This is a genomic window from Streptomyces sp. NBC_01460, from assembly GCF_036227405.1.
Classification (GTDB): Bacteria; Actinomycetota; Actinomycetes; order Streptomycetales; family Streptomycetaceae; genus Streptomyces.
The window spans coordinates 1-115,343 of sequence record NZ_CP109473.1 but is presented as its reverse complement, the minus strand read 5'-3'; the positions used below and the strand labels follow the sequence as shown (position 1 = coordinate 115,343).

97 protein-coding genes and 15 pseudogenes are annotated in these 115,343 nt (G+C 68.8%); 52 read left to right on the top strand and 60 right to left on the bottom strand.

The genetic code is table 11. From position 1 onward, the window contains the following. Positions 1–193: 193 nt before the first annotated feature. Complete coding sequence (locus OG488_RS00545; protein WP_329224820.1) at positions 194–799, bottom strand: hypothetical protein; 606 nt, start codon at positions 797–799, stop codon at positions 194–196. 167 nt (positions 800–966) lie between these two features. Between OG488_RS00545 and OG488_RS00540 the strand changes: the two genes are divergently transcribed. After that, on the top strand, positions 967–2,265 hold the full coding sequence (locus tag OG488_RS00540; RefSeq protein ID WP_329224818.1) for a helix-turn-helix domain-containing protein: 1,299 nt from the start codon (positions 967–969) through the stop codon (positions 2,263–2,265). A 120-nt stretch (positions 2,266–2,385) separates the two neighbouring features. Beyond that, positions 2,386–2,514, top strand: a complete 129-nt coding sequence (locus OG488_RS00535; protein WP_329224816.1) for a hypothetical protein — start codon at positions 2,386–2,388, stop codon at positions 2,512–2,514. A gap of 224 nt (positions 2,515–2,738) precedes the next feature. Here the strand turns inward: OG488_RS00535 and OG488_RS00530 are convergent, their stop codons facing one another. Continuing rightward, positions 2,739–3,653: an SDR family NAD(P)-dependent oxidoreductase gene (locus OG488_RS00530; RefSeq protein WP_329224814.1), complete on the bottom strand. Its 915-nt coding sequence runs from the start codon at positions 3,651–3,653 to the stop codon at positions 2,739–2,741. Between the two features lie 263 nt (positions 3,654–3,916). On the opposite strand from OG488_RS00530, the gene OG488_RS00525 reads away from it, so the two are divergent. From OG488_RS00525 to dhaL, 3 genes are all read left to right on the top strand, one after another. Next, positions 3,917–4,747, top strand: coding sequence for a helix-turn-helix domain-containing protein (locus OG488_RS00525; protein WP_329224812.1), 831 nt, complete (start codon positions 3,917–3,919; stop codon positions 4,745–4,747). A 618-nt stretch (positions 4,748–5,365) separates the two neighbouring features. Beyond that, a complete protein-coding gene (locus OG488_RS00520) occupies positions 5,366–6,364 on the top strand; it encodes a dihydroxyacetone kinase subunit DhaK (protein WP_329224810.1) in 999 nt (332 codons plus the stop codon). Positions 6,365–6,454: 90 nt separating this feature from the next. Continuing rightward, positions 6,455–7,120, top strand: a complete 666-nt coding sequence (dhaL, locus tag OG488_RS00515) for a dihydroxyacetone kinase subunit DhaL (protein WP_329238315.1) — start codon at positions 6,455–6,457, stop codon at positions 7,118–7,120. Positions 7,121–7,166: 46 nt separating this feature from the next. Here the strand turns inward: dhaL and OG488_RS00510 are convergent, their stop codons facing one another. After that, positions 7,167–7,847: an HAD family hydrolase gene (locus tag OG488_RS00510; protein ID WP_329224808.1), complete on the bottom strand. Its 681-nt coding sequence runs from the start codon at positions 7,845–7,847 to the stop codon at positions 7,167–7,169. Positions 7,848–8,384: 537 nt separating this feature from the next. Here OG488_RS00510 and OG488_RS00505 point away from each other — a divergent pair. After that, positions 8,385–9,044, top strand: coding sequence for a ScbR family autoregulator-binding transcription factor (locus tag OG488_RS00505; RefSeq protein WP_329224806.1), 660 nt, complete (start codon positions 8,385–8,387; stop codon positions 9,042–9,044). Positions 9,045–9,294: 250 nt separating this feature from the next. Here OG488_RS00505 and OG488_RS39165 read toward each other — a convergent pair whose 3' ends face one another. After that, on the bottom strand, positions 9,295–9,387 hold the full coding sequence (locus OG488_RS39165) for a hypothetical protein (RefSeq protein WP_443074271.1): 93 nt from the start codon (positions 9,385–9,387) through the stop codon (positions 9,295–9,297). Between OG488_RS39165 and OG488_RS00500 the strand changes: the two genes are divergently transcribed. Next, on the top strand, positions 9,347–9,475 hold the full coding sequence (locus OG488_RS00500) for a hypothetical protein (protein WP_329224804.1): 129 nt from the start codon (positions 9,347–9,349) through the stop codon (positions 9,473–9,475). The two genes, OG488_RS39165 and OG488_RS00500, sit on opposite strands and share 41 nt — an antisense overlap. Positions 9,476–9,656: 181 nt before the next feature. On the opposite strand, the gene OG488_RS00495 is transcribed toward OG488_RS00500, so the two are convergent. The 3 genes and pseudogenes from OG488_RS00495 to OG488_RS00485 form a co-directional block, all read right to left on the bottom strand. Further along, positions 9,657–10,019, bottom strand: coding sequence for a tetratricopeptide repeat protein (locus tag OG488_RS00495; protein WP_329238312.1), 363 nt, complete (start codon positions 10,017–10,019; stop codon positions 9,657–9,659). A gap of 8 nt (positions 10,020–10,027) precedes the next feature. Then, a pseudogene (locus OG488_RS00490) lies at positions 10,028–10,303 on the bottom strand (tetratricopeptide repeat protein); the annotation flags it as partial. Between the two features lie 299 nt (positions 10,304–10,602). After that, positions 10,603–11,565, bottom strand: a complete 963-nt coding sequence (locus OG488_RS00485) for a zinc-binding dehydrogenase (protein ID WP_329224802.1) — start codon at positions 11,563–11,565, stop codon at positions 10,603–10,605. Between the two features lie 695 nt (positions 11,566–12,260). On the opposite strand from OG488_RS00485, the gene OG488_RS00480 reads away from it, so the two are divergent. Continuing rightward, a complete protein-coding gene (locus OG488_RS00480) occupies positions 12,261–12,434 on the top strand; it encodes a putative quinol monooxygenase (protein ID WP_329224800.1) in 174 nt (57 codons plus the stop codon). A gap of 109 nt (positions 12,435–12,543) precedes the next feature. On the opposite strand, the pseudogene OG488_RS00475 reads toward OG488_RS00480, so the two are convergent. The 3 genes and pseudogenes from OG488_RS00475 to OG488_RS00465 form a co-directional block, all read right to left on the bottom strand. Next, positions 12,544–13,130 (bottom strand): annotated as a pseudogene (locus tag OG488_RS00475) (transposase); the annotation flags it as partial. Positions 13,131–13,169: 39 nt separating this feature from the next. Next, positions 13,170–13,556: a GntR family transcriptional regulator gene (locus OG488_RS00470; protein WP_329224798.1), complete on the bottom strand. Its 387-nt coding sequence runs from the start codon at positions 13,554–13,556 to the stop codon at positions 13,170–13,172. Continuing rightward, positions 13,549–14,343, bottom strand: coding sequence for a hypothetical protein (locus OG488_RS00465; protein WP_329224796.1), 795 nt, complete (start codon positions 14,341–14,343; stop codon positions 13,549–13,551). The genes OG488_RS00470 and OG488_RS00465 overlap by 8 nt, the downstream gene beginning before the upstream one ends. Positions 14,344–15,001: 658 nt before the next feature. On the opposite strand from OG488_RS00465, the gene OG488_RS00460 reads away from it, so the two are divergent. Then, positions 15,002–16,972 (top strand): discoidin domain-containing protein, encoded by a 1,971-nt coding sequence (locus OG488_RS00460; RefSeq protein WP_329224794.1) that lies wholly within the window; start codon positions 15,002–15,004, stop codon positions 16,970–16,972. 292 nt (positions 16,973–17,264) lie between these two features. Here the strand turns inward: OG488_RS00460 and OG488_RS39160 are convergent. Next, positions 17,265–17,417: pseudogene (locus OG488_RS39160) on the bottom strand (ATP-binding protein); the annotation flags it as partial. Positions 17,418–17,437: 20 nt separating this feature from the next. Here OG488_RS39160 and OG488_RS00455 point away from each other — a divergent pair. Next, positions 17,438–17,702 (top strand): annotated as a pseudogene (locus OG488_RS00455) (ATP-binding protein); the annotation flags it as partial. Positions 17,703–17,766: 64 nt separating this feature from the next. On the opposite strand, the gene OG488_RS00450 reads toward OG488_RS00455, so the two are convergent. From OG488_RS00450 to OG488_RS00425, 6 genes and pseudogenes are all read right to left on the bottom strand, one after another. Continuing rightward, entirely contained in the window at positions 17,767–18,498 is a 732-nt protein-coding gene (locus OG488_RS00450) for an SMI1/KNR4 family protein (RefSeq protein ID WP_329224792.1), read from the bottom strand. Between the two features lie 228 nt (positions 18,499–18,726). After that, complete coding sequence (locus OG488_RS00445; RefSeq protein ID WP_329224790.1) at positions 18,727–20,208, bottom strand: nucleobase:cation symporter-2 family protein; 1,482 nt, start codon at positions 20,206–20,208, stop codon at positions 18,727–18,729. Then, positions 20,202–21,656, bottom strand: coding sequence for an amidohydrolase family protein (locus OG488_RS00440; protein WP_329224788.1), 1,455 nt, complete (start codon positions 21,654–21,656; stop codon positions 20,202–20,204). The genes OG488_RS00445 and OG488_RS00440 overlap by 7 nt, the downstream gene beginning before the upstream one ends. 216 nt (positions 21,657–21,872) lie before the next feature. Continuing rightward, positions 21,873–22,916, bottom strand: coding sequence for a 2-oxoglutarate and iron-dependent oxygenase domain-containing protein (locus OG488_RS00435; RefSeq protein WP_329224786.1), 1,044 nt, complete (start codon positions 22,914–22,916; stop codon positions 21,873–21,875). 522 nt (positions 22,917–23,438) lie between these two features. Continuing rightward, positions 23,439–23,753, bottom strand: a pseudogene (locus tag OG488_RS00430) (IS5/IS1182 family transposase); the annotation flags it as partial. A gap of 75 nt (positions 23,754–23,828) precedes the next feature. Continuing rightward, positions 23,829–24,443: a hypothetical protein gene (locus OG488_RS00425; protein WP_329224784.1), complete on the bottom strand. Its 615-nt coding sequence runs from the start codon at positions 24,441–24,443 to the stop codon at positions 23,829–23,831. A gap of 111 nt (positions 24,444–24,554) precedes the next feature. On the opposite strand from OG488_RS00425, the pseudogene OG488_RS00420 reads away from it, so the two are divergent. Further along, positions 24,555–24,891, top strand: a pseudogene (locus tag OG488_RS00420) (transposase); the annotation flags it as partial. Between the two features lie 192 nt (positions 24,892–25,083). Here OG488_RS00420 and OG488_RS00415 read toward each other — a convergent pair. Next, the gene (locus OG488_RS00415; protein WP_329224783.1) at positions 25,084–25,311 is read right to left on the bottom strand and encodes a DUF5133 domain-containing protein; all 228 of its coding nucleotides are present in this window, start codon (positions 25,309–25,311) and stop codon (positions 25,084–25,086) included. Between the two features lie 233 nt (positions 25,312–25,544). Between OG488_RS00415 and OG488_RS00410 the strand changes: the two genes are divergently transcribed. Further along, positions 25,545–26,012 (top strand): hypothetical protein, encoded by a 468-nt coding sequence (locus OG488_RS00410; RefSeq protein WP_329224782.1) that lies wholly within the window; start codon positions 25,545–25,547, stop codon positions 26,010–26,012. Positions 26,013–26,283: 271 nt separating this feature from the next. On the opposite strand, the gene OG488_RS00405 is transcribed toward OG488_RS00410, so the two are convergent. Beyond that, entirely contained in the window at positions 26,284–26,715 is a 432-nt protein-coding gene (locus tag OG488_RS00405) for a winged helix-turn-helix transcriptional regulator (RefSeq protein ID WP_329224781.1), read from the bottom strand. A 96-nt stretch (positions 26,716–26,811) separates the two neighbouring features. Here OG488_RS00405 and OG488_RS00400 point away from each other — a divergent pair, with 96 nt between their 5' ends. Further along, positions 26,812–27,162 carry a DoxX family protein gene (locus OG488_RS00400; protein ID WP_329224779.1) on the top strand — a complete coding sequence of 117 codons (351 nt, stop codon included), beginning with the start codon at positions 26,812–26,814 and terminating at the stop codon, positions 27,160–27,162. A 137-nt stretch (positions 27,163–27,299) separates the two neighbouring features. On the opposite strand, the gene OG488_RS00395 is transcribed toward OG488_RS00400, so the two are convergent. Further along, complete coding sequence (locus OG488_RS00395; RefSeq protein ID WP_443074270.1) at positions 27,300–27,674, bottom strand: transposase; 375 nt, start codon at positions 27,672–27,674, stop codon at positions 27,300–27,302. Positions 27,675–27,687: 13 nt separating this feature from the next. Then, entirely contained in the window at positions 27,688–28,290 is a 603-nt protein-coding gene (locus OG488_RS00390) for a TetR/AcrR family transcriptional regulator (protein WP_329224777.1), read from the bottom strand. 210 nt (positions 28,291–28,500) lie between these two features. Between OG488_RS00390 and OG488_RS00385 the strand changes: the two genes are divergently transcribed. The 4 genes from OG488_RS00385 to OG488_RS39155 all read left to right on the top strand — a co-directional run bounded on the left by OG488_RS00385 (position 28,501) and on the right by OG488_RS39155 (position 32,568). Continuing rightward, the gene (locus tag OG488_RS00385; protein ID WP_329224775.1) at positions 28,501–29,841 is read left to right on the top strand and encodes an MFS transporter; all 1,341 of its coding nucleotides are present in this window, start codon (positions 28,501–28,503) and stop codon (positions 29,839–29,841) included. Next, positions 29,834–30,799, top strand: coding sequence for a D-2-hydroxyacid dehydrogenase family protein (locus OG488_RS00380; RefSeq protein ID WP_329224773.1), 966 nt, complete (start codon positions 29,834–29,836; stop codon positions 30,797–30,799). The genes OG488_RS00385 and OG488_RS00380 overlap by 8 nt, the downstream gene beginning before the upstream one ends. 56 nt (positions 30,800–30,855) lie before the next feature. Continuing rightward, a complete protein-coding gene (locus OG488_RS00375) occupies positions 30,856–31,779 on the top strand; it encodes an MBL fold metallo-hydrolase (protein ID WP_329224771.1) in 924 nt (307 codons plus the stop codon). Positions 31,780–32,148: 369 nt separating this feature from the next. Next, complete coding sequence (locus OG488_RS39155) at positions 32,149–32,568, top strand: HTH domain-containing protein (RefSeq protein ID WP_443074192.1); 420 nt, start codon at positions 32,149–32,151, stop codon at positions 32,566–32,568. Here OG488_RS39155 and OG488_RS00365 read toward each other — a convergent pair. Further along, entirely contained in the window at positions 32,479–33,372 is an 894-nt protein-coding gene (locus OG488_RS00365) for a helix-turn-helix transcriptional regulator (RefSeq protein ID WP_329224769.1), read from the bottom strand. The two genes, OG488_RS39155 and OG488_RS00365, sit on opposite strands and share 90 nt — an antisense overlap. A gap of 220 nt (positions 33,373–33,592) precedes the next feature. On the opposite strand from OG488_RS00365, the gene OG488_RS00360 reads away from it, so the two are divergent. The 6 genes from OG488_RS00360 to OG488_RS00335 all read left to right on the top strand — a co-directional run bounded on the left by OG488_RS00360 (position 33,593) and on the right by OG488_RS00335 (position 37,975). Then, complete coding sequence (locus tag OG488_RS00360) at positions 33,593–34,609, top strand: zinc-dependent alcohol dehydrogenase family protein (RefSeq protein ID WP_329224767.1); 1,017 nt, start codon at positions 33,593–33,595, stop codon at positions 34,607–34,609. Positions 34,610–34,639: 30 nt separating this feature from the next. Continuing rightward, complete coding sequence (locus OG488_RS00355; protein ID WP_329224765.1) at positions 34,640–35,050, top strand: (R)-mandelonitrile lyase; 411 nt, start codon at positions 34,640–34,642, stop codon at positions 35,048–35,050. Positions 35,051–35,197: 147 nt separating this feature from the next. Beyond that, complete coding sequence (locus OG488_RS00350; RefSeq protein ID WP_329224763.1) at positions 35,198–35,881, top strand: SDR family NAD(P)-dependent oxidoreductase; 684 nt, start codon at positions 35,198–35,200, stop codon at positions 35,879–35,881. Beyond that, positions 35,878–36,420, top strand: coding sequence for a cyclophilin-like fold protein (locus OG488_RS00345; protein ID WP_329224761.1), 543 nt, complete (start codon positions 35,878–35,880; stop codon positions 36,418–36,420). Before OG488_RS00350 ends, OG488_RS00345 begins: the two co-directional genes overlap by 4 nt. Before the next feature lie 41 nt (positions 36,421–36,461). Next, positions 36,462–37,712: an MFS transporter gene (locus OG488_RS00340; RefSeq protein ID WP_329224760.1), complete on the top strand. Its 1,251-nt coding sequence runs from the start codon at positions 36,462–36,464 to the stop codon at positions 37,710–37,712. Between the two features lie 47 nt (positions 37,713–37,759). After that, the gene (locus tag OG488_RS00335; RefSeq protein WP_329224759.1) at positions 37,760–37,975 is read left to right on the top strand and encodes an SDR family NAD(P)-dependent oxidoreductase; all 216 of its coding nucleotides are present in this window, start codon (positions 37,760–37,762) and stop codon (positions 37,973–37,975) included. 326 nt (positions 37,976–38,301) lie between these two features. On the opposite strand, the gene OG488_RS00330 is transcribed toward OG488_RS00335, so the two are convergent. Further along, a complete protein-coding gene (locus OG488_RS00330; RefSeq protein WP_329224757.1) occupies positions 38,302–39,312 on the bottom strand; it encodes a LysR family transcriptional regulator in 1,011 nt (336 codons plus the stop codon). A gap of 138 nt (positions 39,313–39,450) precedes the next feature. Between OG488_RS00330 and OG488_RS00325 the strand changes: the two genes are divergently transcribed. The 4 genes from OG488_RS00325 to OG488_RS00310 all read left to right on the top strand — a co-directional run bounded on the left by OG488_RS00325 (position 39,451) and on the right by OG488_RS00310 (position 43,502). Then, entirely contained in the window at positions 39,451–40,290 is an 840-nt protein-coding gene (locus tag OG488_RS00325) for an NAD(P)H-binding protein (protein WP_329224755.1), read from the top strand. Then, positions 40,287–40,886, top strand: coding sequence for an anthrone oxygenase family protein (locus OG488_RS00320; protein WP_329224753.1), 600 nt, complete (start codon positions 40,287–40,289; stop codon positions 40,884–40,886). Before OG488_RS00325 ends, OG488_RS00320 begins: the two co-directional genes overlap by 4 nt. Positions 40,887–40,940: 54 nt before the next feature. Next, the gene (locus OG488_RS00315; protein ID WP_329238309.1) at positions 40,941–41,483 is read left to right on the top strand and encodes a S1 RNA-binding domain-containing protein; all 543 of its coding nucleotides are present in this window, start codon (positions 40,941–40,943) and stop codon (positions 41,481–41,483) included. 498 nt (positions 41,484–41,981) lie between these two features. Beyond that, complete coding sequence (locus tag OG488_RS00310) at positions 41,982–43,502, top strand: NHL domain-containing protein (protein WP_329224750.1); 1,521 nt, start codon at positions 41,982–41,984, stop codon at positions 43,500–43,502. Positions 43,503–43,554: 52 nt separating this feature from the next. Here the strand turns inward: OG488_RS00310 and OG488_RS00305 are convergent, their stop codons facing one another. Next, positions 43,555–44,055, bottom strand: coding sequence for a hypothetical protein (locus OG488_RS00305; protein ID WP_329224748.1), 501 nt, complete (start codon positions 44,053–44,055; stop codon positions 43,555–43,557). 40 nt (positions 44,056–44,095) lie between these two features. Further along, on the bottom strand, positions 44,096–45,190 hold the full coding sequence (locus tag OG488_RS00300) for a hypothetical protein (RefSeq protein ID WP_329224746.1): 1,095 nt from the start codon (positions 45,188–45,190) through the stop codon (positions 44,096–44,098). A gap of 373 nt (positions 45,191–45,563) precedes the next feature. Between OG488_RS00300 and OG488_RS00295 the strand changes: the two genes are divergently transcribed. Continuing rightward, a complete protein-coding gene (locus OG488_RS00295) occupies positions 45,564–46,283 on the top strand; it encodes a hypothetical protein (protein ID WP_329224744.1) in 720 nt (239 codons plus the stop codon). A 67-nt stretch (positions 46,284–46,350) separates the two neighbouring features. Then, on the top strand, positions 46,351–48,186 hold the full coding sequence (locus tag OG488_RS00290) for an FG-GAP-like repeat-containing protein (protein WP_329224742.1): 1,836 nt from the start codon (positions 46,351–46,353) through the stop codon (positions 48,184–48,186). A gap of 413 nt (positions 48,187–48,599) precedes the next feature. Here the strand turns inward: OG488_RS00290 and OG488_RS00285 are convergent, their stop codons facing one another. The 4 genes and pseudogenes from OG488_RS00285 to OG488_RS00270 form a co-directional block, all read right to left on the bottom strand. Beyond that, a complete protein-coding gene (locus OG488_RS00285) occupies positions 48,600–48,809 on the bottom strand; it encodes a hypothetical protein (protein WP_329224740.1) in 210 nt (69 codons plus the stop codon). 168 nt (positions 48,810–48,977) lie between these two features. Next, positions 48,978–49,727 carry a hypothetical protein gene (locus tag OG488_RS00280; RefSeq protein ID WP_329224738.1) on the bottom strand — a complete coding sequence of 250 codons (750 nt, stop codon included), beginning with the start codon at positions 49,725–49,727 and terminating at the stop codon, positions 48,978–48,980. Between the two features lie 41 nt (positions 49,728–49,768). Continuing rightward, the gene (locus OG488_RS00275) at positions 49,769–50,095 is read right to left on the bottom strand and encodes a hypothetical protein (protein ID WP_329224736.1); all 327 of its coding nucleotides are present in this window, start codon (positions 50,093–50,095) and stop codon (positions 49,769–49,771) included. A 713-nt stretch (positions 50,096–50,808) separates the two neighbouring features. After that, positions 50,809–51,746 (bottom strand): annotated as a pseudogene (locus OG488_RS00270) (LysR family transcriptional regulator). A 92-nt stretch (positions 51,747–51,838) separates the two neighbouring features. Between OG488_RS00270 and OG488_RS00265 the strand changes: the two are divergent. The 4 genes from OG488_RS00265 to OG488_RS00250 are packed head-to-tail and all read left to right on the top strand — an operon-like array spanning position 51,839 to position 54,077. Further along, positions 51,839–52,684 (top strand): alpha/beta hydrolase, encoded by an 846-nt coding sequence (locus OG488_RS00265; protein WP_329224734.1) that lies wholly within the window; start codon positions 51,839–51,841, stop codon positions 52,682–52,684. Then, the gene (locus OG488_RS00260; RefSeq protein WP_329224732.1) at positions 52,681–52,935 is read left to right on the top strand and encodes an MFS transporter; all 255 of its coding nucleotides are present in this window, start codon (positions 52,681–52,683) and stop codon (positions 52,933–52,935) included. The genes OG488_RS00265 and OG488_RS00260 overlap by 4 nt, the downstream gene beginning before the upstream one ends. Positions 52,936–52,986: 51 nt before the next feature. After that, a complete protein-coding gene (locus OG488_RS00255; protein ID WP_329224731.1) occupies positions 52,987–53,895 on the top strand; it encodes an MFS transporter in 909 nt (302 codons plus the stop codon). Next, on the top strand, positions 53,892–54,077 hold the full coding sequence (locus OG488_RS00250) for a hypothetical protein (RefSeq protein WP_329224728.1): 186 nt from the start codon (positions 53,892–53,894) through the stop codon (positions 54,075–54,077). Before OG488_RS00255 ends, OG488_RS00250 begins: the two co-directional genes overlap by 4 nt. Before the next feature lie 652 nt (positions 54,078–54,729). Here OG488_RS00250 and OG488_RS00245 read toward each other — a convergent pair. After that, on the bottom strand, positions 54,730–55,284 hold the full coding sequence (locus tag OG488_RS00245) for a hypothetical protein (protein ID WP_329224726.1): 555 nt from the start codon (positions 55,282–55,284) through the stop codon (positions 54,730–54,732). Between the two features lie 418 nt (positions 55,285–55,702). Between OG488_RS00245 and OG488_RS00240 the strand changes: the two genes are divergently transcribed. Further along, positions 55,703–56,563: a hypothetical protein gene (locus OG488_RS00240; RefSeq protein ID WP_329224724.1), complete on the top strand. Its 861-nt coding sequence runs from the start codon at positions 55,703–55,705 to the stop codon at positions 56,561–56,563. Positions 56,564–56,590: 27 nt separating this feature from the next. Here the strand turns inward: OG488_RS00240 and OG488_RS00235 are convergent, their stop codons facing one another. From OG488_RS00235 to OG488_RS00225, 3 genes are all read right to left on the bottom strand, one after another. After that, entirely contained in the window at positions 56,591–57,091 is a 501-nt protein-coding gene (locus OG488_RS00235; RefSeq protein WP_326783535.1) for a hypothetical protein, read from the bottom strand. Continuing rightward, positions 57,088–58,341 carry an IS256 family transposase gene (locus tag OG488_RS00230; protein WP_329224722.1) on the bottom strand — a complete coding sequence of 418 codons (1,254 nt, stop codon included), beginning with the start codon at positions 58,339–58,341 and terminating at the stop codon, positions 57,088–57,090. Before OG488_RS00230 ends, OG488_RS00235 begins: the two co-directional genes overlap by 4 nt. 501 nt (positions 58,342–58,842) lie before the next feature. After that, on the bottom strand, positions 58,843–59,448 hold the full coding sequence (locus tag OG488_RS00225; protein WP_329224720.1) for a dihydrofolate reductase family protein: 606 nt from the start codon (positions 59,446–59,448) through the stop codon (positions 58,843–58,845). A gap of 315 nt (positions 59,449–59,763) precedes the next feature. On the opposite strand from OG488_RS00225, the pseudogene OG488_RS00220 reads away from it, so the two are divergent. Then, a pseudogene (locus OG488_RS00220) lies at positions 59,764–60,478 on the top strand (PHP domain-containing protein); the annotation flags it as partial. Positions 60,479–60,486: 8 nt separating this feature from the next. On the opposite strand, the gene OG488_RS00215 reads toward OG488_RS00220, so the two are convergent. From OG488_RS00215 to OG488_RS00200, 4 genes and pseudogenes are all read right to left on the bottom strand, one after another. Further along, positions 60,487–61,794, bottom strand: coding sequence for a Na+/H+ antiporter (locus tag OG488_RS00215; protein ID WP_329224718.1), 1,308 nt, complete (start codon positions 61,792–61,794; stop codon positions 60,487–60,489). Positions 61,795–61,862: 68 nt separating this feature from the next. After that, a pseudogene (locus OG488_RS00210) lies at positions 61,863–62,084 on the bottom strand (Na+/H+ antiporter); the annotation flags it as partial. A 381-nt stretch (positions 62,085–62,465) separates the two neighbouring features. Then, a pseudogene (locus OG488_RS00205) lies at positions 62,466–63,514 on the bottom strand (NAD(+)/NADH kinase). Positions 63,515–63,606: 92 nt separating this feature from the next. Further along, positions 63,607–64,065 carry a hypothetical protein gene (locus OG488_RS00200; RefSeq protein ID WP_329224716.1) on the bottom strand — a complete coding sequence of 153 codons (459 nt, stop codon included), beginning with the start codon at positions 64,063–64,065 and terminating at the stop codon, positions 63,607–63,609. 429 nt (positions 64,066–64,494) lie between these two features. Here OG488_RS00200 and OG488_RS00195 point away from each other — a divergent pair, with 429 nt between their 5' ends. The 3 genes and pseudogenes from OG488_RS00195 to OG488_RS00185 form a co-directional block, all read left to right on the top strand. Next, positions 64,495–65,301 (top strand): hypothetical protein, encoded by an 807-nt coding sequence (locus tag OG488_RS00195; RefSeq protein WP_329224714.1) that lies wholly within the window; start codon positions 64,495–64,497, stop codon positions 65,299–65,301. A gap of 184 nt (positions 65,302–65,485) precedes the next feature. Next, a complete protein-coding gene (locus OG488_RS00190) occupies positions 65,486–66,022 on the top strand; it encodes a hypothetical protein (RefSeq protein ID WP_329224712.1) in 537 nt (178 codons plus the stop codon). Positions 66,023–66,094: 72 nt separating this feature from the next. After that, a pseudogene (locus tag OG488_RS00185) lies at positions 66,095–66,407 on the top strand (transposase); the annotation flags it as partial. Positions 66,408–67,229: 822 nt separating this feature from the next. Here the strand turns inward: OG488_RS00185 and OG488_RS00180 are convergent. From OG488_RS00180 to OG488_RS00165, 4 genes are all read right to left on the bottom strand, one after another. Beyond that, complete coding sequence (locus OG488_RS00180; protein WP_329224710.1) at positions 67,230–68,645, bottom strand: serine/threonine-protein kinase; 1,416 nt, start codon at positions 68,643–68,645, stop codon at positions 67,230–67,232. After that, on the bottom strand, positions 68,642–69,448 hold the full coding sequence (locus OG488_RS00175) for a serine/threonine protein kinase (protein WP_329224709.1): 807 nt from the start codon (positions 69,446–69,448) through the stop codon (positions 68,642–68,644). The genes OG488_RS00180 and OG488_RS00175 overlap by 4 nt, the downstream gene beginning before the upstream one ends. 523 nt (positions 69,449–69,971) lie before the next feature. Further along, a complete protein-coding gene (locus tag OG488_RS00170) occupies positions 69,972–71,990 on the bottom strand; it encodes a family 43 glycosylhydrolase (protein ID WP_329224707.1) in 2,019 nt (672 codons plus the stop codon). A gap of 87 nt (positions 71,991–72,077) precedes the next feature. Further along, positions 72,078–73,613, bottom strand: a complete 1,536-nt coding sequence (locus OG488_RS00165; RefSeq protein WP_329224705.1) for a peptidoglycan DD-metalloendopeptidase family protein — start codon at positions 73,611–73,613, stop codon at positions 72,078–72,080. A 277-nt stretch (positions 73,614–73,890) separates the two neighbouring features. Here OG488_RS00165 and OG488_RS00160 point away from each other — a divergent pair, with 277 nt between their 5' ends. Beyond that, a complete protein-coding gene (locus OG488_RS00160; RefSeq protein ID WP_443074191.1) occupies positions 73,891–76,356 on the top strand; it encodes a penicillin acylase family protein in 2,466 nt (821 codons plus the stop codon). 193 nt (positions 76,357–76,549) lie between these two features. Beyond that, positions 76,550–77,563 (top strand): alpha/beta hydrolase, encoded by a 1,014-nt coding sequence (locus tag OG488_RS00155; RefSeq protein ID WP_329238306.1) that lies wholly within the window; start codon positions 76,550–76,552, stop codon positions 77,561–77,563. 126 nt (positions 77,564–77,689) lie between these two features. Here the strand turns inward: OG488_RS00155 and OG488_RS00150 are convergent, their stop codons facing one another. Further along, complete coding sequence (locus tag OG488_RS00150; protein ID WP_329224702.1) at positions 77,690–79,354, bottom strand: peptidase M23; 1,665 nt, start codon at positions 79,352–79,354, stop codon at positions 77,690–77,692. Positions 79,355–79,672: 318 nt separating this feature from the next. Between OG488_RS00150 and OG488_RS00145 the strand changes: the two genes are divergently transcribed. Further along, complete coding sequence (locus tag OG488_RS00145) at positions 79,673–80,332, top strand: cutinase family protein (RefSeq protein WP_329224700.1); 660 nt, start codon at positions 79,673–79,675, stop codon at positions 80,330–80,332. Between the two features lie 33 nt (positions 80,333–80,365). On the opposite strand, the gene OG488_RS00140 is transcribed toward OG488_RS00145, so the two are convergent. Then, entirely contained in the window at positions 80,366–81,424 is a 1,059-nt protein-coding gene (locus OG488_RS00140; RefSeq protein ID WP_443074190.1) for a BTAD domain-containing putative transcriptional regulator, read from the bottom strand. A 382-nt stretch (positions 81,425–81,806) separates the two neighbouring features. Between OG488_RS00140 and OG488_RS00135 the strand changes: the two genes are divergently transcribed. Continuing rightward, entirely contained in the window at positions 81,807–82,208 is a 402-nt protein-coding gene (locus OG488_RS00135) for a DUF6896 domain-containing protein (RefSeq protein ID WP_329224697.1), read from the top strand. A gap of 5 nt (positions 82,209–82,213) precedes the next feature. On the opposite strand, the gene OG488_RS00130 is transcribed toward OG488_RS00135, so the two are convergent. Beyond that, a protein-coding gene (locus OG488_RS00130; protein ID WP_329224695.1) for an IS5 family transposase occupies positions 82,214–83,022 on the bottom strand; the annotation gives its coding sequence in 2 pieces (ribosomal slippage) (positions 82,214–82,683 and positions 82,683–83,022; 810 coding nt in all). A gap of 295 nt (positions 83,023–83,317) precedes the next feature. Here OG488_RS00130 and OG488_RS00125 point away from each other — a divergent pair. Further along, positions 83,318–83,650, top strand: a pseudogene (locus OG488_RS00125) (transposase); the annotation flags it as partial. Positions 83,651–84,246: 596 nt separating this feature from the next. After that, entirely contained in the window at positions 84,247–85,329 is a 1,083-nt protein-coding gene (locus tag OG488_RS00120; RefSeq protein WP_329224693.1) for a hypothetical protein, read from the top strand. A 282-nt stretch (positions 85,330–85,611) separates the two neighbouring features. Here OG488_RS00120 and OG488_RS00115 read toward each other — a convergent pair. After that, positions 85,612–86,443 (bottom strand): annotated as a pseudogene (locus tag OG488_RS00115) (SDR family oxidoreductase). Positions 86,444–87,102: 659 nt separating this feature from the next. Continuing rightward, positions 87,103–87,459 (bottom strand): winged helix-turn-helix transcriptional regulator, encoded by a 357-nt coding sequence (locus tag OG488_RS00110; protein WP_329224691.1) that lies wholly within the window; start codon positions 87,457–87,459, stop codon positions 87,103–87,105. Between the two features lie 68 nt (positions 87,460–87,527). Between OG488_RS00110 and OG488_RS00105 the strand changes: the two are divergent. The 5 genes and pseudogenes from OG488_RS00105 to OG488_RS00085 all read left to right on the top strand — a co-directional run. After that, positions 87,528–87,716: pseudogene (locus OG488_RS00105) on the top strand (carboxymuconolactone decarboxylase family protein); the annotation flags it as partial. A 579-nt stretch (positions 87,717–88,295) separates the two neighbouring features. Beyond that, positions 88,296–89,450, top strand: a complete 1,155-nt coding sequence (locus tag OG488_RS00100; protein WP_329224688.1) for an exonuclease SbcCD subunit D — start codon at positions 88,296–88,298, stop codon at positions 89,448–89,450. Further along, positions 89,450–92,476, top strand: coding sequence for an SMC family ATPase (locus OG488_RS00095; protein ID WP_329224687.1), 3,027 nt, complete (start codon positions 89,450–89,452; stop codon positions 92,474–92,476). Before OG488_RS00100 ends, OG488_RS00095 begins: the two co-directional genes overlap by 1 nt. A gap of 93 nt (positions 92,477–92,569) precedes the next feature. Further along, positions 92,570–94,837: a DEAD/DEAH box helicase gene (locus OG488_RS00090; protein ID WP_329224685.1), complete on the top strand. Its 2,268-nt coding sequence runs from the start codon at positions 92,570–92,572 to the stop codon at positions 94,835–94,837. Between the two features lie 948 nt (positions 94,838–95,785). Next, positions 95,786–97,066: a glycosyltransferase family 4 protein gene (locus tag OG488_RS00085; protein WP_329224683.1), complete on the top strand. Its 1,281-nt coding sequence runs from the start codon at positions 95,786–95,788 to the stop codon at positions 97,064–97,066. Between the two features lie 626 nt (positions 97,067–97,692). Here OG488_RS00085 and OG488_RS00080 read toward each other — a convergent pair. The 3 genes and pseudogenes from OG488_RS00080 to OG488_RS00070 form a co-directional block, all read right to left on the bottom strand. After that, positions 97,693–98,013, bottom strand: coding sequence for a hypothetical protein (locus OG488_RS00080; RefSeq protein WP_329224681.1), 321 nt, complete (start codon positions 98,011–98,013; stop codon positions 97,693–97,695). Positions 98,014–98,118: 105 nt separating this feature from the next. Beyond that, on the bottom strand, positions 98,119–98,673 hold the full coding sequence (locus OG488_RS00075) for a hypothetical protein (protein WP_329239314.1): 555 nt from the start codon (positions 98,671–98,673) through the stop codon (positions 98,119–98,121). A gap of 90 nt (positions 98,674–98,763) precedes the next feature. Next, positions 98,764–98,988, bottom strand: a pseudogene (locus tag OG488_RS00070) (helix-turn-helix domain-containing protein); the annotation flags it as partial. Positions 98,989–99,179: 191 nt separating this feature from the next. Between OG488_RS00070 and OG488_RS00065 the strand changes: the two are divergent. After that, a complete protein-coding gene (locus OG488_RS00065; protein WP_329224679.1) occupies positions 99,180–99,650 on the top strand; it encodes a hypothetical protein in 471 nt (156 codons plus the stop codon). Positions 99,651–99,760: 110 nt separating this feature from the next. Beyond that, a complete protein-coding gene (locus tag OG488_RS00060) occupies positions 99,761–100,477 on the top strand; it encodes a class I SAM-dependent methyltransferase (RefSeq protein ID WP_329224677.1) in 717 nt (238 codons plus the stop codon). A gap of 102 nt (positions 100,478–100,579) precedes the next feature. Here the strand turns inward: OG488_RS00060 and OG488_RS00055 are convergent, their stop codons facing one another. The 9 genes from OG488_RS00055 to OG488_RS00020 all read right to left on the bottom strand — a co-directional run bounded on the left by OG488_RS00055 (position 100,580) and on the right by OG488_RS00020 (position 112,981). Beyond that, the gene (locus OG488_RS00055; protein ID WP_329224676.1) at positions 100,580–100,777 is read right to left on the bottom strand and encodes a DUF397 domain-containing protein; all 198 of its coding nucleotides are present in this window, start codon (positions 100,775–100,777) and stop codon (positions 100,580–100,582) included. Between the two features lie 868 nt (positions 100,778–101,645). Further along, a complete protein-coding gene (locus OG488_RS00050) occupies positions 101,646–104,759 on the bottom strand; it encodes an NB-ARC domain-containing protein (RefSeq protein WP_329224675.1) in 3,114 nt (1,037 codons plus the stop codon). Between the two features lie 1,571 nt (positions 104,760–106,330). Then, positions 106,331–107,020: a hypothetical protein gene (locus OG488_RS00045; RefSeq protein ID WP_329224673.1), complete on the bottom strand. Its 690-nt coding sequence runs from the start codon at positions 107,018–107,020 to the stop codon at positions 106,331–106,333. After that, positions 107,017–109,020: a hypothetical protein gene (locus OG488_RS00040; RefSeq protein ID WP_329224671.1), complete on the bottom strand. Its 2,004-nt coding sequence runs from the start codon at positions 109,018–109,020 to the stop codon at positions 107,017–107,019. The genes OG488_RS00045 and OG488_RS00040 overlap by 4 nt, the downstream gene beginning before the upstream one ends. A gap of 306 nt (positions 109,021–109,326) precedes the next feature. Further along, positions 109,327–110,124 (bottom strand): hypothetical protein, encoded by a 798-nt coding sequence (locus OG488_RS00035; protein WP_329224668.1) that lies wholly within the window; start codon positions 110,122–110,124, stop codon positions 109,327–109,329. A gap of 102 nt (positions 110,125–110,226) precedes the next feature. Beyond that, on the bottom strand, positions 110,227–110,886 hold the full coding sequence (locus OG488_RS00030; protein WP_250294422.1) for a Crp/Fnr family transcriptional regulator: 660 nt from the start codon (positions 110,884–110,886) through the stop codon (positions 110,227–110,229). Positions 110,887–110,931: 45 nt separating this feature from the next. Then, positions 110,932–111,417 (bottom strand): Pycsar system effector family protein, encoded by a 486-nt coding sequence (locus OG488_RS39150; protein ID WP_443074269.1) that lies wholly within the window; start codon positions 111,415–111,417, stop codon positions 110,932–110,934. Between the two features lie 386 nt (positions 111,418–111,803). After that, positions 111,804–112,526 carry a hypothetical protein gene (locus OG488_RS00025; RefSeq protein ID WP_329224664.1) on the bottom strand — a complete coding sequence of 241 codons (723 nt, stop codon included), beginning with the start codon at positions 112,524–112,526 and terminating at the stop codon, positions 111,804–111,806. 86 nt (positions 112,527–112,612) lie between these two features. Continuing rightward, positions 112,613–112,981, bottom strand: coding sequence for a hypothetical protein (locus tag OG488_RS00020; protein ID WP_329224662.1), 369 nt, complete (start codon positions 112,979–112,981; stop codon positions 112,613–112,615). A 367-nt stretch (positions 112,982–113,348) separates the two neighbouring features. Between OG488_RS00020 and OG488_RS00015 the strand changes: the two genes are divergently transcribed. Then, positions 113,349–113,774, top strand: a complete 426-nt coding sequence (locus OG488_RS00015; RefSeq protein WP_329224660.1) for a hypothetical protein — start codon at positions 113,349–113,351, stop codon at positions 113,772–113,774. A gap of 61 nt (positions 113,775–113,835) precedes the next feature. On the opposite strand, the gene OG488_RS00010 is transcribed toward OG488_RS00015, so the two are convergent. Continuing rightward, on the bottom strand, positions 113,836–113,994 hold the full coding sequence (locus tag OG488_RS00010) for a hypothetical protein (RefSeq protein WP_329224658.1): 159 nt from the start codon (positions 113,992–113,994) through the stop codon (positions 113,836–113,838). A 148-nt stretch (positions 113,995–114,142) separates the two neighbouring features. Next, positions 114,143–114,367, bottom strand: a complete 225-nt coding sequence (locus OG488_RS00005) for a hypothetical protein (RefSeq protein ID WP_329224656.1) — start codon at positions 114,365–114,367, stop codon at positions 114,143–114,145. Between the last annotated feature and the right edge of the window lie 976 nt (positions 114,368–115,343).

Below are 115,343 nucleotides of genomic sequence, written 5' to 3'. Positions count from 1 at the left end.
TCCTGCCAGGACAAAATGCTCTTTAAGGGACCATGTCATTTGGCGAATTTGCGGTAGCAGATGAGGGCGCAGGCGATGCTGGTGAAGGCCAGGAAGTGGTCGCCGCCGGCGGAGCAGGTGGGCACGACAGCGGCGCGCCGGGTTCCGGCCGCGCCGCTGCGAGGTGTGGTCAGCCCTCGGGGGAGTCCCCGGATCAGTGGAGCTTGTTGACGGCGGTCTTCGTCGTGGTGCGGAAGGCGGTCAGCGGGGCGTCCTCGAGGTCGCCCATCTGGCCCCAGCGGACGAGGGTGACGGTGCGGCCGTCGCGGCCGACGGAGAACAGGTGGATGTCGGAGATGCCGATCTGCGGGTCGGCGGTGTCCAGGCTGTAGACCCAGGCGCCCTCCTCGACGGCGAGCTTGCCGTGGGAGGCGCTGACGGCCTGCAGGCCCGGGTTCTGCTGCTCCAGCAGGGAGCCGCAGCCGGCGAGGGCCCCGCGGAGGGTGTCAACCAGCTTCACGGCGTCGGCGTCGGTACGGGCGACGGTGGTGACCTGGACGCCGTTGGTGTCGAGCTCGGTGCTGAACTCGCGGTAGCGGGTGTTCTGCGCCGGGATCTTGTACGGGGCGCAGAGGACGCCGCCGTTCTCCGGGACGCCGGTAAAGACCTGGGTGGCGGTCCACGGCGTCGACGACGGCGGCATCTGGGAGGCGGCGAGGAAGGCGGGCTGGGCAGCGGCCTGCGCCGGGGCTGTGGCGAGGCCCGCGAGGCCCAGTGCGGCAGCGGCTGCGGTGGCGAGTGCGGTGCGGAGCTTGTTCATGGTGGTGGATCCCCCGTCGGGTCGTTCGTTCGGTCAGTGCTCAACCAGCGTGGGGCCGGCGCCCGCCGACTGCAACGATCACGCGCCCACCAGCCGTCCCGGAACCATTCCACCCCCGCTGACGTGCAAGGACGTGAAGGATGGGACGCAGGGTCGAGGGGGATGGAATGCCGAAGGACGCCGCCGTCGAGGAGTTCGCGGGGCTCGTGCGCGCGCTGAAGGCGCGGGACGGGAGGAGTTACGAGGCGCTGGGCCGGCGGCTGAGCGTCAGCGCGTCCACCCTCCACCGCTACTGCTCGGGCGCGACCGTCCCGGAGGAGTTCGCCGTGGTCGACCGCCTAGCCCTGCTGTGCGGGGCGGACGAGGAGGAACGGCGGGCCCTGGAGGCGGCCTGGACGGAGGCGGACCGCGCCCGCAGCCGAGCGGCCTCGCCCGCGCCCACGCCTGTGCCGGCCGTGTCGGCCGCGCCGGAATCGAACCCGGAACCGTCCCCGCCGGAACCGGGCCCCGCCCCGGACCCGACCGCGCCGGACCCGACCGCGCCGGACCCGTCCGCCCCGGACCCGACCGCGCCGGACCCGACCGCGCCGGACCCGTCCGCCCCGGACCCGACCGCGCCGGACCCGTCCGCCCCGGACCCGACCGCGCCGGAGGCGCCCCGCGCCCGCCCCCGTCGTGGCGCCCCCGCTCCTCTCCTCGTCGCCGCCGCCGTCGCCCTTGTCGTGCTCGCCCTCGCCGCCGCCCTGCTCGGCCACCCCACCCGTACGGCTTCCGCCCCCGCTCCCGCTTCCACCGCTCCGGGGCGGACCGCGGCCCCCCTCCCCTTCACCTGGAGCATCGGTTCCCAGCTCTGGGACGGCGGCTGCGGGCACACCTACCTCGTGGACCGGGCCCCCCGCGCGGTCGCCCCGCCGCCGGTCGCGGCCGACTCCGGAGCGTGGGCCGGGACGCACGGTGCCGTGCACGGCGGGGAGGCGCTGGTGCGGATCACGGTCCAGGGCCGGTCGCCGTCCGACGCCGTCGTCCTCCATGCCCTGCACGTGCGCGTGGTCGACCGCTCCGCGCCGCTGCCGTGGAACGCGTACCGGATGGACAACGGCTGTGGCGGCGCCGTCACCCCGCGCCACTTCGCCGTGGACCTCGACCGGCCGCGCCCACTCGCGAGGCCCGTCGACGGCCTTGACGCCTCCGGCGCAAAGGTCCGGAAGATCCCGGCCGTCTCCTTCCCCTACAAGGTCACCTCCTCCGACCCCGAGGAGCTGCTGGTCTCCGCGCGGACGGCGGGCTGCGACTGCCGTTGGTACCTGGAGCTGGAGTGGAGCGCCGGGGGCCGTACGGGGACGGTGCGGATCACGGACGGCGGGAAGCCGTTCCGCACGAGCGGGACCAGGGGGAGGCCGGCGTACGTGCACGACTCCGCCGAAGGGCGCTGGATCACAGACTCGGACTCTGGATGGACCGGGTGACCGATGAGTAACTTCGAGCGGGAAGGCCGTTGCCAAGGGCACCGACCTGGAGAACTACGCAAGCACCGACGCGCTGTCGGGTTCCGTTCGGATCTGGCCCACAGGAAGGAACAGCGCACCGTGATCCGGGGCGAGCTCGGACACGACGCGAAGGTGACCTCGCTCGACGCGGTCGCGAAGCTGCCGACCGCGACGATCGAGGACTGCGTCGACCTGTCGAAGTGGCAGACCATCGACACCCGCACTTGAGGCCCTGTCGTCAAAAGACACTGCAGAGACGGCGCCCCTTGCTGCCCCGGCCCGCGCCGGGGTAGCGGTAGGCATTTCTCCGGCCAGGTCCCGGGGAGGCTCGTACGGAGCGACCCGTAGCGACAGGCGCAGCGCGCTCAGGCGGTTGTTGCAAGAGTCCGCTCCAGGGCGTCGATCGCGGCGAGGGCCAGGACGTGCCGGTGCCCCGAAGACGGTCGGGTGGGTCAGGCCAGGAGGCTGAGGGATTCCTCCCACAGGCGCTCGGCGTTGGCGGGGTCGAGGGCATAGGGGGCGATGCCGCTGGACCAGCCGTTGCCGTCGGGGACGGGGACGGCTTCGTTGCAGTCTTCGAAGTAGCGTCCGCCGATGCCTTCGAGCTGTGGGGAAGTGGCCAGGAGGACAGAGGTGGCTGCGCCCTGCTGTGGGGTCTTGCGGCGCTCGGGCGGGGTCTTCAGGCCGCCGGTGTGACGCTGGAGATTGGTGGCGATGGCGCCCGGCATCAGCGCGTTGGCAGTGATGCCGTCGGAGGCCCAGCGGCGGGTGGCTTCGACCGCGAAGAGCACGGTGGCGGTCTTGGACTGCCCGTAGGCCACCAGCGGATCGTAGGGCTGGTAGTGGAAGTTGATGTCGTCGAAGACGACCGGGGAGATCAGATGTCCGCTGGAGCTGACGACCACGATGCGGGCATCGTCGGCGGCGGCCAGAGCGTGGTGCAGCCCGATGGCCAGGGCGAAGTGGCCGAGGTGGTTGGTGGCGAACTGCAATTCCCAGCCCTCGGGGGTGCGCTCCAGTTCCGGTGTGGCCATGATCCCTGCGTTGTTGACCAGGAGGTGGAGCGGGCCTTCCCAGGCCTGGGCGAACGCCTGCACGGAGGTCCGTTCGGACACGTCGAGCCGGGCGACGTGGATGTCCTTGTTGCCGGTGGTTTCGGTGATGTCCGCCGCCACGTCCTGTCCGGCGGCGATGTTACGGACGGCGAGTGTCACCTGGGCACCGGCAGACGCCAGGACGCGCGCGGTCTCGGTCCCGATGCCGGAGGCGGCGCCGGTGACGATCGCGCGTCGGCCGGACAGGTCGATGCCGTGGGCCACCTCTGCGGCGGTGGAGGAGAAGCCGAAGGGGGTCGTGATGCGGTTCATGATCGTTTTTTCCTTGGGTCGTCGGGGCGGATGCGCTCAGGCGGGGCGGACAGGAGCAGTCGCCGGGGCGACCGCATCGACGAGTCCGCCGGTGCCGGCTCTTCGCCGCGCGGTTCCTCTGGCATGGGTTCACCGCCTGCCATCGTCGCGCCGCGCGGCCACCGCAGCCAGTGCCCCATAGGCCCTAGGAGTGCCAGGACCAGGAAACCGGGCCTCCCGTGGGCTCCCCGGTTCGGCGCGGGCCGTCTCGTACGCTGGAGATCATGAGCTCCAACCATCTCGGCGATTACCTCCGAGCTCGCCGAGACCTCGTCACGCCCGAGGACGTCGGCCTGCCCGGCGGGGGCCGCCGCCGCGTACCCGGCCTGCGCCGCGAGGAGCTCGCTCTGCTCGCCGGCATCAGTACCGACTACTACCTGCGCCTGGAGCAAGGACGCGACCGCAACCCCTCGCCGCCGGTCCTCGACGCTCTGGCCCGGGTCCTTCGCCTCGACTCCGACGCCACGCGTCACCTGCACGCGCTTGCCGCTCCCGCCCCGCGCCACCAGCCGCAGTCCTCCAGTGACCAGGACAAGCTCGTCCCGCCCGGAATCCAGCAACTGATCATGACGTCATGGGCCCGGACACCCGCACTCGTGCTGAACCGGTACATGGACGTCCTGGCGGCCAACCGCCTGGCCGTTGCTCTCTCGCCCGCCGGCCAGGTGGGCACCAACGCCATCCGAGCCGCGTTCCTCGACCCGCGCCTACGCGACCTTTACGTCAACTGGGACGAGATGGCCCAGCGCGCGGTCGCCGGCCTGCGAGCCCTCATCGGGCCGCACGGCGGAGATCCACGCGTCGTGGACCTGGCGAACGGCCTCTCCGTCAAAAGCGAGTCCTTCCGCCGCCTGTGGGCCCGCCACGATGTCAGCTCCCGGGGCACGGGCCTGTCCGAGATGAACCACCCGATGGTCGGGCGGCTCGAACTGCGTCACGAGCGACTCCTGCTCATCGGCACCGACGGCCAGCTCTTGGTCGTCCACCACGCCGACCCGGGCACACCCTCTGCGCGGAAGCTGTCGCGGCTCGCCGACATGGCCGGCGTGACGTGACAATGCCCGTCGGTTTCTCCGGCCGCGTCCGCCCTCGCCTGCGCTGCGCGAAGCATCGTCTGGCCGTCGAGGTGGAGCCGAAGCCGAAGAACGGCAGCGCTGCTGCTCGGCTGTGGCCAGTGCGGCGATGCCCCCGACTGGCTCGGCGGGCAAGGTCAGGCGTAGCCCGTCGGGGATGTCCTGGCATACGGCGCCGTCGAGGAGTTGGTGCCACTGGGCGGTGCGCTCGCCGAGCCCGTTGCCGGTCAGTCAGCGAGCAGGCGACCGGTGCGGTGCGCCAGGACTCGGTGCTCTCTGCGGCTTGGCGGCCGGGCGAGAGCGCGACGCCCACCGCGCAGGAGGCGGCGGTGGGAGCGGGCGGGGTGAGGAAGCTGCATTTGGGGTCGCACGGACTGGTGCGGTCGGGCAGCGCGTCCAGGTGTTCACGGGCGGTGTGGAGCCGAGGCGGTGAACGCCGTCAGCTCGGCGGCCCATTGTTTGGCTTCGTCCAGGCGGACGCGTCGACCACCCCGCGCGAGTTGCCGTAAGCGCACCGTAACCCCCACCATGGAGTTCTCGTCCGGAGGCTGCCCATCCGGCTCATCCGGTCTCTTGCCGGGGACGAAAGGCGTGTCGCTCATGGCCAGGTACTTCGAAAACTGCGCGGGCGAACTGGCCTCCGACGCATTGTCCGGCTTCGCGCGTGCCCACGCGGATCTCGTGGGGTACGACGCTGCCGACGGATTCGTCACAGCCCTGCACGCCGCACCGGCCCGGCTGGTGGGCCTGCTCTCAGGTGGAGGGGCGGGGCACGAGCCCCTGCACGCCGGGTACGTCGGCGCGGGAATGCTCGACGCCGCCTGCCCGGGGAGGATCTTCGCCTCTCCGCACAACCGGCAGATCTTCCGGGCGTCCCTCGCTGTGGCGAGGCCGGAAGGCGTGCTGCACGTGGTCAAGAACTACACGGGGGACCGGATCAATTTCGGCATCGCCGCCGAGCGGCTCGCCGATGCCGGGATCGCCTGCGGGCGCGTCCTGGTCGACGACGACCTGGCTTCCGACTCCGAGGAAATAGCCGCCGGACGCCGTGGTACGGGTGCCACCCTGCTGGTGGAGAAGGTCCTGGGCGGTGCTGCGGACAGCGGAATGGGACTCGGAGGGCTGGTCGATCTCGGCACCGGCGTGGCGGGTCGGTGCCGGACTCTCGCGGTGGCTTCCGCCGCTCACCACGCACCGGCCGACGGCGCGCCTGCGTTCGCTCTGCCACCCGGTGAACTCGAGTACGGCGTGGGAATCCACGGGGAGCGCGCCGACCGGACCAGGAGATGGCAGCCGCTGGGTGCGCTGGTGGAGGACATGGTCGGCGCTCTGCTGGACGCGCTGCGCCCTGGCCCCGAAGAGTCGGTGGTCGCCCTGGTCAACGGCCTGGGGGCGGTCACGTCACTTGAGCTGTACGGCATATTCGGTGAACTCATCCGGGTGCTCGAGGCACGGCGGGTGCGGCTGGCCCGGCACCTCGTCGGCAACTACGTCACCGCTCTCGACATGCGGGGCTTCTCACTGAGCCTCATGGTCGCCGACCGGGTCGTGCTGGACTTCTACGATGCGCCGGTCCGCACCCCAGCGCTGTCTTGGTGAGGCCCGTAGATGCGGGATCCCGCAGTGTCACCGCAGGAGCAGGAGCAGGAGCAGGAGCAGGAGCAGGAGCAGGAGCAGGAGGGCGAGACCATGACGCACGCCGCTTTCGACGGCAGACAGACCCTTTCCTGGATGCGTTGCTTCACCCAATCCGTGTATGCCACCGAAGCCGAGCTGACCGCACTCGACCAGCGTGCGGGAGACGGTGACTTCGGCGCGAACCTCGCTGCCGGGGTCCGGTCTGCCGGTCTACGGTTGGACCGCATGGCAGGGCCGACTGATCCCGCCGAGACCTTGGGCGCCATGGCAGATGCCTTCCTCGACGAGATCGGGGGGACCAGCGGTCCTCTGTTCGGCCTGCTGTTCCAGGCTTTGAGCAGGGCCGCCGCCGGCACCGGACCCGACCTGACCACGGCCTCGCTCGCCGAAGGCACCGCCCGGGGCTTGGCCGCCATCCGCCGTGTGGGGGATGCCTCACCAGGCGACAAGACACTGGTCGACGCGCTTGCTCCGGCTGCTGCCGCGTTGCTGGCGGCGAATGGCACGCCTCCCGCGGAGGCCCTGGCCGCAGCGGCGGAGGGCGCCTGGCAGGGGGTGCGGGACACGGCGTCCCTGAAGGCACGCATGGGCCGGGCGAGCTACCTGGGTCAAAGGGCGACGGGCATTCCGGACCCCGGGGCGGTCGGCGTTGCCCTGCTCTTCGCCTCCGCCGGCGGAACCGTGGACGCGCTGGCGCACCATGTGACCATCGGCTGACCGTCTTCGCAGCCAGGCCCGGCGTCTGCGGCTGAGCCGAGCCGCTCTACGCGCCGATCCGGCGCTTGGCCCATGACAACAGTTCGTCCTCGGCGAGACTCTTGACCCACAGATCGGCCTGCTCCGCCTCCAGACCCGACGGGATCGCTCCGATCCCGATGATGCGGAGACCTGCCCGCCGTGCGGACTGCATGCCGGTGAGCGAATCCTCCACGGCCAGGGTCTGCTCGACCGGTACTCCGCACAGACGTGCCGCCTCCCTGTAGACATCGGGCTCCGGCTTCGGCCGTAGCACCTCGCCGGCGACCACGACGTGGTCAAAGCAGCGCAGGAGTCCCGCCCGCCCGAGGCATGACTCCACCATTGTCCGGGGACAGTTGCTCGCCACGGCGAGAGGGACGCGGCCGACGGCCAGCCGGACCAGTGCGGCGGCTCCGGGCATGGTGACCGGGTCCTGGTCGACCAGCGCGGTGAAGGTACTGAGGAGCGTGTCCGTGAAGTCGTCCACGAGGTCCGGTTTCCCGGCCTCCTCGGCCATGAGGGCCCCGCACTCGGTGAAGTGCACGCCCTTGGCCCGGTCGGCAAAGCCGGCCGGCGGTTTGACGCCAAACACCCGGAAGGTGACGTTGCGGGCCTCCTGCCAGTGTCGCTCTGTGTCCATCAGGGTCCCGTCGCAGTCGAAGACGATGGCGGACGGGGACCAGGAAAGGATGGGGCGAACTGTCATGTGACTGCCGTTCTCAGAGGCTGCGCCGACCGACGGCACGGGCGCAGACGGGTGCCTGGATGGGTCATCCATTCGGAGAAATGAAGCGGGAGTGTGCGTGGCCGCACCACTCATGCGCCAGGTGACGTTTCCTTGCGCGTCAGAGAGACGCGATCGTCCCTTTTGGTCGAGTTCGAAACATCGTAGGCGTTACGTTAATTTGGCCCCTCCGGACTCCGCAATCACCATTTCGGGTGACGGGAATTCCCTTGAGGGGGAGGGCCGCCTCCTCCGCGCACGGTGCGGGCTGCTCCGCAGAAAGCAGGCAAATGGCCTGATGGGCAAGGGTCTCCAGGGTCGACGCCGTACCGATCGGGGAAAGTTCAGACACCGCAGGAAACGATTCTGCACAGCGGGCAGCGAATTCACGAAATTCAGCCCCAAGTGCGCGCGGTCAAAGAATAATAGGATCTTCCGTGCGCTGTGGTCGGCCCCCCATGTGGAGGTGCTAACCCCTCATCGCAACTTTTGGAACATGTGAACGAAAGTGGAACTGAAGTGCAGGACAGGGCCCGCGCCACCCGTAAAGAGCTGCTGGAATCGGCAGCACATCTATTTATCGAACGAGGATATGCGGGAACGAGTGTCAATGACATAAGTGATCACTCCGGAAAAACGAGTGGAGCGATCTATTTCCATTACTCCAGCAAGGAGAAGCTGGCACTTGCGGTGATCCATGAGCAGTTCGCTACCTGGCCACAACTCGCGGCCCCCTACTCCGCGCCCGACATCCCTCCGCTGGAGAAGTTGGTCGTACTCAGCTTCGGTGTCGCACGGTCCCTCAGCGAGGACGTCGTGGCGCGCGCGGGCGCGCGCCTGTGGGCGGAACGCCGCACCATGAAGTCCCCCGTTTCCGCACCGTTCGGCGGCTGGGTCCTGGCCGTCACCCGGCTTCTCGCCCAGGCCCGGACACGAGGCGACTTGGCGGACGAGGTCACACCGTCGACCGCGGCCGTGACGCTCGTGTACTCCTTCTTCGGCCTTTGCACGCTGAGCGAGGAGATGCCGGGCAGTCGGAACTGGGCGGAGCGGCTGGACCAGTGGTGGCTGCTCATGCTCAAGTCCCTCCAGGCGGACCCAGAGCCGGCCCTTCTGCTCGCGCGTGCCCGGGGGCGGATTCCTGCGCTGCCGCAGGGCCTGGCTGCGCGCCGCGGCTGACGAGGTCGGGCGCTCGTCAGCCACGGCGCCGACGTTTTCGGCGTAGGCGCGGAGTGGATGGCACCGAGGGTGGCGCGGAAGCCAGCCGCGGCAGGCGCCCGGAGCCGGAGCCGGAGCCGGAGCGGGTGCGGGCCGCGCTCGGCTGACGGGGCGGCCCCGTCCGAGCACGGACCCGCGAGGTCGTGTCCGTCCGCGCTCCCCGCCCCCGCCGAGGTGCGCGACGCTCCGGCCGTCACATTCCGCAGTGCGCTCACCGCCCGCTCCGTCGGCAGCGCGTCTTCACATCGACACCCTGCTCCCGCATGCAGCCGAGCTGGTATGTCGCGCTCGAAGCGCTCGACAGCCCGACCGCCCGTCCGAGTTCTCGCACACTCGGCGCCACCCCGTACGGGGGGTGGCGGCCGCCGTACCTGCGCGACCAGGTGCGCTGAAGCTGGATCAGGTCATCGGGGAGGAGAGGACGTGCCATACCCCAAGAAGATCAGGTGCTCGAATCAATGCGCACATCGACGCCCGGGATCAGCCGCTTCCGTTGGCGTTGTTCCATGTCGCATGACTCTGAGTTCATCGACGGCAGTCAGCGGTCGCCCTGCTTGGTTTCGCGATAGCTCATCAGAGGTCCTTTCGTGCGGACCGCCATCGTGCCAACGCCTTTCGGGCGACGACGATGTCGGGATGATCGGCTCCGAGCACCCGCTGGCGGTCGGCCGTCACTTGCTCGAGCAGGGTGATGGCTTCGCGGGTCCGTCCCGCCTCACGGTAGGAGGAGGCGAGGTTGGCGCGCGCGGCAAGGGTATCGGGGTGCTCGGCTCCGAGAACCGCTCCATGACGGCCGCCACCTGTTCCCCCCGCTTGATGGCGTCCCCGGTCCGCCCCGCCTCCCGGTACGAGACCGCGAGATTGCCGCGGATGATGAGGGTGTCGGGGTGATTGCCGCCCAGCAAACGTTCGCTGCGGTTGGCCATGCTCTGCCAGTACGCGATGGCCAGGTGGGCCAGTCCCGCGCTGCGGAGACTGGTTCCCGCTCGGAAGAGGACGGGGTGACCCTCGGGATGCCAGAGGCGTTCCCCTGTGTGGTCTGCGAGTACGTCGGTGTTGGCACGAAGAACGGCTGCGTCACCGAAGCAGTGCTGATCTGAGTTGGGCCAGCTCTGGAGCAGACCGTCGGCAGCCGCGGTGGCGAGCGCCGAGAGATCGGCGTCGGGGGTTGCTTCGCGGGTGGCGCGGGTGGCGCGGGCGATGAGGGCGTGGATGGTCACGGTGCGGGGTTCGGCGCTGGTGTCGCAGGTGCGGAGGGCATAGCGGTGGAGGAGCCGCAGGACGGCGTGGGCTTGTTCGGCCGTTACCGGTGACGGCTGCGTCGTGGTGTCGCCCGACGCGGTGTGGGTGGTGAGATGTTCGAGGAGAGCGGGGGCATTCCACAGGGCGTGGGGGTAGCCGGCGGGGTCGAGCAGGGGCGGTGGAGAGAGAGTCCAACTCTCTCTTCACGCAACGACATTGGACTCCCTCGCCGCGACTGCGCAGGGGCTCATGGCAAGCCCGGCGTGGATACCTTCGGCTACGGTGTCAGCACGACCCTGCCGAAGACCTCGCCCGCGTACATCTTCTGGTGCGCCAGCACGGCTGCGTCCAGTGGCAGCACCTCGTGCACCACTGTTTCGATCTCGCCGCGGCTAGCTGCGGCGAACTGCTCGCTCCGCACGGCACGCCGGTCGGCTTCGGTGACGGTGGCTGCGCTGAAAGCGGCGAAGGACATCGACTTCCGGAACGCCGCCATGATCTTCGTGCCGAAGTCCGCCGGTGGCTGGCCTGCGACAGCGCCCACAGCCACCATGCGGCCGTTCGGGTTGAGCCGGTCGAAGAACGACGGCATGTCCTTGCCGGCCACCACGTCGATGATGGCGTCATAGCCTGCGGGGGCTGGTTCCCCTCCCTCGCCGGAGCGGTCCAGCACGTGGGTGGCGCCGAGACGTCGCAGCCGCTCACCGCGCTCGGCCGATGAGGTGGTAACCGCCACCGCGGCGGCGCCGCCGCGAGCGGCGAGTTGCACTGCCATGATCCCGATGCTGCCGGCCGCGCCACGGACCAGGGCCGTCTCCCCGGGAGCGAAGTGGGCGTGGCGGAGCCCGAAGTGGGCCACCACGCCGGAACTGCCGAGTGTCACCGCATCGACTGCGGACAGGTTCACGGGCAGGGGAACGATCTCCTCGACCGGCGCGAGGGCCTGTTCGACGTATCCTCCGCCGGTTCCGGTGAAGCCCCACACCCGCCCGCCGATCCACGAGGCGTCGACGCCGTCACCGACCGCGGTCACGGTGCCCGCCACCTCGCTGCCCGGGATGTGGCCCTCCTTGAAGCCGTAAGCAGCCAGGGCCCCGCTTCGGATCACGGCGTCGACTCCACCGACGCCCACGGCCTCGGTGGCGATCACCACCTGTCCGGCAGCAGGTGCGGGAGCCGGAAGGTCGACAACAGCCAGACCTTCAGGACCTCCGTACTTCTGGATCGCGATTGCCTTCAATGTCGTCTCCCATGTTCTCGGACCGATCAAATGCCGTCGTGCTCAGCACCCGCCGCCGATCGCCGCCGACTGCGGGAGGGGGTCCACGGCGCGACAGGGGTTCGGTACCGGTGCATTCTCATCCTCATGGCCAACAAGGGGATCCACACCAGATCGACCGACACCCAGGTCATGGCTTCCCGACGCTTCGCAGGGTTGGTGATCCAGGCGTTCGAAGCCTGCCCTCAGCACGCACCACTACCACCTGCGGCACGACTGGTATCCGCAGCACCGGACAGCGCCTGACCGTGGGCGAGCGGTCTCCACGCTCGACGCACGAACCACTGAACCCCTTGGAACAGATCACCTGGTAATCCAGCCGGACTTCGGTGTATGTCCTGGTCAACGGCTTGAGCGGGGGGATATTAGCTGGATGGTGTCGGGTGCGGGCGGGTTCGCCCGGCCAGTCCCGCGAAGGAGTGACCGCGCCGTGTGTAGTGACAGCGGCGGGACGGTGCTTGGTGTCGGCAGTAGGACCTCATGAGCACGGACGACACGACACCCGACGGCCTCATCCCCGCCCCCATCCTCGCCACGGACACGCCAGTCGCGGTATATGGATACGCCCGGGCCAAGGTGGGCGAGGAGGCCGGATGCTGGGCGAGATCCAGGCGATCATCGGCCTCACCCGCAAGGAGGTTGGATGAGAGCAGTACGTGGTGCACACCACACCGGGCCAGCCGAGCGCCTTCGCCTTCTACGAGCGCTGGTCCTCCGGCGCCCACCTGCTAGCGCACGTTTCGCAGCCGTTCATGCAGACGTACTTCGCCGCCATCGCGGGCCTGGTCGAGGGGGAATTGGAGGCCCACTGGCTGCACCCCCTCTCCTGACCCACGGCACACGGCTGGCCTCGCGCCACGCGGGGCCGGCCGCATCCGGATCGCCGTCCGCGATGGCGCGGCATGCGGGCAGAGGTATGGGCTGCCGGCCGGTCCACGCCTGGCCGCGCAGGAGTGGGCGTCCGGATCTTCTGCGGTGCGGGACGATCAGTCCGGTTCCCAGGTAGGCACCGTCTGCGATGACCGTTGTCCCGGCCGCGATGGCGGGCAGGTCCGATTCTCGCCAGGCGTGGGCGTCGGCCTTGTTCCCGGGGACGGGGCGGGCCGAGGCGATCACCAGGCGGCTGTCCGCGTCGATGATGACCTGCACGTTCGCCGAGAACCGGTAGTTGCGGGAGGATGCGGCGACCGTGCGGTCGCGGACCGGGACCAGGGTTCCGTCCACGATCCACAACCGTTCGACGTCCGCGACGGGCCGCGGCGCCGGCTCCAGCGCGAGAAGCGGCCGCAGGCGATGAATCACCCGGCAGACGGTGGCCGGCGAACAGCGGGTCGAGCTGCCGCATCGTGAGGTTGGTCCGGTAGTGGACGGCCACCAGCAGGACCCGGTCCGCCAGCGGCAGGCACCACGGGCGGCCCCCGCCAGGCCCGTTTCCGTACTGCCTTCACCAACTTCTCGAACCGGTCCATAAGCAAGCCGGTGAACGTCTCCACCCACAACGGCTCAGCCCGCAACACCCCACCCATACAAGAGGAATGCCTATCCCAGGCGTTCCGCAACAACCTTCAGGCGCGGTCCGGGTCCATGGCGCCGCGGACGGCGGCCAGAATGGCCTCGGTGTCGGCGCCCAGGGCGCGAGCGGACGAAGTGAAGTCACGAGCGAGAGTGGCAAGTTGGACAGTGTGCGGGCGAGTCGGGCCGGTGGGCGGGGCCGCCACCCGGGTGCCCGCGCCCCGACGGGTGCGGATGAGCTCGCCGGCCTCCAGCTCACGGTAGGCGCGGGCGACGGTGCCCGGTGCCAGCCCGAGGTCCGTGGCCAGCTGGCGCACGGTCGGCAGCCGGTCGCCCTCGGCCAGCCGCCTGCTGACGATCAGTGCGGCGAGCTGCGCGCGGATCTGCTCGTACGGCGGGACCTGGCTGGTGGTGTCGACGCGGACGGCGGCCTCACTCATCGTCGTCGGACCCCTCTGCCGCCGCTTCGTCGGCGACGGCCCGCGGTGCCACCACGGTGACCAGGGACCAAGCGGCGGTGAACAGGTTCAGCAGGGCCAGCGGGTAGAACACCCAGAAGGTGAGCATGCCCAGCGCGCCGGAGCAGCCAGTCTCCGTCAGTGCGAGGGAGACCATCAGCACGGCGTACAGCTGCTGGCTGGACACCAACAGGCCCCATGCGCCGGTGACCGCCCACGCGCGGTCGCGGCGCTGCTGCTCCGCACCCGGGCCGTGGGCGATGCGGCGCAGGGCCCAGACGCAGGTGGGAGTGGCTATGGCGAGCGCGCCGAACATCGGGAGGGTGTAGTACAGGCCGGGCCAGGGGCCGGTGGTCGCCCGCATCCCGTTGCAGGTGAGGGTGAGGGCCTTTCCCATGCTGAAGACGCGGTCGGAGTCGAGGGAGGCCGTGGCGGCCGTGATCACCAGCAGGACGACGAGGGAGAGCCCCTGGAGTGCGATCAGGGGACCCATGTGCGGCGGCACATGGTCTCTGACCAGACGTGGTGCGAGACTCGCGGTGCGTACCGCCTGCTGGGGACGCAGGGTCAGGGCGTCGGCGAGCAGGACGCCCGCCACCGCGCACAGGCCGAAGGCCGTGAGGCAGAACACGACGCGCTGCTCGAACTCGACGCCCCCCAGCGTGGACAGCGCCTGCGCGACCACGAGGCCGGTGGCCAGACCGGACCAGCGGGCGTAGTGGTCGGCGTGGTCGAGCAACCGGTACTGGGGCGGGGCGGTGTCGAGCATGCGGAGATCCCCCGGATCATCTTGTATCAAGCAGTGAGTACAAGATGCCGTGACCGGGGATCTTGTGTCAAACAGTTGATACAAGTCGGTGCGAGGAGAAGACGGGTTCCGGAGCGGGGCGGTTCCCGTGACGCGCGGACTGGGAGGCGGTCGGTTCGACGGGGAGGCGGTCCGCGGTTGGTACGGCGACTGGTATTGGCATGGTCCGGCCGGTCAGCGGCGAGCTTCTGGAGTAGCTCGGGGCCGTGGCCATGGACAGGCTCGGCTCTGCCGGTCGTTGCGGTCCACGTACGGATCTTGAGGTCACGAGTAACCCATGGCAGGCGCATGCCGCATGATCGATGAATTCGCACGCCGAGGCCGACGACGAACTCGTCGCCGTAATACGGGTCGTGCTCCACGGTGGTGGCGTGGTGAGGGTTACCGCCGTCGGCCGGTGCGGACTCCCGGCCGGCAGCAGGCCGACTCCTCTGCCCTCGGCCTCGTGGCCGGACGGGCAGAGTCGCCTATTTCGCAATCCCCGCGTCTTCTTGCAAGTTGCCCGCACTCTGTTGCGTCATTGTGTCCCTGACAATACGCTCCGTGTCACTGCCTTGCCTCGTAGGCATGGATGCTCCGGTCGACCGGCAGCGAGTTCGTCCTAGTCGGAGGAAATCAGATGGGTGTTACACGTCGTACGATCCTGCAAGCGGCCACCGCGGCAGGGGCCTTCGGTGCCGTGGGGCTGGGGCAGACCGCGCTGGCCGGCCCCGCTGTCGCGGCGAGCCCGCCCGGCGATGTGGTCGGCAAGGTGACCGTGGGGTACCAGGGATGGTTCGCCTGTGCCGGGGACAGCGCTCCGATCAACGGCTGGTGGCACTGGTCCCAGAACTGGGGCCAGTTACCGTCCACGAGCAACAAGGCCATCGTTGCCTGGCCCGATGTGCGGGACTATCCGACCACCTACCGCACCGCCTTCGGTAATCTCGGCAACGGGCAGCCGGCCTCGCTGTTCTCCTCCTACGACCGGTCGACGGTCGACCTGCACTTCCGCTGGATGAAGGAGTACGGCATCGACACCGCCGCCCTCCAGCGCTTCAACCCCACCGGAGGCGAAGGCCCGACTCGCGACGCCATGGCCGGCAAAGTGCGCAGCGCTGCCGAGTCCCAGGGCGTGAAGTTCTACATCATGTATGACGTGTCGGACTGGACGACCATGCAGAGCGACATCAAGGCCGACTGGACTGCCAAGATGCGTTCCCACACGGACTCGCCCGCCTACGCGAAGCAGAACGGCAAGCCGGTGGTCTGTATCTGGGGCTTCGGCTTCAACGATGCCCAGCGCCCCTTCACCCCGGATCAATGCCTGGATGTCGTCAACTGGTTCAAAGCGCAGGGATGCTACGTGATCGGTGGTGTCCCTACCTGGTGGCGGACGGGGGACCGGGACTCCCGTCCGGGGTTCTCCGGCGTCTACCACGCCTTCGACATGCTCTCGCCCTGGTTGGTCGGCCGTATCGGCAACGCGTCGGAAGCCGACCACTTCTACAGCGTTGCGACTGTGCCCGACGTTGCCGAGTGCGCCGCACATGGCCTTGACTACCAGCCGTGCGTGCTGCCCGGCGGGGTCACCGAACGCCAGCGCGCTCATGGTGACTTCATGTGGCGGCAGTTCTACAACATGGGCCGGGCCGGGGTGCCGAGCGCCTACATCTCCATGTTCGACGAGTACAACGAGGGCAACCAGATCGCCAAGACCGCCGAGTCCCAGGCCTGGGTACCGGCCGGTTCAGGCTTCCTCGCACTCGATGAGGACGGAACTGCCTGCTCCTCCGACTACTACCTGCGCCTGACGGGCGACGGCGGCCGGATGCTGAAGGGCCGGACCCCCCTCACCCCCGTGCGGCCCACCCCGCCGGTTCTCGGTGGCGACGCCGTACCGCCGACCGCTCCGGGGAACTTCAGGGTGAATGCGGTAACCGATACCACCGTGGCGCTCGCCTGGACCGCCTCCACCGACAACGTGGGGGTGACGGGCTACCGCATCCGCCGGATCACTGACGGCACCGCCACCCCGATCGGCACCGCCCCAGCGAACGTCACCGCGTTCACGGTCTCCGGGCTCACCGCCTCGACTTCGTACACCTTCGACATCCAGGCCCTTGATGCGGCCGGCACCGTGTCTCAGCCGTCAGCCCGGGTCATAGTGACTACCAACGGCTCCGCCCGTATCAACCTGGCGCTCTACCGGCCGACGAGGGCAAGCAGTTCCACCCAGTCCTACGGCCCGGGTAACGCGGTCGACGGCAGCCCGCACACGTACTGGGAGAGTGCGAACAACGCCTTCCCGCAGTGGCTCGATGTCGACCTGGGAGCCGCCACCGGCGCCCGTGACATCGTTCTGACCCTCCCCCCTGTCGCCGCCTGGGCCACTCGCACCCAGACCGTCACCGTCCAGGGCAGCACCAACGGCACGTCCTATACCTCCCTGCTCGGCGCCTCCCCGTACATCTTCGACCCCTCCACCGGGAACACCGCCACCCTGACCCTGCCCACCGGCACGATCACCCGCTACCTGCGCCTGATCTTCACCGGCAACACCGGCTGGCCGGCCGGCCAGCTCTCGGAGCTGCGGGTGTACGGCGTGTGATCGAACCTTGAGCAGAAGCATGATCGGCCACGGTTGCGTCGCCCCCAGCGGCAGATGACCACCGCCCTGGCTGGTGCCGAGCAGATACACGCCCCGACCAGCTCATGCAGTGGCCGGGCGCGTGCCTACCCGTTTCCGTTCCCCGCTGTTGCACGTGGCCAGGGCGGAGCAGACGGCGAACCACAGCTGGTCCGGGTCGGGGCCGCAACTCCTCACGCGCGGCAGGGCAGAATGCACGTGGGGCTCTTCCCAGCGGGCGGGCAGACCCCAACAGCGCACTGATGGCGTCGACGGTGGCCAGGGCCTTGGGCATGATCTCGTCGAATCCTGACGGGTGGAGGTTGCTGCTGACTGCGAGCGTGCGACGTTCGTACGCGGCATCCTCCAGGCGGTAGAAGACCTCAGCGGCATCAGGGGAAACGGGCAGAAGCCCGATGCCGTTGATCTATGCGGATATCCGCATAGATCGATGAATTCGGCTGCATGGAACTCGACCGGTTGTGCCGAGCTCCTCTTCCGGGTTCTGACCGAGCGGGAGGAAAAGAACAGCGTGGCTATCGCCTCGAACGAGCCCCTCTCCGGCTGGACAAAGACGTTCACCGACCCCCGTCTTCGCGCGGCCATCGTCGACCGCCTCACCTTCGGCGGCAACATCATCGAGACCGGCACCGACTCCTACAGCCGCGCCACCACCCGCGCCCGCGCCGAACAGCAGACTGCCGCCGGATGACCTTCTCAGACGAGCGAGCCCGAGCGCCTGGCGCCGAGCTGCTGGCAGAAGGCCGGAACGTGATCTACCGGGAGTCGTTCAGCCAATCGCCCGGCAGCAGGTCACGTATTTCGTCGAGGGCTTTTTCGGTGCGGCCACGGGCCAGGAGAGCCATGCCGTCGTCGTCACGCAGGAGCACGTCATGGCCGAGGAACCAGCGGATGCTTTGCTCTTCCTCGCCCATCGGATATGCCGGAAAGGGCAGCCGAGAGCAGTTCTGTTCCAGCACCTCGACGCCGTAATCGTCGAAGTCGCACAGGAAGTCGCAGAGCCCGACACCGGCCTGGACGCATTCCGACAGCACGATCTCAATGAAGCACAGGGACACCCGCTCCAACCAGCTCTCCCAGCGTTCGGCAGCCTTGTCAGCCAAGTCGGCCCTGATGAGGACGGCGGGGTCTTCGTCCACCAGCGTGTCGAGGAGGATCCCCCAGGAAGCGGCCCCCTGGTTCTCATGCCGGAAGACCAGTGCATCTCTGGCCTCGTCCACATACAGCTCGGACGGGCTGAGCAGCACGTCGTGGTTGCTGGTCAGGTCCCGACGGCGGCCGAACAACAGATACGCCTCTCGGAGCGCCAGCGGCAGTCGGACGCCGAGCCTCTCCTCCGCCGCCGCGAGATCAGCTTCACCCCAGCCGTCGTCATCACCGAGCGCCTGCGACCAGTTCGCAACGAACCCGCGGATGAACTCCCAGGCACCCCTGCGGCCTTCAACACCCGCAGCGAGCGACCGCACCATATCGAACTCATGTGTCATGCCAGGACGATATCGGCTCCGCTCACGCAACCCTTGGGCACCTGCACCGAGAGGTCGACATGCCGATGCTGGAGCTCTCAGACCTGAGCGATATCTCCACTTGGGCAGATCAACATCCTCTGGCGAAGCTCGACATCGAACGCTCTCTGGCATCACCTACGAAGCCACCGGCCTGACACCCTCGACGGTTTCATGGCCGGGTACCGGCCTCACCTCGACATACCAGCCTCACCTGGAAAATCCGAAGTCAGTAACGGCGAGCGTGCCGTCGGTCGCCTTCTCGCCGCTGGCCGGGTCGTTGGCGCCGAGTGGGGCCGGCGTGTGGACGGGCCCGGTGGCCGCGGGAGGTGTCGCCGGGCCGGGACGGCGACGGCCGAGGTGGTGGAAGAACAGGTTGAGCACGACGGCGGTCAGGGTGCCGAGCATGATGCCGCTCTCGAAGAGTGCCTGCAGCTGGCGGGTCGGCATGTGCTCGGCGAACTGCGGGAACGCAGTGGGCAGGAAGCCGATGCCGAGACTGGTGGCGACCAGGATCGTGTTGCGGGAGTCGGTGAGGTCGGCCTGGCCGAGGATGTGCATGCCGACCACCGCGATGGTCGAGAAGAGCACGATCGTCGCCCCGCCGAGGACCGGCGCCGGCATGGCCGACACGACCGCCCCCACCTTGGGCACCAGGCCGAGCACCAGCATGATCACGCCGGACCCGGCGACAATCCAGCGCGATCTCACACGGGTGAGCTGGAGCAGGCCGATGTTCTGCGAGTAGACCGTGGTCGGGAAGGAGTTGAGAAGACCCCCGAGCATGGTCGCGAGTCCGTCGGCGCGCAGGGCGCGGGTGATGTCGGGGCCCTCGACCTCGCGGCCGGTGATCTCACCGATCGCGAAGAACTGCCCGATCGACTCCACCGCGATGATCACCATGACCAGCACCACGGCCAGGACGGCGAGGAGGTCGAAGCGGGGCGCGCCGTAGTGGAACGGTGCTGTCATCCCGAACCAGCCGGCCTCGCCGATACCGGAGAAGTCAGCCTTCCCGGTGGCCGCCGCCACCGTCGTCCCCGCAGCCAGGCCGAGCAGGACGGCCAGGGTCGCGACGAAGCCGCGTGCCACCTTTGTCAGGAGCAGGATCACCGCCAGGGTGACGCCTGCCAGTCCGAGGTGGCCCAGTGTGCCGAAGGTGGGGGACGAGGGGTCGCCGCCGCCCACCTGGCGGGCCGCCACCGTCATCAGGGTTATCCCGACGACGGCCACGATCGTCCCGGTGACCAGCGGCGGGAAGAACCGTACGAGGCGGGAGAAGACCGGTGCGACGAGGAACAGTGCCAGGCCGGCGGCGATCACCGCGCCGAAGATCGTCGGCAGGCCGGCCGTCGCGCCGCCCGCCGCGAGCCCGACGGAGACCAGGGAAGGCACGGCGGCGGTGGACATGCCCTGGACGACCGGCAGCCGGATGCCGATGCCGGGCAGGCCCACGGCCTGGAGGAGCGTCGCGACACCGCACGCGAGGAGTGAGGAGTTGACCAGGCGTGCCACCTCGTCCGGCGGCAGGCCGATGCCCTGGGCCACGAGCAGGGGCATCACCACTGCGCCCGCGTAGAACGCGAGGACGTGCTGCAGGCCGAGCAGCCCGAGGCGCCAGAGGGGCGGGACCTCCTCGACAGGGTCGGAAGGCTTCGTATACGTCGTCCCGCCGGTGTCCGTCGTCAGCATGTGGGAGCTCCCTGGAAGGTGCGGTCCGTGATGTCGGCGCGACGCGTCAGCGCGGCAGCGTGCTCCCGCGCGTGGGCGTAAAGCTCTTCCTCGTCGATCCGGGTGCACCGGCCGTCCTCGAAGACCACCGCGCCCGCGACGATCGTCATCACGACGTCGGAGGACTGTGCGGTGTGGACGAGATGCGAGTCGAGGCGGTGCAGCGGGGTGTGACGGGCCGTGCTCGACACGTCGACTACGGCCAGGTCGGCCGGGGCGCCCGGTGTGACACGTCCCGTGCCTGGCGCAGCACCGGTGTAGCGTGCGCCGCCGAGCGTCGCGGCGGTCAGCGCGTCCTCGCAGCGCACCGACGCCGGGTCGAGGGTGGCCAGGCGCTGCGTGAACAGCATCTGCTTCATCACCTCGAACATGTCCTGCCTGCCACCCGCGCACGGGCCGTCCGTGCCGAGGGCGACAGTCGCTCCGGCGGCGCGCAGCGCGGCGAGCGGCATGGTGCCCGAGGCCAGATAGGCGTTGGAACCCGGGTTGTGGGCCACGCTCGCACCGCGTGTGCCGACTGCCGTGATCTCCTCCTCGTCGAGCCAGACGGCGTGGGCGAGGGTGGCGCGCTCGTCGAGCAGGCCTTCCTTCTCCAGCCAGGCGACCGGGCGGATGCCGTAGGCGTCGAGGTAGCTCGCGGGGTCCTTCGCCCCCTCGCTGCAGTGTGTGTGCCAGCGGACATCCGCCCGCCGGGCCTGCTCGACGGCGCCGCGGACCAGGTCCTGGTCTCCGTAGGACAGATTGAGCGGGGCGGGCCAGATCTGGACACGGGAGCCGGCCGGGCGGGCGGCCAGGCACTCGGCGGTGATTCTGAGCTCCTCGGTGGTGGAGTAACGGTACAGGGCGGTCGGCAGGCCGCGGGCTTCCGCGACGGCCGTGCGGTCGCCGAGCATGCCCCGGGCCACCACGCCGCGCAGCCCGGTCTCCTCGATAGCGTCAGCCACCGCGAGCACCGTCTCGGTGTCCGTCGGCGCGTAGTGGTGGTCGACAACGGTCGTGATGCCCGCCCGCGCGGCCTCCGCCGCTCCGAGCCGGGCGGCGACCCGGGCGTCCTGCGCGGTGACGGCGATGGCGTAGGGCCACATGAACTCGCGCAGCCACGGCCAGATCGCCATGCCCTCGCCGAGACCGCGGGCGAGTGACTGGAACAGGTGGGTGTGCGCGTCGGTGAAACCCGGCAGTACGGCCCTGCCGGTGCAGTCGACGCTACGGCGGGCGCGGAACGCGCCCCGCAGAGCCGTGGCGGAGCCCACGGCCACGATCCGTCCGGCAGCGACGGCGACCGCGCCGTCCTCGTAGGTGACCGTGCGGCCGGTGCTCTCGGGGTCGGGTGTCAGGACGTGGCCGCCGGTGAGCAGCAGGTCGCAGTCGCGGGGGGCAGCGGACTCGGCAAGGGGCGGGGACGGCATGGCGGAGCTCCTCGTGGCGAGAGGGCGGTGTGATGGCGAGCGGTGCGGGGGGAGTGGCCGGCAGGAGAGGACTGTCACCGACGGAGCCGTGCGGAAGAGCTGGTCGGAGCCGGGCGCGAAGCTCCCCGCGGTCGTGGGCCGTTCGGGCGGCCCGCACGAGGGCGGGCCGCCCGGACAGCCCACACGGGTGGCGACCCGCAGCAGGAGACGGCGTCGTCAGCCCGCGAAGTTCGCCGCGATGCGCTGCCGCAGGTAATCCGCTGCGGTGACGGGCGCATGGACGCCATCCGGGTCCTCGATGAGGGCGCTTCCGTCGGCCTGCGCGAAATAGGCGATCGAGTAACGCGGGCCGAGATCGCCGTCCGGGTGCGGCGGGGCGACCCGGTGGAAGTTGGACGGCAGCCGGTCGCCGCTCCAGCGCGCCAGCATGTCCCCGATGTTGCAGGTGATCAGGGACGAACGGGCCGGGACAGGGGTCCAGCGGCGCTCACCTGCCTCGCGGCCCGGGCAGACCTGCAGCCCTTCCTGGCCTTCACGCTGGAAGAGGAGGGTGAGGCAGTCGAAGTCGGTGTGGGCGCCGGCGCGCCAGGAGTTGTCGGCGGTGGCGCGGACCGCTGCCTCACGGTTCGTCGCGTAGTAGTGCAACAGGCGCAGCGTGGACTGGTGGTCCGGGGCCGACGGGTCATGCCGTGCGGCGAAGAACCCGTCGGGCAGGCCGAGCCGGTCGGCGAAGCAGCCCAGGACGCGCATGGCCAGCTCGTGACAGCGGGCCTCGAAGGCGAGCAGGGTGGCCCGAAAACCTGCCAGTTCGGACTCCTGGGGCCACATGTCGGCCATGCGCGGGCGGGTGAGCTGGAAGGACTCCTTCTCGTCCGGGGTGCCGGTGGACGGCCGGACCTGGCTCCGGTACTCCCAGCCCGCGTTGCTCCCCGGACGCAAGGCCTGCCGCGCCTTCAGCTCGGCCGGGAGCGCGAAGTAGGCGCGGGCGGCGGCGAAGGCGGCGTCGGTCCCATGCCGGTCGATGCCGTGGCCGCTGAGCTGGAAGAAGCCGATCTCCGTGGCCGCCTGCCACAGTTCGGCGGCGATCTCGGAGCGCCGGTTGTCGAAGTCGGCGAGGTCGATGACCCGGATCTCGCGCTCGGCTGTCCCGCCGTCACCGGCGCCCATCGCCCGTTCCCTGGCGAGTTCGGCCTCCGCGGTCACGGCAGCTGTGCCGCTGCGAGCGGGGAATGTGGGCGGGCTGTCGGTATGCGTGTTCAACGTGGTTCTCCCTGTGGAAAGCCACACGGCCGACCCCTACAACGCCGACCGTGCGAGCGGGTGAACGAAGCGCGGTCACCGCCCCCGGCGCTTCCACCGACCGGAGCCACGGACCCGGTCGGGCACGGTCGCCACGGCCTTGCTGCCGTGGACGTCGTGAGCTGGCAGCCGGTTTCCGATCCAGGAGGCACCCTGACCGGGGGAACCGGCTGCGCGATGCGGAGAGTCTGGCGCGTACGTGTTTCGGACGCACGACACGAGATGACGGTGCTGTAACCGCGAGCCGGGCTCAGCGTCTACAGAGGAGATCCGGAGGGGCAGAGCACGTCACAGCTGCGCACCCGGCCGCACCGCGCCTGCGTGGTCTGCCCCTGCCCTGTGCCGTGGCCGTGGAACTGGCCGTGCTCGCGATGTCCCGGGCCCGCGTCACCGACAAGCCCTCACCGGCAGTCGGTGGACCATCCGGCTGATGAGGACTGGAGCGGTCTCGTGGCGGACTCGCAACGAAGATCCACTTGGCGATTAGCATGCGTGGTGATTGCCGTCCCCTTTGAGGCGGAAGTCGCGGAGGATCTTCCATGTCTTCATGCAGGCGAATAAGTGCTCGACACGGGCGCGGACCTGCTTGGTGGACGTGTTGGGAGCCTTTTTCCAGTCGGGCAGTGCTTCACCTCGGCTGCGGCGGTGAGGCAGGAGAAGTCCTCTGCCCGGACAGGGACGACGGCCGCCGTCGGCGATTGTCATGGTCGCGCCGACCGCGGCCTTCGCGCCGGACTCGTGCCACGCCTTGCAGTCATTGCGGTTACCGAGAAGGGGCCGGCCGATCACCACGACCACGGCGGCAGTCTGCGCCCAGGAGGCTGACACGGGTGGAGGGAGTAATCCCGGGGCAGGTGAACGGCCAAGCCGGGCTTACTGGGCCGATTCCGCAGGTGTCACTGAGGCGGCTGCAGCGGGCGTCGAGACAGGGCTGTAGTAGACGGAGCGTCCTTGCTTGGAGCGCTCCAGCAGCCCGTGGGCGACACCTTGCTCGAGGGTGTTGCGTACCACCGTGACCTGGGTCCTGCGCTGAGGGTTCGATTCGGTCAGGGCCGCGGTCACTTCAGCTGCGGACTTCGGTTCTCGCTGATCGTTCAGGTATGCGGTGACCAGCTCACGCCACGTCGGCTCGCTGGATCCCTTCGCCGTGGCCCCGCTTGCGGGAGCCTCCGCTTCAGTTGGCGTGTGAGGCTTGGAGGCTCGACTCCGCTTCTGCGGCGTCGTTCTGCTCCGAGGGCGACGGGCAGTGGGAACGGATGCCGTCGTGCGGCCCTTGCCCTGACGGGCAGCTGGCTTGCCGCTGTCGCCCAGGACTTCCTGCATCTTGACCAGAACCTGTTCACCCTCCTCCAGTAGAAGGAGCTCGCCCTGCAGCCGGGTCAGCTCAGTACGTACCCGCTCCTGCTCACCACGGTTCGTTGAAAGATCATCGGTGATCCTTTGGGCGTAGTCCTTGCTGATGGTGGACGTAACAGTGGTTTTGGACATGCAATCCCGGCCTCTCGTTGTGGCTGAAAACCCTCTGGTGGCTGATGCTACCGATACCGAGTGAGGCAACACCCGGATCGGCACCACCTCACCTCACCAGAGACCGTCCACATCCGCCTCACTGCAGCATCGGGCTGGGCGGAGCGGAAACGTCCCGACCGGGTGCCGGCCACCCACCACCGCACTCACGAGGTGTGCTACTTCCACTGCTACTCGTTCGGCGACGGCCGCCTGTAGGGTGCCATCCGCCGCAAGAAGGGTGCCGCGAACACACTGAAATCGATCCGGCCGCCAGGCCCGATGGCTCCTCGACAACCTGTCCGCCCACAAGGGCGTTGGCATTCGGCGCTGGGCGAGGAAACGCAAGGTCGAGCTGTGCTTCACCCCGACCTACGCATTGTGGGCGAATCCGATCGAGGCGCACTTCGGGCCGCTGAGGCAGTTCACCTGCTCACTCCACGCTGACGAGTGATCTATCGAAGGACGCACATGGCGCCCGTCCTGGATCTTCCGGGGCGGGCGCCGTCGTCATATGCCAGACAGCGGACCGTTACGCCGCGCACCCGCGGGCAAGGTACGGCTTTTGGCGAGCTGGCCGTGGTACCTCGACGCAGGCGCTCTCAGGCGCTCTCAGGCGCTCTCAGGCGGTGAGGACGGAGTCGTCCTGGGGGCGTGCGCCGGGCAGCTGATGGCGCGCGGCGACCAAGGCGGCGTCGATGTCGCGGGTGCCGGTTGATACGCAAAGCGTGTAGGCGATGTCGTCCATCCGTTGCTGCACTTCCGCGTCGCCGTTTTCGGCCTGGTGAATGCGCAGGGTGTCGTACTGCTCGACAAGGTTCCGCAGCACCGCAGGGTGGGCCATCAGCACCGGAGTCTCCTACTCGCCGTCGCTCGCAGACCACCGCCTACCCCTGCCCTCTGCCGCCATGCCCACCACATTCGGGGGGTGCCAGCGGGGCGCGGGCGTTGGCCGACCGCGTAGGGCCAACACACCAGGCCAGGAACCGAAGCTGTGCCAGCGCGCACCCAACGATACGGTTCTGACCCTGCGGCGTGACGACCGTTCTACGATGGGTATCCGCGCCGATGCTGGGAGCTGTCATGGTGGATCACACCCCGGACCACCCGCCGAAGACCCCACCACCGCCGAAGCGCCCGCTGTCGCCGCCGCGCCCGGAGACTGGTCTTGCAGAGCCGCGGGTTCGGATGGAGATGCGGAACCGGCGGGCGGCGAACTGGACTCTGGAGGCTGCCCCGTGGTCTGCAGGAAAGGCGTCGCGGGCAGTGGTGAGCCGGCTGCATCAATGGGGTTATCGGCAGGCCGACCAGGCGGCGAGCGACCTCACGGAGTTGCTCGTCCGGACTGCGGTCGGCGACGGAGGGAAACGAGTGTCGGTGCATCTGGCGGACCAGAACCGGCAGGCGCTGATCGTTTCCCTGTCGCATCAAACCGGCCTGACCGTCTGCGACGACACCCTGCTGCGCGAGCTTGCGGCGTTGGGCGCGGTGTCATGCGGGTCGGACACTGCTGAGGACGGACGCCGGGTGTGGGTGGTGCTTGATCTGTAGGTCCGGGTCGTGACCTGCTGCAAGCTCACCTGGAGTCCGTCCACCAGGCGGCACACGACGACCGGGTGCCCTGCGCGGTACAACTCGTCGGCCGATGCTCCAAGTGGTCTTCTCCCCGGGCGGCGCGCCTACCTGGCGCTACCGCGACTTGCTCAGCGCGGACGGGAGGCGGCACGACGCCTTCCGTCACGAACACCTCAAGCCGGCGTGCACTCCACCGCCCACGCCAAGGACCACCGATTCGCTCCCGCCCTATGCCGTGTCCTATTGATCAGAAACGGCTCGGGTTCTCATCGACATGAGGAGTCTTCACCAGGGTCGCCTGATCCGCCTCGATGGTCCTGGCCGCCTGGGCTGCTTCGCGGAAGGTGACGACCGCCTCGCCGTTCTCCCGCGCCCATGCGGTGAGCATCCTGATGGGCTCCTCCAGGGTTCGCCCGAGATCGGTCAGGCTGTACTCCACGCGCGGTGGCGCCTCGGCGTACGCGTGCCGCTCGACGAGCCCATTGGCCTGGAGCCGGCGCAACGTCTGGGTCAGTACCTTGCGCGAAATGCCACCGCTCAGCTCGACCAGCGCGCCGTGGCGCAACGGGCCGTCGGTCAGCGCGAAGAGCGTGACCATGGACCACTTGCTGGCGATGATCTCCATGGCCAGGAGAGCGGGACAGTCGGCGAGGAAGGCAATTCCGGGTCGCAGGCTCATACCCCGAAGGTTACCTAGAGGTACCTGACGGCCGCCTATCGTCGTCAAGGTGCGCACGCCCCCTTACTCGCATCTCGCACGATTGAGGTTTCAGGCATGTTCGTCTCCCTTGCCGTCGTCACCTTGTTCATGTCGGCGCTTCTCCTGGTATCGGCCGGGGCCAAGTCTCTACGGACGCGGCACATCACCGAGCAGATGTCCACCCTCGGAGTTCCTCAGGGCATGATGGCTTTCCTGATCGGCGCTCAGATCGCGGGCGCGGCCGGTGTGATCGCCGGACTCTGGTGGGGACCCGTCGGAATCGCCGCCGCGATCGGCCTAGCGCTCTATTTCGCTGGGGCGGTCGCCTTCCACCTGCGCGTCGGCGACCGCAAGGGCGCGTCTCCGGCGGTGGTCCTCACCATGGCCTCCGTCGCCCTGATCGCATTGCGTGCTGCCACCCTCTGACAGCGGACAGCCGGTCTGGCGCCCGCCTTGATCGTGCCGGGTGAGGTCGGTCTCCGATGAGGACGGCCACCGTTGATCATTGTGAGTTGTGTCGACAAACGAAGATCAGCTGGTGGCCGTGGGCCAAAGCGTATCAATCAGAAACTCATGGGGTCCTCGGCCAGGACGTAGCGGACGTGTGGGCCGCCGAAGTAGCCGCGGACGATGTGCGGCTGGCGCTGGCGCCGGCGGAAGAAGAGGCGGGTTTCGGTGGCGAGTTCGGCTTGATCGCGGGCTCGGTGCTGTCGGGGCAGGCTGTGCTTGAGGTCGGCGTTGACCAGCTCGTCGGGGTTCAGCTCGGGTGAGTAGGCGGGGAGGAAGTGCAGCTCGACGTCGTCGGGGTGGGCGGCGAGCCAGTCGCGGACCTTCTTGGACCGGTGGACGGAGTGCCCGTCGACGACGAGGTGGACCTTGTGGTCGAAGTGGCCGGCCAGCCGGTCCAGGAAGCGACACATGACGGCTCCTGAACCGATACCGGCTACTGCGCTATGAGCGACGCCAGTTGCACAGTAGGGCGTCGACCGCAGTGTGCAGAATCGGCGCCGCCACCCCGTCGCGCAGCTGCGTGGAGAGGCCGAGGAGAAAGCTGTGGATCATGGCGGTCACGCCGTCGACGTCGGCATCGGCATCGAGTTCGCCCGCGGCGATGCCCCGCTCCACGCATGCCCGGATGCGTACCCGGTCCGCCGCACGCCGTGCCGTGACGGCCGCGCGCACTTTCTCGTGCTCCTCTCCCGGCGCCCGCATCGTGCCGGACAGGGCGATGAGACAGCCGGTGGGGTGGGACGAGTCGGCCTGCATGTCGATCGAGCCGTGCAGCAGGCCGGCCACCGCCTCGCGCGCGCTGAGCGTCTCGTCCTCAATGACGCCGGTGGCGCCGCCGGGGCCCTTCATGTAGTGCTCGACGACCTGCTGGAACAGCCCTTCCTTCGAGCCGAAGGCGCCGTACAGGCTCGCGGAGGACAGGCCGGTGCCGGCTCGCAGCTGGGCCAGCGAGGTCGCTTCGTAACCCTGCTCCCAGAACAGCAGCATCGCGGCTTCCAGTACGCCCTCCAGGTCGAAGGCGCGGGGACGGCCAGCCGGCGGCATACGGACCTCCTGCATCAGCGTGACAGACGAGCGTTTCGGAACGGGGAGCGCGTCCGCGTACCCCGCCTCCCATATTGGACCAACCACTCCACAAAACGCCAAGTGCCGAAGCGGCCGAACGTCGTGGATGCACAGTGACCCTGATCACTTAAGGATCATTCAATCCATAATTGCTTGACTGTCACGCCGGGCCGAGGCAAATATTTCGGCATGAACGATCCAGAATTCGAGAAGGGCAGCACCGCAGCCCTCTCCCCGCTGAGCCGGGCGATGGTGCTGCTACTGGCCGTGACCTGCGGCGCGGCGGTCGCGAACATCTACTACGCGCAGCCGCTGCTCCCCGTCATCTCCGAGGCTCTGGGGGTCTCCGACGGGGCCGGAGGTCTGATCGTCACCGCCTCGCAGATCGGCTACGCCCTTTCTCTCGCACTGCTGGTGCCGCTGGGCGACGTACTGGAGCGGCGCCGGCTGGTCAGCGGGATGCTCGCCCTGAGCGCTGTCGCTCTCCTCGGTGCGGCGGCGTCCCCCTCGCTGGGTGCGCTCTACGCATCGGTCGCGCTGGTCGGGGTGACCTCGGCCGTGGCACAGATCGTCGTGCCCATGGCCGCCTCGCTGGCCGCCGACCATGAGCGCGGCGCGGTGGTGGGCACGGTTATGAGCGGCCTGCTCATCGGCATCATGCTCGCTCGGACGGTCGCCGGGATGCTGGCCGAATTCGGGGACTGGCGGCTGGTGTTCGTCTTCGCCGCACTCGTCATGGTGGTGCTGGCGATCACCTTGCGCCTGGCTCTGCCTCTCGTGCCACCGGCCGCAAAGACGTCCTATCCCCGGCTGCTGCACTCGGTGGTGACGCTGGTGCGCACCGAGTCGCTGCTGCGCAGGCGCATGGCTCTGGCCGCGGTCGGCATGGGCTGCTTCACGGTCCTGTGGACCGCCTCGTCGTTCCTGCTGGCCGGACCCATCTACGGGTACGGTCCGGCGGTCATCGGCCTGTTCGGCCTGGTCGGGGTCGTCGGGGCCGCCGCCGCGACGGCGGCCGGCCGACTGGCGGACCGCGGTCGGGCTCGCCAGGTGACCACCGGCGGGCTGATCGTCCTGACGGTCAGCTGGGGTGTACTCGTGCTCGCCGGGCAGGGAGGCCCGCTCGGTCTGAGCGCGCTCATGGTCGGCATCGTGGCGCTCAACCTGGCCCAGCAGGCACTGCTGATCAGCCACCAGAGCGTTCTGTACCGCCGCGTGCCGCACGCACGCAGCCGAGTCACCACAGCGCTCATGGTCTCCGCCTTCGCCGGCAGCACCGTCGCGTCCGCGCTGACGGCCGCGCTGTATCCGCTCGTGGGCTGGGCCGGGGTCTCCGCGCTCGGAGCGCTGATCGCGCTGATCGGCATCGCGGTCTGGTCCCTGGAACTGCTCCGCCCGAGCCCCGCGGAACCGCTCGCCGACCCGTCGGCGGACGAGAACCTCCACACCGACGTCCACCCGGCCCGCACCTCTCCCGCAGACCCGGACAGCACCCACCACTCCCACGCACAGGAGACCACTGATGCCTGAGATCCGACGAGTGGCGATCCTGGACGACTACCAGCACACGGCACACCGGTACGCCCACTGGGGTTCCCTGCCCGAAGGCTCCGATCTCACCTTTTTCTCCGAGCACTTGGGTAGCGCCGAGGCGGTGGTCGCCGCACTGGAGACGTTCGACGTCGTAGTGGCCATGCGCGAGCGCACCCCCTTCCCCGCCGAAGTGCTCGGCAGGCTGCCGAACCTGCGCCTGCTGGTGACCACGGGCCCGGCCAACGCGGCCGTCGACTTGGCCGCGGCCGCACGGCACGGGATCGTGGTGTCCGGCACACGCGTCGCAGGGCTGACCTCCACAGCCGAACTGACCTGGGGACTGCTGCACGCCCTGACCCGCTCGCTCCCCGCCGAGGACCGCAACCTACGCGAGGGCGGCTGGCAGCGGACGGTGGGACGCGACCTGCACGGTGCCCGCCTCGGCGTGATCGGTCTCGGCGGCGTGGGAAGTCAGGTGGCCCGGGTAGCCGTCGCCTTCGGCATGGACGTCGTCGCCTGGAGCACCCATCTCGACGCCGGGCGTGCCGAGGCAGTGGGCGTCACCCCCGTCAGTAAGCGGGAACTGCTGGCCACTTCGGACGTGGTGACGCTCCACGTCCCGCTCTCCCCACGCACCACCGGCCTCGTCGGGACCGACGAACTCGCCCTCATGCGGCCGGACGCCCTGCTGATCAACACGTCCCGGGCGCCCGTCGTGGACGAGCGGGCGCTGCTGGCCGCGCTGTACGCCGGAACGCTGGGCGGAGCCGCCCTGGACGTCCACTTCACCGAGCCGCTGCCCGTCGATTCGCCGTGGCGCAGCGCTCCGCGAACCGTCCTCACCCCACACCTGGGCTACGTCACCACCGGGGCCTACCAGACCTTCTATCGCGACGCGCTCGCCGACATCCTCGCCTACGCGGCCGGCGAACCGGTCCGCGTGCTCACGCCATGAGCGGACCACGTCCCACCATGCCAGCCTCCACCCATCAACGAGAAAAGGCACCCACCATGACCCTCAGCGAGCAGAGCACCACCGCCGACCTGCGGCACGCTTCGGGTGGGCGTTCGGGAAGCGATTCGGGAGGCCGTCTGCCACGCCTGTGGACGCGGACTCTGGGCGATCTCACCCTCACCTACGTTCCCGACGCCGGCGTCCACATGATCCCCACCAGGGTCTACCCCGCCTCCGCTGACGAGGACTGGGCAGCCCACGGTCCCCATATGACGGACGCTGGCCACCTGGCCATGGGATGCGGCGCGCTGCTCGTCGAGCGCGGGGGGAAGCGCCTGCTCCTCGATGCCGGCCACGGCCGTATCTCGGGCGAGGACCCGGAACACTTCCAGCACGGCTTCGACCACGTACAGACCCTCCCCGATCATCTGGAACGCCTGGGTGTCGACCCGGCAACCCTGGAGACGGTCGCCTTCACCCACCTGCACGACGACCACACCGGCTGGGCCAGGCCAGACGCCGTCGACGACCCGCGCGGCCTGTTCCCCCACGCGCGCTGGGTCGTCGGACAGGGCGAACTGCAGGGCCTGGACCCCGCCTCCGGCCCACGGCTCGCCGGACAGAGCGAACGGACCACGGCCGTCGCCGACGGAACGGAGATCGCCGAGGGCGTACGAGCCCGGGCGTTGCCCGGGCACACCACCGGTCACACGGCCTACATCCTCGAGACCGGCGACGGCCGCCGGATCGTGGCCTTCGGCGACGCCATGCACTCACCCGTCCAGGTCCAGCACCCCGACTGGGAAGTCGTCCTCGACCACGACAGTGCCCAGGCCGAGCATTCACGCCGCCGACTCGTGGAATTCCTTTCCCAGGACGATGTCTTCGGATTCGGCGTGCACTTCGCCGACCAGCAACTCGGAACCGTCGACGACACCGGCCGCTGGCGCCCTTGGGACGACGAGACGGACAACCGGTAAGCCCCCGGAGGCCTTGCCGCGCGACGGTTGCGCTCCAACCGCATCGGCATTCTGGACCTGGGTCACTCCGTCGCCTGACCGGTCCTCACCCCGCTCCTCGTTGAGCCTTGGTGCGTCGCGGAGATCAGTGCGGACAGCACGGGATCGCGGTGTGCGGCGTCATCCGCTGCGATACGTACGGTTCCGGGCGGAATGGATGCGATAGAAGTGACGAAGTTCGGCGAAGCCCCGTGAGATCAGAAGCTCGTGGTGGGAGCGCCCCTGTGGGGCACGGGGGCCCAGTCGTCGGTGATCCGAAGGGCCGGCGTGAAGTGTTGGCCGTCCGTCCCCGCGAGCAGCCTGTCCATCCTGCTCCGGAATCGGGGCCGGATGACGGCACTGCGGCTGGCCGAGGAATTGGAGGTCTCCGTACGAACTGTCTGCCGAGACGCCGCGGCATTCGGCTCCGCCGGTATCCCGCTGCACGGCGACGCCGGACACGCGGGTGGCTATCGGCTGGTCGATGGCTGTCGCCGTAGCGAGGCGCAGGCCGCGTTCTCGCTGCACTCCCCGGCGCCGCTGCCGAGCTCGGCCTCGGCGAGGTGCTCGCCACCGCCCGGTTACCGTGGGCATCCCCTCCGGGGGAGCTGCGAGGGCACGCCGTCGGATCCTGGGGACCTGTGCGGTGACGGACCCTTTCGGGTTCGTCACCGCCGGCTGTCAGCCGGTTCCCGACTGTGCCGTGCGGTGGGTGGCTTCCTGGGTCGCGGCCCAGGTGGCGAGGAGGCGCAGTCCCTCCTCGGAGGGTGAGCCGGGCTCGGCGGTGTAGATGGTGAGGGTGAGGCCGGGAGCGGCGGCCATTTCCCGGCCCTCGAAGGCGAGGGAGAGGTCGCCGACGGCGTGGTGGTGGAAGTGTTTGGTTCCGGTGCCGTGGTGGCGGACGTTGTGCGCACCCCACCGGGTGCGGAAGCCGTCACTACGAGTGCACAGCTCCCCGACCAGTTCGTGAAGGTCCTTGTCGTGCGGGTTGCGGCCGGCTTCCGCACGCACGATGGCAACGGTGATGTCGGCGAAGGCGTCCCAGTCCGGGTAGAAGCGGCGGGAGGCGGGGTCGAGGAAGGTGAAGCGGGCCAGGTTCTGCTGGTTGCGGGGCGTGGCGTAGACGTCGGCGTAGAAGGCGCGGAAGAGCTGGTTCGCCGCGAGGATGTCCATGCGGCCGTTACGGACGAACGCCGGTCCGGCGGTGACGGCGTCCAGAGTCCATTGCAGGCTGCGGTGCGGCTTCCACCGCTCCTGGGTACGCCGACGTCGAGGGCGGGTGAGGGCGTCAGAGCCGTCGGCGGCCTGGGCCAGATTCACCAGGTGGGCGCGCTCGGCGTCATCGAGCTGGAAGGCGCGGGCGAGAGCTTCGAGTACTGCCGGGGAGACTCCGGCGAGGTTGCCGCGCTCCAGTTTCGAGTAGTACTCCACGCTCATGTCGGCGAGGGCCGCGACCTCGCTGCGGCGCAGGCCCGGCACCCTGCGCCGGGATCCGGTAGGAAGTCCGGCCTGCTCAGGTGTGATCTTTGCGCGCCGCGAGGTCAGGAACTCGCGGCACTCCTCACGGTTGTCCATGCCTTCGACGGTACGTCCCTCACGCGGCCATAGGGATGTACTGCCGGTACACCCCTTGTCAGTGACTCGCTCCACAGATGAACAGGGCGTTCCCTGGAAGACGTGGTGCTTCTCCTTCGGCAAGCAATCGGCGAAGGAGTAGCCCCGCGCCCCGCTCGGACGGTCCGCCGCCCGAGGCCCCGGGGCTCGCACCTGCAACCCGTTGGCAAAGGAACCTCTCATGCGTGGCGCACTGATTTACGCTCCCGGCGACATCCGCCTCGAGACCTTGGAGAACCCGAAGATCGAGCACCCGACCGATGCGATCATCCGAACGGCGGTGACCTGTGTATGCGGGTCGGACCTGTGGCCGTACCGAGGTGCGGAGCCCACCGACGCGGCCCATCCGATGGGCCACGAATACGTCGGCTTCGTAGAAGAGGTCGGCTCCGCGGTCACCTCTGTGAAGCCGGGCCAGTTCGTCGTCGGCTCGTTCGCGACCTCGGACAACACCTGTGCGAACTGCCGCAACGGGTTCCAGTCGAGCTGTCTGAACCGCGAGTTCATGTCCACGTGCCAGGCCGACCACATCCGCATCCCCAACGCCCAGGGAACCCTCGTTACCACTGATGGCGTACCGGACGAAGGCTTCTGGCCGGGACTGCTGGCCGTGTCGGACGTGATGGGCACCGGGTGGTGGGCCGCGGACGCAGCCGAGGTCAAGCCCGGCTCGACCGCCGTGGTGGTCGGTGACGGAGCGGTCGGCCTGTGCGCGGTGATCGCCGCGAAGGAGATGGGCGCGGAGCGGATCATCGCCATGTCCCGCCACGAGTCCCGGCAGAAACTCGCTCGCGAATTCGGCGCCACCGACGTCGTTGCCGAGCGTGGCGAGGAAGGCGTGGCCCGAATCAAGGAGATGACCGGCGGGATCGGCGCGGACAGCGTCCTGGAGTGCGTCGGCACCGCTCAGTCCATGAGCCAGGCCCTCCGGTCGGCGCGGCCGGGCGGCAACGTCGGCTTCGTCGGCGTCCCGCACGAGGTCGCCGTCGACGGACAGGAACTGTTCTTCTCCCACGTCGGCCTTCGCGGCGGCCCCGCCCCCGTACGCCGCTACCTCCCCGACCTCATCGACCGCGTCCTGACCAGCGCGATCGACCCGGGCAAGGTTTTCGACCTCATCCTCCCCCTCGACCAGGTCGCCGAAGGCTACAAGGCCATGGACGAACGCCGCGCCATCAAGACCCTCCTCACCCCCTGACCCCGGCCCGTCAAACGCACAGGAGCAACCGTGCAGATCACCCGCAGCTCGATCGATACAGCAAAGGGGCCGGCCGACTGGTTCACCGGCGACGTCTACATCGACGCCGTCGCCGCCGCCCCCGCCCCGTCCCGGGTCACCGCCAACCTGGTGCACTTCATGCCCGGTGCCCGCACCCGCTGGCACCGCCACCCACTGGGCCAAACCGTTTTCGTCACCGAAGGGATCGGCCTGTGTCAGCGCCGGGGCGGCCCGGTAGAAGTCATCCGGCCCGGCGACCGCGTCCTGTTCGAAGCCGATGAGGAGCACTGGCACGGTGCCGCACCGAACCGGCTGATGGTCCACCTGGCCATCAACGAGGGCGACGACTACCACGACGTCGTGCACTGGATGAACCCCGTCACCGACGGTGAATACACCGCAGCCCCGGCCGCGAGCTGAATCCGGACCTTCTGGTTCAGGTCACCGAGGGCTGCACAGCCAGGACGACCGCCGTGCCGTCGGAGCTTCGCCCGTGCACCACATCGCTCCCCTCGACGGTGGCCCTGATGCTGCCCGCCCGCACCCACGTTGTTGAGGAGAACTACCGTGACCACCTTCGCCCTCGTCGGCGCCGGTCCCGGCCTGGGGCTCGCGGCCGCCCGTCGCTTCGGGACAGCCGGCCACACAGTCGCTCTTCTCTCGCGCAGCGCCCAGCACCAGGACAACCTGGCCGCCGAGCTGGCGAGGGAGAACATTCACGCCCGTGGCTTCACCGCGGATGTCCTCGACCCCGTCTCTCTCACCGACGCCCTGCAAGAGGCCGCGGACAGGCTGGGCCCTGTCGAGATCCTCCAGTTCAGCCCGGTGCCTCGCGCCGACTTCATGATGCCGGTCTTGGACACCATGGCGGCTGACCTGGACGACCCGCTGGCTTTCTCCGTCAAAGGTCCGCTCACCTGCGTGAACACGGTCCTGCCCGGGATGCGGGAGCTCGGGCGGGGCACGCTGCTGTTCGTCAACGGCGGCAGCGCGGTACGCCCGAAGGCAAGCGTGGCCGGGACCTCGATCGCGTTCGCCGCCGAAAGCGCCTACGCGGCGATGCTCCACACCGCGCTCGCCGACGAGAACATCCACGCCGCGCAGCTCATTGTCCCCGGCGCGATTCGCCCCGACTCCGCGACCTCAAGCCCCGAGGTGCTGGCCGAGCGACTGTACGGCCTGCACACCGACCGCAAGGGCTTCCGGCACTACGCCGAGCCCATGCCCGACCCGCAGGAAGACACTCCATGAGCTTCACCCTGCGCCGGGCACTGACCGTCACCGTCACCACCGGCGTACTGCTGCTGGCCGCGACCGCCTGCTCCGACGACTCACCCGCCGAGCAGGCCCCCTCCACCGCCTCCGCCTCGTCGTCCTCCCCGGCGGCCGAGCAGTCGCAGATCTCGGGGTCAGCACGCCCGTCCGGATCAGACAGGAGCACTCCGATGGATATCCGCGTCACCATCGACGGCCGGCCGGTCGACGCGACCCTGAATGACAGCCCCGCCGCCCGCGACCTCGCCTCCCTGCTCCCGCTCACCCTGGACCTGTCGGACTTCCACGGAACCGAGCGAATCGCCGACCCGCCGAGGAAACTGACCACCCAAGTCGCACCCGAACCCGCGGCAGCAAAGGTCGGAGACATCGCCTACTTCGCACCGTGGGGCAACCTCGCCATCTTCTACAAGGACGGCCCCTCCGCCTCCGAAGATCTGCTGATCCTCGGACACATCGACGCCGACGCCGACCAACTGTCCGTGGCCGACCGCATCACCATCGAAGTTTCCTGACCCCGCCCACCACCCCTCCTCGTACGGGAAGAAGTTTTCGCATGCCCTCCGCCACCGGGTCCGCCCCTGGCCGACTACCCTTCGTCGTCTGGGTGCTTGCCGCCGGCACGTTCCTGATGGGCACCACCGAGTTCGTCATCGCCGGACTACTGCCCGAAATGGCCGCCGACCTGAACGTGAGCGTGTCGCACGCCGGTCTGCTGATCACCGCATTCGCCGTCGGAATGATCGTCGGCGGGCCGACGACGGCCATGGCCACCCTGCGCCTGCCCCAGCGCCACACCCTCATCGGCGCACTCGCCGTCTTCGCTCTCGGGCATGCCGTCGCCGCGCTCAGTGCCTCCTTCACCATCGTGCTCACCGCCCGCGTGGTGACCGCCCTGGCCACCGGGGCGTTCTGGGCCGTCGGCTTCGTCATCGCCACCACCACCGTGGGGCCCGCGAGCGCCACGCGTGCGGTCGGCGTCATGATGGGCGGCCTCACCCTGGCCAACGTGATCGGTGTGCCGATCGGCTCGTTCGTCGGGCAGTACACCGGCTGGCGCGGCCCGTTCTGGGCGCTGGCCCTTCTCGCCGCGCTGGCCGCCGCGTTTGTCGGCCGGTTCATCCCCCGGACGGAGCAGCGGGCGGAGGTGTCGGTGCGGGCCGAGGTCCGGGCCCTCAAGCAGGGGCGGTTGTGGCTGGCACTCGGCGCGGCCGTGCTGATCATGGGCGGAGTCCTGGCGACGTACACCTACATCACCCCGCTGCTGACCGACCGGGCGGGCATCCCGGCGGGAGCCGTATCGCTTGTGCTGATCGCCTTCGGTATCGGTGCGCTGGGCGGCACCACGATCGGCGGGCGTCTCGGTGACCACCGCCCGATGGCCATCACGATCACCGCAGCGGCGGCCACCTCCCTCATCCTGCTGGCATTGATCCCCGCCTCGAACAACCCTATGGCCGCCGTGGTCCTGGTCTTCGGTATGGCCCTTGCCGGGTTCACCGTCAACCCGGTCGTCACCTCCCTCGCCGTCCGCTTCGCCGGGGATGCTCCCACCCTCACCTCGGCGCTGACCACCTCCGGCTACAACACCGGCATCGCCGCCGGTTCCCTCATCGCCGGCCGGGCCCTGGACTCCTCGCTCGGCCTGACCGGACCGCCCCTGGTCGGCGCCGTCTTTGCTGCACTCACCCTGCTGCCGCTCATCGCCCTCGCACTCGGCGGCACCGGCCACCGCACGCGGATCGTCGTCCAGCGCACTACTGCGGCCCCCGTACGGGACGACGCCTCCACACCGGCACACCACTGACCTCCGCCCAAACGAGCCACCGCTCCGCCATCGAAAGGGAGACTCACATGACCGTCACCTACGACTTCCACGGCAAGAGAGCGTTCGTCACCGGCGCAGCCTCAGGCATCGGCAGCACGACCGCCCTGGCCTTTGCCCGCGCCGGCGCGCAGGTCGCCCTCGTCGACCGGTCCGTCGAGGGCCTGAGCGAGACTCCCTGCGGCCGCACCTTCGACGGCGGGATCTGCGGCTCCGCGACCTCCCACAACGCAGGACACGCCTGATGAGACGCTGTTTGCCGCAACGAGGCCGCCGAGCGAGGAGCAGTTGACGATCGCGCCGCTGCCCTGCTCCCGCATGTGGGATCTCGGCCGGTCAGACGGTCTGGCCGCTCGGTGACGTCGCAGACCAGCACGAGGACCTGGTGGGCGTCGTCGGCGAGCTGCTTGGCGGCAGCGTTGACGGGCGGCTCCAGAGGCGGCGAAGGCGTCTCTCGAGGGGCCGCTCCGCTACCGCGAGTACCCCGACATCCACCCACTTCAGACCTGCGACCTGTCACTTCATGATGCACACCTCTCAGTGATCGATCCGCCCTGGCGCCTGACATCGCCTACGCGGTCGCGGTCAGTGGATCGGGGTGCGCCGCCACGTAGTCGCAGGCCGCTTCGGAGAAGGCCCGGACGCGGTTGTTGTCCGCCGCGGAGAGCCAGATCAGGCGCCATTCGTACGCCGGGGCGCCCTTGATCGGGACGAACGCGACGTCGGGGCGAGCGTCGTAGACACTGGCGTGGGACGGGACGGGGAAGACCCCGTGGCCTCCGCCGACCAGCGCCCACATCTCCTGGATGCTGCCGAATTCCGTGCTCCGCCCGGAACCCCGGTCCGCCGGCGATCTGCCGGGGGCGAACGACGAATCCGTCTGCCCTGGAGCGAACAACCACTCCGCGCCGTCGGGAGCGACCCATCGGGCCGCCTGCCCGGGAGCGGACGTCCGCACCGCCTGTCCAGAAGGCGCCCGCGGCCGCAGCACCTCGTACCGTGCGAGCTCCGTCACTTCCACCGCTTCCCGCCGCGCCAGCGGATGCCGCGCCGAGACGGCGAGCATCGGCGCTTCCCGGAACAGCATCGGACCCGCGCTGTGGTCGGGTGCGAGCGTCGATACCGGTACCGCGAAGTTGTCGATGAGCAGGACGTCGATCACGTCGTCGCGCAGTGACGCCGTCCCGTCCCCGAAACGGCTCTCGTGCAGCCGTACCTCGCATCCCGGATGCCGGGTCCGCAGCAGCTCCGCCGCGCGCATCACGAACTGTGCGGTGGCCGTCCCCAGGAACCCGACCCGCAACACGCCGTCCACGCCCCGACCCGAGGCCACCGCTCGCGCGAAGGCGTCCAGGAGCTCCTGGTGCGCGGGCCTCAGATCCTCGAAGAGGCGCCGCCCGATCGCGGTGAAGGCCACCCGTCTGCTGGTCCGCTCGAAGAGGGCCGCGCCGACCGATCGTTCCAGCTTCTGGACCGTCTTGCTGACCATGGCCACCGAGACGTGCAGTCGCTCGGCGCTGCGCCCGAAGTGCAGTTCCTCGCCGACCGTCAGAAAGATCTCGATCTCACGTCGCTCCACCACTCCCCCTACCGTCAACCCACAGGTCAACGATCCTTGCAGGAATGACAGTTGATGGCGACGCCCAGGCGGTCGAAGCTGTGAACACACCGCAGGAACGCGGTCCCCGAAGCACCATCCACGAAAGCCGAGGCGATCACCATGACTTCTCCCGTACTCACCCTGGTCCTGGGCGGAACCGGTAAGACCGGACGCCGTGTCGTTCGGCAGCTGACCGGTCGCGGCCACGTGGTCCGGATCGGCTCACGGTCCGGCGGAGTCCCCTTCGACTGGAACGACTCCACGACATGGCAGCCCGCTCTGGCCGGCGTGGACGCCGTCTACATCTCCTACCAGCCGGACCTCGCCGTCCCCGGCGCCCCCGAGGCGATCGGCGCCTTCGCCGAGCTCGCGGTACGGACCGGAGCACGCCGTCTGGTGCTGCTCTCCGGGCGCGGCGAGCCGGAGGCCGAGGCCTGCGAGAAGGCGCTGGCGGCCTCCGGCGCGGAGTGGACGGTCCTGCGTGCCTCGTTCTTCGCCCAGAACTTCAGCGAGGGCGACTTCCTCGGTCCGATCCTCGACGGGGAGCTCGCGCTGCCGGTCGGGGACGTCGAGGAGCCGTTCATCGATGCCGACGACATCGGCGAGGTCGCCGCCACGGTCCTCGCCGAAGGCGGGCACGAAGGCCGCACCTACGACCTGACCGGCCCCCGACTGCTCACCTTCGCGCAGGCCACGGCCGCGATCGGAGCGGCAACCGGCCGCGAGATCGGGTACGCCACGGTCCCCGCGGACGCCTACGCCGCCGAACTTGCCGCGCACGGCGTCCCCGCCGACGTCACCGACCTGCTGACCTACCTGTTCACGAGTGTCCTCGACGGCCGTAACGCGTATCTCGGCGACGGCGTCCGTCAGGTCCTCGGCCGGCCGGCCCGCGACTTCACCGACCACGTCGCCGAGGCCGCGGCCACCGGCGTCTGGACCCCCGAGGTCACCTCGTGAAGACTTTCCAGACCGGCGCCCTGCTCGCCTCCGTCATCGCCTCCGGCCTGATGGCGGGGCTCTTCGCAGCCTTCGCCTACGCCGTGATGCCGGGGCTGCGCAGTACCTCCGACCACACGCTCGTGGCGACGATGCAAGGCATCAACAAGTCGATCCTCAACCCCGTATTCATGCTTCCGTTCGTGGGGTCGATCCCGCTGATCGCCCTGGCGGTGTTCCTCGCCTGGCGCGGTCACGGGCGGCCGGCGTTGCCCTGGCTCATCGCCGCGCTCGTGCTCTACCTGATCGCGTTCGCGGTGACCGTCGCGGTCAACGTCCCGCTCAACGACCAGTTGGAGCGGGCCGGTGACCCGAACTCCATCGGAGACCTGGCCGCCGTCCGTGAACGGTTCGAGGCGGCCTGGGTCACCTGGAACATCGTGCGGGCGCTGCTGCACACGGCGGCCTTCGCCTGCCTGGTCTGGGCCCTGGTCCTATCCGGAGCGGACCGGATCCCCGCCGACCGGGCAGCAGCGCCCACCTCCCACGAGACCCGCGCCCTGCTCCGGACAGACCCCGGCCCCCTTACGCAGGACGGGCATGGAGCCGACCGCTGACACGCCTGCCGGGCGGGGGATTGGCGGTCTGAGAGCCCAGAACTCTGGGCGTTCCTGGAGTCCCTGCACTGCGGCGATATCCTGTCCGGCACCGTCGCGGCGATCGAGCGGTTCGGGGTTTTCGTGGCCCTGGACGATGGGCCTGCCCATCCCCTCTTCCCCGGTGTCGGGTTCATCGCCATCCCCGAGCTGTCCTGGCGGCGCTTCGATGATCCCACTGATGTTGTTCAGGTGGGGCAGCGTGTCTCGTGCGAGTTCATTGGGGCCGACACCCGCAACGCCGAAGCCAGACTGTCTTTGAAGGCACTGGAGCCCGACCCGTTCCAGGCTTTCGCCGACCGCACAGTGGTGGGTCAGGAATTCCGCGGGACGGTTGAGAAGGTGGTACCCATCGGCGTCTTCGTCGACCTCGGAGGCGGGATCGTCGGGTTGGTTCCCTTCAGAGAGATCGACGGCCGCCCGGCGGCGAGTCCGGCAGAGGACTTCGAGGTCGGAGAGCAGATCGCCGTCGTCGTCGCGGAAGTCGAGCTGCCAACCCGCCGGGTGTGTCTCGCCAGGCCAGGGAGTAGCCAGTACGCATGTGACCGGGATCCATAGATTGCGGATCTTGGCCGGTCTTCGATCCGGTCTTCCGGGACACGTGGGCGGCCTACCTCGAACACCGCTCCCTGCACCCCGCCCACGGCCCGGGCCTGCCGCTGACGGTACGGCCGGCCCAAGCGGTGGGAAACACCCTGCCCGCCGACCGCGTGTTCCATCCCAGCATCGACCTCCGCGACAAGCAGACCCTGGCCCTTCTGTCGGTAGGCGAGACCCCACAGGACCGACAAGCCGTCGCCCAGTAGGCCGCCGCCCTCGAACAGCCGCGTCGCACACAGCCCGGGCTGGTGGTGTGGTGAGCCTTGCCCTTGTCAGTGATCGCCGTCTGGGCGATCTTCAGGTCTGTGGTCCCGGAGCCGATCCGGAGCGGGCTCCGTCAACGCAATGCGTGAAGGCACCCGTTGGTGACTTTGCCGACCGGGTGCCCGCATGTCTTGTTGGAATCGGTCGACGACTGGCTGTAGTGGGCGGCCGGTGAACGGCGAAGGGATGACGATGAGCACTGCCCAGACGGAAGCCGATGGCGGGAGTTTCGTACCCGAGATCAGCACGGTCGCGGGAACCGGGGTTGCGGGGTTCAAGGGAGATAACGATCTGGCCGTCACGGCTCAGCTGAATCGTCCGTACGGCATCGCGCTGGACAGTGCCGGCAGCCTCTACTTCTCCGACTACAACAACCACCGGGTCCGAAAGATCAGCACTGACGGGAGGATCAGCACGGTCGCCGGCGCCGGTGCCGGCTACCGGGGCGACGACGGTCCTGCTGTCTCGGCCCTGCTGAATTGTCCGCGCGAGGTAGCGGTGGACGCTGCGGGCAGCGTCTACATCACCGATGCCGCCAATCACCGGGTCCGGGTGATCACCACGGATGGGAAGATCAACACAGTCACCGGAACGGGCACCGCGGGGTTCAGCGGTGACGGGGGCCCGGCCGCCAAGGCCCAGTTGAACTACCCGTTGGGGGTGGCGGTGGACAGCACCGGCACCCTCTACATTTCCGACCACGGCAACAACCGGGTTCGCAAGATCAGCGCGGACGGGAAAATCAGTACGGTTGCGGGAACCGGTGTAGCGGGATTCGGGGGAGACGATGGTCCAGCGGTTTCTGCTCAGCTGAATCGCCCGTATGCCTTGGCGGTGAACGACGCCGACATCCTGTACATCACCGACGGGAACAACCACCGCGTCCGCAAGGTCGCGGCCGATGGGACCATCAGCACGGTCGCCGGTAAGGGCACCGCGGGGTTCAGCGGTGACGGCGGCCCGGCGACCTCCGCACAGCTGAATCTGCCCCTGGGGGTCGTGGTGGACAGCGCCGGCACCCTCTACATCTCCGACTACAACAACCACCGCGTCCGGAAGGTGACGCCGGACGGGCAGATCACTACGCTCGCCGGCAAGGGCACCGCGGGTTTCGGCGGCGACGGCGGCCCGGCCGCAGCCGCCCAGCTGAACAACCCGTTCGGGCTCGCTGTGGACTGTGTCGGCACCCTCTACATCGCCGACCACGTCAACAACCGGATCCGGAAGATCGCGTCGGAGAAGATGGCCGGGCTGCCTGAGTCGGGGACCGTGGTCTCCTGGGCCAACGTGCGCAGCAGGCTGCGGATGGGGGTCCTGCGGGAGTCCACCAAGGACGGGGCCGAGATCCACCAGGCGCTTACCTCCCCCAGGGCTCACCAGAGGTGGCGGCTGATCGCGACAGGTCAGGACGACGGCGAGATTCTGTACCGGATCGAGAACGTGCGCAGCGGCAAGGTGCTGGAGGTCGTCGGGGGAGGCACCGTCGACGGGGCGGTGGTCGCGCAGCGTGCCTACGAGGGCAGTGACGCCGAGCACCAGCAGTGGAGGCTGATCCCGGTGGGTTCGGTGACCGACACCCCGCGGGTCTATGAGATCGCGAACCGCAACAGCGGTCTGCTGCTGCGCGTCGACACCAACGCCCCCACGGTGATCAAGCAGTACGGGGCGCAGGGCGACCATCGCGACCGGCAGTGGCAACTGCTCCCGGTGTGAACGCACGAGTGGTCAGGGGCGGCGACGCCCCTGACCACTCGGACCTGTGAACCTATTTGGGATCGGACGGCTTCTCGGCGGTGGCCTTGGGGGCCTTGGGAGGCTGCTCGGCCGTGGGCGAGGCCGGGGCGTCCGGTGCCTTGAAGTCGTCCCTCTTCGGCGCTTGCAGTCCCTCGTCCTTCTGCAGGTCGCCGCGTTGCGTCACCGTCTCACTGGACTTGTCCATGCCGGCGGCCGCGGCCGTGGACACCGAGCCGGGGTCCTGGGCGTAGGCGGCCTGGGTGCCGGCGGATGCCTGGGTGGTCTGGATGAAGGAGGCGAGGAAGCCCAGGATGGCGCGCGCTTCGGGCGCCTGCTCCTGCACGATCTTCGCCCGGTGGGAAGCACCGTGGATCCCGCTGGTGAACAGGCTCGTGGTCGTGTCGTCGTATGTGTCGTCGTCGGCGTCCTCGAAGTCGACGCCCGCTCCCGGGTGCGGCTTGTCGCGGTCGGTGGTCACCGAGAAGAGCCCCGCGCCCGTTCCGGCGGAGTCGAAGACGTTTTTGAACACCATGGTCGTCACCTCTTGTCGTTGTGGCGGCGCCGCCCGCCGGTCACGGCTGCTTGTACAGGTCTCGTTCGCTGTCAGTGAGGCTCTCGCCGTCGAACATCGTGTGGTGGACCTCCAGGGCGGAGACGACCTCGGCCAGCCCCTTCATGCGGAAACCACCGCCGGCCAGGTCGAGGTCGGCGATGTCGCGGGCGACCAGCTCGTCGAGCCCGGGGTAGTCCGCCTGCTGCGGGGGAGACAGGACGGCCACCGGCGCGGCGTACTTCACCGCGAGGAGCCCGGAGAAGGTCACCGGGATCTCGTAGGTGTACTGCTTGAGGGCACGGCGCTGCGTGACGATGGTCTCCACGCGGGAGCCCGGCGGGACCGTGCCGGAGATCTGCGATTTCGAAGCCCAGCCGGTGGACAAGGATCCGCCGACGGAGGCCGCGATGCCCTGGGCCAGCGCGGCATTGAGACCCGCGGTGCCGGAGGCGCTGCCCGTGGTGGTGAAGTCCACCGAGCCGGTCATCGTGGCCGAGGCGGAGTTCGTCATCCCGTTGGTCACCGCCGTGTCCACGGTGTTGGCGTTGTCCACGCCCACGCTGTCCTTGCTGTTCTTGTTGGTCATCGTGTTGGCGTTCTTGTTCGCCATCTCGTTCTTGAGTTGCGTCCCCAGCTGTCCCTGCAGGTTCAGGCCGAGCTTGTTCTGGAGCTGGAGCTGGAGCTGGGCGCTGATGTTGCCGCCGAAGGTGAGCTTGGAGTCTCCCGAGAGTGACCAGGTGGCCCCGTTCGACACGGTGAAGTCGACGGAGTCGGTGAAGTTCATCGGGGACTGGCTGCGGTTGACGTAGGTACGCGAGGAGAACGTGTCGGGCGGGGGCTGGGTGATGTTGCGCCGCTCCTCGATCAGCGGCTCTCCGAGGTTCATGTAGGCGAGCCAGCCCAGCGCGTAGGCGGAGCCGGTGAATGCGCCGAAGCTCGACTTGTTCACGGAGAACCCGACGGGCTTGTGCCGTACACCGTATTCATCGACGTAGACCAGGTTGGGGTGATCCAGGATGGACTGCCAGGTCTGCTCGATGTTGAGTTCCCGCAGGTTCTTCTTCGTCAGCGGCTGGCGCTTGGCCCGTTCCAGGTTGTACGCGTTGGAAGGCAATTTCTGTCCTCGACTGATCTGGCCGAAACCGCACTCGGTGAAATGGCAAAAAAAGGAAATCTGCACACGCTCCGGCAAGCGAAGCTAGCAGGGCCCCATCATCCCGAGGAAGCGTCTCCGCGTATCGCACTCAAACGGGTGATCAAGAAATTGCGGCAGCTCTGATCACCCGATCGATGACCTTCCGGCACCTCCCCTTAGCGCCCTGACCTCGAAAGTTGCCGCTTTGGGTGTATTTACTCCGATCATGCATTCGCTTATGAAGTCGAATTGATCGCGCACGGTGGAGCGTCCGGTAATGGTGCGTGATAAATAATTTCGCTGAGCGCCTGAGGCGTTGTTCTCCACATCAAGAACAGGTGAGGTTTCCGCGATGTACACCCAAGAACGCACGGCAATGGCGAATTTGGTGGTCGGCGGTCCGGTGGCGGTGAACAGCTACGACAACGCCATCGTGGCCGCGCTGGTCGAGAACCGGCCGGTCATGCTCGTCCACGCCTTCAACGGCGGATATCTGCGGCCTGCAGAACTGGCGGCGAGCAGCCACGACAAGGGCGTCAAGCTGGCCACCGCGCTCGACCCGGCCACCAAGGACGCGCAGGGCCACCTCTGGCACATCACCCCCGGCGGCTTCTTCGGGCAGCGCCCGCTGTACCTCATCGAGAGCGCCGCGGGCCAGGTGGCGCCCCCGCCCGCCGGCGCGGCCGACGCGGATGCCGGTCGCGGCGACGACGGAACGCCGAAGCCGCAGCGCAGGCGCGTCACCGTCCACCAGGACGCCCCGCAGAGTACGGCCGACACCCTGCAGGTGGGCCTGCCCGCCAAGGTGGGCGACAAATGGCGCGGGAAGAACGGTGCGGTGGAGGACACCCAGCTGTGGATCGTCACGGTGACACCGTGGGGCGGGATCACCTTCGTGCCGATCACCCACCCCGACGCCATCCTCGGGTTCAAAGACCACACGGTGGCGAAGGACAGTGAAGCGCGGCTCACCTACAACTGGGGCGGGGACTTCACCGGGACGGTCATCAACACCTTCTACCCGCGGTTGCCCAACGAGTGGGACGTCCCCTACCACCACGTCTTCACGTGATCCGCAGCCACCATCACGCCACACCCGTCCCGAGCCGTCGCACCAACCGCCCGGAAGAGGCACCACGATGCCCGTGCCCACGCAAGAACTGAAGCTGGAGATCATCAACGCCGCCACAGGGCAGCCCCTCGGCACCAGGGCAGTACCGGGCGCGGACGGGGCACTCGTCGTCCGCGACTACCCCGAGGGCGGCCCGAGCCCGCAACAGTGGCAGTTCGCCCCCGCCCCGGGCGCGCAGGAAGATCCGGAGTATGTGATCCGCAACGCGGTCAGCGGCAAGGTGCTCGACAACCCCGCCGCCGCGGACCGCGGCGTCCGCCAGTGGGACGCCGCAGCCAACAAGAAGAGCCAGCAGTGGCACCTTGTCCCCGTCGAGGGTGAAGCGGGCCTCTACCTCATCGAGGGCACGGTCGACGGAACCGTTCTCGACCTCGCCGAACCCGGCCCTGACGACACCCGAATTGTCCTTGGCGAGTACGACGACAGTGCGCAGAGCCAGCGATGGCGCCTTGTGCCGGCCAAGCCCGAGCGCACCAGCGACCTGGTGCTGCACTGGGCTACGCTGAGCCACTGGAACAGCCGACAGTCCTGGCGTCTGGCCCACGACAAGACCGCCCTGCGGCCGACGGCCGACGCGACGCCTTCCTTCAGCAACGTACTGCTGGTCCTGGACAAGTTCGGCAGCGACCAGGTCGCCGGAGGGTGGAAGCCCGTCAACTCCGGCCCCTGCCCTGCTGGACAGCCGGGCTGGTGGGCGGGGCTCGGTGAACGGTTCCTCGCTGACACCACCAAGTCAGGGCGCGCTGACATCGTCGGGCTCAAACCCGCGAAGGGCGCAGTGACCTCCTCCAGCCGAGGGGACGGGACCTTCGACGACGAGGAACGGGTTCTACACCCGCCCACGTCCTCCGCAAGTCCCAAGGATCTGTGGACCCTCGCGGACCTCAACGGCGAGAGCCGTCCCGGTGTCATCGTGCTCGCCGCCGAAGGCGTCCGGGTGTCCGCCCAGGACGAGGGCGGCACGTTCACGCCCGCGGGCGGCAAACTGGCCCTGAAGGCCTTCGGCCACGGCCCGCAGGCCGGCAGCTGGCTCGCCGACAAGCACCCCCGTTTCCTCGCCGACACCACCGGCGACGGCAGGCTCGACATCGTCGGCTGCCACGACGACGGCCTCTGGGTCTCCCTCCAGGACGAAGAAGGAAAGTTCACGCCGCTCGCCGGCGAACCCGCACTCCGGGCCTTCGGCCACAGCGAGGAAGCCGGCGGCTGGCTTATCGACAAGCACCCCCGTTTCCTCGCCGACACCACCGGCGACGGCAGGCTCGACATCGTCGGCTGCCACGACGACGGCCTCTGGGTCTCCCTCCAGGACGAAGAAGGGGCATTCGCCGAACCTCTCTACGTCCTCGACGACTTCGGTGTCGACCAGGGATGGAGCTCCATCAATGAACACCCCCGGTTCCTGATCAAAACCACCAGCGACGGCGTACCGGACATCGTCGGCTTCGGCCCGCAAGGTGTGGTCGTCGCCCGCGGGCGCGGCGACGGCACGTTCGAGCCCGCCCGGCTCGTCCTGAACGACTACGGGCAAGCCCAGGGATGGACGGGCGAGAAGCACCCCCGGCTCCTCGCCGACGTCACCGGCGACAAGAACCCCGACATCATCGGCTTCGGCAACGAGGGTGTCTGGGTATCGCACAACAACGGCGACGGCAGCTTCGAACGAGCCCAGCTGGTGTGCCGCGGCTTCGGATACAACGAGGACGCAGGCGGCTGGCGGGTAGACCGCCACTCCCGCTTCCTGGCCGACATCACCGGCGACGGACGCGTCGATATCGTCGGCTTCGGCGGCCCGGGCGTACACGTCGCCCGCAACCTCTTCCGCCGCTTCAGGACCAGATAGCCCCCGAGAAAGCAAACGACCCACGACGGCACATGCGCTCAGCGCGCGCTGGAACGCGTGCCCATGATGGGCCACGCAAGCGCCTGCTCCTGCAGGACCGGCCTTCCACGCCTGGTCTGCTTGGTCGTGGGTGAAGTCCGTCTGATATCGACGCCGCTCTCGAAGGCGTGCTGGCACACCCGGGTCACGCACCCGACAACCTGAGCGCGCCACACGGCGAACGGCGCCAACTGGCGCGCTCAGTTACAGCCCTGGACTGGTGGCTCGGGGCTGCGGTCACTCTCCGCCCGGAACCGTGCGTGATGAAGGCAGGGTCTTGCTGCGCCGCCAGAGCTCTACGTTGAGATCAAGAAGCTGGTATATCCGTGCCCACGCGATCACCTCCGACGCTGCCGTAGAGGTGATCGCCGACTTCAAGGAGCGAAGAGCCCTCGCCTCAGCGCGATCAGATCGCGGTCGTCATCGTCGAGGAAGGAGAACCGCTCCAGCTCCGGGCGCGCGGGTGCCTCGGGGGCGTAGACGCTCGTCAACGGACCGGTGGCGTTGTCCGACCACGCGGTGGCGTAGCTGCGGAAGAACCGGATGCTGCTGCGGGGCGTCTCGCTGGCCCGGACGATCTCCACAGCGGTTGCGCTTGTCGCGCTGTGGCCACGTTTGCCAACAAGCTTCCTGGTTTGCCAATTGCACAGCGTCGTCACACTCAGTCACACGTGCTGTGACCGTGCACGATAGTTGGCCCAGACGGTCAGGTCCGCGCTCACCACGGGGGATCCCGTAGACGTCCCGACAAGTCAGGGTGTGGGCGAGGCCTCGGTGAGTGCCATCCAGTCCAGGACCGTCTCTTGGTGCGAGCCGCTCGCCGTACTTGCAGCCACGGCTTCAGCGTCCTTGGCGGAGCACGGCGTCCCTGCCCGGGTGAGCAGTACGAGTGGCCAAGCGGGGCCCTCGCCGGCTGGTTCTTCGTCGAAGGCAGTCCAGTCCCAGGGGCCGTCGAACCGCCATGCCCGGCCTGCGATGTCGGCGACTTCGTCGCCCACCTGGAGAGATGCGTATGGCCGCACCAGCAGTTCGAAGGTGAAGGGGATCCCGTCGCCGGAGTGGATGGTGTACCCCGAGCCATTGAGATGGCTCTCATCCGGGAACTCGCGATAGGACTGACCTCGGGGCAGCACGGTCACGGTCTGGGTGGGATGCGGCAGCCAGGCCGTCTCCAGCGGGGGGTCGTGGTGGTCGACGGCCGTTACGTGCACCACGGTGGGCGGCACGCCGACGCGGCAGAGGTCTCCGGCCTTCAGCTGTTCGGGCGGAGGGTCCGTTCTGAACAGCTCAGGCTCCGCCTCAGACGCAATGCTGCCGTCGTTGTCCACGCCGAGGGCGACGATTCCGTTCCAGTGCGCGAACTCGTTGCTGCTGTCGATTTCCCACCACGGCCATCGCACCGACACGTGATCCCACGTGACACCCTGCTCGACGGTCGTGACCGTGAAGGGGCACGCGACGGACAGCACGTCACCGACCCGGAAGTCCCCTTCATCAGTCATTCGGCCAGGGTAGTCGGGTCCTCTCGGAGCTCTGCCGCGTGTCAGTCGGTGATCTCTACCGCTTCCGGCTTTGGGAAGGTCATGACATCCCACCCCATGGGCCAGCCGTGCGTACTTCGCTGGGCGGTCTCGGCTTCAAGGCGCCGCGGCACACGCCGCAGCCACCATTGTCCCTCTTGGTCATCCCGACCCGGCCAGCCCACGGTGGTGGCGTGGAACCTGCGGTCGATCTCATCAAGTTCAGGCTGACGGATGGCACGGACTCGTGGCGGCAGCAGACGCCAGATCTGGGCCAACGCGGTGCGACATTCTAGATCGTTTAAGAGTTCTGGAGCCGACCATCCGTAGCCCTCCTCGACCTCGTGCACCAGCTCGTTCCACTGCTCAAGAAGCGCGTTGAGTGTCCGGAGCTGCCCAGATCCCCTGGCCCCAGCCACGGTGCGGACAGCCGCATGCACCGCCTCCCAGTCCTGTCTCGACGAGCCGCTTGTAGTCGGCGGGCAGAGCCAGACCGAGGGTGCGCTCGGCCTGCGCCCGGTCCACTGCGGATGGCGGATTGGCCGGCGGCGGGCAGAGGCGGACGAGCGCATCGAGGGTGACCATGGATCGGACGCCACCGGGACACCAGCCGTTTCCGGGGGAGGGCCGACAGGCCGGGCGAAGATCGGCAGCGGAACCCGGCCCAGGTACCGCTCGCCGGGGTGGAGACCTCGGCACGCCGGGTGCTGCGTCTGTCGGGTGGTCGATGAGCGCGCACTTGGCCGGTTGGGCCACCGACAGCATCCAGTCACAACACCACTATGCCTGTGCACGGCAGTTGGCCTGCTTGGACAACTACGGTGCTCAGCCTTGGACGGGAAACGTCAGGGATGTAGGTTCCGCAGTTTCGTGAGCGCTTCTTCGTCATCATGAGCACCGATCGAGCATTTCCGCGTGATCATGAGCAGCGGTAACGTTCCGTAGCGGTCACGGGCGTCAACGATCTCCTGGTTCGGGCGGTGCGCTCGCTTCGCACCAGGACCCGGCTCCTGGACATCGAGGACGGGCTCATCGTCCGGCGCGGGCCGCTGCCAGAAGGCGCTCACCCTGGTTCGAGTGGGCCGAGCCGGTGGTCGAGCGCGGCGCCGACCTCGGGGCAGTTCTTTCGGATGACGTCGAGGAAGGCGTTCAGCGCGGGGGAACGGTCCCGGGCACTGAAGGACAGGACCAGATCGGGCAGAGGCGTGCGCGGGGTCACCTCGCAGAACCACGTGCCCCGCCGTGGGGCCGTCAGCATGCGAGAGGGTCCCAGACCGACGCCCACTCCGCAGGCGGCGAGGCCGATGATGGTGTGGATGTCCCTCGCGGGGGTCGCGCCGGAGAGCGCCGGGGAGTCCTTGCCCAGGAGGGCCTGCAGCCCGGTGACAACGGCCGGCTCGTTCTCTCCCGGCGCAACAATCAGCGGCTGTCGCCGCAGCTGGTCCACGTCCACCGACGACTGACCCGCGTACGGGTGCGTGCTGCTCACGACCGCGACCAGGTGGTCGTGTCCGATCGGGACAGATACCAGCTGCTCGGCCCCTACGCCCCTGGCCGGCCGAGGCCGATTGCCACGTCCAGATCGCCGGCGACGAGCGCGGCCGTGCTGCGCCTGGTCGCCATCTCGTGCAGTTCCAGCCGGACGTCGGGCCGTTCGCGGCCGAACCGGCCGAGGACGTCCGGCAGGGGTTCGAGCAGCGCCGAGGCAATGAACCCCAGGCGCAGCTGTCCCGTCTCGCCGCGTGCTGCCCTGGCTGCGTCGACCGAGGCCGCCGCGATCTCGTCGAGCGCCCTGCGCGCCCTGGAGAGGAAGGCCGCGCCCGCAGCCGTCGGAAACACCCCCTGGCGGGTGCGATCGAACAAGCGGGCGCCCACTTCCCGTTCCAGGTCGGCGATCTGCTTGGACAGCGGAGGCTGCGCGATGCCCAGCGCACCGGCCGCCCGGCCGAAGTGGGCGCGCTCCGCGAGGGTCAGTGCATACCGCAGGTGCCGCGCCTCCATGTCAGCCTCTCAGTCGTACCTCACATGTATCGCCGAACAGCCTGTCAGATCTTTCACTGGATGATCGGGGTCGGGTCGCGTGGAATGCGGTCATGACCGATTCTTCCTCCACAGACACCGTCTTCGTCTTCGTGCACGGCGCCTGGCACGGCTCCGGCCAGTGGGCGGCGACGCAGCGCGCACTCGCCGCCCTCGGTGCCGCGAGCATGGCCATCGACCTGCCGGGGCACGGCTTCGACGCGCCACTGCCCACCGGATACCTCCAGCCGGGACAACCGGGCCTGTTGACCGAGAAGACCGCGCTCGCCACCGTGACGATGGACGACAGCGCCGAGGCCGTCCTTGACACGCTGCGCCAGGCCCGCCACCACCGTCGCGTCGTGCTTGTCGCGCACAGCGCGGGCGGCGGCCCCGCGTCCTTGGCTGCCGAGCGCGCACCCGAACTCGTCGACGAGATCGTCTACCTTTCGGCCTTCGTGCCCGCCGGACGGCCCCGGTTCTTCGACTATCTCGGCTCACCCGAGAACGCCACGGCACGGGGCCAGAGCCTCAACCTCGGTGACCCCGAAGAACTGGGCGCCGTGCGCATCAACCCGCTCTCGCAGGATCCCGCCTACATCAAGGAACTGCGGCAGACTCACTACCACGACACTGCTCCGGACCGCTTCGACCGCTGGCGCTCGGCACTGAGCCCCGATCTGCCGCTGGCGATCCCGACCACCCCGGTCACCGTGACTCCACAACGCTGGGGGCGTGTCCCCCGGACCTTCCTGCGCTGCGCGGACGATCGGGCGCTGCCGACGGCCGTGCAGGATCTGATGATCGCGGAAGCCGATCGGGCCATGCCCGGCAACCCGTTCACCGTGCGCACCCTCCCGGGCAGCCACAGCCCGTTCGCCTCCCGGCCCCGTGAGCTCGCCGCGGTCGTGCTGCCGTGAGCGGCGGACGCCTCGTGCTGCCGGTGGTGCTCAGCGCCACTTTTGTGCAACTGCTCAAGGTCACTGTCGCCCAGGTGACTGCGCCGGCGATCCAGACCGGCCTGGGCGCTGGTCCCGGCGCCGTGCAACTGGTCCTCGCCGGATACACCCTGACGTACGCGTGCCTGCTCATCCCCGCCGCACGGCTGGGCGACCGGTACGGCTACCGCCGGCTGTTCGTGGCGGGCACCGTGGTCTTCACCGCGGGTTAGCTGGCCGGCGCGTGTGCCCCCGACACCGCATCGCTGATCATTGCCCGGCTGGTGCAGGGCGCGGGCAGCGGTCTGGTCGCCCCACAGGTCCTGTCGCTCATCCAGGCCGCCACTCCCGCAACGCGCCGGCCGCGTGCCTTCGGCCTGTACGGCGCCACCATGGCCGTCGCGTCCCTGGCCGGGCCGCTGATCGGCGGACTCGTCCTCAGTGCCGATCTCTTCGGCCTCGGCTGGCGGCCGGTGATGCTCCTCACCGTGCCGGTGGCGCTCGCCTCGCTGGCAGGAGCTACCGCGCTGCCCCGCACCCGCGGAGCGGACGGACTCCGCGTCGACAAGCCGGGTGCGCTGCTGGTCACCATGGGAGCCGGCGCGCTGGTCCTGCCCCTGGCGCTGGGGCGGGAAGCAGGCTGGCCCTGGTGGACGTGGGCCGGCTTCGCCGTGGCTGTGGCCGCCCTCGGCCACTTCGTCCGGAGCCTCCCGCACCGGCCTGATCCGCTGATCCATCCCGCGGTGCTGCGTGACCGGTCGGCGCGGAGGGGCACGTTGCTGGTGTTCGTGTTCAACACGGGCGTGCCCTCCTTCACCTACCTGCTCTTCCTCCACCTTCAGTCCGCTGTCGGGTACTCGGCCCTGACGGCTGCACTGGCGTCGGCACCGTTCGCCGCCGGCGCCGTCGTCGGCAGCAGAGCCGCGCCCGCTCTCACCCGCCGGCACGGGCCGACGGTGCTCACCGTCGCGTCCCTGATCCTCGCCGGGATGTGCCTGGCGCTGGCCCCCCTCATCGGCTCGGCGGCGGGACGCCAGGCTGCACTGCCCGTGCTGGCCGTCGGCGGAGCCGCGTTCGGCGCCTTCACCGCGTCGGTGTTCACCCTGGTTCTGGCCCAGGTGCACGGCCCGCAGCCGGTTCGGTCTCCGGCCTGCTGCCCACAGCACAGCAGCTCTGCGGATCCATCGGAGTGACCGCGGCCGGACTCGCCTACTACGCCCCCGCCGCCGATGCGGACACCGCGTTCCGACACGCCATGCTCTACCAGGTCGCCGCCTTCACAATCACCGCGCTGATCAGCCTCCGGCTCCACCACCGGCCCGGCACCGAGCCCGTTCACGGCCACAGCAGTCACAGCGGAAGGGCACGTAGATGAAGCGCCGGCCTCCAGCGGCCTTCGCCTCACCCCGTCGGCCGTGCCCGCTCCGAATCGCCGAGGGAACATGGACGACGATCGCCGGTTTCAGAAGCTGGCGATCGTCGTGGCACTTGAAGCTCTCCCCCCGACTTCCGCTCGGCCAACGCGCCTTCTGCCGGACGGCCCAGCACTCAGGAGAGCGCATCCGAAAGCAGCGCCACCCGCCCTCAGCGGCCGGCAGCACGCCGTACTCAGAGCGAAGGACAGGTGAGAGCCTTTCGTGCGTTCTGCTCATGATCGGCTGTCGAAGGCGGTGCTCACGGGGCGCGGAAAGCTGGATCGCAGCAGAAGCCACTGCTCACGGAACCGCGTTCCCTTCAAGGGGTGCGGTGGCGGGTGAGGTCACAGCAACGCGGAAATGCCCTCCCATGCCCGGTGTCGCGGATCCACAGCGCGTGTTCATGGTGAGGTTCTCTGCCGCCTCGTCGGTCTGCACGAAGGCCCGTAGCAGGGAGCGTCGGGCGGAGATGAGCGAGCCGCCGACGCTTGGCGGGCCCTTCGGCGAAGCGTCCAGGCACGCGAGGAGACAGCGACGCCATCGACCGACAGAGCGCGCGGACCTGGTCAGCGACGGGGCGGCTCGTTGGATCGACCACGAGCCGGACGCCAGTCAGATGAGGGTGACGGTCAGGAGGCCGGTCTGCTGAGTGATGGCCGAGCTGAGGCAGTCGAGCACGTCGAGGCTCGGGTATACGGCGATTCGTTCCGAGAGCGAGCCCACGCCGTAGCCGGCGGTCACGGTTCCGGTAGAGGTGACGATCTCCTGATTTCCGGCATGGATGACCGTGGTCACGGGATAGGTGATCGTGCTCGTCTGTCCGCCCTGCCAGTGGTATGTCACCACGTTTTGGACCAGGGTGTCGCCCAGCCCCTGCAGGAGGCAGCTGACCTGCTGGTCGAACCCGGTGGAGGCACTTCCCGCAGCGAACGGACCGGTGCAGCTTCCGCCGCCGCTCGTTCCGAGCTTTTCCGTCACGCCCTGCGCCGTCTGCCGGGGCAGCGGGCCGAGCGGCGGGTTGTAGTCCACAGTGACCGACCCCGTACACACGATCAGGGGAGTGTCGGCCTGCGCGGGGGTAGCGACGGCCACGGGTGTGGCGGCGAGCGCGAAGACGCCCGCTAGTGCGGTGAGGGACCTACACACAGCTTCCTCCAGTTCGAGCACGAGGGCCGCCAGCCGGAGCAGACCCCGCAGTACCTGCGCGCCGGCACCACCCCTCGGTGCGCGGGAGTTATGAGGGGCCGTGTCGGAAAACGCCCATCCGGTAGCCGGAACGAAGGGCGTCCCGGCTCAGACAGCGTCGCCTTCGGGCTTCGCTACGGGTAGCGGGTGTGGAGGTGCGGCTGGAGCGAGCTGTTCACACGGGGTGCGAACACGATCGGCCAGTGCATGGGCATGGAGGACAGAACGACACCATGCCCCAGGTCAGCGCCGTGCCCGACGTGAACTACGCGTGGGCGTGATCCCTGGACCACATTTCCTTCAAGTGGTGGTTGGCCATGGCAGGGTCGCCCTGCTGACCGGCGATGATTGATGGATGTGGGCTGGGCAGTGACGCCCGGCGGGTTCTCGGGGGGAAGCAGTGATCGAGGTCGGGCAGCGGGGCGCGTTCAGCGTGAACAGTGTCGGCATAGAGCGCCAGCCGTTCCCATTGAGCTTCAGCGTCCGCGAGGCCGAAGGGCTTTGGCGAGTCAGTGCCGGTGCGGCCCAGGCGGGCGAGCTGGTCGACCTGCTCACAGCCGCAGCGAACGACACGGTCGCAGTGGTGTCGCTGGAGACCAACTCCTACCTGGACGAGGATTGGCGTCCGCTGCGGCCCTCGCTGATCGCCGCCGAGCTCGGCGTGCCGTGCACGGTCCACTCCCTCGGATCCTGGGCGTCCGGCACGAGCGGACTCTCGGAGGAGTTCCTGGTGATGGACCGCGACCTCCTGCCCCGTCTCCTCGATGGCACCTGGTCGCCGTACGAGCTGACTCTGATCGACCTGCCCTCTGACGTGACACCGGAGCAGCTCGACGAGCTAGCCCTCGTACTCGGCACGACTGACGTTGATGAGCCGCTCCTGAGCCGCTTGGAAGACTCCCGGGTCTGGTTCTCGGGCCACGACGACTGCTACGTGTTGTTGGAGACCCGTGCTCTCGCTCTGCCGGCCGCGGTTCTGGCGCGGCTGCTGAGCCTGCTGGCCGGCTCCGCCCTTGCCGAACTCACCGAGGGGCTTTTCTCGCGCGTTCCCGAGCCTCCGCCCTGGCTAGCCGATCAGCTGATCGCCACCGCACCTCACTGGATCGGAGCCCGGGGCGTCGTCACCGAGGATCTAGTCACCATCGGGCTGGCCGCCCTGCCAGACCCGTGGCGGTTGGGCATCCCGTTCCCGCACCAATCCGACCTCACCGCGACGCTCGACGTACGCCACGGCACCTGGCGAATAACGCCCACGGAGTAGCACGAGGAGCCCCCGGGGGAGGAATCGTCAAGACTTGTGGATCGAGTCAGGTCGGTGTTGATCTGAATGTTGCAGTCGGCGGCTCGCTGCGTTCCGAACGCGACGGGTTCGTCCCCGTTCGGCGAGCAAACTGAGGGCCTCGGGTGAGGCGACAACGAGTACGACCGAGGCCGTGCGCTGGAACCAGTCAGATGCAGTGGTGAGGTCCTCGGCGGTCCATGACTCATCCAGCGCGATTGCCCTGAGCAGGGTCCACTCGCGCAGCCGACGGGCGAGGAAGGGACGGTCTCCGATTACTGTGGCCAAGGTCTGGGCCCAAGCGGGGAACGCTGGGTCGGTCAGCAGGCGGGCTGCCTGACGCTCAAGGTGGCGGTTGACCGCGGCTTCCGCCATCGACACGTTCGGATCTTCCAGGACGGTGGCCACCAGGGCGGCCTCGTCCGCCTCCGAGACATCTTCCAGATCCCCCAGGTACCTGCGGTAGCGGAGGTGCTCGGGGGGTTCCTCGTCGAAGGGTTGGTCGGTCATGCGGCGAGCCCTTCCGGTCGCTCCACCAGTTGGCCACGTTCGAAGCATGCTCCGGCACGGACCAGGGCGACCAAGTGGGGTGCGTTCACGGCCCGCCAGCGGGCCTGGGCGGACTCGATGAGCTCGAAGACCATGGCCAGTCCTGCGGCGCGGGAGCCGGCGCCCCTGGTGACGTTGGTGCGGAGCCGGACGGTGGTGAAGGTGGACTCGATCGGGTTGGTGGTGCGCAGATGGATCCAGTGCTCAGCGGGGAAGTCGAAGAACGCCAGCATCTCGTCCTCATCGCCCGTGATCCGTTTGACGACCTTGGGGTATTTCGCCCCGTAGGCCCGCGCGAAGTCGCGGACCGCCTTGACCGCGTGGTCCTTGTCCTCGGCGTCGTAGATCTCCTGGACGGCGCGCTTGGCCGCTGGCTGGGCGGACTTCGGGAGCGCGTCGAGCACGTTGGCCGGTTTGTGAACCCAGCACCTCTGATGACGGGTGTCGGGAAACACCTCGCTCAGCGCATTCCAGAAGCCGAGCGCGCCGTCGCCGACGGCCAGGACCGGAGCCCGCATGCCCCGGCGAGCGCAGTCCCGCAGCAGGCCCGCCCAGGCCTCGGACGACTCGCGGTAGCCGTCCGTCATCGCGATCAATTCTTTCGTGCCATCCGCGTGCACACCCATCAGCACCAGCACCGCGGCCTTCGCCTCCTCCAGGCGTATCCGCAGGTGAACGCCGTCCGCCCGGACATACACGTAGTCCGTGGCGGACAGGTCACGGTCCTGGAACGCGGTGTGGTCGGCCTGCCACTGCGTGATCAGCCGGGTCACGGTGGCGGGCGAGAGGCCGGCCGAGGAGCCGAGGAACTGCTCCAGCGCGGGCACGAAGTCCCCCGACGACAGGCCGTGCAGGTAGAGCAGCGGCAGCACCTCGCTGATCTTCGGGGACTTCCGGCACCACGGGGCCAGAATCTTCGAGGAAAACCGCTTACGTTCGCCGGTCGCCCCGTCCACCCGGCGGCCGTTCGCCCGGGGCGCGGCGACCTCGACCGGACCGGCCGCAGTGACCACAGTCCGCGCCAGGTGACGGCCATTGCGCACCACCATCCGGTGCCCGCGCTCGTCCCGCTCGGCTGCCAACTCGGCTATGTACTGGTTGACTTCCGCCTCCAGCACCGCGGCCAGCATACGGCGGGCGCCCTCGCGCACAATCTCGTCGATCAGGGAGCCGCCTCGCGTGGCGGCGTCGTCACTCACTACGGTGAGCACGGGCGTACCTTCCCGACCGGCACTCGCACTGCCGGCCTACTCGGTGACCATCACAGGAGCATTCGGGAAGGTACGCCCTTCGCGTGCCCTCCGGAACTGATCCACAACTCCTGAGCATTGCTCGCTGATCCAGTCCTTGTCCTCCTGACCGGACACGGTGTGCCACCGAACCTGTCTCATTGCCTTGCCTGTGGGCTACTCAAGTCCGCCCAGCCGCGCCAACCAGAGTGCTGGCCTCAGGGGCCAAGCACTGTACGCCGGTGCCACGATTCTCTGCGGCACCCTGCCCTTCGAGGCAGGAGTGCCGACGCACGCCGCGCACCTGGCCGGTGTTCCGGTCTTCGTTGCGCACGGCGAACACCGCGTCATCCCCCGCGAACTCCTCGACCGCACCTGGCACTACCTGACCACCCAATCCGGGGCAACGACCACCGCACGGCGCGACCCGGTCGGCCACAGCATCGCCCCCGCCGGCCGTCCAGACCGGCGGACGGGGCGACATCACGCAGGAACGCCGAGCGGCGGGTGTTCGAGCACGCGGGGCTTGTACTCGACCAGCTGGATGCGGCCGTCGAAGGTGCGGTGCTCGATCATCTCCAGGGCAACGTCCGGATAGCCGTCGTAGATGCGCTCTTCGCCCGTGGCCCCGGTGATCACCGGGAAGATCACGACCCGGAAGCGGTCGACGAGTCCGGCCCGCAGCAGGGACCGGCACAGGCTGAGGCTGCCGATTGTGCTGAGGAGCCCCGAGCCACCCGACTTCATCGCACGGACCGCTTCGACGGCGTCGCCGCGGACGAGCGTGGAGTTGGCCCACGTCAGTGGCTCCTCGAGCGAGGAGGAGAACACCATTTTGGACGCTTGCGTGAGCTCGTCGACAGACGCCTCTTCTTCCGGCCTGAACTCGTCTTGGCCATTCGGGACCTCGCCTGCAGCAAAGCCCGACATAAGGCGGTAGGTGTTCGCTCCCATCAGGTAGGTGACCTTCGGCTGCTCGCCGAGCCATGCGAGGTACTCCGGGCCCTCGAGGCCCCAGAACCCGGGCCATCCCTCTCCCGACGCGTGGCCGTCGAGGGAGGTGATGAAGTCGACGAGAAGCTCAGACATGACGGTGTCCTTTCCTGGGGTGCCACGAGCATGGACTGACCGGGAGCCACAAACTCATCGGCCACGCTGCGGAGTAACGAGAAACCCATGAGCTGCAGCCGATCAGATCGGCGGAGCCACCCGCGAACGGCCCAGGCCAACCGTCAGCTCAGCCGGGCCAAGTGCAACGCTCAGGGGCTAACTCAAAACGCCTCGTCACAAGTCACTGGAGGCTTCCGGGGAGGAGTACTATTACTCGCTTGTTCGATTTACGTTCGACTGTGGAGGCCTGGTCAGGGTTTTTAGGCAGCATTTGGGTGTATTTGACGGAAGGTTGTGGGTGGTGGTGGTGTACATCTGCATGTCGCCAGCGGCTACTCCGCCCGCTACGGCACCTCCCAACCGCACGACCTGGTCGCCCAAGCCGCCGAGCGCGGTATCACCACGCTGGCGCTGACCGACCGCGACACCGTCACCGGCATCGTCCGCCGGTGTGCACCCGGTTCTCGGCGTCGACCTCGCGGTCGCACTACACACCGCGGCCGGCCCGGCCCTCAAACCGCGGACACCGGTGCGAGGTGGTGCCCACGTGGCCGAGGCGCCTCTGCGCATCACCCTCCTCGCCCAGGACATCGCCGGGTGGGCACGGCTCGGCAGCAGCGTTTCTGCCGCCCATGCGACCGCCGACGGCGGTCCGCCGGTCGTGGCCTGGCCCGTGCTCCAGCAGTACGCGGACGAGAAGCTCACGATCCTGCTTGGGCCTGCGTCGGATCCGGTCAGGGCCTTGTCGGCCGGGCGCCCGGATCTCGCCGAGCAACTCCTGGCCCAGTGGCGGGAGGTCGCCGGGGCGAACCTGCGCCTGGAGGTCCTGCACTGGGGGCTGCAGGGTCTCGGAGCCGGCTCGACGCGGCTCGCCGCCCACACGCTCGGCCTGGCCGACCGACTCCTCATTCCAGCGGTGCTGACCAACGCGGTGCGCTACGCGGACCCCGCCCAGCGCCCTTGCGGGTTCTTGGACAGGGTCTGGTTGTTCACGTGCCACGACGAGCGGCCCTTTCCTCACTCCGGGTCCGTCACCTGCGACAGACGTACCTCCTCCGCGTCCAGCTGCTGCTGCACCTGCAGGAGCACGCCATCGTCGATGCGATGCCGGTCACGCAGGTTGATGACGGCCGAGCGCTTGTGTTCGAGGAGAGCCAGGCGCAGAGTTGCGTCCTGCCGATGGCGTCGTACCAGCGCTCCCGACTCCGGAACACTTGTGGTGGCGGCGCGCAGGGTGTTCAGGTGGGTCTCGTACTCGGCCCGCAGCCGCTCGGTGACGTCCGTGTCGGTACCGAGGTCGGCCGCAACTGCGGGCAGAGCGTCGAGTGCGGCCTCGGCCGCCGTGGTCCGGGCGAGGCCGAGTTCACGTTCGGTCTCCTGGTCGCGGGGCAGTTGGGCCCAGCGGGCGATGGCCGGGAGGATCAGACCCTGCACCACGAGGGTGGCTACGACGACGCCCGCGGTGACGAAGACGATGGTGTCGCGGTCGGGGAACGCAGTGCCCGAGTCGACGGTGTAGGGCACGGACAGCGCCAGCGCGAGGGAGACGGCCCCCCGGAACCCGGCCAGGGCGCTCACCACACGGGCCCGGTGGCCCATACGGCGTTTCCGCTGCCGTGGCCGCCGGTCCAGCGCCCTGATCGCGTATACGGAGACGAACAGGAACAGGAACCGGACGACGACCAGCGCACCGTAGACTGCAGCGACCAGCAGCAGAGCCTGGGTGAGGGCGGTGCCGGACAGTTCGCGAACTGCTGCCTGCGCCTCCAGCCCGACCAGGACGAACAGGGCGCCGTTGAGCAGGTACATCCCCAGCGACCAGAACGCCTCCGTCTGCCGCCGTGCCGCGGCCCGGCCGATGCTGGGCCCGGCCTGACTCATGACCAGCCCGCACACCACCACCGCGAGCACTCCCGACGCCTCCACCTGCTCGGCCACCAGGTACGCGCTGAACGGGAGCAGGATGATCGTCAGGTTGTCCGGCAGCGTGTCACCGAGAACGCGTACCCGGCGCCGGAGCTGAATGCCGAGCCATGCCACCACTGCGCCGGCCGCGATGCCACCGCCGTAGGACAGGGCCACCAGGCCGCTCACATGGGCCGCACCGAGATGCTCGGAGCCGACGGTGACGCCGACCGCCAGGCTGTAGACGACCAGTGCGGTGCCGTCGTTGATGAGGGACTCGGCTCGCAGCAGCGTGACGTTGCGCCGGGGCAGCAGCCGGGACACGACACCGACCGCGGTGGCGTCGGTCGGGGCGACGGCGGCACCCAGGACCCAGGCCGGGCCCCACGGAAGGCCAAGCGCGTGGGCGAGCGCGGCCACGCCCCAGGCGTGACGACCACCAGGAGGGTGCCCGTCAGCACGATGCCGCGCAGATCGCGCCGGATCGCCCGCAGGGATGTTGTCACGCTCTCCCAGTACAGGAGCACCGGCAGGAAGACGAGGAGCAGCACGTCCGGCGGCAGCTCGGTCTCGCGCAGTGCGGGCACGAAGCCCAGCAGGACGCCGACGGCTAATTGCAGCACGGGTGCGGCCACCTGAAGCCGGTGGGCGAGCGCTCCGCTCACCAGCAGGGCGCACCCCAGGATCACGAGGAACTCAAGTGCCGCCATAGGTGAGGATCCTCGGGTGATCGGTGGGCACCGCACGACCGCCTATACAGGCACCTGGTGTGTCGCAGGTAAGACCCGGTGCTGCTCTGGCCGTGGTGACATGCTCACACGGGGTCCCCCCATGAGCCGTGCCTGGACACGGAGGGGGACCTCGCCGGGGCCAGCGTGTACGACCGCAGAGCATCGTCCGCCCGGGCGGCGGGCCCTGATGCCCGACGCGCGTAACTGATCAGGATGCCTCGCCGCACCCGTTGACTCCGGACCGTGCAGGCGTCCTTCCATTCCTGACGAGTGCTGACGGGCATCTGCCGGGCTGATGCCCCCATCGGCGCTGGATGGATCGGTGCCCATCCATCCACCGGTGTGACGATCATGCCCCGGTCACAAGTCGTCCAGGGTTGTCAGCAGCTGGAGGTGTGCGAGGTCTCCGGGGGGTGGTGTCGTGACGGACCAGAGAGGGGCGGGCGTTCCAACGGCGACTGCCGCCGGGGCGTCGGTGAGGTTCATCCGCTCTCGAAGGCGGCCGTAGAAGTCCATCGGGCCCAGCCGTACCGCTCGCAGGCGGCGCCGGGCAGTACACATCGATCCAGTCGCCCGGATCGAGTACGCCCTGCACCTGGCCGTCGATGCTCACTGCGGCCGGGCCCGAGCGCTCCAGCAGGCGCAGCCCGACGGGCTCGTCCGGGGCCGTGACGACCGACCGGTCGAACGCCATGTGCGGGGCGACCGGCGTGAAGACGAGCGCCTCGGCGCGCGTGGACATGACGGGGCCTCCGGCGGCGAAGCTGTAGGCCGTGGAGCCGGTCGGGGTCGCCACCAGCAGCGCGTCCGCCGAGTAGGAGGCCAGGAGCCGACCGGCGACATACACCCCGACGGAGATCTGCCGGTCCCAGGAAAGTTTCTCCAGCACGATGTCGTTGAGCGCGGTGACGCTGAGCGCGATGCCCCAGTCCTCGTCGGTCTCGCATCGGGCAGGAATGAGGAGGAGGCAGGAGCGGTCCGCGGCCGCACGCCAGCAGGGCTTCCATCTCTGCCGGCACCTCCAGGCGGCGGGAAGCGCGCAGGGTGAGCAGCATGCGGCTGTCGATCCTGATCCGGTCTTCGCGCACCGAGTCCAGCGCGGTACGGACCTCGGACACCGAGGTGTCGGTGAGGAAGCCGACCCGTCCGAGGTCGACGCCGAGGACCAGGGCGTCGTTGACGGCGGCCAGCCGGGCCCCGCGCAGGAAGGTGCCGTCGCCTCCCAGCGTCACGATGAGGTCGGGGTCGCCGGCGGCGTCCACCTCCTCGCGGGCACTGCGCCGTGCTCCTTGCCGCACGTCGATGTCCGTGCACCGCACGGCATGCTCCGCGCACCATGCGCGGACCACGTCGGCTGCCTCCAGAGCTTCCGCCCGCCCGCCGTGCACGACGAGACCCCCCCGGTTCACCGTCGACCGCGCCTGCGGGGCACCGGTCCTGTTCTGTGGACCGGGCGTTCGGCTCGCTCGATGACTTCGAGGGTGTCGCCAACCGCGCCGGATCAGAGCGTGTCGTTGTCCTGGCCTCGTGCCCATTCCTCGCGCGGCCGTATGCCTGCGAGAATCCTTTGGGCCTCGTCGCCGACACCGTCATCGCCATCGGTCACCAGCTCCCGCAGCTGCTTGATCAATCGGTCTGCGCCCTCGGTCGTCATCCAGTCCGGATCGCAGGCCAGTGCCGCTTGGATCTCGTCCGCCGTCGAGGGCTCGGCAGCGTAGCTCCTGGCCAGCAGGACATGGCGTAGGCCAACGGTGTCCTTGCGTGCCAGCAGTGCTTCGGCTGTCTGCGACGTCACGGCCGTGTCCTGGGTGTCCAGGAGGAGATGGTGGAGGACGTCTGCCACCTCGTGGATCCTGTCCGACACCGCGAGCTGCCGCCCGGCTGCGGCTCGAACCGACCAGGCCGGAGAGCGGGCATTCCTGATCGCCACGCTCAGTTCTTGATCGTCAGGGGACACCATGCTCCCAGCTTGCTCCACTATCCGCTCCACTTTCCCCACCATTATTGGTTCCGCTATCCCCTCCGCCACGACACCATCGGCCGCCTACGCCTGGTCGGCAAGACCATCCCGCTGAAACCTGGCCCGGCCCGCGAGCTCGTCGGCCACCTCACCGCGTCCGGCCCCGACCACCCGTGGACCGGGGCCCGCTTCACCGCGTCCTTGACCAGCCGCACCCCTGGAGCCCGTCCTCGTCGACCCCGACCTCGTCGCGGAGATCAGCGCCGGTCTCGCAGGACCACGGAGTATGGCGCCACCCGCTGCGCTACGAACGGATCCGAACGGACGCCGTTGTAGCCGATGTCTCGCCGTTCGGCGAGACGCAATAGCTGGGTGAGTCGCGGGTCATCTTCCTGCGCACTGTCAGAGGGGTGCGTTTCACTGTCGTGCATGAAGCTCACGCAGATGACCGTCAACGATCTGCTGGCTCAGCTCGGCCCGGCAGACGGCTACAGGTACCTGCCCGGCGATCTGGACCCGCAAGCTCTGGCCGACCTGCTCGCCGACAGGTACGGCGCACCGCGCACCCTCGTCCTTGACGGCTTCGCCGATCCGACGATCGATGATTCCAGCGGTGCGTCTCTCCTTGCCCCTTTCGGGGACCGGGCGGTGAAGATACGGGCGTGGGCGTACGGGGATCAGTGGGTCGGAACGGGTACGGCCAGAGACAACGAAGGCGTCGAGCGGCCGGTGCTGGTGGTCGCTCAGAGGCAGGTGCCCGAACTTCCGGCGATCCCCCCGGACCAGTACGGGAACGTCGACTGGATGGAGCGGCTCATACGGATCACCGGCTGGTCGCAGCCCGCCGAGCGGCCGGATGTGCACCGGGCGGAGGTGGAGTCGCGCCTGGGCACCGTGCTCCCGGCCGACTACAAGCGCATGGTCGAGACGTTCGGCGAGGGCGCCTTCGACGCGTATCTGAGTCTGAACCAGGAGCCGTGGACATCGCTCAAGGAGGACGGGCTGCTCATCTGGGCGGGCACGGAGCACGAGGACGTGTACTGCTGGCGGGCTGAGGGTGACGACCCCGACCGTGGGCCTGTCGTCGTGCGGTCCTTCGACGGCCGGGATGACGTCCGCTTCGACTACCAGACTGCGCAGTTCGTCTGTCGCATCCTCCTCGACCCGCACCACCCGTTCACGATGGCCCGCTATTTCGACACGCACTGGTTCATGAACTACGGGAAAAGCGACTGACAGAAGCCACTGCCCTCGCCATCCGCAGCCCATGTGGAGGAGCCTTCAACAGCAGGGAAGAAGTATGCGTCCGTTCTGGAGGCTCGCCAGTTGACCTGAGGTCTGACGCCGAAATCCCAGACTCAGGTTCCGGTTCCCGACCAGGTGACGGCGGGTCAGGAGCGGCCCTGTAGGATCCGCGCCCGTGGACGACATACGGCAGACAACCATTACCTACGGTGGAATTCTGACGCGGGAGGAGTTCGACGAGGCCTTCGCGGCGACCGGGTTGTTCCGATACCTGCGGTGGCTCATCGTCGTGGCCGCGGTCCTTTTGATGGCGCTGAGCCTGAAGCCTGTTGGTCACGGCGACCCGCTCAACGCCGGTCTGCTGATGCTCGCCCTTGTCTACGGTGCGCTCGGCCTGTTCCTGCCCCCGATGCTCGCCGGCCGTATGTTCCGTGCCGACCAGGCCACGGGGGAGAGGCAGGCCGTCATCGACGCCGCCGGCTGCGTCATCTCCCGAGGCTCCGAGGAACTGATGCGGGTGCCGTGGCGCACCATGAACCGCTACCACGAGACGGAGCGGGTCTACGTGGTGACCGGGCGCGTCGGCTGGAAGCCCGGCCTGCTCATCGTGCCCAAGCGGCTACTCACCACGACCAGTGAGACCGAACTGGTGGACATTCTGCTGAAGGCTGCGGTCCACCCCGCGAGGAGCAAGCAGGCACACAGCCGTTAGGGCGCGTATCGGGTCGTGATCATCAGCGGGATGCGCCTTTGTGGCACGGTCCGGTCCGATAGACCGTCTTGCGTGCCGCGGGTGCAACTGGCGCCTCCAGAGCGGATGTTCAACGAGTCGTACTTGCCGATCAGCGAGTACGGCCCATATCCCGAGCGGCTGGGGCAGCAGTTCGAGGGTGGTGATCTGGCGATTCAGGACGGGCGGACAGTGGCGGGAGATGCCGGCGGCGTTCGGCGCCTGGTCGACCGTCCACAACCGCTTCCGGCAGTGGCGTGATGCCGGGATCTTCGAGGCTCTGCCGGAGGGGCTGATCGCGGAAGCCGCGAAGCTTCGCGGCGCGGTGGATCTGTCCCTGGTGAGCATCGACTCCACCACCGCCCGGCGGCGGCGGCCCGTCTTCCGGGGGCAGGACATCACCGGCTTCAGGCACCAGGGAGCCGGGCGGGACACTGCAGGTAGCGGGGGCCGGGGCGCTGCGAACGTGCCGCGCGCTGCCCCGCGACCTGCCCGCAGGCCCGGACGACGCCTGATGATCGGTTTGCTCCCCGCGCCCGCGGGGATGGTCCCGGCGCCCAGGCGGACCCGATCACCGTGGCCGAGTGCTCCCCGCGCCCGCGGGGATGGTCCCCCCGGGCTGCCCCGTCCACGCGACCGCCATCGGCGCGGTGGTGCTCCCCGCGCCCGCTGAGGTGGCACCGGCATGCGGTCCTTTAGTTCGCGCGCTTCCGAGCGTCTCTCGCCCGCACGGATGGCTCCTGCTTCCCGTAGTCGGCGTGGCGCTGGGATTGGGTGCTGTTGCCAGGTGCGCGCTGTGGTGAGTGGCGCGAGCTCTCGCTCGTTGATCCTGGGCGAGAGCTCGCTGCTGTTCCTCCTTGGGCGACGTGGTCAGTCGGTGTTCTCCTTTCGGTGCCACCGGGTCCAGACGCGGGTGGAGAGCCATACGAGGGCGGCCACGATGACGCCGCCTACGACGTTCTCGATGATGTTGTTCACGTGCGGGCCTCCTTCGCGTCAGCGAGCTGTTGCTGCCTGGCGCGGTCTGCTTGTGGGCGTGTATCGGGCTTCGAGCCCGTGTGGCAGGTGGGCGGATCGCAAGAAGCGGCGGGCTTCGTCACGCACTGGCAGCTCGCGGGCGAATCTGTCCGGCAACTCAGTCCGCTGGCGGACTGGTTGAGGGAGTGGCGGAGCAGCCGCGCGTCCCGCGTCAGCGCACCGCCGCAGGGTGCGGGCAATCGGGCAGCGTCGGCTGATCCCTGGTGCGTACAGCGGGGAGCCAGGCCGCAGCGGGCCTGGAGCCGGCCGGGAGGCGGACGCGGAACCAGCGGGTGGAGCGCTGGTCGTCCTCGTCGATGATGAGCTGTCCGCCGGCGAACTGGCAGTCGGCGGCGAGGACATCGCCGTGCCACACCCTGGTCGGTACGACGTTCTCCGCGGTGTACGGCTGGACGGGATCGATCGCCAGGCCCAGACTGCACTGCGGGCCCCGGTCCACCCGGTCCTGGCAGCCCTGCTCCGCGTTGAACACTCGGAGCGTGACGGCTCCCCGGCCCGACGGCGTGGCCGAGCCGGCCCGTACCGCGTCCGAGCACAGGGCCGCGCCGGCGATCCCGCACAGCGCGGTGGCGAGGACGGCGGTGCGGGCCCGGCCCCGCCGCTGGACCGTCCCGGGCGCGCCCTGCTGGGCGGCGATACGGGCCAGGAGGCTCTCGGCGGTGTGGGGGGCGCGCGCCGCGTGGGTCGGGGCGAGGCAGTCGGCGATCAGCGCCCGCCAGAACGGCGGCACCGCGTGGTCCATGCGCAGCGGGGCGCGCCCCTCGCCGTACTCCTGGACCGCGGCGCCGCGCGCCATGGGAGTGGCGCCGGGGAACGGTGAGCCGCCCGCCGCGAACACCTCGTGGATGACGATGCCCAGGGCCCAGACGTCGGCGGTCGGACGGACCCGTACGCCGAGTTCGCTCAGGGGCGCCCGCCAGCGCTCGGGCGGCAGATAGTCCAGGGTGCCCATCGGAGGCGCGTACCCGTGCGTCCCCGTCAACTCGGTGGCGAGGCCGAAGTCCGAGAGCTTCACGGAGCGGTCCTTGCCCAGGAGGACGTTCTCCGGCTTGAGATCAGCGTGGACCCAGCCCGACCGGTGGAGATGGGCGAGTCCCTCGCAGATCCCCGCGATCAGCCGGCCGCGGTCGGCCTCGGGCACCCCCGCGTCGATGAGTTCCCGCAGACTGCCCGAGGCCCGTTCCATGACGAGCACGATCGCGCCCTCCAGGGAGGGCCGGTCCGGTGCGGCGAGGACGAACGATTCCAGGAGGCCGATCAGCCGGGGATGCCCGGCCCTGCGCGCGAGTTCGACCTCACGGCGGGCGGACTCGACGATCCTGCGGGACTGGAGCGGCGCGAGCCCGGCGGTCGGCATGATCTTGAGCGCGACATCGGTGGGGGCCGAGGGCGGGGCGCCACCGGTCCGTTCCTGTTTCTCGTCTGCCGGTCGCGCCGCGTACACGGTGGCCCAGCCTCCGGACCCGATCGGCTGGGTGACTGTCCACGCTCCTACCTGATGGCCGGGCGGCAGCAGGTCCGTGGGGTCGCAGTCCGTGGTGTCTCGCGGGCCGCGCGGCGATGTCATGGCGCCGTCAGTCGGATCCGCCCGCCGGCTCCCGACCGGGGCGGCAGCAGCGCGAGGTGCTCCTCCCGGACGAGCCCGAACCGCAGCGCGAGCCCGACGATCTCCTCCCGCTTGCCGTTGCGGCGCTCGCTCTGGCCGGGTTCGTGGGTGTCCGGGGCCCCGATGCGCAGTTTCTCCGCGGCGAGGTAGTCGATGTGCGAGCTGACCGCCCGCGCGGACAGCGTCCCGCAGGTGACGTGCTCCCTGAGCCGCTCCACGATCTGGGGGGTGGTGGGTACGGCCACACGGGACTGGTCACGCAGCCGCGGCTCGCAGAGCGCGACGAGGACCAGGAAGTACGTGGCGGTCTCGTCCAGGGAGTACGCGGTGACCGTGCTGTTCCCCCAGGGGACGCCCATGGCCTCCGGGTCGAGATAGAGGTGGTCGGGGGCGAACACCTGGAAGGAGACGGTGACATCGCTGCGAGTGGGCAGCACCACGCGGGAGAACTCGAACGGGACGGGCGCGCCGACGCGTCGCGGCGGGACCCGCAGGTATTCGCCCGCTCCCTCCGGGTTCTCCACGAGATAGCTGTGGGTGGTGCTGTGGTTCGTCAGCTGCCAGTGGTCGTCGGTCACGCGGATATCTCCGGCGAGCCGGGAGATCGCCGGATCGTCGAGGCGCAGCTCGACGGGGACCCTCGTTGAGCCCCGCCCGAAACGGGCGACCTGACCGGGGCCGAGCCGCAACGTCACCGCGTCACCGTGTGGTTCGCCGTCGACGCCACCGTTTCCCTGCGGCAGATGGACCACTACCCCGCTCACCGCGCCCCCCGTTCCACGCGTCGTGCTGTCTGCACGAGCGGAACGATACTCATGAGTCAGGACAGTTCACTGGCGGACTTTGGCCACTTCGCGGGGAGCGTTCAACGGGGCGGTCCGTCGAGCGGGAGCGACCCCTGGTGAGCTGCTCGCAGGGCACACCGCGGTGCGGTCTGTCAGGGGTGCGCCGGGGCTGTGCCCGAGATCACGACGGATCTGCGACAGGAACGGTGATTTGGGGCTGTATCCGGCCCCCGCCGTGTCCTTCAACGGGACATTTCGCACCGAGTGCCGGGGGAGGAGGCCTGCCCTGGCGGACGGCCCGGGGCAGGAGGCACGTCGTCCCGTGCCGGGTGCGGACGCCTTCTTCCCGGGCGCGCAGAGTGGGCAAGGTCACCGCGCGTCGAGGCAAGGAGGCGGGCCCGCGCAGCCTCGCGGCGGGTGGGATACGCCGATTCCCCGGTTCACGTGGCGGGATCTGCACGCTCTGTTCACATGGCGGGACCGCCAGCCTCGCAGGGCGCGGTCACAGGGTGGGACTGCCCGACACGAGGGGTGCGACGGTGCGATCACCGAAGGTCGTCCACGGCTGCCAGGCGCTGCTCGGCCGGTCCTGGACGCGGGTCCGTATGCGGCCCGCGACGGTGACGGCGAAGACGTGCAGCCGGCCAGCGGAGTCGAGCACGGCTGTGGGGGTGGCGACGAGCCGGATGCCCGGCTCGCCGAACTCCCGCTCGGCATCGAAGACCCCGCCCGGAGTCACCTGCCTGCGGTGATTGAGCCGGGCCCCGCCGGGCGTCAGCGAGAACGCCTCCAGGCGGCCGTCGGCGCCGGCGGTGAGCGCCGGGGCGGCGGCGCTCCAGCCGAACAGCGGCAGCCACTGGTCCCAGCCGCCGCTCGGCACGGTCTGGCGCCGGGTGAAGGTCCCCACGCCCGAAGGGCCGATCGCAGCGACGGTCAGCCGGCCGCTGCCGTCCCTTGCCACCTGGGGTGCGGCACCGGCCGCGGTGCCGAACGAGGGCCGGGCCTCGGTCCAGGGGCCGTTAGGGGCCCCTTGCCAGCGGTGGCGGATCCCGGCGCCGCCGGGGGAGAGGGCCAGCACCTCGAGGCGGCCGTCGGCGTTCGTCGCGACCACCGGCGGCGCGCCCGCGGCGCCGCCGAAGCCGGGCTCCCACGGGTCCCAGGCCGAAGCCCCCGGTGACTGCTGGCGGCGCCGCGCGACTGAGGCGCCGCCGGGGCTCAGGGCGAAGACCTCAAGGCGGCCGTCGGCGTTGCGGGCCACGGCAGGGGCGGCTCCGGCGGGCCCGCCGAACTCCTCCCAGCCGTGCCAGCCGTCGTCGGCCCGCTGCACCCGGTGATGCAGATTGACGCCGCCCGGGGCGAGCGAGAACACCTCAAGACGGCCGTCGGAGTTGCGGCCGAGCGTGGGAACCGCACCCGCAGGCCCTCCGAAAGGCTCCCACTCCGCCCAGGTGTCGGTGCCCGGGTCGAGCTGGACGCGCCGCAGCATCGAGCGGTCGGAGGCGTCGAGCGCGAACAGCATGAGGCGCCCCGCCACGTCGAGACCGGCCACCGGGTTGCTGGGGCTCTGCCACGACGGCGGTGTGTCCCGCCAGTTCAGCGGCGCCACGTACAGCCCGTTGCGGTACCAGCCCGCGGCGCTGGCGTACCAGGTCTCCCCGTCACGGATCACCTCGACGGCGTGCCCGGCCACGTGCCCCGCGTATCCGGCGAGTTCGAAGCGGAACGGATCCCGCGAGGCCAGTACGTCGGTGCCCTCGTAGCCGCCCTGCGGCCCGATGAACAGGTAGTACCAGCCGTCCCGTTCGACGACGTACGGCGACTCGGTGACCGAGACCGTCGTGTCGGTGCTCGCATCGGTGAACGCGACGCCCGGCTCGCTCCAGTGCAGCAGATCGGTGGAACGCCGGTGGGCCACGATGTGGTGGCCGGAGCCCGCGAGTTCGGTGTAGTACATGACCCACTCGCCGCCGGCCCGCAGCACCATCGGGTCACGTGCCGCGATGCCCCGGAACAGTGGCCCCGACGGTTCGCGGTTCCAGGTGAACAGATCGGTCGACGTGGCGAGGCTGATCGCCGCGCCGCTGCCGCCGCCCCCGGCGTAGAACATCCAGAACGTACCGTCGGCCTCGACGACGTGCGGCGCCCACAGGTGTTCCTCGCCGAAGTAGTCCGGGTCGACGGTGAGTGCGTCGACGTGACTGGTCCACGGCCCCTGCGGGCTCGGCGCGGAGGCGTGGGCGAAGGAGACCTCAGCCGCGCTGTCCGGCGACTCGCCGCGCGGCGCACTGGGCCCGACGATGCTGAACAGGTGCCAGCGGCCCAGGGCTTTGATCAGCGTGTGGTCGTTGAGATAGCGGGGGCCCGCGGAGGTGGACGGATCGTAGACGTGCGAGAAGGCCCCGGCGCCGGCCCAGAGCGGCGGCGGGAACTCCCCGGCGGACGCGGGTCCCGGGTCCAGGAACGGCAGCGCGAGCGCCCCGGCCGCACCACGCAGCAGGCTCCGTCTGCTGATCGGAAGCATGAGTCCCTCCAGGGACGCCGGATGGCGGCCGTGCCGCTCGGGGCGGGGCCGGCACCCGGGTCGGGTGAATGGGGCGGTCTGTCCCGGTCAGCTGACGGCGGGTCCCGCGGAGTCGTTGAGCCAGGACCACTCGGACCAGCTGGCGAAGCCGGTCTGCCACCGGTGGAAGGTGCCCGTGGGGTTGGTGCCGAAGACCTCGATGCGGCCGTCGGCGTTGGTGGCGGCGGTGACTTCGGTGCCGCCGGTGCCGAAAGAGGCCCACTCGCTGAAGGGAGCGTTCACTGCGGTCTGCCAGGTGTGCATGGCGGTGGTGCCGTTGATGGCGAAGACCTCGACGCGCCCGTCGGGGGTCCGCTCACTGGTGAGCTGCGCGTCGGCGGGCCCGCCGGTGCGCTCCCATCCGGACCAACTGCTGCGCCCCGTCTGGTACTTGTGGAAAACACCGACCGGACCCGATGCGAAGACCTCGATGCGGCCGTCGGCGTTGTGGTCGACGGTCAGGTCGTGGCCGCCGATCCCGAAGCCGGTGTCCCACGCAGACCAGCCGCTGTTGGGAGCGGTCTGGTACTGGTGCTGGAAGCTGTCGCCGTTGAGGGCGAAGACCTCCAGGCGCCCGTCGGGTGCCTTCTCCATCTCCACCCGGCTGTCGGCGGGGCCGCCGCCGGTGAACTCCCAGCCCGACCAGCCGCCGTTCGGGGCGTTCTGGTACCGGTGGAAGAGCCCGTCCCTGCCGGAGGCGTAGACCTCGATGCGGCCGTCGGCGTTGACACCGGCCGCGGTGTCCCGGCCGCCCTCGCCGAAGGACTTCCAGCCCGACCATCCGCCGGACGGGTTCAGCTGCCACCGGTGCTGGAAGGTGCTCCCGTTGATGGCGAACAGCTCCAGTCGTCCGTCGGCGTTGGGCGCGATGGCCAGTTCGGCGTTGCCGGGTCCGCCGAGGGTCTCCCAGGCCGACCAGTTGCCGTTGGCCTCCTGCTGCCAGGCGTGGTGGATACCGTCGGCGGCCACGGCGAACACCTCGAGGCGCCCGTCGGTGGAGCGCGCCGAGACGACCCGGCCCGACTCGGCCGGATACACCAGCGGTTCGGGGTGCGGGCCGCTGCCCGGGGTGCAGGGCAGCACCACTCCGCGCTCGGCGAGATACTCCTCGGGGTCGATGCCGTAGGTGGTGGACCGGTCTCCCCAGATCCGCAGATGCAGATGGGGGCCGGTGGAGTTCCCCTCGGCGCCCATCAGGGCGATCCGCTGTCCTGCCAGGACACGGTCGCCGACGGAGACGTCCCGGCGGGACATGTGCCCGTACTCGGAGATCCTTCCGTCGGGGTGCAGGACGCGGATCCACTGGCCGTAGTCGCCGGTGTAGCCGGAAATGGTCACCTCGCCGTCGCCCACGGCGTAGATCGGCGTGCCTACGTCGTTGGCGATGTCGACCCCGTTGTGGCCGATGTGGAAGTGCTGGGACACGAAGCCGGCGGCCGGACAGGCCGCGGCGGCAGCGGCCTCCGACATGGGCGGAGCAGCGGGTGCGGCAGTCGCCTGAGCGGAGGGCAGCGCCGACAGCAGCACGGCGAATGCCGCTGCGAAAGCACAGAACAGTGCGCGTCGGGCAGGTCCAGGCAGCATGAGACGTTCCTCGCCTTGCGGTCTCGGGGTGAGTGGCGCGAACGGGCGGTCTGGAACCTAGCAACCGGGCGGGGCTGCGAGACCCCGGAAGGTTACGGACTGACAGGCCGGCGTACGTCCGATAGGAGCGCGGGACCAGGAGCGCGACCCGGAAAGCGGCGGCGGCGTCACGGAGATTTCATCGCGTCTCCCTAACCTGGCCGCGTTCGGACGAAGGTGTCTCCCACGGGGAAGGACGGGCTCGATGGCGCGGAAGAGATTCAGAGTGAGACCGCCGATGGTGGTGACGACCGCGGTGGTGGTGATGAGCACCCTGGCGGCCGCCGGGACGGCGGCCACGGGCTCGGCCGCCGCCGAACCGGGTCCTGACAAGCCGACGATCCGGTACACGGAGTACGGGATCCCGCACATCATCGCCTCGGACTGGGACGGCCTGGGCACGGGGTACGGATACGCGGCGGCCAAGGACAACATCTGCATCCTGGCCGACACGTATCTGATGGTCAACGCTCAGAGGTCCCGCTATCTGGGGCCGGACGGCAGGACGAGCCCCGGGCAGAACCAGAACAGCACCAGCAATCTCAACAGCGACCTGTACTTCCAGCGGATCAAGGACAACGGGGTGGTGGAGCGGCTCCTCGCCAAGCCGGCCCCCGACGGTCCCGAGCCCCAGGTCGAGGAGGCCATCGGCGGCTACGTCAAGGGGTACAACAGGTACCTGGCCGAGACGGGCGTGGACAACCTCACCGACCCGGCCTGCCGCGGCGCGGCCTGGGTGCGTCCGATCACGGAGCTGGACGTCTACCGGCACGCGCACGCCGAGATCATCATGGGCAGTGCGGACGTGCTGCTGGACGGTCAGGTGACCGCCGTGCCGCCGGGGGCGTCGGCCGCCGCGTCGAAGACGGCCCTGCCCAAGTCCGCCCCCAAGTCCGCGTCCAGAAAGACGTCGCCCGCGCGGACGGCTGCCAAGATCCGCGACTCGCTCGCCGCGAGCCGGCAACAGGGCATGGGCAGCAACGCGTTGGCGGTCGGCTCGCAGGGCGTGTCCGGCGGCACCAGCATGCTGCTGGCCAACCCGCACTTCCCCTGGCAGGGCAAGAACCGGATGTGGCAGAGCCAGCTGACCATCCCGGGCAAGGTCAACGTCTCCGGTGCCAGCCTGCTCGGCCTTCCCGCGGTGAACATCGGGCACAACGACGACGTCGCCTGGAGCCACACCGTCGCCACGGTCGCCCCGTTCGGTCTCTTCGACGTGCAGGTGGACCCGCTCAACCCGACCAAGTACCTGGTGGACGGCGCCTGGAAGCAGATGACCTCGCAGCAGATCGTCGTCGACGTCCTCCAGGCGGACGGCACCCTCGGCAAGGTCTCCCGGACGCTGTGGTCCACCCAGTACGGCCCGATCACCACGTCCATCCTGGGCTACCCGCTGCCCTGGGTGGTCAGCGCGCATGCGGTGCGCGACGTCAACATGGACAACCTGCGGGCGCTGAACACCTGGTTCCGGCTGGACCAGGCCAAGGACGTCCATGAGGTGGTGGACACCCTGGAGACCACGCAGGGTGTCCCCTTCTTCAACACCGTCGCCTCCGACCGCAAGGGCAACGCGCTCTACGCGGACATCCAGGCCGTCCCCAACGTCACCGACGAGCACGCCGCCTCCTGCCTCACCGAGACCGGCAAGCTGCTGTTCAACCAGACGCTCCCGCTGGCGAACGTGCCGCCGGTCACCATCCTCGACGGCAAGCGCAGCGCCTGCGACTGGCCCAGTGACCCGAACGCGGTCGCGCCTGGGCTCCTCGACCCGCACAAGCAGCCGCGGCTCATCCGGTCCGACTTCGCGGGCAACGCCAACGACAGCCCCTGGCTGGCCAACCCCGAGCAGCCGCTGACCTATCCGCGCATCATGGGCGGCATGGGGACACCCAGGTCGCTGCGTACCCAGGAGCTGATCCTGACCGCGCAGAAGCGGATCAACGGCACCGACGGCCTGCCCGGCAGGGGCTTCACACCGGACTCCATGGGGAAGCTGCTCTTCAGCGACAACAGCAGGGCCGCCGATCTGGCCCTGAACGCCACGGTGTCGATGTGCCAGAGCGTCGCCTTCGGGCTCATCCTGGTCGACGGCACCCTGGTCAATGTGAGTGAGGCGTGTCCGATCCTGGCCGCCTGGAAGAGCCATGACTTCACGGTGGACAGCCCGGGGTCCCTGCTGTTTGCGAACTACTGGTCGTTCCTCCAGGGTTCGCAAGGCGTCGAGAAGCTGCCGTGGAAGGTCCCCTTCGATCCCAAGGACCCGGTGCACACGCCCAATTCGCTGGACTCCGGAAGCTCCGCGGTCCGTGACGCGTTCGGCCGGGCGGTGATCGCGCTGCGCAAGGCCGGCATGCCCTTGAACGCCTCGCTGCCGGACTTCCAGAAGGTCGCCCGCGGCAGTGAGCAGATCCCGATCCACGGTGCGCCCGGCAAACTCGGCGTGCTGAACGTGATCGACGCGGGCCAGGTCGACGGAAAGCTGGACGTCGTCTTCGGCTCCAGTTTCATCCAGCAGGTGCGGTTCACCTCGGACGGCCCGCCCGAGGCGTACTCCGTCCTGGCCTACTCCCAGTCGGCCAACCCGAAGTCGCCGCACTACGCCGACCAGACCAAGCTGTTCTCGGGGAGCCGGTGGGTGACCTCTCGGTTCACCGAGGAGCAGATCGCGGCCTCACCCGTACTGGAGACCAAAGTCCTGGACTGACACCGGGGTTCGTGACTCGGACCGCCCCATGAGCACGCCGGAGCCGTCGTCGACGGTCTCCGGCGTGCTCCTTCATGAGCGTTTCATCGCCGGTCGCTACGGTGCGTGCCGCGCGAAGAAGAGACCCACAAGAAGCACAAGGGGGCACGCTGTGAAGAGACAAACCCACTGGTGGCGCGCGGTGATGGCATGGATGGTCGCCGTCGTCGCCGTCGCCATGGTCACGCCCGCGTCCGCGGCCCCGGCCGCGGAGGGCACCACACCGCCGGCGATGACGGACGGATTCGGCCTGACCCAGGTCGGTACGTCGACGGGAAGCGACATCAACTTCTACCTCACGGTGACGACACCCGAGGTGGCGGGCGAACAACACATCAAGATCATTCTTCCGGCGGGCTACTACGACGACCCGGCCAGGCGCTATCCGGTGATGTACTTCCTGCACGGTTCACCCGACGATCCGATCGGGCAGAATTACCCGGCGCTGAGCACGTCCGACGACATGATCACCGTCATCCCGGACGGCGGCGCTCGCGGCTGGTACGCCAACTGGCTCAACCAGAAGACCCCGGCCGGGGCCCAGAACTGGGAGAACTTCCACCTCAAGCAGGTGATTCCGTTCATCGACGCCAACCTGCGGACCGCCGCCACCAAGAAGGGGCGGGCCGTCGCCGGGATCTCCATGGGCGGTTTCGGGGCCCTGCACTACGCCCAGGTCCGCCCCGACCTGTTCAGCGAGACCGCGTCCCTGTCGGGTGACATCGACCTGTCGGTCAAGTCGATGGACCTGCGGCTCGCGGTCGTCGCCTCGCTCATCGACGCGCAGGGCGGCGAGAACTCCCCGTACAAGCCCGCCGTGGACAGTGATGCCGCGTTCGGTTCGCCCTACCCGGTGTTCAACGCCGACTGGCGGTTCAACCAGGTCGATCCGCAGCAGAACATGCACAAGCTCGTCGGCGCCGGAGTCGGGATCTCCATCTACACGGGTGACGGCGGCGGCCAGATCGGCACCCTGGAGTTCTGGGTCGCGGGGGCGGCCAAGAACGTCAAGGCCCGGATGGACTCCCTGGGCATGTCGTACTACTACGTCAACTACGGCGACGGGGCCGGCTGGGGCACCCTGTGCAACGGTGACCACAACGCCGGGTGCTGGGAGGAGGACCTCCGGGACCTGATCCCCAGGCTGGAGAGGTCCTTCGCTTCCTGACCCTCCTCCCTGACCCGCCGAACCCTCCTGTCCGGCCCTGCGGCATACGCCCGCCGCCGTCCCCGCCCGCAGCTGATGCGGGACGGGGCGACGGCGGGCGTCTGTCGTGTTCGGGAGCTTCCCGCCCTACTCGACGGCGGGTCCCGGACCGTTCAGCCATGCCCACTGCGACCAGGTGGCGAAGCCGGTCTGCCACCGGTGGTAGACGCCGGCGCTGCTGGTGCCGAAGACCTCGATGCGGCCGTCGGCGTTGTTCGCCGTGTTGATGTCGGTGCCGCCGGTGCCGAAGTTCTCCCAGGCCGAGAACGCCGCGTTCGGCGCGGTCTGCCAGGTGTGGCTCGCCGTGTCGGCGTTGATCGCGAAGACCTCGACCCGGCCGTCGACCGTCCGTGAGGTGCTCAGCGCGGCGTTGGCGATCCCGCTGGTGTCCGTCCACTCCGACCACGAGGACGGGCCGGTCTGCCACCGGTGGAACACACCGTTGGGGTTGGAGGCGAACACTTCGAGCCGGCCGTCCTGGTTGTAGCTGGTGGCGACGTCGTGCCCGCCGGTGCCGAAGTCCTCCCAGGCGGACCAACCGCCGTTAACGCCGGTCTGGTAGAGGTGCCGGAAGACCAGGTCCGACAGGGCGAACACTTCGAGCCGCCCGTCGGGGGCCGTCTCCATGGCCAGTCGCGCATTGGCCGGCCCGCCCCTGACCTCCTGCCACTGGTCCCAGGCGCCGCTGGGCGCGGTCTGCCACTTGTGGAACACACCGTTGGTGTTGGAGGCGAACACCTCGATACGGCCGTCGGCGTTGTTGCCTGCCGCCAGGCGGTGACCGCCGGTGCCGAAGTTCGCCCACGAGGACCAGACGGCACTGGGCCCGGTCTGCCACATGTGGTCGAACGTGGTGTCCGACAGCGCGAACACCTCAAGACGGCCGTCCGCGTTGGACGCCACGGCCAGCTCCGCGTTGCGCGGACCGCCCACGGACTGCCACGGCGACCAGGCGCCGTTCACCTCGGTCTGCCATGAGTGGAAGACCCCGTCCGCGCCGGCGGCGAAGGCCTCAAGACGCCCGTCCGCCGAGCGCCCCGACACCACCTGACCCGAGGCGTACGGGTGCTTGGGGCCGCCGCTGCCCGTACCGGACCACAGTGCGTTGGCGATGATCACCGCGTCGCCCGCCTCGACGGCGTACTTGCCGCGCAGGTCCTCCCTGGGCCGCTGGACCTGCCAGCACACGTCGCCGATCGCCTCGTTGTTCCACGAGCCGCCCGGGAACTGGTCCTCCATCGCGTTGAGGAAAGCGTTGGTGGCGTAGAACGGGTCCAGACGCTGTTCCCGGGAGCCCCACCAGTTCTGCTGCTGGAACAGCCCGATACTGGTGTAATCGACGGCCTCCGCGTAGTTGCGCATCCCGCTTTCCACGATGATCGTGGCGATGGCGATCTCCGCGGCCCTCGGGTTGAGTCCCCGGTCCTTCACCGCCCGTACGACCATCCGCGCGCACGACATCCGGTACGCGTCCAGATGGCCCGCCAACGTCGCGTTCAACTGCGGGTTGAGCTGGTCGGCCATGATGCCGTCGCCCGCCGACGGGCCTGCCTGGTCGCAGGGCGCGGTCGGGATGTTGAAGCCCTCGGGGCCTGCGAAGTATCTGGAGACGCCGTACCGGTCGTCGCCCGGCCGGGGAACGGGCGGGGGTTTGGCGATGGCAACCGAGGCGGTCATGCCGATGACCAGTGCCCAGATACCTGCCAGGACGGCCAGCCTGCTGAACAGGCGGTTCAAGCCGGGTCTTGCCATGGGGGTGCCCTTCCGTTGTGACCTTCGTGCCGTTCGTGAGGTTGGTGACATCCGCGGAGTGCGGCCGCCGGAGTCCTACGGGGGCGGCCGTTCCTCTCCGGTCGTAGGCGGCTGACAGTAGAAGGCACCGATGAAGGATCGATGGAATCGGCAAGACCGGGGGAATCGGTCTCCGCACGGGCCCGCCGACCTCGATCCGTCCGCCCACGGGTTTCATCGGAAGGTCATCGGCCGCTGCCACTGTCGTCCGGTGACCCTGGCCCATCGCGTGCCGCCCGACAGGGCAGCCGTGTGGGCCGACTACATGAGGAGGATCGAATGCGAGCAAAGAGCATCGCGGCCGCGTCGGCCGGAATTCTGCTGACTGCCGGGCTTTCAGTGGCGCAGGGGTCCCCGGCGCAAGCAGCTGCTCCGTGCGAGGGCACCTATACGATCGTCGTCGGTGGCACGGGAAGCTCCTGGAACAACGACGGCTTCACCGGCAACATCCAGCAGCACGTCGGGTATCCCACCCAGATCCCCAACGGCGCGAGCGCCCGCGCCGGCGTCAACGAACTCAACCGGCTGGTGCGCGACCAGCGTTGGGCTTGCCCGGACCAGCACGTGAAGATGGGCGGGTACTCCCTGGGTGCCGCGGTGGTGCACACCTGGGTCACCGAGAACTGGCAGACGTTCGGCAACGTCAACGCCGTTCTCATTGCCGACCCCAAGCGCCAGGCCCCGCCCGGAGCCAACGGCGGATCCGTGCCGTTCGGCGGGATCATCGGCGCTCCGCTCGCCGGCGCCGACAAGTTCTTCGGGAACATCCCGGTCAAGACGATCTGTCACTGGGACTACGTCTGTGACGAGTCCGCCGGCATCTGGACCTACCCGGCCAACCACATCAACAACTACCCCAACGACTTCAACATGGATCACCACAACGACGGCGCCAACGAGCAGTGGTACAACGGCGCCTGGCACCCCGCCTCCTGGTAACCGCGGCGGCCGCCCGGTACGTGGCCACCCCCCTCACCGTCCGCCGTCGTCCGGGACGAACCGGCCGCCGGCCGACGGTGCGGTGCGCCCGTGCCGCTCGGCGGTGAGGGCGAGGCCGGCCTCGTCGCCGAGCAGGATCATCTGGTGCGTCCGGCGCAGCATCCGGCTCGGAGCGACTCCCAGGTCGTCGGCAAGCCGACGGCGTACACGGTCGAACACGGTCAGCGCGTCGGCCTGCCGGCCGTCACGGAACAGCGCCCGCATCAGCATCGCGGCCAACGGCTCGTTCAGGGGGTGCTCGGCGGACAGGGCGAACAGTTCGGCGATCGCCTCCGAATCCTGGCCCAGCCGCAGCTGCCACTCGGCCTTCTGCCGCACGATGGCGATCCTGCGCTCGGTGAGCCGCAGCCGCTCCAGTTCGGCGAGAGGTCCCGGCAGACCGGCCAGGGCCTCGCCGCGGAACAGCTCAAGCGCCCGGGTGCACAGGCGGACCCCCTCGGCCGGATCGCCCTCCCGGTCGGCCGTTCCGATGTGCGCGACCAGCTCCTCCAGGCGCGCCGCGTCCACGTCGACCGCTCCGGGGACCAGCTGGTAACCGCGCCGGGCGTGCTCGATGACAGAGTCCGCGTCGCCTCCGATACGCAGGGCCTTGCGCAGCCGGTAGATGTACACCGGCACCACGTTCGCGACCGGCGGCTCCATCCCCCAGACGTCACCGAGCAGTTCCTGCTGACTGAGAGTGCGCCCCGCGCCTAGCGCAAGCGCCGCCAGGACGGCCTGCTGGCGCAGGTGCCCCAGGTTCAGGGGCCGCCCGTCCTGCCACGCCTGCAAAGGACCGAGTACGGAGATCCGTATCTTCGGCCCGGCCGGCGGGGCGGCGGGCTGTGGCACCGGGTTCGCCGTCCGCGTCCGGGGGCCGCGACCTGGCAGGACCAGGCCGCAGTCGAAGGCGTGGACGATGGCTGCGGCCCGGTCGCGCAGACCGTGCTTCGCGAGGATCCGCGCCAGGTGTGCGGCCACGGCGGCCTCGGGGATGGCGAGGGCGTCGGCGATCTCGTCGTCCCGCAGACCGCAGCCGACCGCTGAGAGCACCCTGAGCTCCTGCTGCCTGAGCACAGTGGCGGTTGGGCGTTCGGTGGTTGCCGTCATCGGCATCGCTGCTCCCCGGGATCCTGACTGGTCGGTCTGGCGGGCGCCACATGCACGCTAGTGGCGGGGGAGCGGGGCGGGGCATCCGGAACGCTCCGGAGTGACAGGCGCGACCCGGGCTCCTTGCACGGGCCGGAAGCAAGGGCCCCCGGGGCCCAAAGGTGAGCGAGCCGGGCCAAAACAGCGCCTGGGGCCCGCGTCCTGGACTTCAGCACGACGGTGTGCCTGGCCCGGCTAACTGATCGTTCCAGAATGCCGCCCTGCGGAGACGCTTGCGGCCCATGGAACAATCCCCTTGAGCCATGGGCTCGGGGGGTGACACCGTATGGAACGGGTTGGGGATGCACGGGGGCTCGTGCTTGGTTTCGTCGGCGCTCTGAACGCGGTTGACGAGGCCATGAGGGCGGCGATCCCCTCGCTTGAGCGACTCGCAGATGTCCTCGGCCTGGTCCGTTCGCGCCGGATCAGCCGGAGTGGGCAGGTCGGCACCTACTCATACACGGTTCATGGGGCAGGGTGCCGCTTCGCCAGCGACAACGGCACCGAGGTCGATGTCGACTTCGCAGCCGAGGGGAGCGAAATCTTCGACCTCTGGCGCCTGCGCTGGTACGGGCTGAGCTTGCCCGAGCCTCTTGACGTCACGGATCAGGACATGCGGACCGCTGTGCGGTCTCTGCAACCGCTTCTGGCCGAGGTGCGACCGGGGTGGTTCAGCGTCGCCAGCTGATTGCTTCAGGACGGGGTGCGCAGGCGGCGCAGGCATATGAGGCTGCAGGCCAGTTCGAGCAGGCCCTGGTGGAGATCGGCGCGTCGTTCGTAGCGGGTGCGGAGCCGTTTGACTTGGTGCAGCGAGGCGAAGGAACGCTCGACTACCCAGCGCACCTTGCCCAGTCCGGAACCGTGGGCGACGCCGCGTCGCGCGATCAACGGCTTGATGCCCCGCTTCCACAGCACGAGGCGGTACTTGTCGAAATCGTAGCCCCGGTCGGCATACAGGCGCCGGGGCTTGCGGCGGGGACGTCCCCGCCGACCCCGGATCGGCGGGACGGCGTCCAGCAGCGGCAAGAGCTGGGTGACGTCGTGCCGGTTGCCGCCGGTGAGCGTGACCGCGAGCGGGGTTCCGTGACGGTCGACGATCAGGTGGTGCTTGGAGCCGGGACGGGCGCGGTCGACGGGCGAGGGGCCGACGTGATCCCCCCTTTGAGGGCCCGGACGTGATACCCGTCCACGGAGCAGTCGTCCAGGTCCAGCAGACCGGCACGGCGAAGCTCGGCCAGCAGGGCGGTATGCAGGCGCGGCCACACGCCGACCTCGGTCCAGTCCCGCAGCCGGTGCCCGGCCGTCACCCCGGAGCAGCCCACGGTCTCGGCGGGGACGTCACGCCACGCGACACCAGTCCGCAGCACATACATGATGCCGACGAGTGCCGCTCGGTCAGGAACACGCAGCCGCCCAGGGTAGCGACGGCGCCTCTCAGGCGCGGGCGGCAGAAGCGGGGCCACCCGCTCCCACAGGCCGTCAGGAACAAGATCAGCACGCACGCAGGACGCCCTGCCGACCAACATCGTCGAGCGCAAGACCCACAACTCAACTCATTCTGGACGATCAGTACGAGGGTGTTAACACCTCTCTTGATGCGGTTTCAGGTGCTATGCGACTCGGCTTGGATGAGATGGGTGCTTCTCGGGTCCCGGTGGTGCTGGTGGGGTGTTGATGCCTTGGTCTCGCCCGCACTCCTCCTGTTTCATCCCAGGACGCGCCGTCGTGCGCCGTTTGCTTCGCGCGCCTGATGCATGCGCCTGGGCCGGGTCCGCGGCCGGCCGGTGCTCCAGAATCATGACTGAGCGCCGTCGCTATCCAAGTGACCTCTCCGATGCCCGATGGGAGCTGGTCGAGCCAGTTCTGACCGCCTGGCGGGCAGAGCGTCGAGGCCGCGGGCTGGACATCGGCAGGCCACCGAATCACGACCTGCGAAGCCTGCTGGACGCGGTCCTCTACGTGAACGGCACCGGTATCCCGTGGCGCTATCTGCCGCACGACTACCCCCACTGGAACACCGTCTACGCCTACTTCGCCCGCTGGCAGGAAGAAGGCGTATTCGACCAGCTCAACAGCCTCCTCCGACGCCAAGTCCGCAGGCAGGAAGGCCGGGACGACGAACCAACCGCCCGTACATCAGTGGACGTCCTTCGAGGGCAGCGTGCACGGCGTGGACTGCCTGCGGGTTCGATCTGCACACGACGTCAACTTCGCAGAGCGAGCTCACCGTTGCTGACGCCGCCTGCGAATCAGGCCCCTCGCAACCAAGACTCCGATGACCAACCACACGGCCGCGAAAACGATCTGTCCCCACACTGGTAGGCCGGATCCTCCCCCATTGGCAGCCAGGAACACGAAGGGCATAACAGTCCTCTCGGGTCGATGGTGCAGTGCACCCTCATGCCCACAAAGATCCCTCCCCATGATCAGCAGAGGTCGCTGGACTCAGCTTGGAGGCTGGACAAGCTGCCCGCATGGCCGGTCGCCAGCATCCGGCGAAAGTGGTCGGGGCCCAGCTCGCCAGGCTTCCACTGACCAGCGAACTTTTTCCGAGTGCCGCTGGTCGAGTGGTGGCTGGGCCGAAGCACGCTGGGCGTCACACCGGTGGGCTCGCCGTAGCTGTCGCCGGGGCCGCATGCATTGGACGTGACCAGCCGAACACTGTCGTTCCCGAGCCTGGTTGAGGCGGCCGGGGGTTGTCAGTGGCTGGTGACAGGATCACTGGCATGGTTCTCGTACGTACTACTCCGCCGCGGCCCGTGGACGTCACCGCGGTCTTTCCTGAGCTGGCGCCGCTGGCTCGCCCCGCGATCCGGCTGCACCCCCGTCCCGGGTCGCCCTCGGCCGGGGAGAGCTCGGTCGGGGGGCCGCTGCTGTGGCCGGCCGACGAGCCGTGGCCGCACTGCGAAGCCTCGCACCTGCATGTGGACAGCGGGTTCCGCGAGTCACCGGACGACGTGCGGCTCAAGAGACGCAAGCAGGCCCGATGGCACCGCGATCACAGCGGCCGCGGGGCAACGCCCGAGGAGGCGGCGGTCAAGGAGCGGAACGCCGCCCGGCTCGCGGAGCGATTCGCCGCCGGTCCGCCGCCCGCCGACTGCCCCGTGCCCCTGCTGCCCGTGGCCCAGCTGTATCTGCGCGACATACCCCTGCTGAGGCCGCCAGGACAGGCCGATCTGCTCCAGATCCTGTGGTGCCCCTACGACCACACTCCGGATCACAAGCCGTCGACCGCGCTGTTCTGGCGGTCCGCCGCCGCAGTCGTCGACCTCCTCGCCACACCGCCCGAACCGTACGAGGTGAACCATTGGGGCTATCTTCCGGAGCCGTGTGTGCTGGCACCGGAAGCGATCACCGAATACCCCAACAGCTTCGACCTGAGCCCGCAGATGCGGCTCATGGTGGAGGACTGGAGCAGATGGGAAGCAGCCGGTGCCGGCGTGGACAGCTCCTACGCAGAGTATCCGTGCGACTTCTACAACCCCCATCTGGCAGACGCGCCGGGTTGGAAGGTCGGCGGCTGGCCGCCGTGGGGCCGCACCGACCCCGTTCCCCGGTACTGCGCGGTCTGCGAGGTGCGCATGGTCCCGCTGCTGACCATCGCCTCATCCGAATGGGACGGCGGTGAGGGACACAGCTGGGCTCCTCGCGAAGAACAGGCCGCCGCCCTCGCCGCCAACACCACCGGTAGCTGCTGCGGCCAGGATCCCTCACAGCCGACCAAGGTCGAAGTCGGCAGCACCGACAACATGCAGATGTACGTCTGCCCGACCTCCCCCGAGCATCCGCACACCGACCTGATCCAATGAGCTGCCGGGCCCCTCACACACCCTCCGCCGCCGGTGGCAGAAATGCCACCGCCTCAGGGTGTGTGACAAGCCGCCTCACGGAGGCGGGACCCGCAACGCACGAGGCTCCTGTGCCGTTGGAGAGGTGCTCGAAGTCCCAGCCCGTCTGCACAGGAGCGTCGTTGGTTGCCTGCTTTGCCGGACTCGAACTGCCGCACGCGCTGGTCGAGTGGGTCACCATGCTCCGCCCCGCCAGGCCGGACCCACGACCTGACCGCTCCCCCCCCCGGGATCACTGACGATTCAACGAAAGGCGTCGGCATTCTCCGAAGCCCACTGCCGGAACGGGTGAGCCGGCATTCCGGTGACCTGAGAAACCGTGTCGCGCACCCTCAGAAGCTCAGGGTTCATGTCTCCACCCGTGACGTCGAGTACCGCGTCCGCGGCCTCGGCCCCGAAGGCCTCGGCCATCTGCTCGTGGGCCTGCCGACGGCTGATCTCGGCGAAGGGAATCTCCCAACCCACTGCTGCCGCGATGACCTCGACCTGCTGGCGGGCGGATATCGGCTCTGGCCCGGTCAAGGCGTACGTGCGTCCGTGGTGGCCGGGCTCGGTCAGTGCCACCCGTGTCACCGATGCGATGTCCCGGGGTGGATGGTGGGAAGCGCGATCCCGGCGTACGCCGCGCGGACGGTCCCGCGGCCACGGATGGACTCAGCCCACATCAGGGCGTTGGAAGCGAACTGTGTCGGCCGCAGGATCGTCCAGGCCATGCCGGTCTCCTTGAGCAGGCGCTCCACCGCCAGGTTCTCGGCGGCCGGGCCGAGGTGCGGGTGGGTCTGGACGGTGATGGAAGACACCAGCACGACGTGTTCCACTCCCGCCTGCCGGGCAGCTTCGAGGATGTCGGCGTCCGAGCCAAGACGCGACACGAGAAACAGCGAGCGCACACGCTCCAGCGCGGGCCTTAACGATGCAGGCACTGCGAAGTCGCCCTCCACAGCCTCGACTCCTTGGGGAAGTCGATCCGTGCGGCAGCGCGGGTGAGTCCTCTGAGCGGCCCGACGCCGCGTGCGTGCAGCTCCTCCAGAAGGGCACTGCCTATGTTTCCTGTGGCTCCGGTCACGAGGATCACGAAAGTGTTTCCCATCGTCGGATGATCGAATAGGCGACACGTTAGAACCTCAATCACGCTTCAGGTCAAGACGACGCGTGGCTACGCCCGAGGGTGGGTGCGTTCTTCGTACTCGGCTGTGCTCCTTCGCGTGTACGGCGACACCCATGCCCACGGCGATGAAACGACCTCCCTCCCCCTCCTCGACTCACCACGTTTCACTTCCGCTCCAGGGTGATCGCCCGCTACCGAGTGAATGCTCCAACGGCAAAGGGCGCGGTGGATGCTGCGCGACACGGGCGAAGCGTTGGTTACAGCCCCCGCGGACGACAACTCCGGTCCGCACTATCTGGGATGCAGGGGCAGCGGGCCGTGAGGGTCTGGATGGCCGAATGCCGAGACGCCGCCTTCGCGTGCCACCGCGTGGCGGGGGTTGCGTTACTTCAGCCCAGAATACGCCGCGCGGTCGCTCGCACCTGCTCGGCTGTGTTGCGGATTGCCGACAGTATGTTCCTCGTCTCTCGAACGATCAGTTGGCTTCCAGTTCTACAGCCGCGGCTGCGGGCGGGCTGGTTTTCGGGGGTGCGCTGGCGGGTCAGGGCGAGGCTGGTACACCTCTTCTCAGGCTGACGTCTTCTGGACCGTCAACACGGCGCCTGATCAACACCGCCGCTCAGTGATCATTCCGGCCCTCCTGCCGTCGCCGATCCCGTTTCCTCGGCCCAGCGTCGGCTCCAGGCGTTCAGCGGGCTCAGTGCCTCGACAAGGTCCTGGCCGAGCTCGGTGAGACGGTAGCCCTCGCCGTCCAGAGTGAGCAGGCGGGCGCCGGACAGTTCGTCGATCCGGGTACTGAGCACGCTGGAGGACATGCGCTCGCAGCGGCGCTGCAATTCACGGAAGCCGACCGGAGCTTGACTCAGTTCCCACAGGATCCGCATCGTCCAACGCCTGCCGAGCAGGTCGAGTGCGGCCATCACCGGAAGGCCCGATTCCGACCCCCGTACTGGCACACCCGGACGTGGCGCGCTGGCTTCCATATCCACTCCTTGCGCTTCGATTACAGAAGTATCATAGTGGTTCGAAAACCGAAGTAGGAGGTGTCGTGATGCCACGCATAGAACCGCTCACCCCGCCCTACGCCGCCGGCGTCGACCGCGGGCTCCGCCGATGGATGCCGCCGGGTGTGCCGCACGAGCCGCTCGCGCTGTTCCGCGTACTGCACCGAAACCCGGAGCTGGCGTCACGCATGTTCGCCCTCGGCGCCGGACTGCTGGGCCACGGACTCCTCCCCGCAGAAAGGTCCACCCGAGAGGTGCGATGGCCAGCCCGAGGAACGGAGCAACGGCCCACAGCGTGTATTCGCCATCTGTCCTGGAGAACTCCACGCCCCCCTTGCCCATGAGCCAGAGACCAACCGCAAGGAGCAGCAACCCAACGCAACCTTGCTTCCAAACTGCGCTTCTGAACTCCTTGTCTCCTTCTGGGTCTTGCATGGGTGCTTGAGCACGTTGAACAGACATGTTCCCCCGCGGATGTCGAAATCTTGATCGATTCTGCCAGCAGCGGGAACAGTGCGAGCGGTATTGGCCACGCCGCACAGGCGTACCGCCGGCGATGAGGGTGCCCTGGGTGGTGCCAACGGTCCAGGCGACTGCCATGCCGCTTATGGCGGGCGGTCCGTGCCGACGCCGAACGCCACGTCAGCCTTGTGTGCCCGGTGTGACTGTGAGGTCGCGGCCAGCGCCCTTGAGCGCCTTCTCTTCTGGTACCTGGAGGGGAGTCTTGCTTCGCGTACCTGTTCAGAGGTACGACGAAGGTCGTTTATCGGGAAAGCCGTCCGTAACACCCGTCCAGGTGGTTACCGTCTGCGTCTATGCGGATCTTGCACACCTCGGACTGGCATCTCGGCCGTCAACTGCATCGGGTGTCCCTCCTCTCGGAGCAGCGCGCCTTCCTCGAACATCTGCTGGGCACGGTGCGCCAAGAGCGCGTCGAGGCGGTGGCCGTGGCGGGCGACGTGTTCGACCGTGCCATCCCCCCTCTGGACGCGATCGACCTGTTCAACTGGGTCCTGGGAGAACTGGCCGACCTGCAGGTTCCCCTGGTCATGATCAGCGGGAACCATGATTCACCGCGCCGGCTGGGCGTCAACTCGCGGCTGATCGAGCGCGCGGGAATCCACCTGCGTACCAGCGTGGAGGACTGTGGCCGCCCCGCAGTTCTGCACGACGAACACGGACCGGTCGCCTTCTACGGTCTGCCCTACCTCGAGCCCGGCCTCGTCCACACGCATCTCGGGGCCGAGAAGCCCAGCCATCACGCTGTGCTCAGCGCGGCGATGAACAAGGTCCGCACCGACCTTGCGGCCCGCCCGGCCGACACCCGCTCCGTCGTCCTGGCCCACGCCTTCGTGACCGGAGCCGACACCAGCGACAGCGAGCGTGACATCACCGCCGGCGGCGTCCCCTCGGTCAGCGCCTCCGTGTTCACCGGAGTCGACTACGTGGCACTGGGGCACCTGCACCGATGCCAGCAGATCAGCCAACGCGTCCGCTACAGCGGCTCCCCGCTGGCCTACTCCTTCTCCGAAGCCGACCACCCCAAAGCCACCTGGCTGATCGACCTGGGCGCCGGCACCGACCTGACGGCCCGCAAGATCCTGTGCCCCGTGCCCCGCCGCCTGCGCCAGCTGACCGGCATGCTGAACGACCTCCTCACCCAGCCCGAGCACGCCGACTACGAGGACTGCTGGCTGCACATCACGCTCACCGACACCGACCGGCCCCACATGGCCATGGAACGTCTGCGAGAGCGGTTCCCCCACACGTTGAAGCTGAGCTTCTCCCACCCGCGGGACAACGACACCCAGTCCTACCGCTCCCGCGTCAACGGCCGCAGCGACCACGAGATCACACTCGGGTTCCTCGACCACGTCACCGGCGTCCCCGCCACCGTCCCGGAGCAGAACCTGCTGCAAGACGGACTCGAAAGCGTCCGTACCGCAGCCGCCGCACGAGAGGCCAGCTGATGTACCTCCACCACCTGACCGTCCAGGCCTTCGGACCCTTCGCCCGCACAGAAGCCGTCGACTTCGACACCCTGACCAGCAACGGCCTGTTCCTCCTGCGCGGAGACACCGGCGCAGGCAAGACCAGCATCCTGGACGCCGTCTGCTTCGCCCTCTACGGCACCGTGCCCGGCATCCGCCCCACCCACCGCCTGCGCAGCGACCACGCCCCCACCGACACACGCACCCACGTCATCCTGGAGTTCACCGCCGCAGGCCGCCGCCTCAGGATCACACGAAAGCCCAAGCAGACCTACCCCAGCAGACGCGCCAAGACCGGCACCGCCACCGCCGAAGCCACCGTCGAACTCCACCAGTGGAGTGACACCGACGGCGTCACAGGGTGGGAGCCGGTCAGCGCTAACCACCAGGACACCGCCAGAGAGATCGAAGCATCCCTGGGGCTGTCCAAAGAACAGTTCTGCCAGGTCGTCCTCCTGCCACAAGGCGACTTCGCCACCTTCCTGCGGTCCGACGCCAAGGACCGCACCGTGCTGCTGCGCCGCCTCTTCGACACCGGACGCTTCCAGGAACTCCAGGCGTGGCTCACCGACCGGAGCAAAGCCACCAAGAAGGACCTCGACGACGTCACGGCCACCCTGCAGCACCTCAGCGAACGCATCCACCAGGAAGCCGGCCCCCTCCTCCACCAAGACGGCACCAGCACCGACGAGGCCGCCCTACCCGACACCCAGGACCCCGCCGACCTCCTGCCCCGGGCCCAGCACCTGCGCACCCTCGCCGTCAACGCCCACACCGAGGCGGTGGCCGACGAGGAACGCAGCGACACCGAACACCAGCACGCCAAGACCGAACACCAGCACACGCACGAACTCGCAGGCCGGCAGACCCAGCACGCCCAAGCCCAAGCGCGCCGTACAGCACTCGACGACAAGGCCGCCCACCACCCACACCTGCGCGACGAACTCGACAACGGCCGGCGCGCCGAACCGCTGCGCCCCCTCCTGGAGGCCGTGAAGCACACCTCACGTGCCCTGGACACGGCCACGACAGCCGAAGACCAGGCCCGCACCCAGCTGCCCGAAGAAGACCGTCGCACCGGCATTCCCCAGCTGCAGGCCACCCTGGAACAGCACCACGCCGACAGGGGCCGCGTCGAAGGGCTGCTGCCGGACGAGCAGCGCCACGCACAGCTCGGTGCCCAGATCACCGAGCTCGGCACCGAGGCAGAGCAGGCGCAAGCCGACCTCGAGGAAGCCGGGCAATGGCTGGCCGCATGGCCTGACCTGGAGGCCGAACACACCAGCCTCCTCGGCGACATGACCAAAGCCGCCGACCAGGTGCCGCAACACGAACAGGTCATCCAGACACTCAACGCCCACCTCAAAGCCGCACGCCTCCGCGACACGCTCACCACCGAACTCGCTTCGGCCGCACAAGCGGAAACCGATCGTGCCGCTGAAGCCCTCGAAGCCAGAACGCGGTGGCTCGACCTGCGTGAACGCCGCCTAGAGGGCATGGCCGGCGAGCTGGCCGCTGAACTCATCGACGGTGCGCCGTGCTCGGTCTGCGGCTCGCCCGACCACCCGAACCGGGCCCGACTCCTTCCCGACCAGCCCACACGTCAGGACGAGGAGAAGGCCCGCGCCCTTTACGAGCAGGCCGACACGCTGCACACTCAGGCCGGCGGTCGCCGCAACGAGCTCGCCACCCAGCATGCCGAAGCAGCCGGAGCAGCGGGCCCCACTCCCAGCGACGAGCTCAAGGCCCAGCTCAAATCGGCCAAGGCAGCCCACCGGGCCGCATGCGACGCCGCCGGCGCACTGCCCGCAGCCCAGGAAACCCTGACCCACCTCCGCACAGAGCACGACACCCGCACCCAGCAGCGCCAACAAGCCCAGGACCGCGTGACCGAATGCCTGGCACGCATCAAAACCCTGGCCCAGCAGCAGAGCGCTCTCGCCGACACCCTTGCCGCAGCACGCGGCACCGCCACCACCCTCGGCGAGCGCATCACCGAACTCACCCGCACCGCCAAAATCCTGTCCGGCGCGATCGACGCCGCCCAGAAGGCAGCCGACGCAACCTCCCGCCACCATGACGCTACGACCACCGCCACCACTACCGCCCACGACGCGGGGTTCCTGACTCTCGAGGAGGCAACCGCCGCCCTCAAGGACCCGCAGTTCCTGGACCAGTGGAGCCAGGAACTCGACCAGTGGGGCAAGGACGACGCCGTCGTCACCGACCTCCTGAAAACCCCGAACCTGCAGGAAGCCGGCCTCCAGCCCCCCGCCGACCTCCCAGCAGCCGCCAAAGCCCTGCTCGAGGCCGAAGATCGCATGAAGAAGACTGCGGCCACCCGCCAGCAGGCCGGCCACCGGGTCACCGCTCTGACCGATTTGATCTCCACCCTCACAGCCCGCCTCAACGACCTGGAACCCCTGCAAGCCCGCCACGCCCTAGTTGATCGCCTGGCCGGCATCGCCTCCGCCACCACCACCGCGAACACCCTCAGCATGGAACTCGAGGCCTACGTCCTGGCCGCCCGACTCGAAGAGATCGCCGAGGCAGCCAACATCCGGCTCCAGGCCATGACCTCGGAGCGCTACCTCCTCCAGCACACCGCCGACAAGGACCAAGGCCGACGCGGACGCCTCAAGTCCGGCCTGGGACTGAGAATCCTCGACACCTGGACCGGCACCGAACGCGAAACCTCCACCCTCTCCGGCGGCGAAACCTTCACCGCCTCCCTCGCCCTCGCCCTCGGCCTGGCCGACGTCGTCACCCAGGAAGCCAGCGGCCGCCCCCTGGGAACCCTCTTCATCGACGAAGGCTTCGGCACCCTCGACGAACAGAACCTGCAAGAAGTCATGGACGTCCTGGACCAACTACGCGCCGGGAACCGCGCGGTGGGCATCGTCAGCCACGTCGCCGAACTCAGCCGCCGAATCCCCAGCCAGCTCAACGTCCTGAAAAACCGCAACGGCTCCACCCTCCGCCCGCTCATCAGCACCGATCTGTAACGTCAGACCCACCGCACAGAAAACCCACCAGCACCCCCGCCGCACCCGCGGCACGCAAGAAGACCATCCCGAACCAGAACCGGCCAGGAGAGCATGCAGAGCACCGCGATCGAACTCCGCCCCCACCAGAAAGAAGCCGTCACCGCCGCGGTCAAAACGCTGCGCACCCATCCGCGGGCAAGCGTGATCGCCGCATGCGGCACCGGAAAAACACTGATCGCCGCCCGCACCACCGCCCGCCTCACCCCCCGCGGGCGGGTCCTGGTCCTCGTCCCGACACTGGACCTGCTCTCCCAGACGGTGCGCTCCTGGCACACGGCCGGCCACAAAGGCCCGGCGGTAGCCGTCTGCTCCGCCCGCCAGGCCATGGAACACCCCTCCGCCGGCAACCTCCCCATGACGACGAAGCCCGCCGAGCTGTCCGAACTCGCACCGCCCACCGGCCCGGTGACCGTCTACGCCACCTACGCCTCCCTGCCCACCGTCATCGCCGCCCACCGAGACCACCACCTGCAGCCCTGGGACCTCGTCGTCGTCGACGAAGCCCACCGCACCGCCGGCCGCCTCGGGAAAGCCTGGGCCGGGATCCACCACGACGACCAGGTCCCCGCCACCCGCCGCCTCTACCTCACCGCGACCCCCCGCATCTGGGACCCCGACACCGACCACAGCGACACCCCCGTCGCGTCCATGGACGACGAAACGCTCTTCGGCCCCGTCGCCTGGCGCCTCACCCTCTCCGACGCCATCGACCTCGGCCTCCTCGCCGACTACCAGATCCTCGTCCCCGTCATCCAGAACACCGACCTGCGCGACTGGCTCGCTACCAGCCCCGGCGCCGGCGCCGACGGCCTACGTCTCGCCGGACACCAGGTCGCCGTCCTCAGAGCCATCCACGACCACCAGCTACGCCGCGTCCTGACCTTCCACCACCGCGTCCAAGACGCCCGCGCGTTCGCCACCACCCTCCCCGACACCGCAGCCGCCCTCCCCACCCATCTGCAGCCCCAGGGCCTGTGGTCCCAGTGGATCAGCGGCACCCACCCGCCCCGCACCCGCCGCCGCATCCTCCTCGACTTCGCCACCCATACCCACCCCGAACAACCCGCCGTCCTGTCCAACGCCCGCGTCCTGGGCGAAGGCATCGACGTCCCCGCCATCGACGCCGTCGTCTTCGCCGACCCCAAGAACAGCCCCGTCGACACCGTCCAAGCCGTCGGCCGCGCACTGCGCCAGACCCCCGGCGCCGGCAAAAAAGCCACCCTCGTCGTGCCCGTCTACCTCACCCCCGACGAAGACCCCGACGACCTCCTCGGCGCCGACGCCTACACCCCCCTGTGGCGCACCGTCCAAGCCCTGCGCGCCCACGACGAACGCCTCACCGCCCGCCTCGCCGACCCCCGCACCCACCGCCCCACCCTCGGCACCGAAGACCCAGGCGCCTGGCTCCACTTCGAACGCCCCACCCAGCAAGAAGAAGTCGCCCTCGCCCTCACCCTGCGCGTCCTCAACCCCAAAAGCGCCGAATGGCGCCGCGGCCTCACCGCAGCCCGCCGCTACCACCGCACCCACCACCACCTCGACGCCCCCCAGACCCACGAAGACCCCGACGGCTACCCCCTGGGCCGCTGGCTCACCTGGCAACGCCACCTCCACACCACCGGCGCCCTCGACCCCGCCCGCACCCACGCCCTCGAACGCCTCGGCATCATCTGGAACCCTCAACAGCACGCCTTCGACCGCGGCCTCGTCCACGCCACCGTCTACGCCGCCGTGCACGGCCACCTCGCCGCCCCCGTCGACCACCACCAGGACGGCTTCGCCCTCGGCCGCTGGCTCGCCACCCAACGCAAACGCGCCGACACCCTCACCCCCGCCAGATCCCAGGCGCTCCAAGACCTTGACCCGTACTGGAACCCGCCCTGGCCACTGACCTGGCACCGCACCTACCACGCTGCCCGCAGACACCAGGAAGCCGGAAACCAGCTGACCGACGTGCCCCGCAACTACACCACCGAAGACGGGCACCGCCTGGGGGAGTGGCTCCACCACCAGTGGCTGCACCCCGAACGCCTGCACTCCACCCAGCAACAGCTCCTGGCCGGCCTCAGCCTGACCCAGAACACCGGACCGTCCCCTAAGAAACGCAAACCACCCGCCCGCAAGCCAGACCAGGGCCTGGCCGCCGCCCGCGCCTTCCACCAGCGGGAGGGTCACCTCGAGGTTCCTCAGCGCCACGTCGAACACCTCGACGGAGAACCCGTACGACTCGGACAGTGGATCAGCAACACCCGCCGCCGCAAGGAACGCCTGCCCGCCGACCGGGTCCACGCACTCGACGCTCTCGACATGCGCTGGTAGACGCACCTTGCCGGCGGAGCGGGATGCCGTTCAGATCCGTCGGCCGGCTCTCGCCGCAACCGTTGAACGTCCCGTGATGTGTGCACGGCAGTCCCAGGTGACAACCGAGGCGGGACCTTTGAGGTCCGCCAGCCCCCAGGGCGAAGTACGCAAGCCAGGCAATCGAAGGCACCGCTGCGCCCCCACGTCTGGGATTGCAAGGTGCTACGACGCCGAACTCATGGATTTCCGCCACGGAGCGCCCTCGTCCTTACAGGCCCCTAACCCCTGGTGGGCACCCCTCGGGCGCCCGCCTGGGGCTCATCCACGGTTCGAGGCTTCGCCGGTCTTCCTGCTGCGCCTCCCGCAGGTGCCGACCTCAATTGTCCGCCGCGAGCCGGGCCGCGATCCGCGATTCGTCGAGTCGCTCCTGGCCGGGGTAGCGGACGGTTGACGCAGATCGGCGGCCGCAGCAGATAGGCCACCACCGAGGAGTCCAGCCCGCCGGAGAGTAAGAGAGCGAAGTCGCAGGAGGGGCCCCTGAGCGGGACCTGCTCGGCCAGGACGACGGAGAACTTCGCCAGAGCCTCGCGCAGGTCCCGGTGAACGGCTGCCGGTCGGCAAGGCGCCAGTAGACATGCTGGTCCAGTGAGCCGGGGCGATGTCGAAGGACAGCAGGGGCGCGTGGGGCCAGTAGCCGGATGCCCTGGAAGGGGGTGTCGACGCCCACAGGCGACTCGATCGCCATCACCTGGGGCCGTAGAGCCGGTCTCGGAGGCCCGGGTAAACCTCACTGGGAGGCACGAACTGATCAAGATCAGGCCGGGCCGCACGGCAGGTGAGTATGGTGTTGCGCGTCAGCGGGACCGCGTTCCTACGCCGACGGACAGCTGGCCGGGGGACTTTATGTGCATGAGGTAGCCATTGAACGACAACGACAATTCGTCGTGAGCCGTTTGCGAGGCACTCGTGCGTGACTATCTCCTCGTCCTGTGCGTGACGGCTGCCGCAACATACCTGCTGACAGGACCGGTACGAAAGTTCGCCATCAAGGTGAGGGCGATGCCGGAGATCCGGGCACGTGACGTGCATCGGGAGCCCACTCCGCGGCTCGGCGGGATCTCCATGTTCCTCGGCCTGTGCGCGGGCCTGCTGGTTGCCGGTCGCCTCACTGGTCTTGGCGCGGCCTTCGATACATTCGATCAATCGCGGGCCTTGCTCTCAGGGGCAGCACTGATCTGGTTGTGCGGCGTGCTGGACGACAAGTTCGAGCTCAGCTCCCTGATCATGCTGGGCGGCCAGACAACTGCTGCCGGCGCGATGGTCATGCAGGGGATGACGATTCTGTGGTTGCCAGTCCCGGGCGTCGGCACGGTCGAGCTGACCCAGTGGCAGGGCGCCCTCCTGACGGTGCTGCTGGTTGCCGTCTCGAAGAGCGCGGTCAACTTTGTGGACGGTCTCGACGGTCTCGCGACCGGCATGGTGTGCCTTACGGCGGTCGCGTTCTTCTTGTTCGCCTGCCGCGTCCGGGCGTCGAACGGCATCGAGACCGCCGCCCCGGCCATGCTGTTCGCGGCCATCTTGATAGGAATGTGTCTGGGCTTCTTGCCGCATAATGCGCACCCGGCGCGGATTTTCCTCGGCAACTCCGGCTTGATGCTGCTCGGCCTGGTGCTCGCCGCGGGCACTATCTCGATGACGGGGCAGGTCGATCCGGGCACACTGAAGTCACTCGCTGGGTCCGAGGACGCAGCCGTGCGTGAAATGCTGCCGGTTTGTCTTCCGCTGCTGCTTCCGCTGTTCATCATCGCGTTTCAAGCCGCCGACTTGGCGCTGATGATTGTCCGCCGCACGCGGAAGGACAGGTTGTCGTACCCGGTCGACCGAGGACACCTGCACCATCGCCTGCTGGAGATCGGCTACTCCCACAACCGAGCGGTGCTGATCGCGTACTCCTGGTCGGCGCTGGTCGCGTCCGGGACGCTCGCCTATGCCGCGAGAGACGGGTTCATGTGGTTCATGACGGCGGCGACACCCTCGGCTGGGGGGACCTCCCCGCCGTCCCTGGCAAACCGTTCACCGCGGACAGCATGCTGCTCTTCCAGATGGCCGCACCGCGTGACGCTTTCGCCACCCTCTTCACGGCACTCGCCACTGCCACGCTCCGTGGCCCGGTCGTCGCCACGCACTCACGTTACGACCGTGCCACAGAGTTCTGGCACCTCCGCGCCGGACGCCGCCCCGGCATAGGCCACTCCGGCATCGGCATCGCACCTGCTCCACTCTTCAACGCAACGCTTGCTCCCCGCCAACCGCCGCTATCCTCACCACGCCCTGAACCACCGCTTCGTCAACCTCGACGCCAGCGAACACTTCGTGCGGGGCCGCAGACTCAATCCGGCAGGAGCACACTCCGACCATCTACGGCCGGAGTCCGCTGCTGCTCAGCCGCGCCGAGCACTCCCGCTAAGCTCGGTGCGGGACCGGAAGGCACGGCGGGGCGTGGTAGGCACCGTAAACAGCAGCGTGTTCGTACACGACCTCCGTCAGGCCGCGGTAGACGTGTCCCTGCCCGATCAGCTCTTAGCGGGTAAGACCAGCGCGGTCCAGGGCGACGTACCTGGTCCCGTGGGACCGGAATAGCGGATGACCGCCCGCCGCCCCGCCCGGGGACGCGCACAGCCTCGGCCACGCACAGCAGGCCTACACCGGCGGCGAGGTGCTCCGCAGCGTCAGCGCCATCGTGTGGGTGGTCTCCGAGCTGATGGACTGGCTCGCCGCCCGCCCCTGGGTCCTGCCACTTGTGCTGCCTCGGCGGGCCTGCTGACCAGGCCGTTGCGGAGGCCGGGGCGACAGGCTGAGGTGTACGGCGGTGGTCAGGCAGTGCGCAGGCCGGCCGCCGCCGCCATCTCCCGGACGCCGGCGGTGCGTGGGTAGCGGCCGTAGACCTCGGCCGCGATCTGTCGGATCGCGGGGCGGTCGCGCAGTTCGCTCAGAGAGACCTGAGCTGCGGAGAGGAGCTCGGCAGCCGTCTGTTCGGGCTTGCCCCACTGCCACCAGGCCCGGGCAAGATCTGTGTGCATCCTGCCGCGTCGCTCCGCGGTCTTGAACTGTCCCGGCCTCAGTCCCCGGCCCGCTTCGAGTGCCGAGCCCGCATCACCCAGGGCCCAGTGCACGCTGACGGCGTACAGGTCCACGGATGCGGGAGTGACGGGGAACAGCCGTCCCGCCGGCGCCTCGTCAGGCAGGTCTCGGGCGGCCCTGGAGGCATCCTGAATCAGGCTGAGGGCCTGCGGCCGGTCTCAGGCGACCGCCGCGGTGTAGGAGGTCGTGCAGAGCATCTGTGCGAATGCGGAGGCCTGCGCGTCGCTCTTCAACCCGGTCGCTCCAACCCTTGCGACTGCGTCGAGGATGAGGCGCTCCGCTGCTGCGGGCTGGTCCTGATGGCGGAGCACGATGCTCAGCTCACGGGCCGCTGCTGCGGCGGCGAGAGGGGAATCGGACAGCTCGGCGTAGACGGTGGCCCGATCGGCGGTGAGGCGGGCCTGGTCGTAGCGACCGACCTTCACCAGCACCTGCGAGGCGAGACTGTAGGTGGAAGAGAGCCGCGCGTACGCCAGAGCGGAACGGGTTCGACGAACGCCGTCGTGGCCGTCGCCGATGAGTTCCGGGAGCGTACGCAGCAGCTGTTCATTGCGCCCAGCGTCGAACGCGGCTCGGGCGGCGGCCAGGCGCTGGTCGAGGGGGACGGGCGAGCCGGTGGGGTCGGGTGTGTTCGCCAGGGCTGTGTCCATCCCAGCGAGCAGTCCGACCGGTGCGGCCAGGCCTGCCGCAGCGAGCAGGGTACGGCGGCGCATGGGGTCCTCCTCCACTCGTGGACCTACCGCCGTCACTCTAGTGGTCGCAGGTTCCGTTAACCCCAGAGACTCCGCTAGGACATTTGCAGGCATACCGACCATGAGGGCTGCCTGCTTGAGAAGTCGCAGGTCAGCGCGGCTCCCACGCTGTTCTAGCCGGGAGACCGTGGAGGCCGAGCAGCCGATCCGTCTGCCGAGATCGGCCTGCCGCCACCCCAACCGGTCCCGGCCCAGCCGGATGAGTCCACCGAGGTCACGGGCAGAGGCGAGTCTGCTCACCTGCGGCGAGTCCCACGAGGGTTCAACGGTACGCATCGCGCCTCCATCGGCCGAGCGGTCACGGAGAGCCGTCTCCCCACGGTAGGCGTTCTCCCGGCCCGCGTATACGGCGTGTGCAGGACGTGCAAACGGCTTGCGCACCACGGGCGTTGACCCCCGCGACCCAGCTGTTCGCGGTGTCCTCTTACCAACGCCCCCAGCCGGGGGCCGGCCCAAGGAGACCCACGATGACCGCGATCCTTGAGACCCCCGTCCGTGGAACCACCGACCCCCTCTCTCCCGCCCGCAGCCCGCATGACTACATCGGCGACACCCAGTGGGCGAAGCTGGTCGGCCTGCTCATGCGGGACTACCCCTTCGACTCCGTCATGGCCGAGCGCGTCCTCGGCCAGGCCGTCGCCTACCTGATCACGGCCATGGAGAACAAGGGCCGCGGCCTCGGCATGGGGCCGGGCAAGATCGTCGACATCGGCGTCCACATGGTCATGCTCGACACGGTCGAGTACTTCGCCCTGTGCGAGCGGTTCAACGGGGGTGCCTACATGCACCACGTGCCCGAGGTCGAGATGAAGGGCGACGGCTCCGTTGCCCGCACGGCCGACATCCTTGCTGCGGCCGGCTGGGACGTGGACCGGCCCCTGTGGGCAGCCGACTCGTCAGCCTGCACGCCGTGCCGACCCGGCGAGGACGGCCACTGACCATCGGTCACGGCCCCGCCCGGAGCTCCCGGCCGGGCGGGGCCGGCGTCACGCGGACGAGTGCAGATCATGCATGGCCACAACGTCGATCATGAGGAGCGGGCCAGTATGTGCCCGTGACTCCAACCTCACCGACCTCAACGGCCGCTTCCGACCTCTGGCACCACTACGGGGCATCGGCCTCGCCGGACCGTCCAGCGCTCACCAGGCTGCACTGGGACTGGTACCAGCGCACGGGGCCAGGCGAAGAACTCCTAGGCGACGTCGTCGATCGCGACGTCGCCGAGCTCGGCGCTGGATCGGCCTGCCAGGCCGCGTACGTGGCCCGGACCATGGGACCGGCTCGCGTCATCGCACTGGACAGCTCCGAAGCGCAGCATGCCCGCAGCACGGCCATGCACGGTGACGTCCCTCGCCTGGAGCTGGTCCACACCGACGCAGCGACGTACCTGTCCGATCGCCCAAGCACTCTCGATGTGGCCTACTCGCTGTTCGGCGCCGTGGACTTCTGCGATCCGCACGTGCTGCTCCCCGCGGTCGCGGCGGCCCTCAGGCCGGGCGGTCGACTGGTCTTCTCCACGCTCGGCCACTACAAGAACGGCACTCCGCCGGCCACCGAGTGCCAGCCAGCTGATGTTCCTGCCCGCCTCGCGGACGGCACCGCCAGCACCATGCAGCGGTGGGTGCTCGACACGCCCGTGTGGGAGAAGTTGCTGGACGGGTACGGATTCGAGTTGCTGAGTTGCGACGTGATTCGCGACCAAGGCCCGGAGGGGGCCACGCCCATGACGACCACTGTCTTTCGGGCAAAGAGCAGTCGGCCGTAGGATGGCCCAGGTCAAGCGCAAAATGGGTCCCCCTCAATTCCTCTGAGGGGGACCCGTTGCGTTCACCGCGGATTTCTACACCGCGGCTTACGACTCGGAGCGCTACACCGTGATGTTCGACTCGGTGGCGGGGCCGAGGAAAGCACTCCATGCGGCCTGCGGGACAACGACGGCGGGGCCCTTCTTGTTTTTGGAGTCGCGGAAGCCGACCTGGTCGAGCAGGGGTGCGATCTTGATACAGGAACCGCCCGTGTCGTTGTTGTAGGAGGCATTGAACCAGCTGGACTCGGGGGCGCTCATGAGCAGAAAGCGGCGCTCGAGCCGTCAGGTCACGTGCAACATGCGTGGCGGGGCAGACGAGCGTCTTGATCACCTGACGCGTCGCGGTAGCGGTGTATGGCGGTGGGGAGGACGTCGCAGCAGACCGGTGCTCGCCAACCACAGCCGCTCCTTGGTGTAGGCGTCGCAGTCGGCCAGGTCAAAGTCTCTGCGTTCGCACAGCGTGTGCAGGTAGAAGGAGACTATGCCCAGGGTTTTCTGCCACGGCCAGGCGGCATAGCCCGCCGTAACCGGCCCGACCGACGTTGTCAGGGGGCGGCTTCCACGCGGCTCCGCCCAGCGATGGGCGACTGGGGCAGTGAGTCCCGGAGTGTGGTCGGTATGGCGACGCAGGATGTGCAGTGCGAGCTTGTTGCCCTTCAGGCGGGCATCGACCGTGCCGGGGCCAGACCATCCCCGGTGGAGAGGAAGATCCGGTCACCTGCCGGCCCGAGTCCCTGTTGCCAGGCTTCAAGTGTCTTCTGCAGTCGTTGGCTGACCAGACTGGCAGGGGTGTCGGACCACGGACCTTCGCCCTCAGGCACAGCGTGAGGGATAGCCTCGTGGACGGCCCAGGCCGCGACGCCGGGCTGGGAGTTCATGCGAGACGTTTCGTGCTGGCGCCAGGCCGTGATCGCTGGCTGTGCGAACGCCGCCGTGCCGACATCGCACCGCAACCCGCCCGCATTCGGCCGGAATCAGCGGGGGAGAGAGCCACGGGGACGGGAAGGGGCCAGAGCGAAGCTGGGCCCCCTTCCTGCTGCTCGCGGGACGGGCGGCAGCATTGGCATGCCAAACGCACGCCACCTCCGCCCGAGAGCCAGTGCTCATCTCCGCGCAGTCTGTTGGCCTATACGGTGAACTCGTAGCCGAGGAGGCCACGGCCGCCAGCAAAGAGGGCTCGACTGTCGGGATGCCAGATCACGGATTCAAGGTCGCTGTCGGCCCGCATGCTGGTGAGGAGTTCACCTGTCGTGGCGTCCCATACGAAGATTGTGTCGCCTCCCGCGCCAGCGAGGTACTTGCCGTCGGAGCTGAAGGCTGCCGCCCTGACCCTAGTGCCGCGGAACCTGTGAATGACGGATTCGGTGGCGATGTCCACTACCCGGAATCCGACGCTGCCATCAACGACGGCAAGCCGACCGTTGTCCGGAGTGAATGCCAAGGCCCACGCTCGCGCTGAGTGGTGCGCCACATGCGAGACCTGTACGCCTGACGCAGTGTCCCAGACGAGGGTTCCGGCTGTAGCGAGGCGGGATCCGTCTGGGCTGAACACAATCCTGCGCGATCTGTGGTGAGGGAACTGATGTATCTGCATGCCGCTGGCGATGTCCCAGACACCGACAGTTCCCTGCCGGTCGACCGTGGCAAGAAGATCTCCTGGCGGGCTGAGTTCCACTTTCTCCAGCGGCCCGGCACAGGCGAGTTGTACAAGCAGCGTCCCAGCGGCGTCCCACACGCCAACTGTCTGGCGATCCGCGGCCGCGGCGAAGTGGATGCCTGTCGCCGTAAAAGCTGCCGAGAGCAGATCGGCCGGGTCTCCGTACAAGGGAGGGGTGAACCACAGCTCCTGCCCGGCGGATCCATCGCCTCTTGCGAAGCGTTGGACTTGCACACCGCTCGTGGAATCCCAGACGGAGAACCCCTCACGGCTCACGGTGGCGATGCGGGACCCATCAGTGGAGACCGCCGCGACACCGACAGGGGCCTCCTGCGGCTGCACCGAACTAGTGGCGAGGTCCCAGATCCGGACAGTTTTGTCCATGCTGGCGCTTGTGAGCCTCAGACCGTCCGCGCTGAAGCCCAGCGATGAGCACAGCGATCCATGGTGGAAACGACGGGCCCGTGTCCTCGTGGCGAGGTCCCACACCTCCACGACGCCCTCGTGGTTCCCGGTAGCAAGTGCCGTGCCGTCGGCATTGAACGCTGCCACAGTGACGTCGAGGCAGTCGCGGAGCTCCTGCAGACGAACGCTGGACGATGTACTCCAGATGCTGACACTTCCCCCCTGAACTGTGGCAACGTGAGCTCCGTCCGCTGTAACCGCCACAGGTCGGCCCTGCAGAGTTTTCAGGTTGCTGCCGGTGTCGGCGTCGCAGTAGTAGGAACGCATGCCACCACGCCTTGAGAAGACCAGCGTCGTGCCGTCCTGACTCACCAGAAGCCGGCCTGAGCTACTGACAGGCGTCTGAAACTCATTGAGACTGGCGCCGGTAGCCGTGTCCCAGGTCGTAACTACGCCGTCCTCCAGTGCGGTGAAGAGACGAGACCCGTCAGCGCTGAAGGCGGCAGCACGGCATTTGCCTGGAAAGAACTGGTTCAGCTCCGAGCCCGTGGTCAGATCCCAGCCGTCGACGATGCCATCGCCATCGACGGTGAGCAGATGTGCTCCATCGTTACCGAAAGCCAGTTCCTTCATTCGGCTGTGTCGCGGCAGTTCCCCTACCTGCGCCCCGCTCAAGGCATCCCAGACCCGGACTCGGCCACTGATGTCAATGGTGGCGAGGCGTGTCCCGTCAAGGCTGAAGGCCATCTCCTCAACGGGTGCCTGATGCGTAAGGGTCCGCAGGAGCGCAGAGCTGGGCAGATCAGGCGGGGACCATCGGTCGATGAGCGCTGGCCTCGACAAAGCACTATCGGCGGCCGCCAGCCATGCCGCACCTCCAGGAACGCGGCTGCGCAGTACGGCATCGAGGGCCTGGGGCGGTGTAGTGGGGGTCATGAGGTGCGCGGCGCGTTCCAGATGGGAAGCCAGAATGGCGGCATCAGCGTGAGGGACGAGGGCGAGGTCCCGAAGAGGCGCGGTGGGGCCGTGGTGGTGCAGGCGCATGCTGACCCAGCGGAAATCCGTGGCCAGAGCGACCGCATCAGGGGTGCGGTCCCCGTCCACCAGGTGCGCGATGAGGAAGTCCCGCAGGTACCCGCAGCGCGTTGTCCACCAATCAGGCCCGCCCTCGCCGGCCGAGGTGAGGGTGTCGAGAAAGGCTCTGTTCACTGCCCACAGCCGGGCTGACAGCTCTGCCCGGAGATGATCGCGGATCACGTCGTGCAGGGCCACGGTCCCGCCTGGGACGCTTGAGTCGAGACTGAGCAGGGACAGGTCGGCCATCTGCCTGCACAGGCTGCGCGCAGTGGTCTCGTCGAGACCGGCCGCCCCCTCCCACAGGCGGGCTACCAGCGTGATCGGGACGGCCTCGTCCTCGGCGAAGACTCCAAGTTCCGCGAACCTTGCGCCCCCATCTGGGGGAAGGAGTTCGGTGGCGGCCGCGAGGCTGGCGCGCACAGCCCGGTTCCGCTCGTCGGTGTCGTCGAGGTTGAAATCTTTCTGAGGGTCGCTCGCCGCCGGCCCGTGTACGCGCAGCCGGTGGAGAAGGCGTCGGCCGACCTCATTCGCGTCCGCCCCGGTTGACAACTGCTCGCTCAGGACACGGTTGGCGATCCGCAACAAGAGCGCCCACCGGCCGGTCGCCTCGACAAGGTCGTCGATCACCACCTGTTCCGGCACATGCGGCAACCCCTTCGTCAGGGCCAGCTGGGCCTGGGCGTACGTCATGCGGTCCACAGTGATCCGCGAGGCATGAGCGGGAAGCACGCTCGCGTTGCGTGTGGTGATCAGCCGGACGCACCGCCGCTCTGCACCCATGAGGAACGGCCGCAGCTGCTCCGCCTCCCATACGTCGTCAATCACCAGCAGGGTCTGCGGCATTGCGGCAAGGAGCTTGCCCAGCTGAACGCCGGCCTGCTCCGGATCGTCGCCGGCCGTGCACTCGACCCCGGTGATACGCACCATCTCCGTTGCGACCTTGGCCGCAACCCCGGCTCTGCCCCTCACGCCACGGCCGATCGTGATGAACCAGATCCCGCCGGGGAATCTCTCGCGGACCTTCGACTGGGCAACGGCAAACCGGGCGAGTGTCGTCTTGCCGAAACCGCCCGGCCCATGCAGCCCAGCAGTGATGGCCACAGCACCTCCGCCCCCGCGCCAGCGTCCGCGGGTGCCTGCCAGGACGGCGTCGACCACCTGGCGGGCTTCCGCCCGCTCCACCCACCCGTCCGGGACAGTCACGGGACCAGGTGCGGCAGGCCCAGCCGCCGCTGCTGCCGGGCTGAGCTTGGGCCATATCGTCGAGACCAGTAGGAATGCGCCTCCCAAGACGCTGGCGACCTGGTCGCCCTCGCTCCATCCCTCCTCCAGGACTGTCGATATGAGGAAGGCCAGCCCGCCCAGAAGGAGCGGGCCGCGCACAATCCATTTCTTCACAAAACGCCTCAAGCCCCACCCCTTTGATCGTCACCATGCCGCACCCCTCACGTTCCTGTGCTGTCTGGCCAGGACCCCGGCCCGGCCGTGTCGCTCGCTTCAACCGAGAGGCGGGGGCGTGCTGCGCCAAGTCTCGCGCAAACCAGGCAGGGGCGCGCCCGTTGCCCACAGAACCACCAGAGCCGAACATCACGACGACAGTGGGATCACAGGATGGCCGGGGGGCGGGGCGGCTGACACCGGGACCAGCCTCAGCAGCCGCTACGGGCAGCACCACGGTCCATCCGCCCGGTGCGGGGTGCCCGGCCCGGGAAGTGGCGCCAGCCTGCCGTAAGTCGGCCAGTTCACGGATCCAACCCCGGACTGTTGGAAGGGAAGTGGTCGGCGGACTTGCAGGGAAAGATGAGGGGGAACGACTGCGGACTGCTGTTTCGTGCGAACAGATGTGGCTTCGGTAGAGCGTCCTGAGCGAGGCGACGGGTAAGCGACCTCTGCAGCGTGGGAACGTCTAGGGACAGGGATGTGTCATCGCCCCTGTCGTTCGGGACGTGGAGGAAGGCCGTGTAGCGACTGCTCGGGTTGGCCGGGTCGCGGTCCAACGCCCATCCGTCGGGGCCTGTCGCCGTCAGGATGTACTCCTCCTTCGGACCTCGGGAAGGCGTCTGCTCCCCATCCCGTGCATCGATGAAGTCGGGGAGCGCGCTGCCGCTGGTGCACGCGTCGAGAATCACCAGTGATCGGCTCGCACAGCTCCTGCGCAGCAGGTCGCTGACACGCGAATAGGGCAGCCCCTCGTGCAAACGTGACGGCTGCCTCCATCGTGGGCGGCCTGGGCAGCTCGGCACTGCTCAGCAACTTCGTGGCTGTGCCGATGGCGGTGCGCCGCTGGGACTTTCCCGCGATCAGTAGGTGGGCTGGCGGCTGGTACCTACGTACGCCTGTGGCGGGCTGCCCGCCTACGGGACGTGTTGCGGACGCGACGGCTCTCCCTGGCGGATTCCGGGGATTCTCTGCCCTCGCAGCGGCGTATCGAGGCTTTTGACGTCTTCAGAGAGGGGCTGACGGAGACCTGTCGTGCGGATTCTGATCCGGGCCCGTGCGGGGAGCCGTTGCCCGGTGTCCGTGATGCCGGTAGACCATCTCGTCGGGATGGCGGTTCATACGGGCTTGACGCCAGGCAGCATCGAACGACAGGGACACGGTGCTGCGTTGGCGTATGCGTAAGGCCTGCACACAGGTGAGGGGGGAGAGCACCATCCGCCACAGAAGGAGTTTCACGGATGGGCCCTTCGCGCAGCGGCCTCGCTCTGAGTGCCCGTGAGAGCCTCAGGCAAGGTGCCACCGTTGAGAGCGGTGAGCGATTCTGTCAGCAGGATCAGAGCCTGTTTCTGCTTCTCCGGATCCTTGAAGCCTTGGCCCACTAGCTCCCACTGCTGCAGCAGGGGAAACCACCATTGGTCACAGGAACTGATCAGACGGGCCAGGCGCTGGAGCTCACCTACCAGCTCCTCGTCCAGTGCCCCTGTTGCGCGGCGCTCCATCTGGTCCAGGACGACGAGGTCGGGACGGTCGTAGAGGTTCTTCTTGAGGAAGCACAGACGCCGGATGCGCTGCTCGTCGGCCTGCTGCTGAGCGAGCAGTTCTTGGGCACCAGTAGGCAGGCCCAGCACTGCCCGCGCACTCAGCAGCCGGTAGTACGGGCTGAGGTGGGGGAGGCAGAAGGCGGCATTGACCTGGTCCTGGGCGGCAGGCAGATCGACCACCGGCTGGGCTGCCGCTGCACCCATCGCCGTCGCGTGAACATGGGCCCGCACGCTCTCCTCCACCTGGGGACCGGCGCGCCAGCGCGGACGCCACACGATGGTGTAGACCGCCTCGAAACAGACCCCCTCGCTTACGCTGGGCAGCAACCGGGGCTGGGCCGATGCACTGGTGCGGGCAGCACGCTGCCACGGCCACCTCATGCGCCGTCCTGCAGCGGAAAGACAGCGTGCAGACGGGTGTCCACGAGGTGGTGGTAGAAGTCGTCTGCCACGCTGGTGCCCTCGGCGGTGGAGATGCCACGCAATTCCCGCATGAGATTCATGCCGGCCTCGAACATGTTGTGGCCGCGCAGCGCCGGAAGGAGCTGGTCCCGCAGCCGGCCATAGGCCACAGGATCGGTGGTGCTGGCGCGAATCCAATGGGATAGCCGCGGAATGATCTCCGCGACCGTACGCGGGTTGCCCAGCAGATCATGCACCCCACGCGACACGTCGATATCCAGCGAAGACTGCGCCAGCAGCCACGGGGCGCCGTCGTCCTGGGCCGCCATCAGCGCCAGAAAAGCCAGACTCCCGCCCCGGGCAGAGCCCTTGCTCTGCTGCCACTCACGGACCTCAGCTGCCAGACGCACGGCACCGACGGGCTGCTGAGCGAGCTCGGTATAGGCAGCCAGGACCAACTCACGGTTGGCACTCTCACCAGTGGTGTGCGCGATCCGGCGCAGACGCACCATGGCCCGCTTCGCCACGGAAGGAGCGACGGTCGTGTCCTCCAGGATGCGCCGGCACAACACGATCACCGCCGGCGCGTACTCGTCCTGCTCCGCCCACCGGTAGAGCGCCTCCCACGCCAGACGGCCGATGTGCTCGTTGCGCACCGCGCTTTCCATGACCGCGCCCAGCACCTCGGGCTTCTTGGCGCACGCCGTCTTTCCCAGCGCGGTGAGGTAGCCCATCGTTCCGTGCCGCAGAGTGAGTTCGGCCAGCGCACTGACCGTCGGGTCCTCAAGGCTGGGCGTCTGCGCCGCATCGACCAGCCAGGCCAGCAGCGGCTCACGCATCGTGTCGTAGTTGTCCCAGACGTACTCCAGCACCGCCCGCCCGTACGCGGGTCGGTCAAAGACGACCCTGTCCTGACCGTCTACATCGGCCCCCACGTCCAGGATGCGGCGGCGCAGCCCCCGACCGGCAAGGGCGCTGGGGGCCGCAGCGAACGCACCGCCTGCACCGGACGAGGCGGAGGACTGGCCGGCAGCCCGTGTCAGCAGTTCCTGCGCGCCGCGCGCGACATCGGGCATGGGCGCGGACTGCTGCACGGCGAGAGCCAGCAGCAGACAGCGGTCCTCCACCGTGAGCGAGGGATTGCCATGGCTATGCAAATGCGTCATTTCGCCGAACAGAGCGTCGAGTTCGCTGCGCCAGTCGGTCAGCGCCGCGGTAAGACGGTCTTCCAGGCTCATCGCGGGCTGCTCACCGACGCGGGCCGGGATTGGCGACTGCTCCAGATGGGAGTGCTCCTGCCATACCATCACGATGGTGTGAGCTGCGCGCTCGGCGGCGACAGCGGTCAGCCCCCGTAAGGACGCTTGTGCCTTGGAATAGGACTGCAGAGACGTGATCAGCCGCTCATAGCCATAAGCTTCTAGATGCGCCTCGACCACCTTCTGGGCGTCGGGCGCCTCCCGCAGATGAACGACATGGACCCCCTCACGCTCGCCCAGGCGGTGATCGCGCCACAACTCCTGCGCCACGGTCAGCACCAGATAGGAGCCGATCGCACGAAGCTGGGAGGCGTGCGACGACAGCGCGTTCAGGAAGTCCGAGGACAGCTGGTCGTTCTCCGGGTGCTTGAGGTCGAGCTGGAAGGCATGCTCTTTCTCCAGCGGCAGGCGCCCCTTGGTGGGAAAGCTCCAGTCCGCATCCAGTTTGACGAGACCCACATGACTATCGGTGTGCTGCGCCAGCAGCCGCAGGGCGAACGTCGTCGACCCGAACGAGCGCGGCGCCACGATGACAAGTACGGGTTGCTGCGGGCGGCCGCTGACGGCATCCAGCGCCTGGGTCCAGACGGCGTCCCAGTGGGGGCCACGGACGAACGGCTGATCCAGGAGCCGTCCGCGGTCGATCTCGACACCCTCGAGCACATCCCGCTTATGTGTGCTCGTCTGCAGGTTCAGTTCCTCGACGACGTTGGCGACCACACCGACCTCCCCGTATAGGTGCGTAGCCGCCCCGTCGGTGCGCAGCAGACTCGGCGCGTTGTGGTGCGGATCTACCGACCCGGCCGGCCCCGTCAGAGGCGCGTGAGAGCGCTCACCCGGCGTGTCCCGCACCGGTTGGGGAGGCTGGCCTTCTGGGCGCAGCCTGCGCAACCAGCCGCCGGGGCCGGACTCATCTTCCGGTGCTGGGGGCTCGGGCCGTGAGGCATCGATGGGGGTGTCGGACATGCGGGCACTCCAGGGTGAGGTGGACGCGAGGGTGCAGGAGGCGATGAGAGACGGGCCGTCTCAGCGCGGGCGACGGTCGATCCGCAGCTTGCCGATGTGGTTGGCGATCGTGGAGTCGACGACCTGCTCGTGGAACTGGAAGATGCCGCCACTGCCTGCGGCCGGCGCAGCGATGGGAGCGCTCGCCGGCTGCGAGGCCGGTGGCGGAGCTTCGACGAGGTGGGGGAGTACCGCCTTGCCGGTCAGCCCCGGCACATGAAGGCGGCACGGCTCCGTGAAGTGCGGCTTGTCGCTGACGTGGGCGAGGGTCTCAAGGAAATGCTGCCGGTCCAGCCCCGGTGTCCGCCCGGCACGCACGGTACGCCGATATGCAGTCTCGGAGAGCGCGACTGCCAGAAAGGCACCCCCCTCGACCGCCGCGGCCAGCGCCCCGCGCACCTCCTGGCTGTCGACCAGCCGGCACGCGTCATTGATGGCATCACCCCGGTGATCCGGCAGGGACAGCGGCCCGACGTGCACACTGGCCCGGAGGTAGACAGCAGGGGCACTACTCAGCCGCTGCTGGTCGTAGCGCGTCAGCGCTGCGTTGAGACGTCCCAACAGCGGATCGACGAGCCGAGCCAGGTACGGGGCCGGAAAAACCAAAATGGCGCCGTCACCACGGTCCTTGAACGCATTCGCTTCCTCGCGAGGGTCCTTGAGCCCGCACTCAGCGAGCACGGTGGCCAGGATGTCGTCCACATCGGAGCGGACCGGGGCCATCTTCGCCTCAGGGAACTTGCTGTACTCCTTCATGTCGATGACCACCAGCGCGTGTTCCGCGGGCACGAGACGGTCTTGAGGGATCGGTGATGCCATGAGGGGCCCTCCAAAGGGGGACAGGCGTGCACGAAGACCTCATGCTGTTCCCCCTGTCAGGCTGGTGGTGCCCACCAGGGGGCACCACCGGCGTGCCCCTCATCACGCTTGTGTATGGGCGTGTGACTGGATGGCACCAATGTTGCGGATGAGGAGCCCGCCCCCCGATTCCGTGGCCACCCACCCCTCCTCACGCCAGGGCCGGAGAGCATTTCCCACCGCGTTGCGAGAGGCCCCGATCATCTGGGAAAGCTCCGTCTGCGTCAGACGCACGACAAGGCCCGTAGCCGCAGAAGACGCTGCATCGGACAGCCGCCCCAGAGCTGACGCCAGACGCACCGGCACCGACGCCGTCGACAGCTCAAGCCGGACCGCTTGTCCCTCCCGCACCCGATTAATGGCGTGACGCAGCAACGGCGCCAGCAGATGATGCTCCTCGACAAACGCCAGAAAGTCAGAGGCCGGAACGATGCGAACGTGACACGCCTCAGCTGCGATGACCGAAGCAGTACGCGGCTGCTCATCCAGTACAGCCAGCTCACCCAGAAGAGCCCCAGCGCCCCGCACCGCAAGCAGAGCACGCTCACCCCGCTGACCAGTCAGCGTCACCAGAGTCGAGCCAGCATCAAGCATGATCACGTGCGTTGCAGGATCCCCCTGCCGCAACAACAGACTCCGGGCCGGCCGCACACGCTGCGGAGCCAGACCCTGCAACGCAGACCACAAAGATCCGCCAATCAGTTCGAGATGCGACTGATACACATGCCCCCCATCACGCCTGCTCACGAGCACACGTCATGCATCGTCTCAACCCAACACGTAGGTGATCAACACACCCAATCCAGCCACAACCAGAGCCGAAATGACCAAATCAACCCCTAGACGCACCCACATCAACTTACGACCAGCCAGCACACTCAGCACCCACAACCGACGCACCTCCCACCACTGCTCATCGACCGCACCCCCACGCCCCACCGCAGCCACAAACTCCTCAAGACCACGCACACCCCCACACCCCGCCAACTCACGCTGAAACCCCCCAGCAGGAATCACTGGCCTTATGGCCCACAGCGAAACCCCGACACTCAACCCCAGCAGCACACACGCCACCGTCAGAGAACAGGCCAACACCCACCGAACACCCCACGCACCCGTCAGACCGACAACCCCCACACCCAACAGAGCCCCGGCCACCCCACACAGCACCGTCGCCTTCACATCCGCCCGCTGCACCTCAGTAAACGCATACGAAGCGCACTCCCGAACCCACTGCCTCCGACCCGCCTGCATCACCCACTGCCTCCGACCCGCCTGCATCACCCACTGCCTCCGACCCGCCTGCATCACCCACTGCCTCCGACCCGCCTGCATCCACTCAGAACACGAAGCACCAACCACGTCAGCCTCCCCAGCGCCGAACACCGCGCCAACCGCGATGCCCATCCACCATGCCCACCTCCCTGGACCACCGAAGCCCACCACAGGGCACAGACCCAGCAACTTCCATCACCATCCCTGCTGCGCCAGCAGTCCCCACCCCGCGACACAACAAACCGGCAACGAGAACTTCACAGACACCCAGACACCCAGACACCCAGACACAGCCGAACCGCCACGGGTAGCAGAACCGGCACGGCCCCGCCGAGGAAATCTCCAGAGGGCGCCGTGTTGGTCCGTCAGGCCGCCCATTCCAGTCCGAGGGCGGCGAGCGCGGCTGTCCAGGATTGGCCTTTGTGATCAGTTGATGGCGGTCTACGCGTTCGGGTGGGCCCCGGGCTACGCCACGCCTTTATGTGGTGACCTGAAGGCATCGTGGATGCGGGGCGCGTCCGGGGCCCTTCGTACGTCGACTGGACGGGCCGCGCCGGTGGCTGCCTCAGGTTGGCTCCGGCCGGTGACTTGCGAGGCGGCACCCCACGTTCCTGAGTGCCCAGCCGCGGGCTGCCGTCAACCGCATGGCCGCCTCCTCTGCCAGCGGATGAGGGGCTGTCATCGCCCGTACGTGGTGAGGGTTTCAGAACGGTGGCTTGTCGGACCACAGGTGTGTTGTTGGCGTGAGCGGTGGCGGGGGCTGTGGGGAGGGTGCTCAGCGCCTCCTCCACGCGGCCGAGGTCGATGAGGGAGCCGGCGAGGTCGTGGCTGTTCTTGTGATCCAGCCGCTGCTGGAGGACGGTATCGGCTTCGTGCAAGCGCCCGGCCTCCGCCAGCTGCTGTACGGCCTCCTCATGACTGTCCAGCGCGGCGTAGGCCTGCAGTTCCTCGATCCGGCCGTGCCGGGCCAACGGGTCGTCGAGTTGGTCTCGGCTGTTGACCGAGGTGATCTGCCGGCGGCGGAGCAGGGCGATGGCTTCATCGATGTGGCCCTGGCGCTCGCGGATCGTCGCGAGCAGGCCGAGCACTGTGTCGGGATCGAGGCCGCGGCAGCACTACGGGCCCTCGCAGCAGTGAGCTCGGCCCGAATCCGGTCGGCGAACAGCGCGGCAGCCTACTCGTCGCGGCCGGCAACGGAGGCGACGTCGACCAAGGCGGTGGCGAGCACCCAGTCATGGATGTGCGGCACGAGCAGGTCGAACGCCTCCCCGGCGCGGCCGTGCCGGGCAAGTAGCCTCGTGTAGGCCTCCAAAGCCATCGGGTGTCCGGCTTCCATGCCGGTCCGGGTGAGGTCGATCGCCTCGTCGATGCGGCCCCAGCCCTCCAGTAACTCGGCCGCGGCAACAACAGCCGTCCACCAGCGCGTTGCCACGTACGGGGCGAGCGTCTCCCACGCGTCGGCCTCTCGGCCCTGACCACCCAGCACCCGAGCCCACGCCAGCGCGCAGAACCACTCCCTGCGTCCGGCCTGCAACTCCACCACGTCGCTATGCCTCGTTCGAGCAGCCGCGAGACCAGCTCCGGCGGGATGCAGCCGGACCTCGTCCGGGCCCGGTAGTCAAGATCAGGAGCGTCCACGGCCAAGGACCATAGCGCTCGCCCCGACGCCAGCGGCCGCATCACTCCCGGTCACACAGGCCCGGGTCATCGTCATCCCCGTGTTTCCTCGGCGGTGTGGTGGCGGCTTGGCCGGTTTGGTGCCCGCCCGATCTGCTCGGCAACTGCCTCGACTTCCTTCTCGCCGTACGCGGTACGCACACCGGAGAAGCTGTAGCCGGCGTGCCGGGCCAGCTCCTGCAGCCCGTAGGGACGGTTACCGCAAAACTCCCTCCCGGCTGGTCGCCTGGACCATGGTCGCGACGATCGAGCTCCTCTCCTACATCGAAGCTCTGTGGAAGGACGGTGTTCTGCGGCTCAGGCCGGAAGTCTTCGACGCGCAGGTCGCCCTGAAGTCGACGGTGTGGGAAGAGCCTGCTCAGGTGTTCTTCGCTCCCGTCGGAACGGAGCCGCCATCGGTTGCGACGACCTCACCGCCCGAGGCGTGGCTCCCGCTGGGCAAGGGCACGGACCCCTCAAGCTTGCAGACCATCTTCGGAGGACAGCTCCTCCATCCAACTACTTCCGTACGCGCGACCGCTTCGTCCAGCGAAGACTCCGACGCGGGCCAGCCCAAAGGCGACGGCAACACGGCGGCGACCGCCCACGGGACTCCACGGCAGCCTGTGAAGAACTGGCAGGCCGAGGGGATCGAGCGCTGGAGAGCGATGAACTTCTGACGGCGCACCAGTACTCCGCGTCGTCGCGCCGCTCGCGTTGACCCTGGGCAAGCCTCCGCTGTCAGTAGCGGCTGGCACTGGGACGGTATGCCTTGGGCCGGTTCCTCACCGATTTACGGGGTGGAACGGGAACGAGATTCACCTCCCACCGAATGCGCATCAGAAGCGGCAGCAGGCGCAGGTCTTCCAGCACCTTGAGGTACGAGCTGTTCTTGGGCAAGGACGTTCCTTGAGGGCATTGGCTTCACTGATCCCGAGGCCCTTCTGGACGACCGCAGTGGGTGGAATGGCGCGGCGGCCCCGCCCACGAATTCGGCACCGCCTGATGTCCGAGCGGCCGGGCAGGTGGTCCTGCCCGGCCGCAGTGGCTACTCCCAGGGTCTCGGTAGGGCGTGCCACAGGGCTCTGAGCCAGTCGGGCGGGTTAGTGAGGCACTTGTCCACCAGCCGAGCCGTGATGGAACGGGCGGCACCCTGAGCGGCGCCCTGGGCCATCGCGGCGGTCAGGCCGGCACCGGCACCGACAGCGGGCTGCTGCGGGATGGGCGCGAGGTTGGGCGGCTGGACGCGCGCGGGATCGTTGTCCCGGGTCATGATGCTGCTCCCTTGAGCAGAGGGATCGAGGACAGCGGACACCTGCGTGGTGTCGTCCGCGGGGGTGTGCGCCGCGCGGTCGGCGGTCCTGCTGCGGCTCTCTGCGTGAGCGCGTCCCTGTGGGGCTTCGGCCCTGGCCCAGGGTGGCGTGTTCAGCGTAGCGGCGATCGGCGCGGGTGGTGCCCCGGGTGCTTGGCGGGTGGTCATCGGTACTGCCTCCGGCATGAGTTCGACATGGCGGGCAGGAAAGTGGCAGGACTGAGGGCCGGAGAAGCTCCCCACTGCGCCCCCCCGCACCAGGTAACCCAAGGGAGACGTGTACGCCTAGATCGGTAGGACGGGGGAGAAGCGGACGGCCATCCTCATAGGCAGTTCGCCGAGTAGCGAGGAGCTCAGAAGGACACGATCCACGGGCAGTCCGGCAGGACAAGGAACATCAAGAGGATTTGCCCACGGGATGCCCAGGCCGGGCCGAAGGCAACGAAGGGGCAGAAGACCGAGCGTCATACTCGGCCCCGCACAAACTCCCGCCAGGAAGGCCCGGAAGACAGACAGTTCGACTACCGCGAGGGCGTAGCCCCGCACCCTCAGGCCCAACCCACCCCAACCACCACTCATCCAGGCCGTCAGGCCAACCAACACAACGCCCAGCTCACAAGACACACCCAGACTCTCCGCCAGGGGAGACACCGAATCAAATCCCTGCCCAAAAACCAAAATGACATCAACAGCGCCGACAGGCGCCCAACCTCAACACCCCCGACCGCCAGGGAAGGGGAACAAGCCCACCCAACCCCCAGTCATGCCGCCAGGCATGACACCCCACCACCCATCGGGCCGTCAGGCCCGAACACCACCCCGTTTGCCCCGCCAGGGGCAAACCCCAACCCACCCCAACCCACAGTCATGCCGCCAGGCATGACGACGCGTCACCATCCGGCCGTCAGGCCGGAGTTGGGCCGCCAGGCCCAACTGA

Bases quoted from the DNA above. Each gene is read 5' to 3' on its own strand.
- OG488_RS00545 (WP_329224820.1), bottom strand. From the start codon at position 799: ATGAACAAGCTCCGCACCGCACTCGCCACCGCAGCCGCTGCCGCACTG.
- OG488_RS00540 (WP_329224818.1), top strand. From the start codon at position 967: ATGCCGAAGGACGCCGCCGTCGAGGAGTTCGCGGGGCTCGTGCGCGCG.
- OG488_RS00530 (WP_329224814.1), bottom strand. From the start codon at position 3,653: ATGAACCGCATCACGACCCCCTTCGGCTTCTCCTCCACCGCCGCAGAG.
- OG488_RS00525 (WP_329224812.1), top strand. From the start codon at position 3,917: ATGAGCTCCAACCATCTCGGCGATTACCTCCGAGCTCGCCGAGACCTC.
- OG488_RS00520 (WP_329224810.1), top strand. From the start codon at position 5,366: ATGGCCAGGTACTTCGAAAACTGCGCGGGCGAACTGGCCTCCGACGCA.
- dhaL (WP_329238315.1), top strand. From the start codon at position 6,455: ATGACGCACGCCGCTTTCGACGGCAGACAGACCCTTTCCTGGATGCGT.
- OG488_RS00510 (WP_329224808.1), bottom strand. From the start codon at position 7,847: ATGACAGTTCGCCCCATCCTTTCCTGGTCCCCGTCCGCCATCGTCTTC.
- OG488_RS00500 (WP_329224804.1), top strand. From the start codon at position 9,347: ATGCAGCCGAGCTGGTATGTCGCGCTCGAAGCGCTCGACAGCCCGACC.
- OG488_RS00470 (WP_329224798.1), bottom strand. From the start codon at position 13,556: ATGAGTGAGGCCGCCGTCCGCGTCGACACCACCAGCCAGGTCCCGCCG.
- OG488_RS00465 (WP_329224796.1), bottom strand. From the start codon at position 14,343: ATGCTCGACACCGCCCCGCCCCAGTACCGGTTGCTCGACCACGCCGAC.
- OG488_RS00460 (WP_329224794.1), top strand. From the start codon at position 15,002: ATGGGTGTTACACGTCGTACGATCCTGCAAGCGGCCACCGCGGCAGGG.
- OG488_RS00450 (WP_329224792.1), bottom strand. From the start codon at position 18,498: ATGACACATGAGTTCGATATGGTGCGGTCGCTCGCTGCGGGTGTTGAA.
- OG488_RS00445 (WP_329224790.1), bottom strand. From the start codon at position 20,208: ATGCTGACGACGGACACCGGCGGGACGACGTATACGAAGCCTTCCGAC.
- OG488_RS00440 (WP_329224788.1), bottom strand. From the start codon at position 21,656: ATGCCGTCCCCGCCCCTTGCCGAGTCCGCTGCCCCCCGCGACTGCGAC.
- OG488_RS00425 (WP_329224784.1), bottom strand. From the start codon at position 24,443: ATGTCCAAAACCACTGTTACGTCCACCATCAGCAAGGACTACGCCCAA.
- OG488_RS00410 (WP_329224782.1), top strand. From the start codon at position 25,545: ATGGTGGATCACACCCCGGACCACCCGCCGAAGACCCCACCACCGCCG.
- OG488_RS00405 (WP_329224781.1), bottom strand. From the start codon at position 26,715: ATGAGCCTGCGACCCGGAATTGCCTTCCTCGCCGACTGTCCCGCTCTC.
- OG488_RS00400 (WP_329224779.1), top strand. From the start codon at position 26,812: ATGTTCGTCTCCCTTGCCGTCGTCACCTTGTTCATGTCGGCGCTTCTC.
- OG488_RS00390 (WP_329224777.1), bottom strand. From the start codon at position 28,290: ATGCCGCCGGCTGGCCGTCCCCGCGCCTTCGACCTGGAGGGCGTACTG.
- OG488_RS00385 (WP_329224775.1), top strand. From the start codon at position 28,501: ATGAACGATCCAGAATTCGAGAAGGGCAGCACCGCAGCCCTCTCCCCG.
- OG488_RS00380 (WP_329224773.1), top strand. From the start codon at position 29,834: ATGCCTGAGATCCGACGAGTGGCGATCCTGGACGACTACCAGCACACG.
- OG488_RS00375 (WP_329224771.1), top strand. From the start codon at position 30,856: ATGACCCTCAGCGAGCAGAGCACCACCGCCGACCTGCGGCACGCTTCG.
- OG488_RS39155 (WP_443074192.1), top strand. From the start codon at position 32,149: ATGACGGCACTGCGGCTGGCCGAGGAATTGGAGGTCTCCGTACGAACT.
- OG488_RS00365 (WP_329224769.1), bottom strand. From the start codon at position 33,372: ATGGACAACCGTGAGGAGTGCCGCGAGTTCCTGACCTCGCGGCGCGCA.
- OG488_RS00360 (WP_329224767.1), top strand. From the start codon at position 33,593: ATGCGTGGCGCACTGATTTACGCTCCCGGCGACATCCGCCTCGAGACC.
- OG488_RS00345 (WP_329224761.1), top strand. From the start codon at position 35,878: ATGAGCTTCACCCTGCGCCGGGCACTGACCGTCACCGTCACCACCGGC.
- OG488_RS00340 (WP_329224760.1), top strand. From the start codon at position 36,462: ATGCCCTCCGCCACCGGGTCCGCCCCTGGCCGACTACCCTTCGTCGTC.
- OG488_RS00335 (WP_329224759.1), top strand. From the start codon at position 37,760: ATGACCGTCACCTACGACTTCCACGGCAAGAGAGCGTTCGTCACCGGC.
- OG488_RS00325 (WP_329224755.1), top strand. From the start codon at position 39,451: ATGACTTCTCCCGTACTCACCCTGGTCCTGGGCGGAACCGGTAAGACC.
- OG488_RS00310 (WP_329224750.1), top strand. From the start codon at position 41,982: ATGAGCACTGCCCAGACGGAAGCCGATGGCGGGAGTTTCGTACCCGAG.
- OG488_RS00305 (WP_329224748.1), bottom strand. From the start codon at position 44,055: ATGGTGTTCAAAAACGTCTTCGACTCCGCCGGAACGGGCGCGGGGCTC.
- OG488_RS00295 (WP_329224744.1), top strand. From the start codon at position 45,564: ATGTACACCCAAGAACGCACGGCAATGGCGAATTTGGTGGTCGGCGGT.
- OG488_RS00290 (WP_329224742.1), top strand. From the start codon at position 46,351: ATGCCCGTGCCCACGCAAGAACTGAAGCTGGAGATCATCAACGCCGCC.
- OG488_RS00280 (WP_329224738.1), bottom strand. From the start codon at position 49,727: ATGACTGATGAAGGGGACTTCCGGGTCGGTGACGTGCTGTCCGTCGCG.
- OG488_RS00265 (WP_329224734.1), top strand. From the start codon at position 51,839: ATGACCGATTCTTCCTCCACAGACACCGTCTTCGTCTTCGTGCACGGC.
- OG488_RS00235 (WP_326783535.1), bottom strand. From the start codon at position 57,091: ATGACCGACCAACCCTTCGACGAGGAACCCCCCGAGCACCTCCGCTAC.
- OG488_RS00225 (WP_329224720.1), bottom strand. From the start codon at position 59,448: ATGTCTGAGCTTCTCGTCGACTTCATCACCTCCCTCGACGGCCACGCG.
- OG488_RS00200 (WP_329224716.1), bottom strand. From the start codon at position 64,065: ATGGTGTCCCCTGACGATCAAGAACTGAGCGTGGCGATCAGGAATGCC.
- OG488_RS00195 (WP_329224714.1), top strand. From the start codon at position 64,495: ATGAAGCTCACGCAGATGACCGTCAACGATCTGCTGGCTCAGCTCGGC.
- OG488_RS00180 (WP_329224710.1), bottom strand. From the start codon at position 68,645: ATGACATCGCCGCGCGGCCCGCGAGACACCACGGACTGCGACCCCACG.
- OG488_RS00170 (WP_329224707.1), bottom strand. From the start codon at position 71,990: ATGCTTCCGATCAGCAGACGGAGCCTGCTGCGTGGTGCGGCCGGGGCG.
- OG488_RS00165 (WP_329224705.1), bottom strand. From the start codon at position 73,613: ATGCTGCCTGGACCTGCCCGACGCGCACTGTTCTGTGCTTTCGCAGCG.
- OG488_RS00160 (WP_443074191.1), top strand. From the start codon at position 73,891: ATGGTGGTGACGACCGCGGTGGTGGTGATGAGCACCCTGGCGGCCGCC.
- OG488_RS00155 (WP_329238306.1), top strand. From the start codon at position 76,550: ATGGTCGCCGTCGTCGCCGTCGCCATGGTCACGCCCGCGTCCGCGGCC.
- OG488_RS00150 (WP_329224702.1), bottom strand. From the start codon at position 79,354: ATGGCAAGACCCGGCTTGAACCGCCTGTTCAGCAGGCTGGCCGTCCTG.
- OG488_RS00145 (WP_329224700.1), top strand. From the start codon at position 79,673: ATGCGAGCAAAGAGCATCGCGGCCGCGTCGGCCGGAATTCTGCTGACT.
- OG488_RS00135 (WP_329224697.1), top strand. From the start codon at position 81,807: ATGGAACGGGTTGGGGATGCACGGGGGCTCGTGCTTGGTTTCGTCGGC.
- OG488_RS00120 (WP_329224693.1), top strand. From the start codon at position 84,247: ATGGTTCTCGTACGTACTACTCCGCCGCGGCCCGTGGACGTCACCGCG.
- OG488_RS00110 (WP_329224691.1), bottom strand. From the start codon at position 87,459: ATGGAAGCCAGCGCGCCACGTCCGGGTGTGCCAGTACGGGGGTCGGAA.
- OG488_RS00100 (WP_329224688.1), top strand. From the start codon at position 88,296: ATGCGGATCTTGCACACCTCGGACTGGCATCTCGGCCGTCAACTGCAT.
- OG488_RS00095 (WP_329224687.1), top strand. From the start codon at position 89,450: ATGTACCTCCACCACCTGACCGTCCAGGCCTTCGGACCCTTCGCCCGC.
- OG488_RS00090 (WP_329224685.1), top strand. From the start codon at position 92,570: ATGCAGAGCACCGCGATCGAACTCCGCCCCCACCAGAAAGAAGCCGTC.
- OG488_RS00075 (WP_329239314.1), bottom strand. From the start codon at position 98,673: ATGCGCCGCCGTACCCTGCTCGCTGCGGCAGGCCTGGCCGCACCGGTC.
- OG488_RS00065 (WP_329224679.1), top strand. From the start codon at position 99,180: ATGACCGCGATCCTTGAGACCCCCGTCCGTGGAACCACCGACCCCCTC.
- OG488_RS00055 (WP_329224676.1), bottom strand. From the start codon at position 100,777: ATGAGCGCCCCCGAGTCCAGCTGGTTCAATGCCTCCTACAACAACGAC.
- OG488_RS00045 (WP_329224673.1), bottom strand. From the start codon at position 107,020: ATGAGGTGGCCGTGGCAGCGTGCTGCCCGCACCAGTGCATCGGCCCAG.
- OG488_RS00035 (WP_329224668.1), bottom strand. From the start codon at position 110,124: ATGGCATCACCGATCCCTCAAGACCGTCTCGTGCCCGCGGAACACGCG.
- OG488_RS39150 (WP_443074269.1), bottom strand. From the start codon at position 111,417: ATGCAGGCGGGTCGGAGGCAGTGGGTTCGGGAGTGCGCTTCGTATGCG.
- OG488_RS00015 (WP_329224660.1), top strand. From the start codon at position 113,349: ATGGTCGCGACGATCGAGCTCCTCTCCTACATCGAAGCTCTGTGGAAG.
- OG488_RS00005 (WP_329224656.1), bottom strand. From the start codon at position 114,367: ATGACCCGGGACAACGATCCCGCGCGCGTCCAGCCGCCCAACCTCGCG.